Below are 112,030 nucleotides of genomic sequence, written 5' to 3'. Positions count from 1 at the left end.
CCAGGAATGCCTCGAGCACCGAAGGTGAAAATCCACCATCCCGCTGTGCTCGCTCGATCATCCCTTGGCGATCACAACCGCGACTAAAGTTCAGGCGCAGCCATTCCTTCCAATCCTGAGGAATCAATTCACAGCCTGAAGTGGCCAACTGGATACAATCCTGCTGAGCCTCTTCAAGACTTGAAAACTTGCACCGAAAGCCGGAATAAGGCGAAGGATCCCAGTCAACCGGACGCCAGTGAAAATACATATTTCGGTAGTATTTTCCATTAAAAGGCTGGACACGAGCGTGGGGACAAAGACTTTCGTAGAAAAGCATTTGACCAGGGCGAAAGCAGACTTCGTGAAGCTGTCCTTCGTGGTCAACAAAGTCTAGGGGCCATGAAGCAGGAGCATCATCGTCAACATGGACAATACAACTTACAACATGAGTATCAACGCGATCGCGATGCACATGCAACTTTGACCCCGGGCCATAACTACGAATGCCATAACCCCAACTACGCTCTAAGCGACACCCCGCCCAGGCCTCAATCAACGGGGTAATCTCAACATAAGCAAGCTCCATGAGCTCAGGGCTTATCGGTGCATAAGCAAGCTGCGGGGAAGAAGCCTTTGCAGAAGAAATTCCATGAACAACGGCTTGGCCATAGTCACCGTCAACCTGCGGAACCTCAAGAATAGGCTCAAAAATCATCGATTTATATTCACCAATCAAGGCCGACTGGAGCCTTCCGGGCGTTGGCACCAATTGAAACGGCTTATCCGCAAATCGTGGCAGTGACGGCATAGAAGAGATGCGATGACCAATTATAAGTTATTTTCTTTATCTGCCAACAGCCAGCCTCAGCCCTTCAGCTTCTGATTAAGGATCTGGTTCGCCAGCTTTGGATCGGCTTTGCCACCGGTTTTCTTCATCAGCTGACCCACGAAGAAGCCTTGCAGCTTGGTCTTACCGCCGCGGAAAGCCTCCACCTCCTCAGGGTGAGCGGCCAGCAGCTCCTCCACGATCGCCGTGATCGCCGCAGGGTCGCTGATCATGCCGAGGCCCTTGGCTTCCACGATCGCCGCCGGTGAGCCGCCCTTCTCCAGCAGCTCGGGCAGGATCTCCTTAGCGATCTTGCCGCTGATCTTGCCGCCATCGATCAGCTGCACCATCTCCGCCAGTTGCTCGGGGCGGAAGGGGAGCGTGGCGTAGGAGAGGCGATTGGCATTCACATAGGCAGCGATATCGCCGGTGATCCAATTGGCCAGGCCCTTGGGATCGGCACCGGCGGCGACGGCTGCCTCGAAGTATTCGGCCATCGGGCGCTCATCGGTGAGCACGCGGGCGTCGTACTGGGAGAGCCCCAGGGTTTCGGCATAGCGGTGGCGCTTGGCAGCAGGCAGCTCGGGCAACTCAGCACGCCAGCCTTCGCGCCGCTCGACGCTCACCTCGATCGGGCCCAGGTCGGGATCGGGGAAGTAGCGGTAATCGCTGGCACCTTCCTTGCCGCGCATGCTCTTGGTGAGCTGCTTGCCTTCATCCCAGAGGCGCGTTTCCTGCACCACCGGCTCGCCGCTCTCGTAGGCCTTGATCTGGCGCTGGATCTCGTACTCACAGGCCTTCTGGATGGCGGAGAACGAGTTCATGTTCTTGATCTCCACCTTCGTGCCGAAGGGGGCATCGGGCCCGCGGCGCACGGAGATGTTCACGTCGCAGCGCAGGGAACCCTCCTGCATGTTGCCGTCGCTCACGCCGAGATAGCGCATGATCCGGCGAATCTCGGAGGCATATTCCGCTGCCTCACGCCCGGTGCGCAGATCCGGCTTGCTCACGATCTCCGCAAGGGCCACACCGGCGCGGTTGTAATCCACCAGTGAATGGGTGGAGCCCGCCAGGCGATCGCTGCCGGCGTGCACGAGCTTGCCGGCGTCTTCTTCCATATGCAGGCGTTCGATGCCGATGCGCTTGAGGTAGGTGTCTTTGCCCTTCTCCGCCACCTCCACTTCAATCCAGCCTTCTTCGGCGATGGGCTCGTCGTACTGGGAGATCTGGTAGTTCTTCGGCAGGTCGGGATAGAAATATTGCTTGCGGTCGAACTTGCTGTGCTCGGCGATGTTGAGGTTGAGCGCCATCGCCGCCTTCACCGCATACTCCAGCACCTTCTGATTAAGCACCGGCAACGTGCCCGGCAGGCCACACACCACCGGATCGATGTGGGTGTTGGGGTCGTCGCCAAAGGCCGTGGAGGCACTGGTGAAGATCTTGCTGTTGGTGCCCAGCTGCACGTGGGTCTCCAGGCCGATCACGGCTTCCCAGGCGGCCTCAGCAGCCATGTGTCATCTCCAAGCGTGGGCCGATCCTATGGAAGGGCGCCGGTGGCCATCAACCGCTGCGGGCTGAAACACTGAAGTGCCCTTCGCCGCTGCCCCCCAGCCATGGCCGCCACCCCTGCGACCAACACCGATACGCCGGTGCTGATCCTGGGCGGGGGGTTGATGGGTCTGGCGATTGCCCATGCCCTGGCCAGAGGCGGCCGAGCTGTGGAAGTGCTGAGCCGCCGGCGCAGCGAAGCGGCGGGATTTGTGGCCGCCGGCATGCTCGCGCCCCATGCGGAGGGCCTCAGCGGCGCCCTGCTGCAGCTCGGCCAGCGCAGCCTGGAGCGCATCCCTGGCTGGGTGGCGCAGATTGAGGCCGACAGCGGCCTCAGCTGCGGCCTGCGACCCTGCGGAATCGTGGTGCCCTTTGCCACGGCCGCCGAGCGCGACGTGTACCCCACGGCCCCGTGGGGCGAGGCCCTGGATCGTGACGGCCTGGAGCGCGAACTGCCGGGTATCGGCCCCGGCTGGCAGGCCGGGCTGCTGTTCCGCCAGGACGGCCAGATCGACAACCGCCGCCAGCTGATGCGGGCGCTGGAGCGCGCCTGCGTGGAACTGGGTGTGCGCTTCCAGGAAGGCGTCGAGGTGCTGGAGCTCCTGCACAACAACCACCAGCTCACGGGCGTGCGGGTGCGTGATGCCGCGGCCCATGTGGAGACCCTGCAGACCGAGGCTGCGGTGCTCTGCAGCGGTGCCTGGAGCGCCCAACTGTTGCCCGAGCTGCCGGTGTTCCCGGTGAAGGGGCAGATGCTCTCGCTGCAGGGTCCACGGGAGGCCCTGCAGCGGGTGATCTTTGGACCTGGCACCTACCTCGTGCCCCGCGAAGACGGCCTGCTGGTGGTGGGCGCCACCAGCGAACGGGAAGCGGGCTTCACGGAAGGGCTCACTCCCTTCGGGCAGCGGCAGCTCCAGGCCGGAATCGAGGCCTTGCTGCCCGAGGCGAGCCAGTGGCCACCGATGGAGCGCTGGTGGGGCTTCAGGCCCTGCACCCCCGATGAAGGGCCGCTGCTGGGGGCCAGTCCGCTGAACGGGCTGCAGCTGGCCGCCGGTCACCACCGCAACGGTGTGCTGCTGGCGGCGATCACGGCCGAACTGCTGAGCGCCAACCTCAGCCCGGAAGGCTGCAACCCAGACCAACAGGCCCTGTTGGAGCTCTTCCGCTGGGATCGCTTCGGGGGATAAGCCTGCGCAACGGATCACCTCAAAGGGCAGTCAGAGCCCCGGACCCGCAGCAGCATGGGGATGCAACCGGGGCCAGACCTGCGCGATGGATCCGCTGCCCTTCTTCAACCTGCTGGCCTTGCTCTGCATGGGCCACTTCCTGGGTGATTTCGGTCTTCAGGGCGACCGCATGGCCCAGGAGAAATGTCCAGGCTGCTCTGGCAGCGTGTCGTGGCGCTGGTGGGTAAGCGCCCACGGGGGCATCCATGGGCTGCTGGTGGCGCTGATCACCGGCGTGCCCCTCCTGGGGCTCGCGGAATGGGGATTGCACACCCTGATTGATCTCGGCAAGTGCAGGCAGCGCTACTCGATGGGCGCTGATCAAGGCCTGCACCTGCTCTGCAAGCTGCTATGGGCAGCGCTGGCCACAGCCTGAGCCGCAGCCAGCACCACTCCCGGGCCTCAGCCCTCCACGCGCCAGGTCTGATCAGCGGGGGTCCAGTCACTCAGCTCGGAGGGCTGGAACCACAGACCGATCTCGAACTGGGCGGTTTCGGGAGCGTCGGAGCCGTGGATCACGTTGCGGCCGATGTTCACGGCCAGGTCACCGCGGATGGTGCCGGGCTCAGCTTCCAGGGGCTTGGTGGCGCCGATCAGCTTGCGGGCGCTGGCGATCACGCCATCGCCTTCCCACACCATCGCCACCACGGGGCCGGAGGTGATGAAGTCGACCAGGCCAGCGAAGAAAGGGCGCTCGCGGTGCACGCCGTAGTGGCTCTCGGCCAGCTCACGGCTGGGGGTGAGCTGCTTGAGGCCCACCAGCTTGAAGCCCTTGCGCTCGAAGCGGCCGAGGATCTCGCCCACCAGGCCGCGCTGCACGCCATCGGGCTTGATGGCAACAAAAGTGCGTTCAGCAGCCATGGAAACAAAAGGTTCAGATCCGGCCCATCGTCCGCGGCGGGGCTACCGGTTGGCAAGCACAGGCGCCAACACCCCGTAAGCCAGCAAACCAGGAAGCCAGTAAACTGGGTGCAAGGAGGCGGTGCCATGAAAACCACCATCGACCTTCCCGATGTGCTGGTGCAGCAGGCACGCCAGCGCGCACTCCAGCTGGGCCGCCCGTTTAAAGAGCTCGTGGCCGACTACATCCGCCAGGGATTGAGTGAGCTGCCCGTGGCGCCCACGGGATCCAGCTCAGGGGCCCTTGAGATCGCCCCCGATGGCCTGCCGCTGTTTCGCCGCGATCCCGCCAGCTCAGGCATCACGCCACCGCTGGAGCAACTGCTGGCCCTGGAGCAAAGCACCCTCGCCGAGGAGGACCGCCTGCGTGCCGGCCTGCCTGATTGACACCTGCGTATGGCTCGCCGTGAGCTTCGAGGCGCATCCCTGCCATCAGCAGACGCGCCAAGCCCTGCTGGAGGCCACACCGGATCAACCCTGGCTCTGGTGCCGGGCAAGCCAGCAGAGCTTTCTGCGCCTGGCCTCAACGCCAACACTGCTCAAGGCCTACGGAGTTCCGAAAGCCACCAACCGCGACGCCTTCCACGCCCTGCAAAGCCTCTCGGCTCTGCCGCAGGTGGCTGTTGTGGAGGAGCCACCCAACCTGATGCCGGGCTGGATGAAGCTCGCCTGCCTGGATCAGGCAGCGCCGAAACGTTGGATGGACGCCTATCTGGCTGCCTTCGCTGTGGCAGGCCACTGGAGGCTCATCACACTCGATCGCGACTTTCTGAACTTCGTGGATCACGGCCTGGATCTCCAGCTCCTCTGACCACACCATCCCCCTGGTGACAGCAGACCCCAAAATCAGGGCCTACCCGCACCTCCGCAGCCTGTGGTGACCGCCCCCTCCGCCATCGCAGGCCAGCAGCAGCGCTGGACTCCCGCCGACAGCGCCGAGCTCTATGGCCTCACCCGTTGGGGCGAGCCCTACTTCTCCGTGAACGCGCGCGGCCACATCAGCGTGCAGCCCCAGGGAGAACGGGGCGGCAGTCTCGATCTACTGGAGCTGGTGCAAGGGCTGGAGGGCCGCAACCTCGGCCTGCCGCTGCTGATCCGCTTCGACGACATCCTCGAAGATCGGCTCGAGCGCCTGCACGCCGCCTTTGAGCGCGCCATCGCGCAATACGGCTACGCCGGCCGCTACCAGGGCGTGTTTCCGGTGAAGTGCAACCAGCAGCGCCACGTGGTGGAGGAGCTGGTGGCCTGCGGCAAGCGTTGGCACTTCGGCCTGGAGGCCGGCAGCAAAGCGGAGCTGCTGATTGCCCTCTCGCTGATCGACGACCCGGAAGCGCTGTTGATCTGCAACGGCTACAAAGACCAGCGCTACATCGAAACCGCGATCCTGGCCCGCCGCCTCGGCCGCCAGCCGGTGGTGGTGATCGAGCAGGCCGATGAGGTGGAGCGGATCATCAGCGCCAGCAAAGCCCTGGGTGCGGCTCCGTTTATTGGTGTACGCGCCAAACTCTCCAGCCGCAGCACCGGCCGCTGGGGAAGCTCAGTGGGCGACAAGGCCAAGTTCGGCCTGTCGATCCCCGATCTGCTCGCCACTGTGGAGGCCCTGCGGGCCGCCGATCTACTGGGGGATCTGCGCCTGCTCCACTTCCACGTGGGCAGTCAGATCAACGACATCGCCGTGCTCAAAGACGCCCTGCAGGAAGCCGGGCAGATCTACGTGGAGCTCACCAAACAGGGAGCCCCGATGGGCTTCCTGGATGTGGGCGGCGGCTTGGGCATCGACTACGACGGCAGCCGCACCGCCACCGCCGCCTCCACCAACTACTCACTGCAGAACTACGCCAACGATGTGGTGGCCACGGTGCGCGAGTGCTGCGAGCCCCATGGGGTGAGCGTGCCCACACTGGTGAGCGAGAGCGGCCGCGCCATCGCCAGCCACTTCTCGGTGCTGGTGTTCAACGTGCTGGGCAGCGCCGCCATGCCCGGCGCCGTGCCGGCCAAGCAGGAGAACGAACCACTCACGGTGCGCAACCTGCGGGAGACGTTAAGCGGCATCACAGCAACAGCCGCGAGCGATGAGGGCGTGCTCTCGCGGCTGCAGGAAGCCTGGAACGACGCGATAAAGTTCAAGGAGGATGCACTGGCGGCCTTCCGCCTGGGCTACATCTCGCTGCCACAGCGGGCGATGGCCGAACAGCTCACCTGGGCCTGCGCCGAAGCGATCGTGGCCCGCCTGCCCCGCGGCGGCACCATCCCCGACGACCTGCGCCAGCTGCGGGCTGCCATGGCCGGCACCTACTACGCCAACCTCTCAGTGTTCCGTTCAGCCCCAGACACCTGGGCGATCGAGCAGCTGTTCCCGCTGATGCCGATCCACCGGCTGGATGAGGAACCCACTCAACTAGGACATTTCGCCGACCTCACCTGCGACTCCGACGGCAAGCTCGCCCGCTTCATCGGCGACGGCCAAGCCAAACCGCTGCTGGAGCTGCATGCCCTGCACCCCGGCGAGCCCTATCTGATCGGGATGTTCCTCGGTGGTGCTTACCAGGAAGTGATGGGCAACCTGCACAACCTGTTCGGCAGCACCAATGCCGTGCACATCCGCCTGGCCCCCGGCGGCGGCTACCAACTGGATCATGTGGTGCGCGGCAACACCAACGCCGAGGTGCTCGAGGCGATGGAACACGACCCCGAACTGCTGCTGGAGCGGCTGCGGGTGGCCAGCGAGGCAGCGATCCAACGGGGCCAGCTGAAGATCAGCGAAGCGCGCCGCCTGATGGATCACCTGGAAACCAGCCTGCGCCAGACCACGTATTTGCAGGAGTAGCGGCCGGGGGTGTGAGCTGAATCACAGCGGCCATCGCCGTGGGTCACCGCAACACCCGGCCAAAGCGGAGAGGGTGACACCAGATCACCCCACAACCGCCATGACCTTCTCCCTCCCCGGCTTCGATCAGTGGAGCTTCCAGGCCGTGATGTTAGGCAGTTTGCTGGTGCTGGAAGCCCTGAGCGCCGATCAGAAGCTGAGCACCGTGCTGGAACCGATGGATTCCACGCGGGCCCGCGCCCATGAGCTGATCAACCGCCCTTGCTGTGCGCTGGCAGCAGCCCACGCTTGATCAGGGGCTGGAGATCCGTGATCCGCAGCGCACCATCCAGCTCCTCCACCGTGCCGCGGCTGCGCAGTTTGCTCAGGGTGCGCGACGCCGTTTCCCGCGCCAGACCAGCCAGCAAGCCCAGCTCCCGCTGCGCCAGGGCCGGAATCAGAGCCTGGGGATCATTGGCTGCACTGCTGCGCCTGGCCAAGTAGGCCAGGGCATCGAGCAGCCGGGTGGTGGCATCGCTGCTTTGAATGGCGAAACGCTGGTTGAGATCCCGCAGGCGCGAGGCCTCCAGCCGCGCCAGAGCCAAGGCAAAGCCAGCGTCCTGCTGCAGCAACGCCGCAAAGGGAGCCGCCCGCAGCTTCACCAAGGTCACGGGGGTGAGTGCCACCACATCAGCGGAGCGAGCGGAACCATCGAGGGCCGCCATCTCCCCGAACACATCGCCCTCCCCCAACACCGACATCACCACCTCATCGCCATCGGCGGTGTAGCTGCGCACCTTGGCCATACCGCTGCGGAGCAGGAACAAGGATTCACCCCAGTCCTGCTCCATCACGAACACCTGCTCGGAGCCATGGCTGCTCTGCAAATGGCGATCGAGCAGTTGGGCGCACTGCTCGGCGCTGAGGGAAGCAAACAGCGGCCAGGCCTGCAGCTGCTCAAGGGTGAAATCGGCCATGACCACGCAGGAGAGCGACACCACCGCAGTTGCAGTGGCCAGTCTGGAGCAACCCCACCAGGATGAGCACACGCCGCAGAGCGCCGATGTTCGGGATCGAATCGCAACGCAGCATCGTGCGCGAACGGATGAAGCTCCTGCTCGCCGCCCACGACAGCGAGATCGTGCCCGTAGAGATCCGCGCAGAGCCTGGCGAGCTGTTGCTGCGCCAGGGCGCCCCAGCCGAACGGGTGCTCCTGCTCACCGAAGGCACCGTGGCGATCCAGGTGCGCCAGAGCGATGGGGCACCGCACACCCTCGCGATCGTGGAGGCTGAGGAGTTGCTGGGCGAAATGGGGCTGTTCGGCAACGGCGTGCATTCCGCCGATGTGCAGGTGCTCGAGGCGCCCGCTCAGTTGATCGCTGTGGATAGCAACCAGCTGCTCAAGGCCATGTTGTTTGATGCCGACCTCTCGATCGAACTGCTCAACCTGATCAGCCAACGCTGCCTGCAGGGCAATGAGCTGGTGGGGCTACTGCTCGATGGCATCAAGGCCGCCCACAACGGCGATCGCGCGCTGTTAGGCCAGACCTGCGCCGCACTGCGGCATCGCCGCCACTCGATCGCCGCCGCGGCCGATCAATTGGAAGCCCTGCTGCAATGAAAACCGGCCCGCCGCTCCTGGATCAGCTTCTGCAGCTGCAGGCACCGCTCTTCGCCGGCATCGACCCCACACTGCTGCAGGCATGGCTGGCGGCGGCGGAGCTGCGCTGCCACGCCCGCGGCACCACGGTGCTGAGGGCCGATCAATTGAACAGCCAAACCTTCCTGGTGCTGTCTGGCGAGTTGGTCGTGAGCCTGCAGCAGGGAGGCACGGCGGCCTTGGCGCGCATTGGCCCCGGCGACTGCGTGGGCGAAGGTCAACGCTCACCCAGGGCGACACCACCGCTTGGGTGCGCTGCGAGCAGCCGAGCGAACTCTGGGTGATGGAACGCCAAGAGCTCCTGACCTGGTCGCAGCAATCTCACCAACTTGCGCTCAATTTGCTGCAGCTCCTCGGCGAGCGACTGCGCCACTCCAACCTGCATGCCCGAGGCGCGCAGGCGCTCAATCAACAGCTGCAAACCCGTGCCCTCAGCGATGCCCTCACCGGCGCCCTGAATCGCCACTGGCTCGAGCAACAGCGCAGCGCCCTAGAGCAATGCCCGCAGCTGGCGTTGCTGTTGGTGGATATCGACCACTTCAAGGCCATCAACGACACCCATGGCCACAGCTGCGGCGATGCCGTACTGCAGGCCGTGGCCAAAGCATTGCGCCATGGGATTCGGCCCAGCGATGCCTTGGTGCGGTTGGGGGGCGAGGAATTCCTGGTGATCTGCCAGCACGACACAGAGCCCGAGGCCGCGCACGGGCTGGGGGAGCGGCACCGCCAAACGGTGGAGAAACTCCGCAGCGAAGCATTGCCGCCCGTGACGATCTCGATCGGCGTGGCGCTGCGGACCCCGGATGAAGCCTGGGGCGATCAGCTGGAGCGTGCCGATGCTGCCCTCTACCGCGCCAAAGGCAGCGGTCGCAACCGGGTGGAACTCGGCTAAACGCAGCAGCTGGGGTGGGCCATCAGCTCATGGGCCACGTCGTAGGGCGCATCCTGGGGCTGAAGCCAGGTGGAGCAGTGCAAGGGCTCATCGCCCGGGAGCTCCGCATCGCGGCAGCCCTCCAAGCGCAGACGGCTCCCCAGCAGCACCAGCTGGAAGCTCCAATGCTGACGGGCGTGGATTTCAAAGCTGCTGGCCATGGCGTGCAGCTCCTCGGCGTTCGATACCAACAGGATTCCCCCGCTGGTTCAGGGCGCCAGCCGGCAGGAACGGTTCCTGATCCGGCTGCAGGCGCCGCAGGGATTAGCCCAGCGCCGCCGTGAGCTCCGTGCGGGCCTGCTCCAGCGCTCCATCCAGCGCGGCCCCATCGCGCCCACCCGCTTGAGCCAGGTTGGGCCGGCCGCCGCCGCCACCGCCGCAGGCCTTGGCAATCCCACCGATGAACTTGCCGGCCTGCTGGCCCTTGGCGATCACGGCCTTCCCGAAGGCGGCCACCAGGATCACCTTGCCCAGGTCCGCGGGATCGGGCAGGCCGCCGAGCACCACGGCGGCGGCATCACCCAGCTGATCCACCAGCCCCTGCGCCGCGCTCTGCAGGCCGCCACCCTCCACACCATCGAGGCGGGCCACTAGCAGTTGGTGCTCGCCAAGGGCCACGGCCTGCGCCATCAGTGCCGCTGATTTCGCCAGGGCCAGCTCCTCGCGTGCCGCGGCCAAGGCCTTCTGGCTGGCCTTGAGCTCATCAGCCAGCTGCCCCACCCGCTCCACGATCTCAGCGGGCTGGGCCTTGAAGCGCTCACCCAGCTGCTTCACCACCCCATCGCGCTCGTTGAGATAAGCGAGCACCGCAGGGCCAGCCACGGCCTCGATGCGGCGGATTCCGGCGGCCACGCCGCTCTCGCTCACGATCTTGAACAGGCCGATCTCAGCAGTGTTGGCCACGTGGGTGCCGCCGCAGAGCTCCATCGACACGCCGGGGACATCCACAACGCGCACCACATCGGCGTACTTCTCGCCGAACATCGCCACCGCGCCGGCGGCCTTGGCCTTCTCGATCGCCATCTCCTGCACCTCGAGGCTGTGGGCCTCGCTGATCCAGCCGTTGATCAGGCTCTCGATTTGCTCGAGCTCCGCGGCACTCACGGCGCGGGGGCAGTGGAAGTCGAAGCGGAGGCGATCGAAATCCACCAGGGAGCCGGCCTGGCCGATGCCCGGATCCACCACCTGCTTCAGCGCCGCCTGCAGCAGGTGCGTAGCCGTGTGATTGGCCTGGGCGCGGCGGCGGCAAGCGCGGTCCACCTGGCCGTGCACCACATCGCCAACGCTCAGGCTGCCGCGCTCAATCCGGCCGCTGTGCACGAACACGCTGCGGTTGCGGCTCACGGCATCGATCGCGACGATCAGGCCGTTGCCATCGGGACCGTCGCCGCTGAGCACGCCGCGATCCCCCACCTGGCCGCCGCCCTCGCCATAGAAGGGCGTGGTGTCAAGCACCACCTGCACGTTGTCGCCAGCCACGGCGCACTCGGCCGGTTCGCCGTTCACCACCAGCGCCTGCACGGAACTGCTGTGCTCGAGCAGCTCATAACCGCGGAAGGCGGTGGCCTCCAGATCGCCCGCCACCTGATCGATGGCTTCCTGCAGGGTGAGATCGATGCTCACCGCCGCCGCCTTAGCGCGCTGGCGTTGAGCCTCCATCGCCGCTTCAAAGCCTTCGAGATCCACCGTGAGGCCGTGCTCCTCAGCGATCTCTTCGGTGAGCTCCAGAGGGAAGCCGTAGGTGTCGTAAAGCTCAAAGGCCTGCTCGCCTGAGATCTTCTTCGGCTTGGCCGCCAGCACATCGGCCAGCAGCTTCTCGCCCCGCTCCAGGGTTTCCAGGAAGCGGGCCTCCTCGCGGGCCAGCTCCGCCAGGATCACTTCACGGCGCTCCAGCAGCTGCGGGTAGGCGGCCCGCATCAGCGTGATAGACGCCTCTCCCATCGCCGTCAGGAACGGCTTGTCGATGCCGAGGAGCCGTCCGTGGCGCACCACACGGCGCAGCAGGCGGCGCAGGATGTAGCCACGGCCGAGATTGCTGGCGGTCACGCCATCGCAGATCAGCTGGGTGATGGCGCGGGAGTGATCGCCGATCACCTTGAGGCTGGTTTTGCCCTTCTCATCGAGGGCGCGATAGTCCACGCCCGCCAGTCCCGCCGCTGTTTCAATCAGCGGATAGATCAGGTCGGTTTCGTAGTTGTTGGGTACTGCCTGCAGGATCTGAGCCATGCGCTCAAGGCCCATGCCGGTGTCGATGTTGCGGTTGGCCAGCGGCGTGAGGGTGCCCTCCGCGTCGCGGTTGTACTGCATGAACACCAGGTTGTAGAACTCGATGAAACGCGAGTCGTCTTCGAGGTCGATGCCGTCGTCGCCGAGTTCGGGCTTGAAGTCGTAATAGATCTCCGAGCAGGGGCCGCAGGGGCCAGTGGGGCCGGACGCCCAGAAGTTGTCGGCCTCATCCATGCGGATGATGCGCTTGGGGTTCACCCCCACCACATCACGCCAGATCACCTCGGCTTCGTCGTCCTCACGGAACACGCTCACCACGAGGTTCTTCGGGCTGAGGCCGAACACACTGGTGCTCAGCTCCCAGGCCCACTGAATCGCCTGCTCCTTGAAGTAGTCGCCGAAGGAGAAGTTGCCGAGCATCTCGAAGAACGTGTGATGCCGCGCCGTACGGCCCACGTTTTCGATGTCGTTGGTGCGAATGCACTTCTGGGAGCTGGTGGCCCGAGGGGCCGGCCGTTGCTGCTGCCCCAGAAACACCGGCTTAAACGGGAGCATGCCCGCGATGGTGAGCAGCACCGTGGGGTCTTCCGGCACCAGCGAGGCGCTGGCCATCGGCTTGTGGCCGCGCTGCTCGTAAAAATCGAGGAAGGCTGCGCGGATCTCAGCACCAGTGCGAGGGGCGGCGGCAGCCATGGCGAAGCAAGAAAAGCCTGAACCGGGCATGATCGCGCAGCATGAGCGCCCCCACCGACTCTTCCCGCGCGCAGCTGCGCCTGCGCTCGATCGCCTGGGCCCTAGGGGCTGGGCTGAGTGCCCTGGTGCTCGGGCTGCCCTTTGGGGTGGAGGCGGCGCTGCGGGCCGGCGGCTGCGGCTTCTTCTATGGCCTGCTGGCCTTCCACCTGCAGCGGGTCGACCCCGATGACAGCCACCTGCAGGCGGGCCTGGTGGGGGCTGTGTGCGGCATCCACAGCCTGGCGCTACCGCCCCTTAGCCCCTGGCCCTTGCCCTCTCCCTGGATGCAGAACTTGGCGTTGGTGGCGCCAACTGTGATGATGGAGCTCGTTCGTGCCTGGCTGCCGCTGATCGGCGCCGCACTTGTGCTGCACGGATCGCAGGTTCTGCCACGACTCGTCGCGGCGCGGACCACCACGATCCGGCAACCCTGACTCCCCAGGCCCCGCCTCCATGAGCCTGCTGCATGCCACCTGGCTGCCCGTCGTTCCGCGGGGCAGCTTCGCCAAGGGCAAGGCCCCCAGTGCGGGCCTGTTCATCTGGGCGGACACCTGGCGTGTGGCCGAGCCGGTGAGCCCGAGCAGCGAAGCGCCGCTCCACCCCCTCAGCCTCGATCTCGACGACCTGGCCACCTGGCTCGACGACAACCAGTTTTGGTCGGAAGACCTGCGCCAGGCCACCGTCACCCTCACCCTGCCCAGCCGCCAGCAGCTCAGCCGCGGCCAGAAAAGCGACAGCGCCGGCTCCTGGAGCGGCCTGCCCCTTCAGGCCGGCGAACCACTCCCCAAAGACCTCACCTGGTGGCCCTGGCAGCTGGAGGGCTGGTTCCTCAAGCCCGGCCCCGCCGCCGAATGGCTCAACCAGTTGCCCCTCTCCGGCACCGCCGCCGCGGGGCTGGGCGACGACCTGCTCTGGTGGTGCCATCTGCAGCGCTGGTGCCTCAGCCTGATTGCCCGCGGCCGTTGGCTGCCCGATGCCGCCGAGGGCAAAGCCAGCTGGCTGCCCCTGCTCAACCGCGAAGACGACCGCCGCCGCCTCGAAGACCTGGCCATCCGCATGCCCCAGGTGGTGGCCGCCTCCAGCGCCGAACCGCATCTGGCCTGCGGCAGGCCCCGCTCCAACCGCCTGTTGGTGGCCAGCATTGTGGAAAAGCTGGTGGATGGCCAGCTGCGCCACGCCTTTGCCCCCGGCGGCGAGGGGCTCGATCCCCTGCTGGCGGCCTGGGAAGAGGGCCTCGCCAGCCACGATGGCCGCATCCAGATCGACGAGGAAGACCAGGAACGCCTGGCCATCGCCAGCCACCACTGGCGCGAAACCGTGGCCGGCAAGGTGGAACCCGCGCGTGCCTGCCTTGAGCTGTTCACCCCGCCGGAAGGCGACGAGCTGTGGGAGCTGCGCTTTGGGCTGCAAGCGGAAGCCGACCCCACCCTGCGGGTGCCCGCCGGGATCGTGTGGGGCGCCGGCGACGGCAGCCTGGCCCTCGGCGAGATCCAGCTGGAGCAGCCCGGCGCGCTGCTGCTGGAGGGCCTGGGCCGGGCGTTGCTGGCCTTTGAGCCGATCGAACGGGGCCTCGATGCCGCCACCCCGGAAGCGATGCAGCTCACCCCGGCCGAAGCCTTCGTGCTGGTGCGCACCGCCGCGAGCCGCCTGCGGGATGTGGGCGTGGGCGTGGTGCTGCCCGCCAGCCTCTCGGGCGGCCTGGCTTCACGCCTAGGCCTGGCCATCACCGCCGAGCTCCCGGAGAAGTCGCGCGGCTTCACCCTCGGCGAAACGCTGGAGTGGCGCTGGGAATTCATGATCGGCGGCGTCACCCTCAACCTCAAGGATCTCGAGAAGCTGGCGGCCAAGCGCAGCCCGCTGGTGCAGCACAAGGGCGCCTGGATCGAACTGCGGCCCCTCGATCTCAAGAACGCCGAGAAGTTCTGCGCCGCCGAGCCCCCCTTCAGCCTCGATGACGCCCTGCGTATCACCGGCAACGAAGGCGAAACCTTGCAGCGCCTGCCGGTGCATGCCTTCACCGCGGGCCCGCGCCTGCAAGCGGTGCTGGAGCAATACCACCAGCAGAAGGCCCCCGATCCCCTGCCTGCCCCACCCGGATTCGCCGGCCAGCTGCGGCCGTATCAGGAGCGAGGCCTGGGCTGGCTCGCCTTCCTGCATCGCTTTGATCAGGGCGCCTGCCTGGCCGACGACATGGGCCTGGGCAAAACCATTCAGCTGCTGGCCTTCATCCAGCACCTCAAGGCCGAAGAGGAGCTGAAGCGCCCGGTGTTGCTGGTGGCCCCCACCTCGGTGCTCACCAACTGGAAGCGGGAGGCGGCAGCCTTCACCCCCGATCTGGTGGTGAACGAGCACTACGGTCCGCGCCGCCCCAACAGCCCCGAGGCGATCAAGAAAGCCCTCAAGGGCGTGGATCTGGTGCTCACCACCTACGGCCTGCTCCAACGCGACAGCGAACTGCTGGAGGCGATCGACTGGCAGGGCGTGGTGATCGATGAAGCGCAGGCGATTAAGAACCACAACGCCAAGCAATCGATGGCAGCGCGGGATCTGGGCCGCCCCGGCCGAGGCAGCAAATGCGGCCCCCGCTTCCGCATCGCCCTCACGGGCACACCGGTGGAAAACCGCGTCAGCGAACTGTGGGCGCTGATGGATTTCCTCAACCCCAAGGTGCTCGGCGATGAACCCTTCTTCCGCCAGCGCTACCGGCTGCCAATCGAGCGCTACGGCGATATGTCGTCGCTACGGGACCTCAAGAGCCGGGTGAGCCCCTTCATCCTGCGGCGCTTGAAAACCGACAAATCGATCATTTCCGATCTGCCGGAGAAGGTGGAACTGAGCGAATGGGTGGGGCTCGCTCCCGAGCAGAAGAAGCTCTACAACCAAACCGTGGAGGACAGCCTCGATGCGATCGCGCGGGCGCCGCTGGGGCAGAAGCATGGCCAGGTTCTGGCGCTGCTCACGAAGCTCAAGCAGATCTGCAACCACCCGGCCCTGGCCCTCAAGCAGGACCCCGACCCCAGCGATGCGGCCTTCTTCAAGGAGTTCGCCGCCCGCAGCGCCAAGGTGCAGCGGCTCGAAGAGATCCTCGAAGAGGTGATCGAAGCGGGCGATCGCGCCCTGCTGTTCACCCAGTTCGCCGAATGGGGCCACCTGCTCAAGGCGCACCTGGAGCAGAAGTGGAAACAACCGGTGCCGTTCCTCTACGGCAACACCAGCAAGGCCGAACGCCAGGCGATGGTGGATCGCTTCCAGGACGACCCGCGCGGTCCGCAGCTGTTCCTGCTCTCGCTCAAGGCTGGCGGCGTGGGCCTCAACCTCACCCGCGCCAGCCACGTGTTCCATATCGATCGCTGGTGGAACCCCGCCGTGGAAAACCAGGCCACCGACCGCGCCTACCGGATCGGCCAGCAGAACCGCGTACTGGTGCACAAATTCATCACCAGCGGCTCCGTGGAGGAGCGCATCGACCGGATGATCAAGGAGAAGTCGAAACTCGCCGAAGACATCGTGGGCTCCGGCGAAGACTGGCTCGGCGGCATGGACGTGAGCCAGCTCAAAGACCTGGTGACCCTCAGCGAGGACTGACGCGATGACCATCACCCCCGGAACCCCCAACGGCATCACCACCCAGCTGGGCGATCAGGGCTTGGGCCAGCAGCCCTGGTGGGTGGAGCAGTGGATGGAGCTGATCAACGGCTACCGCTTCAAGAAACGGCTGGAGCGCGCCTGGGAGTACGCCCGCAGCGGCAACGTGCTCTCGATTCGCTTCGAGGGGCGCCGCGTGCACGCCCGCGTGCAGGGCAGCGGCGAAGACCCCTACAAGGTGAAGCTCTGGCTGGATGTGCTCAGCGACGACGACTGGGGCTACGTGCTCGAGGCCCTTGGTCAGAAGGCCCGTTGGTCGGCTCAGCTCCTGGCGGGCGTGATGCCGCAGGACATCGAGCGCGCTTTCGCCGCCAGCGGCCGGCGCCTGTTTCCGTTCAAGTTGCAGGAGGTGCGCAGCGAATGCACCTGCCCCGACAAGATCAACCCCTGTAAACACGTGAGCGCCGTCTACTACCTGATGGGCGAGCGCTTCAGCGAAGACCCCTTCGTGCTCTTCCAGCTGCGGGGCCGCACCCGCGCCCAGCTGCTCAGCGATCTAGCGGTGCAGCGGCGGGCGCTGCTGGCAAAGAAAGCCAAAGAAGCGAAAGAGGCGGCTCCAGCCGATGCGCCCCCACAGCCAGCCGCCGAAGGCTCCCTCAATCCCGCCCCCGCAGCCATCCGCGATCCCAACCGCTGGTGGAACTACGGCGCTGCCCTCGATCCGGGGCTCGTGGTGATCACCCCAGCCATGGAGGGCGATACGGGCCTGGATGAAGCCGGCCCGTTGCCGTTGGCGGAAGACGGCCGCTTCCCCGAGGCCGGGAAGCTGTTTGTGGAGCAGCTCAAAGCCCACGGTGCCGCATGCGGCACCGCGGCGATGGCCACCGCGATGGCGGCCGGCAGCAACAACGGCGAGGGCGACGCAAGCAGCAGCGCCCAAGCCTGAGGTGATCAGCTCGCCCCGCCGCCGACGCCTGCGGCGCCTGGCCGTGGCCCAAGCCGCGGCCCCCTGGCTCACACCTGGCAAGCAACACCTTGCCTGCAGCATCCTGCGCTCGTTCGAGCGCGCGTTCGGCCGGCCGCTGCTGGCTGGCACCGCAACGCACGATGGCCTCCAAGCTGCTCAGCTGCTGTTCCGCGCTGACACCGTGGTGCTCGCCCATGACGGCGGCTCCGATCCCGCCCTGATCTACGCCAACGCCGCCGCTCTGCAGCTGTGGGAGCGCAGCTGGGCCGAAATGATCGGCATGCCCTCGCGGCTCACTGCGGAACCCCAGGAGCGCGACAGCCGCGCTCAGATGCTCGCCAACGCCCTGCAACAACACGCCAGCGAGGGTTACAGCGGCGTGCGCATCAGCCAGAGCGGCCGCCGCTTCCAGATCCACAACGCCCGCCTCTGGACCCTCTGGGGCCCCGGCGATCAACCCTGCGGCCAGGCGGCTGCGTTCAGCAGTTGGTGGTGGCTCTAGCTCAACGTTCGGTTCTCCGGAAAACACTGGTGTTGCAGCCGAACCAGGGGTGTGAGCACCGCACCAAAAGGGTCGGTTCTTGCACTACTGGCGATCAAACAAGCCGAGCACATTGGCGTTGCGGGTGAACACCCCGCACCCGCACATTCAGGAGACACAGCCATGCTGACTCTGCGCCAATCCGCTTTCGATCGCACCGCTTTTGATCGCCTCGAGTCCGACCTGTTCAAGCGACTCGAGCAACAGCTGCACACCGCCGAGCGCGTTCCCGCCGCCGAAGTGCGCGAAACCGAAGCCGGCTACAGCATCTGCCTGGAGCTGCCCGGCGTCGAGCGCGACTCGATCGACGTGAAAGCCACCGACCGCAACCTGGTGATCAGCGCTGAACGCCGCGCCCCGCAAGCCGAAAGCACCGACGGCGACCCCCAACCCACTGGCGCTGCCACCTTGCTGAGCGAAATCCGCTACGGCACCTGGAGCCGCAGCTTCCGCTTCCCCTCCGGCATCGACCGTGAAGCGGTGCAGGCCGTGTATCGCGACGGACTGCTCACGGTGGAGGTGCCCAAGGCCCAGACCCTCACCAGCGTGAGCGTGAAGGTGGAGGGCTGATGCCGGCGGCCAGGCGCCGCGATCGAGTCACACCAAACGAGACGGGATCCGCCCCGGCCTCAGGGCCGGGGCTTTGTCGTTGCAGGCAATCCTGACCCTTCCTCCTGCCGCCTTACCTACAGTTCACCCCAACCGCGAGCGGATCCCATGGCTGAGGCAGCCGTTGCCAGTACACCGCGCCTGAGCCTGCAGTGCGAGGCGATCGCCGCCGACACCACCACGATCCGCTCGCTCGACTGGGACCGCAGCCGTTTCGATATCGAGTTCGGCCTGCGCAACGGCACCACCTACAACAGCTTTCTGGTGCGGGGTGAGCGCACCGCCCTGATCGACACCAGCCATCTCAAGTTCGAGAGCACCTGGCTGCCGCTGCTGCAGGAGCAGATCGATCCCAAGGCGATCGACCACCTGATCGTGAGCCACACCGAACCCGATCACTCCGGCCTGATCGGGCACCTGATCGATCTGAATCCCGAGATCGAGATCGTGGCCTCCAAGGTGGCGATCCAGTTCCTGGAAAACCAGGTGCACCGCCCCTTCAAGAGCCGGGCCGTGAAGAGTGGCGAAGAGCTGGATCTGGGCACCAACCCAGAGAGCGGCATTCACCACCGCTTCGAGTTCCTCAGCGCCCCCAACCTGCACTGGCCAGACACGATCTTCTCGTTCGACCACGGCACCGGCATCCTCTACACCTGCGACGCCTTCGGCCTGCACTACTGCTCCGATGACGTATTCGACGTAGATCCCGGCGCCATCGCACCGGACTTCCGCTTCTATTACGACTGCCTGATGGGTCCCAACGCCCGCAGCGTGCTGCAGGCGATGAAGCGCATAGACGCGCTACCGGCGATCAACACCGTGGCCGTGGGCCATGGCCCCCTACTACGCGAGCACCTCAGCCTCTGGCTCTCCGACTACCGCGAGTGGAGCGAAGGACGCAGCAAAGGCGAGGCCTACGCGGCCGTTTGCTACGTAAGCCAGTACGGCTTCTGCGATCGGCTCAGCCAGGCGATCGCCCGCGGCATCGGCAAAGCGGAAGCCCAGGTGCAGCTGGTGGATCTGCGCGCCACCGATGCCCAGGAACTGAGCGCCCTGATCGGTGAAGCCAGCGCTGTGGTGGTGCCCACCTGGCCCGCCAATCCCGATGCCGACCTTCAGGCTTCCATCGGCACCCTGCTAGCCGCCCTGCAGCCCAAGCAGTGGGTCGCCACCTACGACGCCTACGGCGGCAACGACGAGCCGATCGACACCGTGGCCTCGCAGCTACGCGGCCTGGGCCAGAAGGAGGCCTTTGAACCGCTGCGCATCCGCCAGGTGCCCGATGGGAATGATTACCAGCGCTGCGAAGAGGCCGGCACCGACCTGGGCCAACTGCTCACGCGCGCCAAGACGATCGCCGCGATGAAGGCACTCGATGGCGACCTCGACAAAGCGCTGGGACGGCTCTCCGGCGGCCTGTATGTGGTGACCGCCCGGCAGGAGGAGCGCGCCTCCGCGATGGTGGCCAGCTGGGTGAGCCAGGCCAGCTTCGAGCCGCCCGGCATCACGGTGGCCGTGGCCAAGGACCGTGCCATCGAAGCGCTGATGCAGGTGGGCGATCGCTTCGTGCTCAACATCCTGCGGGACGACAACCACCAGCCTCTGCTGCGCCATTTCCTCAAGCGCTTCCCACCCGGCGCCGATCGCTTCGCTGGCGTGGCCACCCTCGAGGGCGTGGCAGCAGGCGGCCCCGTGCTCGGTGATGCGCTGGCCTTCCTGGGCTGCCGTGTGCAGCAACGCATGGAAGGACCCGACCACTGGGTGATCTACGCCGAAGTGGAGCAGGGCAACGTGGCCGACACCGAAGCCGCCACCGCCGTGCATCACCGCAAAGTGGGGAACCACTACTAGGTTCCACTTCGGATTGACACCCTCCAAGAACCCTTGGTATTATTAGGTTTCTTGGAGGACAGACGAACCTTAAAACGAGTTGAAGAGAGTTGAAAGTCCCCGATGGGGACTGAAACCCCACCTTCCACCGAGTTGAAGGTTTGTTGAAGAGATGACCCCCATCACCCCTCAGGACCCACAGGAAGACGAACCAAGACCCCAGAACCAGGAACAGTCCCTAGAGACCCTGAGACAGGTCGTAGGGAACCTGGACCTCACCCCAGAGGACCTTCTAATGGTCCTCTCCTCTGTGGTGTCCCTGAAACAGAAGAAGAAAGAAGAGGAGACCGAAAAAGGAAACAAGATTTTCCAGGACAAGGTTTACCTATGGGAAAACACGAAAGATAGTTTCATCTACCGAGATGGGAGAACCAAGAACGGGAACTATTACCTGAGGATTTATTGTAGAGAGACTAAGAAGGTATTCTCCAAGAGTTTAAGAACAAACTCACGAGAAGAGGGTATTGTCCTCGGAAGACAAATGTATTCCGAAACTTACGGAAAACTAATAAGAGGAGAGAAAACCAAGTCACTGACGACAAAAGACCTTATTAGGATTTATCTAGAACGGGAGGAACGGAGGATAAGTCCTCTCCCCAAGACTGGAATAACCCTGGAAACCTGGAAGACCAAAAAAGGATACTTGTCAGTCTGGAAAAAATACATTCAAGAAGAACTCAAAATGGGAGACACCAAGATTGAGAACATCCCACCAGATCTCACAAGAGATTTCCAATATTGGGTTCAACGACAAGAAAAGTCTTACTACAAGGGAACCAGATACTCACCAGATTACATCAACTCAATCGTTTCAGAAGTCAATAGAATGTACAGACAGGTTGGTGTAAGAGACAAGTTTATCTCATCCTCTCTTGTCCCCCAAATAGACTTGATGAAGAAACCACCTTCAACTCAGGTTAAACGGGACATCCTCAGAGTTGAAGAATACGAGAGATTAGTGAAATATCTCAGAACCAACGAATACCTAAGACCCGAGGGGTCCTCAACCCTGGAACAAACCAAAAGGTCCATCTTCAGAGAGTTTATCGGTATATCCTATAACACTGGTATGAGACCCAAGGAGATCCTAGGACTGACCTGGGGAGATGTCTCCATCAATGTGTCTGACACCAAAGAGAACCAGAAAATATTTCGTCTTCTCAAGGTAAGGTCTGAAAACTCAAAGACAGGAAAAATGAGAAGTGTGAATGGTCCCGTTGGACGTCGTCTGGAAAGACTTCGGGAAACCTACGAAAAGGTTGGAATGGGGTGTAGTCCGGACAAATATATCTTCAGAAACCCAACCTGGAAAAGACAAGACAAAAACATTCCATACCATCAGAAGGTCTTCACTGACAGACTGGAGAAGGTTCTAAATGAGACTGGTCTTCAGGATGAACTGGACAAGACCAACAGAAGAATAACACTTTATTCATCAAGACACTTCTACACAACACTTCGTCTTCAAAACGGACTAGACATCCACCTACTCTCAAAACAACTTGGAACATCAACGACTTACATAGACCAGACTTACTCCCACATTCAAGTTGAGACCAATACCGAAAGAATAACAAAGGGAATGTCACTCATCAGAACACTTGAAGAGGAATAGGTATATCCGTTATTCCAACAAAAGAAACCCCAAATAAACATACATCTTTATTGACTTCTTAGACGGTGTTCTATTGACTGATGTGTAAATATGGAATATACTATATAAGGTATATCAACCTTATATCACATACTTATCTGAGTGGAAATATCAGTCAGTCTCTGGGTATATTGAATATTCAATGTCTGGACCTGAAGTGTCCTTAGTATCCTACGGGTGTATCCAAATGAGAACCTTAGATAAAAGAACAGAAGGAGAACTGGTGAAACACCTGATACTGGAGAAGGTGGAAAACCTCAGTGAGGGAGAGTGGTTTTACTCAGTCATTCACTATGGTGACAGGGACGATAATGGATACATCAGGGATTGGGATTACAGAAAGGGTCTTTACCACGAACACTATATGAAAGGGGTCCACAGAAGACACAGGAACATCCTCAGGGAACACTTCGGTAGGAACATCTGTCTCGTCTTCACAATGGAAAGACACAAAAGTAAGTCAGAGAGAATAGAGGTTGGGAAAAATCTTCAATATGGAGACGAGAAGAAAGGGAAATACCACACAAACCTCCTGATAGGACCCATCACAGACCATCAAATAGAAGAACCGAAATCCAAACTCAGGAAACTATGGGACACACCTGGAGGAATGGGTGTCCCAATTATCAACCATCATTATGATGACCTTACAAACCTAAAGATAGACCTCATCAACTCTTGTCTAAGACTACATCCAGATGTAAATAAGTTCAGACCATCAGTAAAAACTCAAGTCCTCAAGACACCAGAAGACCTTTGGAATGTAGGTCATTACTCCCTGAAAGACATCACCAGAAAAGGTCTTGACTTTATGGATGTCCTGGACCGAGAAAACTCAGATATAGAACACTAAGGAGAACCAATGAAGAAAAACCAGATTTGTCTAAGTGTATCCAGAAGAAACAACAAATACCTTGAACTACTAGAGAATTACTCAATGGAGTTTAATCTCAACAAGACCCAGACAATCTTCAAGATACTAAAGGACTACAACTCTTGTAGAGTAAAGGATATGGTGAAATGAGGAAGACAATTTCCCTCTCTTCTGTCACCTATCAGATGGTTCTTGAGTTGTCCAATAAGACAAGAAAGAAACCAGAACAATGGATTGAAGAGACCATCAAAAACCAATACGAGAAATCGGTAAAATCAAAATGAAAAAGACATTCCATCAGTTCAGAGAAGAAACCTTAAAAAGGAAACTTGGTCTGAAGACACAGGAACAGGATGAACCCCAGAAAACCAGTAGGAACTCAATGGAAGTCGGGAAGATGTATTACTCACTATGTCCTGATGACCCCAAGAAATATCGGTCAATAAGACTTCAACTCAACCCTTGGACCCAGAAACTCATTCCTCAAATCTCAAATCCAGTTGAAGGTGTCCCACCAGATGAACTAGAAGAGATTTCCCCCTGGGTGGTCCAACGACTGATGAGGGTCTGAATAACAACAATGTCCCTCCAGAAGAAAGAAGAACAATGGATAAAAATTCTAAAAAGACTAAAGTTAATGGAACTCAGTATCCTAAGACTAGAGAAGACCTTATTGACCGAATGGTCAAGTCATATAGAAAAAGAAAAAGAGAACAGAAGATTGACAAACTCCTCAACTCGGACGACCACTGGAAAGGTCTCTCCTGACTGGTGTGAAACAAGACCTAGATAAACTGAGGGGATGTGAAGTCTCCAGACCTTAACCAGGACCTGTTCGTTCCCTTCAGAACAGGTCCTTTTACTATGTGGAGATGAGGTGGTCTGTCGTCCTTCTTCTGGGTCTGGTTGGGTTCTTGACCCCCGAGACCTCCTTTAGGTCCTCTCCACCCGTCAGAGAGGACCTAGAGGTCCCCTGGAACGACCCACGGACCGATAGAACCCGTTACTCCCACTGGTTCTCTTACAGAACTAATAAACCAGATATTCAATCAAAAAGTGGTTTTTTCTTTGTTCGTGACAACAAAGTATTCTGGGTATTCTTTAACACCGATTGTATCCCAGACCACAAACACATCACAATGGTGGGATACATAAACAGGAACTACGAATACAGAACCAAAGGAGAACCAGAAAGGGTTTGTTCAAGTTCCATTCAAGAGGAGAAAGGGAGACTCATCTACAAGGTCCTCTGTGACAATCAAAAGTGGTTAGACTGGACTTTGTATCCATACAGAAGTTAGTCATAGTCATCCGTAAGACCATCCCACCAACCAATCCAGTTTCAGATTCCCCTCTGTAACCCGAAGTACTCTCTAAGGACTTGACCCATCTATACTTGTATTAGTGTCAAGTGGTGTCAACCTTGAAACAAGTTCTATATTCTTTTGTCTTACTCTCGGTGTTTTCTATGAGTTCCGTCGTTCATTCCGATTCACAGGTAGAGGTGACAAGTGAAACCATAATGGAACTTGTTTCGGATATGTCAAAAGAGTTATGTGAGACGTCTAAGTCTGGAGGTATGTACCCAAGGTCAATCAACAAGATTGACAACGAAGAACGAATATGGATAATGAACACCCTAATGAAAAAGTACGACAGAGATGTGTCAATGAAACTCACTGATTTAGTCTTTAAGACATCGTTAGAAATTTGTCCTAGAAGTTTTTAAACTAAAACCATCCGTGAAACCATCCCACCGACACAACCCAGTGTTCAAAACCCTGGAAGACCCTCTGGACATCTTCTACCTCTGTTTCGGACTCCTAAGGAACACCATCAAAGAAGTCAGTCCTGAGACCTGGAGAGGTCTTCTTGGACAGACCACACCCCCAACTAAAAACTGATGGGTCCCAGTGACCTCCAGAGGTGACAAAACGAGTGAGTGATGTCGGGACCCCTTTCCTCAAAAAAAATCCCCAGGTGGTCCAGGACCCTCAAGGTCGTGAAGAGAACCCTTCGGACCAGTCAGGTGTCCCCAAGAACTGGGAAAATGGGGTCACACCAACTGGTCCCTGGACCCCCTCAGGAAGTCAGGAGACAAGTTGAAAACGGATTGAAAGTCATCTGATGACCAAGACGACCCCTCCAAACCCATTCTCCCACAAGGGTTCTCAGGGAGTGGTCGTCAAAGTGGGGAACCACTACTGAGCTCGAAACTTGAAGGCGGCTTAGCCGCGCTGGCCTCGCTTCTTCAGGGCGATTCGCAGCGCTGCATCATCGACACCTGATCCAGCCTCGAGATAATTCAGAATCATGTCGCCACCAGGCGCGACAGTCCCCAAATAGAGGCCATCACCTTCAGCTCCGTAGAGCTGCCACGCGCCCGACTCACCCTGGGGCGACAAGGTGAAATAAGCCCGCTCGGGATCGCTCCATGCACCGGAATCAACATCTCGATACTGCTTCGTAGCCTTAGCAGAAAAGCCGCGGACTTTAGTGATCACAAATTTGTAATCACCATTCAATTTATAACCTTCGCTTCGGTATCCAGACCCCTTGCCAACCCACTTTCCCTTCAGGAAATCGGCCGCGCCTCGAACATCAACAGACGCATCCCCTATCGACGCAGCCACTGCCATGGGGGAATAGCCAGCTCGCACATGCCAATCCAATCGATCGACACTCGAAATATCGAAGCCATAAGCCTCCGGGCCGGACTGAATCATTTGTTAACAGTGTCACTAACCTCTCAAAACTAATGAGCTCTCCAAAACGTCGCAAGGCGCTTCCTAAAGTTGGCCTTAGCAAAGGGAAACCCCATGGCTGCGAAGGGCGCTGAACGGTCGGTGATTCAGCTACCGCTTGAGCCGGGTTTGGTGTGCCTGCGGGGCCTCAGCCCAACGCGCCTGCGCTTCGAAGTGGAGTACGGCCTCGAGCGCGGCACCACAGCCAACAGCTTCCTATTTCTGCCGGATGGCGACGATGCGGCACTGCTGGTGCATCCGCCGGGCGCCTCCTTCGCCGAGCCCTATCTCGAAGCCCTGGCCGAGCTAGTGGCCACCGATGCCCGGCTGCAGGTGGTGGTGGGCCACACCAACCCCAACCGGGTCAAACTTCTGCGCAAGCTCGCGCAGCGCTGGCCGTTGCTGGAACTGATCAGCTCCAACCCTGGCGCCAAGCTGCTGCGCGAACTGTGGGAGCAACGCAAGCCCGCCGCCCCCGGCGCAGAGCCGGCTGCGGAAGCGGAAGCGCTGCCGCCCCTGCCACCACTCCAGGTGGTGCGCGGCGAGCTGCGGCTGGAGCGCGGCGACGGCCGCTGCATCGAGCTGCTGCCCACGCCCACACCCCGCTGGCCAGGTGGCTTGATGGCCTTTGAGGAGAACAGCGGCCTGCTGATGAGCGGCAAGTTCTTTGCTGCTCACCTCTGCAGCGAAGCCTGGGCAGAAGCCAACCGCAGCAGCACCGAGGAAGACCGCCGCTACTTCTACGACTGCCTGATGGCACCGATGGTGCGGCAGGTGGAAACGGTGCTCGATCGCGTCGACGAACTGCCGATCCGCACCATCGCGCCTGGACACGGCCCCGCCATCGCCGAGAGCTGGCGCAGCCTGCTGGTGGATTACCGGCGCTGGGGCGAAACCCAGGAACGCGCCAAGCTCTCCGTGGCTTTGCTTTACGCCAGCGCTTACGGCAACACAGCCGCCATCGCCGATGGCCTGGCCCAGGGGGTGGCACGCACCGGCGTGCGGGTGGAGAGCATCAACTGCGAATTCACGCCAGCCGAAAAACTGCTGGAGGCGATCCGCAGCTGTGATGCCGTGCTGATCGGCTCACCCACGCTGGGGGGCCATGCCCCCACGCCGATCGTGTCGGCCCTGGGCACCCTGCTGGCGGAAGGCGATCGGGCAAAGCCAGTGGGTGTATTCGGCAGCTTCGGCTGGAGCGGCGAAGCCCTCGATCTATTGGAGAGCAAGCTGCGCGATGGCGGCTTCCGCTTCGCCTTCGAGCCGATCAAGGTGAAGTTCAGCCCCGATGCGGCCACCCTCAAAACCATTGAGGAAACAGGCACGGGCCTGGGGCGCCAGTTGCAGAGCGAGCAACGCAAGGCCCAGCGCCGCGCCAGTGGCGGCGGCCTCAGCGAAAGCCGCAGCAATCCGGCCGTCCTCGCCCTGGGCCGCGTGGTGGGCTCGCTGTGCGTGCTCACCACAGTGAAGGGCAGTGGCGACAGCCAGCTCAGCGGCGCCATGGTGGCGAGCTGGGTGAGCCAGGCCAGCTTCACCCCCCCGGGCCTCACCGTGGCTGTGGCCAAGGATCGAGCCGTAGAAGCACTCCTGCACGTGGGCGATGCCTTCGCACTCAACGTGCTGGCCTCAGGCCGTGAAACCGGACCCATGAAGCAGTTCCTTCAACCCTTCGCTCCAGGAGCGGATCGTTTTGCAGGGCTTGAGCTGGAGCACAGCCCCGGCGGCCTGCCGGTGTTGCCGGAGGCGCTGGCCTGGCTGGAGTGCACGGTGCAGCAACGGATGGAGTGCGGCGACCACTGGTTGCTCTACGCCCAGGTGCAGGCCGGTGCCGTGCTCGATGCCGCCGCCACCACCGCCGTGCACCAGCGGCGCAGCGGCGCCAATTACTGAGACCGCAGCACTCACTCTCTCAGCACGAATGAGGCTCCTGGGCTGTAGCCAACACCACAGCCCAGCCGTCTCTTAACCCAAAGCGAGAATTCGGCAAATCCCAGTGGCAGCAAGCCTCCTGAGGCCTCATTTTTTGAGGCTGTAAGACCTGTTCATCACAGCCTGAAGAAAAACCGAACTCCTCGGCAACCGCTATCAGACCGGCTCAAATGATGGGGTCAGTTGGTTAGATCGATGCAGGCGGCCCTCGAACCCAACCCCGCTCGCCAGCGCTGGGTGGTGCGATACCGCGGTTTTGTGTTGATTCCCCAGAACGACCTCACCTGGCTGGTGCGGCCGGAACGCAGCCCGATGAGCCTGCTGCCGTTTCGTACGCCCGCCAGCTCCGTGGATGACGTGAAGGCCTTGATCGACTGGCGCCTGAATCAGGCGGCCTGAGGCGGTGGCGGGGTGTTGCCACCCGCCACAAACGGCAGCACCACGGTGGCCCAACGCTCGGGGCGAGCCGGGCGGCTGCGGCGAGGACGACGCACACCAAAGGGAACGCGCACCACGTTGGTGCCTTCCACGCGCAGGGTTTCTCCGCTCACAACGGCGGGCAGCAACAAATCGGCGTGCCCCTTGATCCCCGTGGTTCCCTGATCATCCGTGTTCATCGTTCCTCCCAGATACCGGTGTCACCCGATCCGCAGTGATCCCTGCAGTTGCAGCAGATCCTGCTGGAAAAGCAAGGGTGACTGCGAAAAGAAATTCCGCATTTTTCGTTCCGGCGAAATCTAAACGCAAACCCGCCGGAATCAAGTGCCGCTGAGGGTTGGCGTCGCCAACTCCTCCACCGAAGGACACGTGCACACCAGATGGCGGTCGCCATACGCGTTATCAATCCGCGCCACCGCCGGCCAGAGCTTGCTGGCCAACTGCTCCTCGCCGGCTGGATAGCCCGCCTGGGCGCGGCTGTAAGGACGATCCCACTGCTCGGCCATCACGGCCAGCAGGGTGTGGGGGGCCCGCTTGAGCGGATTATCCAGCGGATCGTTCTGGCCCGCCTCGATCGCCGCGGCCTCAGCGCGGATGGCGGCCATGGCCTGGCAGAAGCGCTCCAGCTCCGCCAATCCTTCACTTTCCGTGGGCTCCACCATCACCGTGCCCGCCACCGGCCAACTCACGGTGGGCGCGTGGAAGCCGTAATCCATCAGCCGCTTGGCCAGGTCGTCGACCTCTAGGCCAGCGCTGCGTTTAAGGGGCCGCAGATCGAGGATGCACTCATGGGCCACGCGGCCACCCGCACCGCGATAGAGCACCGGGAAATGGGGCTCCAATTGCTCGGCCAGCCAATTGGCGGCCAGCAGGGCCACCGCCGAGGCCTGGCGTAGGCCGGCGCCACCCATCATCCGGATGTACATCCAGCTGATCGGCAGGATGCTGGCGCTGCCCCAGGGGGCGGCGCTCACCGGCCCGATCGCCTGCGCACCGCCGCAACGCTCCGCAAGGGGATGGCCCGGCAGGAACGGCAGGAGATGCTCCGCCACCGCAATCGGACCCACGCCGGGGCCACCGCCGCCGTGGGGGATGCAGAAGGTTTTATGCAGGTTGAGGTGGCACACATCGGCGCCATAGAGCCCCGGTTTGGCCAGGCCCACCTGGGCGTTGAGATTGGCGCCATCCAGGTACACCTGGCCGCCGTGGTCGTGAATGAGCGCGCAGATCTCTTGAATCCCCTGCTCAAACACCCCATGGGTGGAGGGATAGGTGACCATCAGGGCGGCCAGGCGATCGCTGTGCTGCTCGGCCTTGGCCTGCAGGTCGGCGCGATCGATATTGCCCTGCTCATCGCAGGCCACGGGAACCACCTGCAACCCCGCCATCACCGCGCTGGCGGGGTTGGTGCCATGGGCGCTGGTGGGGATCAGGCACACCGTGCGCTGCTGCTGCCCGCGGCTGCGCTGCCAGGCGCGGATCACCAACAAGCCGGCGTACTCCCCCTGGGAACCGGCGTTGGGCTGCAGCGACACACCGGCAAAGCCGGTGATCGCCGCCAGCCATTGCTCCAGGTCGGCCACCAGCCGGCGATAGCCGGCGCTCTGGTCCGCCGGAGCAAATGGATGCAACCCAGCGAAAGCCGGCCAGCTCACCGGCTGCAGCTCGGCCGCCGCATTCAGCTTCATCGTGCAGCTGCCCAGCGGGATCATCCCGTGCACCAGCGAAAAGTCGCGGGCCGCTAGACGCTGGATGTAGCGCAGCAGTTCGGTTTCGCTGCGGTAGCGCTGGAACACGGGCTGCTGCAGCCAGGGCCGATGGCGACAGGGCACCACATCGCCCCAAAGCAAGCGCTCGGGGGCCTCGCTGCAGTGGGCGTCACGCAGCTCCTGCTGCAACGCCCGCCAAAGGGTGGCGGCGCAGGGCTGAGGGGCACCAGCCGCGGAAGCCAGGGCCTCCAGCAAGCGCTGGAGTTCGGCCACGCTGCTGCGTTCATCCAGGGTGATCGCCAGACCACCAGCCTCCGGCCGCAGATTGAACCCCGCCGATTCCGCCGCCGCCAACAAAGCCGGAGCCTGAGGCGACTGCAGCCGCAAGGTGTCGAACCCACAGCCGGGTTCAGCGACCAGCCCGCAGCCAGCCAGGGCGCGCCGCAACAGCTCGCGCAGCAGCAACACCCGCCGGGCGATCGCCGCCAGGCCCTCCGGGCCGTGATGCACGGCATAGAACCCGGCCATCACAGCCAGGAGCACCTGGGCCGTGCAGATGTTGCTGGTGGCCTTGTCGCGGCGGATGTGCTGCTCGCGGGTTTGCAGGGCCAGGCGCAGGGCGGGCCGGCCTTCTGCATCGAGGGATTGGCCCACCAGCCGGCCGGGGATGCGGCGCTGATGGGTGGTGGTGGTGGCAAAAAAGGCCGCATGGGGCCCGCCGAACCCGAGGGGGATCCCGAAGCGCTGGCTGTTGCCGATGGCGATCTCCGCCCCCAGCTCCCCCACCGGGGCCAAGAGCACCTGCGCCAGGGGGTCCACAGCAGCCGTCACGATCAAACCCGCCGCCCTGGCCGCCACGATCAGCTCCGCAGGGTTGGTAAGCCCACCGCCGGCGCCGGGCAACTGCAGCAGCAAGCCAAAAGCGCCCGCAAACGGCTCGGCTCCGCCTTCGGCAGCCTCCAGCAAGGCTGCAGGCTCCACCGACACCAGCTCAATGCCGAGGGGCTCGGCGCGGGTCTGCAGCACCGCCCAGGTTTGCGGAAGCACTTGGGCATCCACCAAAAAGCGCTGGGCACTGGCCTCGCGACACACGCCAAAGCTGAGGCTCATCGCCTCGGCAGCGGCGGTGGCCTCATCCAGGAGCGAGGCATTGGCAATCGGCAAACCCGTGAGCTCACTGATCAGGGTCTGAAAGTTGAGCAGTGCCTCGAGTCGCCCCTGGCTGATTTCAGCCTGATAGGGGGTGTAGGCCGTGTACCAGGCCGGGTTTTCAAACACGTGGCGCTGCAGCAGCGCCGGCGTGACGCAATCGTGATAGCCCAGGCCGATCAAGCTGCGGCGCACCTGATTCGCCGCCGCAATTTGCTGCAGTTCCTCCAGGGCCTCGGCCTCGCTGCAACCGAGCGGCAGGCCCTCCGCAGCGGCGGCGGCATCGAGCCGGATGGCCGGCGGCACCACCTCATCGATCAAGCCTTCCAGCGAGCTGAGCCCCAGCTGAGCAAGCATCTGCGCCTGCTCGGCCACCGTAGGGCCGATGTGGCGGGCAACGAACTCAGTGTCCATCCACCTTGGCGCTGTAGGTGGCGGCATCCATCAGCGCATCGATCTGTGCGGGCTCACTGGGGCGCACTAACAGCAGCCAACCCTCGCCATAGGGGTCGTTCTGCAGCTCTTCGGGGCTAGCCAAGACCGCTTCGTTGCGCGCCTCAATCACGCCGCTGATGGGCGCCAACAACTCCTCCACGGCCTTGACTGATTCCACGGTGCCGAAGCTGCTGCCCTGGCTGAGGCTGGCGCCCACCTTGGGCAGCTCCACAAACACGATGTCGCCCAGCTGATCCACGGCAAAGGCGCTGACACCGATGCGGGCCAGCTCCCCCTCCGCGCGGACGAATTCATGGCTGTCGGCGTAACGGCAGTCGTCGGGGGTACTGAAAGCCATGGGTGCCGCCTGGGCGGTTGCTGCGCTGCAGTCTGTCGGAAATCAGCGGCGCGGGGCTACGACGTGTCACTGCATCGGGCCTGACTCAGCCTGCCGCCGGCCCACACCAACCGCCTTCCGCCAGCGCCAGCAAGGCCCGCTCCAGGGCCAGCTCAGCGTGGGCAGCGGTGGTGCCGCCCTGGGCATAGAGCACGTAGGGCTCGCGCAGGGGGCCGTCGGCGGAGAACTCACTGGTGCTGCCGTCGATGAAAGTGCCGCCGGCCATCACCAGTTCGCTGGCGTAGCCGGGCATCGGCGCGGGCACGGGATCGAGGTAGCTGCCCACCGGTGAACAGCCCTGGAACGCCCGGCACACCGCCTTGAGCGGCTCCGGTGAACCGAAACGTACCGCCTGAATCACATCGCTGCGCACCCCACCCACCAGCGGTTTCACGGCATAGCCCAACCCTTCAAACACGGCGGCGGTGAGCTCGGCGCAGAGCAGGGCTTCCGTGACCATCTGCGGCGCGAGGAACAAGCCCTGGAACAGCAATCGGTGCAGATCAAAGCCCGTACCGCCCTCACTGCCGATGCCCGGTGCCGTGAGCCGGCAGCAGGCCTGCTCCACCAGCTCCGCCCGGCCGGCCACATAGCCCCCGGTGGGAGCGATCGTGCCGCCCAGGTTTTTGATCAAGGAGCCCGCCATCAGATCCGCACCCACGGCCGTGGGCTCCAGCAGCTCCACCAGCTCGCCGTAGCAGTTGTCGACAAACACCAGGCAGCCGGGCTGGATCGCTTTCACCTGCTCCACCAGCCGGCCGATCTGCTCCACCGTGAGTGAAGGCCGCCAGCTGTAGCCACAGCTGCGCTGGATCAGCACCATGCGGGTGGGCGGCGCCAGCGCCTCGGCGATGCCGGCTTCGTTCACCGTGCCGTCTGGCAGCAGGTCGAGCTCGTCGTAGGCGATGCCGAATTCGGCCAGCGATCCCTGGCCCTCGCCGCGGATGCCGATCACCTCCTCGAGGGTGTCGTAAGGGCGACCCGTGAGCGCCAGCAAGCGATCGCCAGGGCGCAGCACGCCATACAGAGCCGCTGCAATGGCATGGGTGCCGCTCACAAACTGCAGCCGCACCGCAGCCGCCTCGGCCTGCAGCACCCGTGCAAACACACGATCGAGCACCTCCCGGCCCAGATCGCCATGGCCGTAGCCGCTCACCGAGGCGAAGTGGTGCACCCCGAGGCGCTCAGCGCGGAACGCCCCCAGCACCCGTTCCAACCGCGGCTTCACGCCGGCGCGGCGCCGCTGGGCCAACGGCGCCGTGCGCTCCAGGGCAGCGGCCAGCTGATCGGCCACCCAGGCCTGATGGGGTGCGCTCATGCCAAACAACAACGCAACCCCATGCTGCAGGCCGCGTGCCGGTCGATCATCCGTCTAGATTTTTTCGGATTGGTGTGTTGGTTACAGCGCCCTGCTGCGACCAGCCACCCCAGGCCAGTGGTGCGTGGGTCCCAACGGGACCCAACCAGCGAACCAGAGCCTGCGCATCCTCTAGGAGTTCACTTTGGTACTTGCCCAAGATGCCGCCTCCGCGGCACGCAACCAGCGCGTCAGCGTTGAGCTGGAGGGTGGTTCAGGCAGCTACAGCGAAGCCCAGGAAGCACGCATGCGGGCCGCCTTGGTGGTGCCCCGCGCACCGCTGCCTCGCAGCCAGAGGAAATACAAGCTGGGCACCACCGGCTTCATGTTGGCGATCCACGTGGGCGCCGTGTTTGCCCTTCTGCCCCAGTACTGGAGCTGGCAAGGCGTTGCGGTGCTGGCGGTTCTGTACTGGACCACGGTGCTGGGGGTGACCCTCGGCCTGCACCGCTTGGTGGCCCACCGCAGCTTTGTGGCTCCGAAGTGGGTGGAGCGGGTGCTGGTGCTGATGGGCACCCTGGCCTGCCAGAGCGGCCCGATCGAGTGGGTGGGCCTGCACCGCCACCACCACAAATTCTCCGACCAGCCCAACGACCACCACGACGCCGCCCGCGGCCTGTGGTGGGCCCACAGCGACTGGATGCTGCACGACATCCCGGCCATCAAGGAGCTGCATCGCTTCACCGGCGACATGCTCCAGGACCCCTTCTACCGCTGGCTCGATCGCTGGTTCCTGCTGCTGCAGATCCCCCTGGGCGCGGCCCTCTACTGGTATGGCAATGCCGCACAGGTGCATGGCGGTGGACTCGGCCTGGTGCTCTGGGCCATCCCCCTGCGGCTGGTGCTCGTGTATCACGTGACCTGGCTGGTGAACTCCGCCACCCACGCCTTCGGCTACCGCAACTTCGACTGCCCCGATCTCTCGCGCAACTGCTGGTGGGTGGCGATCCTGAGCTTCGGCGAGGGCTGGCACAACAACCACCACGCCCACCCCTCCAGCGCCCGCCATGGCCTGCGCTGGTTTGAGTTCGACATCACCTGGCAGCACATCAAGCTGCTGCGCGCCCTGGGCTGGGCCAAGCGCATCCGCGAGGCGCGCTATCCCGCTTGAAGCTGCCGGCGGATCGCTTCCGCCAGATCAGCCTCCCCATTCTCTGAGCCCGGTTGCACCAGCAGCCGGGCTTTTTGGCGCAAGAGCTCCAGAAACTGATCGGCGCTGAGCTCCTCCTCCTGGGTAGCCCCCAGCGCCGCCAGGGTGAGGCGCAAATCATTCAGCTCCGCATCCAGTTCCTCGGCGCTGAAGTCGCGCTGGCCGGCCATCACCTCCGCAAAACGCTCACGCCGCTGCCGCTTCTCCACCGGGTAAGCCGCCAGCACGGGCTCACGGCAGAGCCGCCAGGGGCGCCCGGCCGTGAACAGCTCCGCCAGGGCAGCGCTCAGGCCCGCGGCTTCTGCCGCCTGGATCCGCAGATCGAAGCCGGCCGGCAAGGCTCTGAGCCCCACGAAGATCTCGAACAGCTGGGCTGGGCCCAGGGCCGCGCCATCGTTGGCCAGCAGCGGCAGGGCTGAGGCCTCAAGCGCACTGAGCAGCTCCGGCTGATCCGCCAACTGCTCGGCCAGCGGGGCGGCCAGACCCGAGGCACCGGCCTGATGCGCCAGCAGCTGATTGATCCGCCCCAGCGCCACGAACAACTCCGGACCCGGCGAAGCGAGCTTGCGGTTGCGCAGGTTGGAGAGCTGGGAGTTGTGCACGCGGCCCAGCTCCAGACGCTCCGCCAGGGCCGGCAACACCCGCTGACTCCAACCATTGCGCTCGTGCCACACCTTGATCAGATGCCCGAACGCATCGCGACCCGCTTCGAGTTCACTCCGATAATCCACTTGATACGGATCCGTAGTGCTACCATTTTATCGGAAACACACGGAGGGCCCGTGACGGCCACCATCACCAGCCTCGGAAGCGTGCGGCACCTGCACCGGCCGCGCGGCGCGCAGCACGCGATCCCCTCGCTCAATAGCGACCCCCAGGGGCGTGACTGGGTCGTGATCCTGTTCATGGGCGCCCTCCATGTGCTCGCCCTGGTGGCACTGCTCCCCCAGTTCTGGAGCCTCACCGCCATCGGCACCCTGGCGGTTCTGTATTGGGTCACCGCCTGCCTGGGCGTGACCATCGGCTACCACCGGCTGCTCAGCCACCGCGCTTTCCGGGTGCCCCGCTGGCTGGAGCGCTTCTTCGCCACCTGCGGCGCCCTCAGCTGCCAACACGGCCCGATCGACTGGGTGGGCCTGCATCGCCACCACCATAAGTTTTCTGATACGGAACCGGATCACCACAACAGCCACCGCGGCTTCTGGTGGAGCCACATGGGCTGGATGTTCCGTCCCATCCCGGCCAAGGGAGCGATTCCGCGCCTCACGGGCGATCTGGCCGCCGATCCCTACTACCGCTGGCTGAACACCAACTTCCTGCTCCTGCAACTGCCCCTGGCCGGCCTGCTCTTCTGGCTCGGCACCATCACCGGCGCCGGCGGCTGGGCCCTCGTGCTCTGGGGCATCCCCCTGCGCCTGGTGCTCGTGTATCACGCCACCTGGCTGGTGAACTCCGCCACCCACCGCTGGGGCTACGTGCTCCACGACAGCGGCGACGGCTCCCGTAACAACCCCTGGGTGGCCGCCGTGACCTTCGGCGAGGGCTGGCACAACACCCACCACGCCTACCCCCACTCCGCCCGCCACGGCTGGGGCCGCCGCGAGCCCGACCTCACCTGGCTGCACATCCGCGCCATGCAGCGCCTCGGCCTGGCCAGCCAGGTGCGGCTGCCGGCGCCGCTCACACAAGGTGCTCAGGCACCCGTGGCGTAGGCTCATCAATCGCCCATCCGTTGATCGTTAGTACGTAGATCCCATGGCCAAGCGCGTTTCTGTGGTCCTCAGCGAGGACGTCCTCAGCCTGGGTAAGGACGGCGATCTGGTGGAGGTGGCTCCCGGCTACGCCCGCAACTTCCTGCTGCCCCAGGGCAAGGCTGTGCCCGTCACCCCCGCCGTGATGCGCCAGGTGGAGCACCGCCGCGCCAAGGAAGCCGAGCGTCAAGCCGCCCTCAAGGCTGAGGCCGTGGCCTTCCGCACCGCCCTCGACACCATCGGCCGCTTCACCGTGAAGAAGCAGACCGGCGGCGATGACGTGCTGTTCGGCACCGTGACCAACGGCGATGTGGCCGAGGCCATCGAAGCCGCCACCAAGAAGGAAGTGGATCGCCGCGACATCATCGTTCCCGAAATCCACCGCACCGGCGCCTACAAGGTGCAGGTGAAGCTCCACAGCGAAGTGACCGCAGAAATCAACCTGGAAGTGGTGAGCCACTGATCCAGGCGATCTCCGCATCGACCGCCATCCACGGGTTGCCGCACGCAACCGTGGCGAGACAATGGTGATCCCCTTTGCCGTCAGGCCCTGCAGGGTCTGGCGGTTTTTTGTTCCCTACCACCCCTCTTCGGCGGCACCCCGGCCATGGTGAGCGTTCCCCTCAGCAACCTCGATCCCGAAGAGGGTCAGGGCCGCCGGCCAGGCTCCCGCGGCCGCCCCCGCGACGAAGCCAACTTCGAGGCCATGCCGGATGGCGTGCCACCGCAGAACCTCGAAGCCGAGGAGGCCGTGCTGGGCGGCATCCTGCTCGACCCGGACGCGATCGGCCGCGTGGCCGATGTGCTGCAGCCGGAGGCCTTCTATCTCACGGCCCACCGCGAGATCTACCGCACCGCTCTGATGCTGCACGGCCAGGGCAAACCCACCGACCTCACCGCGATGACCGCCTGGCTGGCGGACACCGGCGCCCTGGAGAAGGTGGGTGGCAGCGGCCGGCTGGTGGAGCTGGTGGAGCGCACCCTCTCCACCGCCTCGATCGACCAGGTGGCGCGCCTGGTGATGGACAAGTTTCTGCGCCGCCAGCTGATCCGCTCCGGCAACGAGGTGATCCAGCTCGGCTTCGATCAGAGCAAGCCGATGGAGCAGGTGCTCGATGAAGCGGAGCAGAAGATCTTCGCCATCAGCCAGGAGAAACCGAGCGTCGGCCTCACCCCCACGGCCGAGATCCTCACCGCCACCTTCAACGAGATCGAAAGCCGCTCGTTGGGCACGGCGGTGGCTGGCATCCCGGTGAACTTCTACGACCTGGATGCGATGACCCAGGGGCTGCAGCGCAGCGACCTGATCATCATTGCCGGCCGCCCCGCCATGGGCAAAACCGCGATCACGCTCAACCTGGCCAAGAACGTGGCCCAGCTGCACAACCTGCCGGTGTGCGTGTTTTCGCTCGAGATGAGCAAGGAGCAGCTCACCTACCGCCTGCTGGCGATGGAGGTGGGCATCGAAAGCGGCCGCCTGCGCACCGGCCGGCTGCAGCCAGAGGAGTGGCCGCTGCTGGGCCAGGGCATCAGCACCCTCGGCCAGATGCCGATTTATATCGACGACAAACCCAACGCCGGCGTGCTCGAGATGCGCTCGCTCTGCCGGCGGCTGATGGCCGAATCCGGCAAGGAGCTCGGCTTGGTGGTGATCGACTACCTGCAGCTGATGGAAGGCGGCGGCTCCGACAACCGCGTGCAGGAGCTCTCCCGCATCACCCGGGGCCTCAAACAGATGGCCCGCGAACTGAACGTGCCGGTGATCGCCCTTTCCCAGCTCAGCCGGGGCGTGGAGGCCCGCACCAACAAACGCCCGATGCTCTCGGACCTGCGGGAATCGGGCTCAATCGAGCAGGACGCCGACCTGGTGCTGATGATCTACCGCGACGAGTACTACAACCCCGATACGCCCGATCGCGGCATCACCGAAATCATCGTGACCAAGCACCGCAACGGCCCGGTGGGCACGGTGAAGCTGCTGTTTGAGCCGCAGTTCACCCGCTTCCGCAACCTGGCCGCGCCCTAGCGTCAGCCGATGGCCTTCAGCAGTACGCCCACTGAACACTTCGACGTGATCGTCGTGGGGGGCGGCCATGCAGGCTGCGAGGCGGCAGTCACGGCGGCGCGGCTGGGCTGCTCCACCGCTCTCTTTTCACTCAACCTCGATCGCATCGCCTGGCAGCCCTGCAACCCGGCGGTGGGTGGTCCGGCCAAGAGCCAGCTGGTGCATGAGGTGGACGCCCTCGGTGGCGTGATCGGCCGCCTGGCCGATGCCACCGCCCTGCAGAAGCGCATCCTCAATGCCAGCCGCGGCCCGGCCGTGTGGGCCCTGCGCGCCCAAACCGACAAGCGCCAATACGCCCGCCAGATGCTGCAGCTGTTGCAGCACACCCCCAACCTGGCGCTGCGCGAGGCGATGGTGACGGGCCTGGAGGTGGAAGGCACACCCGGCGAGGACGCCCGCATCGCCGGGGTGCGCACCTACTTCGGCAGCACCTACAGCGCCGGCGCCGTAATCCTCACCGCCGGCACCTTTCTGGGCGGCCAGATCTGGGTGGGCAACCAATCGATGAGTGCCGGCCGCGCCGGAGAGCAAGCCGCCGAAGGCCTCACCGAAGCGCTGGAGGCCCTGGGCTTCCAGATGGGCCGCCTCAAAACGGGCACCCCGGCACGGGTGGACCGGCGCAGCATCGCCCTCGATCAACTGGAGGAGCAGCCCAGCGACGCCCACGGGCGCTACTTCTCCTTTGATCCGGCCAGCTGGGTGAGCGGTGAGCCGATGAGCTGCCACATCACCCGCACCACGGCGGCGACGCATCAGCTGATCCGCGACAACCTCCACCTCACGCCGATCTACGGCGGCTTCATCGACAGCAAGGGGCCTCGCTATTGCCCCTCGATCGAAGACAAGATTGTGCGCTTCGCCGATAAAGACAGCCACCAGATCTTCCTGGAACCGGAAGGGCGCGACACGCCGGAGATCTACGTGCAGGGCTTCTCCACCGGCCTGCCCGAGCGGCTGCAACTGGAGCTGCTGCGCACCCTGCCTGGCCTGGAGCAGTGCGTGATGCTGCGGCCCGCCTATGCGGTGGACTACGACTACCTGCCCGCCACCCAACTCAAGCCATCGCTGGAAACCAAGCGGGTGCAGGGGGTCTATTCCGCGGGCCAGCTCAACGGCACCACCGGCTATGAGGAGGCCGCCGCCCAGGGTCTGGTGGCGGGCCTCAACGCTGTGCGCCAGCTGCGCCACCAGGAGCCGGTGCACTTCCCGCGGGAAGGCAGCTACATCGGCACGATGATCGACGATCTGATCACCAAGGACCTGCGCGAGCCCTACCGGGTGCTCACCAGCCGCAGCGAATACCGCCTGGTGCTGCGGGGCGACAACGCCGATCGGCGCCTTACGCCCCTGGGCCGCGAGCTCGGCCTGATCGACGATCGGCGCTGGGAGATCTACACCCGCAAGCAGGAGGCGATCGCAGCTGAACAGCAACGGCTCAACACTGTGCGCCTCAAGGTGAGCGATCCAGCCGCCGAAGCCGTGGTGGCGCAAACCGGAGCCGCGATCAAGGGCTCGATCACCCTGGCCGACCTGCTGCGCCGTCCTGGCTTCCACAGCGCCGATCTGGTGCGCCATGGCCTGGCCGATGCCGACCTGCCCCTCGACGTGCGCGAGGGCGCCGAGATCGACATCAAATACAGCGGCTACCTGGCCCGCCAGCAACAGCAGATCGATCAGGTGAAAAAGCAGGAGCACAAAGCCATTCCCGCGGGCATCGACTACGCCTCCATTGGCACCCTGTCGCGCGAAGCCCGCGAGAAGCTGGCGGCCGTGCAGCCCATGAATCTCGGGCAAGCCTCGCGGGTGCCAGGGGTGAGCCCCGCGGATGTCACCGCACTGATGCTCTGGCTGGAACTGGAGGGGCGGCGCCAGAAGCTCGTCAACAGCGCTCAGGATCGATAAGGTGCGGCTCAACACCAGGCGCGCCACCCCGCCCTGGCACGGCGATTCCGTACAGGCCGTACAGATTTCATCGAAGGCCTTGAGCGCGTCCCGTCCCACCAGCACCTCACGGGCCTATTGGGAGCTCAAGGCGGAGCAGGTGATGGATCGGGTGTTCGAGAACGCCGGCCGCCCGAACCCGGCTCAGCTCCACCACGCGCCCATACCAACCAGCCGCCAACCAACGCCACCACCCGATCCAGAACCGATTGAGGTGGAGGTGCGCGAGACGCGCTGGCGCTGGCCATGGCGCCGACCTCAGGCCTGGCAGTTAGCAGCCACCACCTTGGCGGGCCTCGGCCTTCTAGGGGGCCTGGGCCTTTGGCATGGCTGGAGCGAAGCCCGCAACGACCTACGCCAAGAACGCAACCTGCGCCTGTTGGAAGGGATCCGAAGCCTCGAGAACGCGCCGGCGGCCACCGAGGCCGCAGCACCTGGTCCTAGTAGCGATGCCCTGCCGCCCCCGCCACCCAGCGAGCCCTGGATCGAAGAGCTCGCACAACTGGAGAGCAGCGCTCCGGCTGGCGCCCCACCACTCCAGGTGCCCCTCAACGGCACCCTCCAGGCACCAGCACCTCCAGCCAGCGCCAGCGCACCTTCAACAGCAAGCGCTGGCTCGGGAACACCCGAACTGCTGGGCGTGGTGCAGATTCCGGGCAAACCAGGCTCCGCCATCTTCCAGCTGGGCGGCAGTTCCACCAATGCGCTGGTGGGCGAAATGATCGGCAGCAGCGGCTGGAAGCTGGTGTCCACCAGCGGCGACAGCGCCGTGATCGAACGCGGTGGAGCCTCTCGCCGCGTCAGCATCAGCAGTGGTTTCTAGGGGGCCTACCGGCCCTCAGCGCTGCGCCGATGCCCCCCACTGAGCTCTGGCCCTCCCCCCTGCCGCTTTGGCAGGCAGCCCCGGAGGCCGTAGCAGCCGGGCTCGGCGGCGAGCTCAGCGGCCCCTGGCGCCTCCTGCTCCTGGGCGATGGCAGCCCCACCCGCCATCTGCAATCGCTCACGGGCATTGCCGTGGACGTGGAGGTAATCGCCATGGAAGCCGACAACGGCCAGCCGCAGGAGGCGCCAACTGAAGTAGCCGAGCTGGATCAACCCTTGCTGCGCCGCCAGGTGTGGCTGCGCTGCGGCAGCCAGACCCTGGCCTGGGCAGAGAGCTGGTGGAACCAAAGCGAAGCCGAACGGCACCTGCAGGAACGCAACCAGCCGATCTGGCGCAGCCTCACCGCCAAACGCGCCGAGCTGTACCGCGAAGTGGATGGCCTCGCCTTGGTGGCGGCCCCTCGATTGGAGGAGGGATTCGGTCATCCGGGCCCCTACTGGAGCCGCCACTACCGGTTTTTCCGCGGCGGCCGTGAACTCACCGTGATCCGCGAGGTGTTCTCACCGGCATTGGAGCGCTGGCTGGGGCCCGCCCAACACACAGCTTCATAACGTTTTCATACAAACGCTACGAGTAGCTACAGAACAAGCTTGACACCTTGCAGGGGCATGTGCTGAGGCCAGCATGAATGCACTCTCCAAGGGCCAATGCTTCATCTCCTCCGCGGCGGCCAAGCGCCGCCTCCAGCGGCCACAGCCGAACCCGAGTGGCTCTCCCTCACCGACCTGGGGCGCATTTATGGAATCTCCGCTGTGCACTGCGGCCGTCTGCTCAGCGAGGCCGGCCTGCGCGATGCCAGCGGACAGCCCAGCCGCCATGCCCTGCGCAGTGGTTGCGCGATCCGGGGCCATCAGCCCCATGCCCATGGCCCCACCCAGTGGCATCGCAGCCATTGCCAGGCTGTGTTTCAACGGGCCGGCCTCGAACCGATCCAGCGCACCACCCTGGTGCAGCAGTGGGCCCAGCTCCTCAGCGCCCTCACGGAAGGGTCTCCATCGATCAGCACCAGTGCGGCCCAGATGGCGGAAGACCTCCCCGGCGAACTCGTCGACCCGGTGAACGCTGAACTCCGCCAGATCGGCTGCAGCTTTCAAGTGGCCGAGCGCGGCACAGCGCGCCACAACCGTCAGTCGAAGCGGCGACGCGATGAGCGCGGCACAGCGCGTCCGCTCTGAACCGGCGGGGGCGGCTCAGGCGCCGCAGCATCAGCACCTGCGCTGCCGCGTTGCCATCGGCTCACGCTGAAGCTCTCCTCATCCGGCCAGGCATCGCCATCTGGAGCCGATTGGCGCGCAGGGCGGCGACGCGAGATCGCCTGCAGAGGTTCACGCCGTGGCGATCGCCTCGCTGGCGGCGAAGCCTCCGATCCCTCCCAGGATTCGCGCCAGCCCTCCTCGTCTTCCAGGAGCCAATCGAGCTTGTCTTCCACCCAGCGGCCGAGGTGATCGAGCTTCAGGCCAGTGGCGCGGCCGCCTGGCCGTGAGCCGGGACGGGCCCCCGATACCCCATCCACCAACTGCCGGCCGGCCGACACCCACTGATCGAGGCGCTGCTCCAGGCGCGGCTCCCCACGGCGCAGACCACGCCGCTCGCCGCGGTCGTCGGGGCGTTCGTCACGCCAGTTGTCGTAGGCATCCACCATCCGATCAGGCTAGATGCGCTGCGCAGAGCTTCAGCGCTGCAACCGTCTGGCCCGCAACCAGCGTTCCCGGGCCAGACCCACCAAGGCGATGGTCAGCCCGCTCCATTGCAGTGCCCACAACGCCGTGCCCATGGCCGGCAACCTAGGCGGCCGCCGGCGTGAACACCAGCTGACAGCTGGCATGCCAGCGGCCGCCGTGGAGCCGCTCGCAACACAAGCGGCAGGCCACTCCAGGTCGGCGGCGGCGATAGGGGGATTCCAGACCGCAGCTGGGGCAGGAGGCGATCCAGCGCGCCGGTTCACTGGGCACAGGGAAGCGGTGGCGCACGCTCACTTCAAACGCCCGCTGGGCTGCATTGATCGCCGCCATCCGGCTCCGGAAGTGGGGCCCATGCACCTCATCGGCCTGCACCACCCGATGCACCCAGGCGTGGATCATTTCGTGGCAGAGGGTGCTGAGGGTGGCCTCCTGGGGCAGGGGCTCCAGCAGCGGCCGCGAGAGCACGATCTCGCTGATCGAGCGGCCCTGACGGTCGCGGCCAAAGCGGTAGAGGCCAGCGCTGCGGCGCATCCGCCCATCACTCCAGCGCACAGCCACCAGAGCCTGTCCATCGGCATCAGCCAGCTCACCGCTGAAGTGTTCGCGGTTAAGGCGATGAAACAGCGGCAGCAGCGGGACGAGGGGCACGCTCAGGGCTGACTGCAACGGGGGCAGTTTGGCTGAGATCTCCGGCCCGGTGCTGGAACCCGCACTGCGCCGGGGTGAAGCTGCTCCTGCAGAATCACCCCCACTCCTCTCCGCGCGCCCATGGACGGACAACTGGTGCAGTCGATCGGCACCAAGGCCCTGCTGGCCGGCGCCGGCACGCTGCTCCTCTACTGGACGATCAACGCCGTGAAGCTGGTGTTGAACGCGCGCGGGATCAACCCGGTGATCAAGCAGTTCTTCACCCAGGTAGCCTCCGGTCGGGTGGATGCGGCCTATCTGCTCACCACCAAGAACTACCGCTCCCACGTGAACCGGCAGCAGTTCATCCGCTTCCTGGCCGGGCTGCAGCTGAACAAATACCGCAACCTCAAGTCGGGCCGGCCGCGCATCCAGGAAGACCAGATCACCCTCACGGTGAAGCTCAAGGCTGAGAACAACGACGAGCTGCCCCTCGATTTCACCTTTGTGAAGGTGGAGGAGGACTGGAAGGTGGACCGAATCCAGAAAGCCGCCGCCTGAAGCCCGCCCGCCCGTGAGCACCGCCGCCTCCGCCGCCAGCCGCGCCTCGGAACTGCGGCGGCTGCTCAATCACGCCGCCCACGCCTACTACGTGCTGGATGCTCCCGAGATGGAGGATCCGGTCTACGACCGGCTCTATCGGGAGCTGCTCGATCTGGAGCAGGCCCATCCCGAGCTGATCACGCCCGACAGTCCCACCCAGCGCGTAGGTGGTGCGCCGGCTCAGGGCTTCCAGAGTGTGCGCCATCGCATCGGCCTGCTCAGCCTCGACAACGCCTTCAATACAGAAGAACTCGAGGCCTGGTACACGCGGCTGCTCAAGGTGCTCGACCGCGAAGCCGCTACGGCACTGCCGATGGTGGGCGAGCTGAAAATCGATGGCAACGCCCTCGCCCTCAGCTACAAGCACGGGGTGCTGGTGCGGGCCGCCACCCGCGGCGATGGCGAACAGGGCGAAGAGATCACGGCCAATGTGCGCACGATCGGCTCGGTGCCGCTGCGCCTGCAACTGGAGCACCCACCCGCCTGGCTGGAGGTGCGCGGTGAGGCCTTCATTCCCGATGGGGTGTTCGCCGCCATCAACGCCGACCGCGAGGCCCGCGGTGAGGCCCTGTTCGCCAATCCCCGCAACGCCTGCGCCGGCACCCTGCGCCAGCTCGACCCGAAGGTGGTGGCGGCCCGCCGGCTCGATTTCTTCGCCTACACGCTGCATCTGCCGGACGACTGGCAGGCCGCCGCCGGCGATCCAGCTCGCCCCACCAGCCAGTGGGACAGCCTGCAATGGCTGGCACACGCCGGCTTCAAGGTGAACCCCAACGCCGCACTGCTGCCGGATCTGGCCGGCGTGGAAGCCTTCTTCGCGCAGTGGGACACGGAGCGCCGCGCTCTCGACTACGCCACCGACGGCGTGGTGGTGAAGCTCAACGACCTGCGCCTGCAGGATGCCGCCGGCTTCACCCAGAAAGCCCCGCGCTGGGCGATCGCGCTCAAATACCCCGCCGAAGAAGCCCCCAGCAAGCTGCTGCGGCTGGCCTGCCAGGTGGGCCGCACGGGCGTGATCACGCCCGTAGCCGAATTCGAACCCGTACCGCTCGCAGGAACCAGCGTCAGCCGCGCCACCCTGCACAACGCCGACCGGCTCGTGGAGCTCGACTTGCACGCCGGCGACACGATCGTGGTGCGCAAAGCCGGCGAGATCATCCCGGAAGTGGTGCGGGTGCTGGCGGAGCTGCGGCCCGCCGGCGCCCAGCGCCTGGAGCTGCCCCACACCTGCCCGGAGTGCGGCTCGGAGCTGGTGCGCGAGGAGGGGGAAGCGGCCACCCGCTGCGTGAACAGCAGCTGCCCGGCAATCCTGCGGGGCGCCCTGCGCCACTGGGTGAGCAAGGGCGCTCTGGATGTGGATGGGCTCGGCAGCAAGTTGATCGAGCAGCTGGTGGACCGGGGCCTGGTGGGCTCGATCGCCGATCTCTACCGGCTGGATGGGGCGCTGCTGGCGAGCCTGGAGCGGATGGGAAGCAAAAGCGCCGACAACCTCGTGGCGGCGCTGGAAGCCTCCAAAGCCCAGCCCTGGCACCGGCAGCTGTATGGCCTGGGGATCCACCATGTGGGCGAAGTGAACGCCAAGGCCCTGGCATCCGCCTTCCCCAGCGCTGCCGAGTTAGCCACTGCCGCCATCGACACGCCCGAGCTGATCACTGCCGTGTATGGCATCGGCGGCGAGATCGCCCAGAGCCTGCAGCAGTGGTTCGCCACAGCGGCCAATCAGGAGCTGCTGGGGCAGCTGGCGCGCCTGGGCTTCAGCCTCGCGGCGAGCGCCGCAGAACTGGAAGCCGCCACGCGCGCCTCGGAGGCCACCGCAACCCTGGCCGGGCAAACGTTTGTGCTCACGGGCACGCTGCCCAATCTGAGCCGTAGCCAGGCCAAGGCTGTGATCGAGGCCGCCGGCGGCAAGGTCAGCGGCTCGGTGAGCAAGAAAACCAGCTACGTGGTGGCCGGCGAGGAAGCCGGCAGCAAACTCAGCAAGGCCGAAAGCCTGGGGGTGCCGGTGCTGGATGAGGCGGGGCTACAGGCGCTGCTGGCTGAGGCCTGAACCCAGCCAGCCCAGTCTCAGCGATAGCCCGGTCGATTCACGGGCCCGCCAGCATTCGGTCCCACACCCGGACCCGCCGCAGGCCGCACTCCTGCACCCGGCGCCCCGTAGCCCACACCAGGGCTGGGATTCACCACAGGGCCGCCAGGCGTGGCCACCGGACGGGCGTAGACGCGCACCGGAGCTGCCTCCACCTCCACGCAACCGGGCGGATAGCCGGGTCCGGTGCAGACCACGGCGGCGTGCAGTGGGCCTGCTGCCAACACGCTGAAGCCGGCCACAGCACCGGCTAACAACCCATGCCTGTTCATCGCGGCCTCAAACGGCGTTGCCACCATCCTGGCCGCTGCAGCGCCAACGCACCATCCATAACCTGGTCGGCATGCAGCAACCCGCCATCCACCGCTGGATCAAAACCGAATGCGGCCGGGCGAAATATGCCGAGCTGGCCGCCCGCCCCGGTGTGGCGGCCAGGCTGCGCCTGGGCTGGTTCGTGCTGATCGCCGCGCTGCGCGACTGGCGACTGCCGGATCAGCCCGGCGGCTCTGCCTCCTGAAGCGCCTTGCGGGCCGCCCGGCCCACCAGCCACACCACCGCCACCGTGGCCAGGATCCCGATGATGCGCAGGGCCCAGGTGGCCGGGTCGGCCTCACCGCTGAGCACTTCCCCGAAGCGGGCCACATCACCGGCCAGCGCTCCCAGCCCGCAGAACAGGATCGTGCCCGGCAGGATGCCGATCAGGCCAATCGTGTAATCGCGCAGGCTCACCTCGCTCAGGCCATAGGCCAGGTTGAGCAGCGAGAAGGGAAGGGCCGGCGAGAGGCGGGTGAGCAACACCAGCTTCAGGCCCTCCCGGCTCACGGCCCGCTCCACCGCCTGCAGCTTGGGCAGTGCCGCCAAACGGTTCTGGGCCCAGCCGCGCAGCCAGGTGCGCCCCAGCAGAAACGCCGCTTCCGCACCGAGGCAAGCCCCCACGAACACGATCAGGCTGCCCCACCAGGTGCCATAGAGAGCACCGGCCAGCATCGAGGCCCACACCCCCGGCAACAGCAACGTCACCCAGAGGGCATAGAGGGGAACAAAGGCGATGGCGCCGGCCGGCGACTGGAGCGCCGGCAGCAGCGTGGACACGCCCTGGGCCAGTGCATCTGCCTGGATGGTCATGGCGTGCCGGCGAACAAGGCTCCTACCGTGCCAGCCGTTCCGACCCCGCACGCTGCGATGCCAAACGGGGAAAGCCGCTGCGCACGGTGACCACCGCCCAGGACAGCCCGAAAGCGAGGGAGAGCGGGTGGCGCACCACGGTGATGGCCAGTCTCAGCAGCAGCTTTGTGAACAACACGCTCTGGCCGGATTCCTGGAACTCCAGGACACTCTGACGAGCTACTTCGCCCCCTCACCGACCGGGTGATCGAGCAGGCCCTGGAGGTGAAGGCCGGCGAAGCGGAGGAGCACGGCGACGAGGCCAACACACCAACACCAGCCCCCCGACTGGAGCCTGTTGTGCACCAGAACGCACTGCTGTGACGGCTGGGCACCGGCGCTGACAACAGCGAAAACTCTGCCCACCATGCAGACAGACGCCCGCGTTTCAGCTATGGCCGAAACCGCTGATCTGCCGCTAAGTGCAACGGGAGCGGATCAGACCGCCACCGCCAGCCCCCTGAGCAGCTGGAGCGAGCCGTGGACGGTGGAGCTGAAACAACTGGAGCAGCGTCAGGCCAGCTTTCCCACCCTGCAGTCGTTCAGTGCCGGCCAGACCAGCTCCGGCGAATGGGTACTGATCGGCGGACGCACCAATGGTCTGCACAACTTCACGCCCGACGGAAAGGCCAACTTCCCGCCCTCCCATCAGAACGAACGCATCTGGGTGTACGACCCAGTGAAGGAGCGCAGCTGGTCGCGGCCGCTGGCGAAATCCGGCCTGGGCTCCGGCAAGCAGCTGTCGCTGGCCACCACCAACGCCCAGCAGTTCCAACGCGAGGACGTGCTGTTCCGGGTGGGCGGCTACGTGTACGACGGGGCGACCCAGAGCTTTTCCACCCGCAACCGTCTCTCCGCCATTCAGCTGGATGATCTGGCCGCCTGGGCGAAGAAGCAAACCCTGCGCCTACCGAAACACAGCGTTCTCTCAGTGGCGGGCGAGGCGCTACAGGTGAACGGGCAGAACACCCACCTCTTCGCCGTGACCGGCGGCGAGATGCTGCAAGGCGAGAACGAGAATCAGGCTCAGCTGATCTTCGGGCAGGACTTCTCCGGCGGGTACACCCCAGGCAGCAATGGGCTGTACACCGCCCAGGTCCGCAATTTCGACATTCGCTACAAGCCGAATCAGGGCAAACTCAGCTACCGGCTCAACAGTGTGTCCCGCCCGGACGACTCCCGCTACCGGCGGCGGGATCTCAACATCGTGAACCAGCTGAAGCAACAAGCCGATGGCGAGCTGAGCCGCCATGGCGAAGCCCTTGGCGGCGTGTTCTATGGCGGCGCCGGCGTGTGGACCGTTCCGGTGCAGATCGATCTACTCACCGGCCAACCCACCATGGCCAATGCCGATGATCCCGCCACCTTCCGGCAAGGCATCAATCAATACACCGCCGCCAATCTGGGGCTGTATTCCCGCGGCGACGACAGCCAAACAAGCCTGATCTTCGGTGGCATCTCCGCGATCACGCTCGATCCCGAAGGCCAGCCCTACTACGTGAACCGGGAGAACAACCCCGATCTGGCGCCGTCGTACCCGTTCACCTCCCAGATCGCTGCGATCAAACGCAACGCCGACAACAGCTGGACGCAATCCCTGGCCGGCAGCTTCCCCAGCCTCGAGAACGCCGCAGGAGAGCCCCTCACCTATGGCGCCTCCTCCGCCTTCATCCCCCTGGCCCCGGGCCAGGACCGGCGCGTTCGCTACCTCGCCGACGGCGTGGTGGATCTGGATCGCCTACAGCGCCGCACCAGGGCTGGCGAATCGGTGTTGGTGGGCTACGTGGTGGGTGGCATCGAATCGCAGGTGGCTAACGACTTCAACGACCTCACCACCTACGGCAGCTCCAACTACACCGTGGCCTCGGGCGAGATCTTCAAGGTGATGATCACGCCCAACTGAACCGGCTAAGCAGCGGCTCAGCCTAGATCCGCGAGCCGCTTGCGGGCCAGCTCGGCCTGGGCTTCCGCTTCTGCCAGGTTGGCTTTGCACTCCGCCACCACCTCCGGCGGCGCTTTGTCCGCGAAGTTGGGATTGGCGAGACGGCCGGCCAGGCCCTTGATCTCCTTCTCGGCCTTGGCGATGTCTTTCTCGAGGCGGGCGCGCAAGGCCTCGAGATCCACCAAGCCCTCGATCGGCAACACCACCTGCAGCTCACCGCTCACACCGGCCAGGGCCTTGGTGGCGGGGTTGGCGTCCGCCGCGGCCGGATCCAACACCTCCACCCGCTCGGCGCGGGTGAGGGCGGTGATGTCAGCGGTGGCAGCCGTGAGCACCGCTGCCAGCTCGGGGCGACCCGAAACAAAGCGCACCGGCACGCTCTGGCTCGGCTTGAGCCCGGCCACCGCCCGCAGGTTGCGCACCACGCGGATCGCCTCGATCAACTCGGCAAAGGAGGCTTCCAGGTTGTCGTCCAGAGCCGCAGCATCCAGCTCCGGCCAGGGCTGAAGGGCGAGGAACGTGGTGTCCGGCTCGCCGGTGAGGCCATGCCAGAGCTCTTCGCTCAAGTGCGGCATCAGCGGATGAAGCATCACGAGCAGGGCATTGAGCACCTTGGCGAGCACCTGCCGCGCGGTGCGCTGATCGGCGAGCGCCACCTCAAGGGCAGGCCCCTCCAGCTCAGCCGGCACCTGCAGGCGCCGCTTGATCAGCTCCACATACCAGTCGCACACCTCGTTCCAGGCGAACTCGTAGAGACCCTTGGACGCTTCACCCAGGCCGTAGCTGCCGTAGCGCTCGGCCGTTTCGCGGTTCACCCGCGCCAGGCGCGAGAGGATCCAGCGATCCGCCAGCTGCAGCGCCGCGGGATCCGGGTCACCCAGCGAGGCGGGCGTCTCGCCGTCCAGGTTCATCAGCGCGAACCGGGTGGCGTTCCAGAGCTTGTTGGCGAAGTTGCGCGAGGCCTCCACCGTGGCGGAGGTGTCGGATTTGCGGTCGTAGTCGAGGCGAATGTCTTGACCCGCACCAGCCACCTCACGCACCAGAGCGAAACGCAGGGCATCGGCGCCGTAGCGATCGATCAGCAGCAGCGGGTCGATGCCATTGCCCGCCGATTTGCTCATCTTGCGGTTGTTTTCATCCCGCACCAGGCCGTGGATGTACACGTCCTGGAAGGGCATTTGGCCGGTGAAGGCGCCGGCCATCATCGTCATCCGGGCCACCCAGAAAAAGATGATGTCGAAGCCCGTCACCAGCACGCTGGTGGGATACCAACGGGCCAGATCGGCGGCATCCGCATCGGGCCAGCCCAGGGTGGAGAAGGGCCAGAGGCCACTGGAGAACCAGGTGTCGAGGGCGTCAGGATCTTGCTCGAGCACCAGGGGATGGGCGTGGGTGCCGCCACCGAACTGGGCTTCGGCCTTGGCGCGGGCTTCCGCTTCATCGCGGGCCACCACATAAGGAGTGGTGTCGGTGATCTCGTCACCGGTTTCGCTCACCACAAACCAGGCGGGGATGCGATGGCCCCACCAGAGCTGGCGGGAGATGCACCAGTCGCGGATGTCGGTGAGCCAGTCGCGATACACCTTGCTCCAGCGCTCCGGCACGAAGCGGGGATCAGCGTTCTCGAGGGCCTCGCGGCAACGAGCAGCCAGGGGTTCCGTTTTCACAAACCACTGGGTGGAGAGCAGCGGCTCCACCGGCACTTTGCCGCGATCGGAGAAGGGCACGCTGTGGCGATAGTCCTCCACCTTCACTAGGAAGCAGCCTTCCTCCATGGCGGCCACCACGGCCTTGCGCGCCTCGAAGCGATCCAGGCCCTGGAAGCGACCGGCGGCTTCATTCATCGAGCCGTCTTTCGCCATCACCGTGATCAGCGGCAGGTTGTGGCGCTGGCCGATGGCGAAATCATTGGGGTCGTGGGCGGGGGTCACCTTCACGCAGCCGGTGCCGAACTCCGCATCCACGTGGTCGTCGGCCACGATCGGGATCTCGCGGCCCACCAGCGGCAGGGTGAGGGTTTGTCCCACCAGATCGGCATAGCGCGGATCCTTGGGGTTCACCGCCACGGCCGTGTCGCCCAGCAGCGTTTCCGGGCGTGTGGTGGCCACCTCCAGGTGGGTGCGACCATCGGCCGCCGCACCAGCCGTGAGCGGATAGCGGAAGTGCCAGAGGTGGCCATCCACCTCCTTCATCTCCACCTCCAGATCGCTCACCGCCGAGCCCGAGGCGGGGCACCAATTCACCAGGTATTCACCCCGGTAGATCAGCCCCTGCTCATGCAGGCGGTTGAACGCTTCAATCACCGCCGTGCTGCAGCCGGCATCGAGGGTGAAGCGCTCGCGCTGCCAGTCCACCGAATAGCCAAGCCGGCGCAGCTGGCCCACGATCGTGCCGCCGCTCTGGGCCTTCCACTCCCAGGCCTTCTCCAAAAAGGCCTCACGGCCGAGATCCTCCTTGCGCTTGCCCTCAGCCTTGAGCTGCTTCTCGAGGATCGTTTGCACCGCGATCGAAGCGTGGTCGGTGCCGGGCAGACACAACACGTTCTTGCCCTGCAGGCGCTGGAAGCGCACGATCGTGTCGATCAGGGCTGTGTTGAAGGCATGGCCCATGTGCAGGCTGCCGGTCACATTCGGCGGCGGGATCACCACAGAAAACGGCTCGCCGGGAGCACTGGGATCGGGGTGGAAGGCGCCGCTGGTTTCCCAGGCCTGCTGCCAGCGCGCTTCGGTGCCCACCGGGTCGTAGGTCTTGGGCAAAGCGTCGGTCACGGGCGCAGGAACAGCCAATCGCGCCATGCTCGCAAAACGGCCCTAAGCCAGGGATGATGGGCACGCTGAGCACAGCGATGGCGCTGCCCTCCCGATTCATTCCCACTACCAGCCGGGGCTGGCTTCGCACCCTGGCCCTGAGCTGCAGCCTGCTCCTGAGCGGCTGCACAGGAGGTGGACTCCCTGCTGTGGTGTACCTCGCCGGCGGCACCAACAGCGACCAAACGATCGACGCGGAGCTGCTGGCGGAGTACAGCGGACGGTTGCGGTTGCTGGAGAAGGGCTTTCGGCAGATCAACCGCAACACCCAGTTCCAGTTCAGCCTTTATCCAGAAGATCGGATCGAGGCCACCATTCGGGTTCGTTCCAAAAGCGGACTTGGGCCGGATCTGCTGTTTGTGAATGGCGACACCGCTTTGCGCCTGATGCGCAAGAGCCTTGTGAAGCCCTTCCCAGCGACGGCCGCTCAACTCAATCTCTTCAACCCCGAAGAGCTGAAACGGCTCCGTGCCCCAAACGGCCAACTCGCGGGTTTACCGGTGTTGATGCAGGCCCAGCTGGCCTGCTTCAACCGCAAGGTTTTGCCGAAGGCCCCCAGCACCCTGAACGAGCTGTTGGCCAACAGCGCCCAAGGCAAACCGAGCGCGCTCTCGGTTGACCTGTACAACCTGTTCTGGACCGCCGGCAGCCTGGGGGCGATTCCAGCCATCAACAAAGCGCTATTACGCCAACCGATCAGCCCACAGGATCGCAGCGACATCCAGCGCTGGCTGGCCTGGCTGCAGAACGCGAGCAACCAGCAGGGCATCACCTTCTATGGCACGCAGCAAGCCATTGAGGCCGAATTCGTTTCAGGCCGGGTGGCCTGGATCCCCTGCCGAAGCACAAGCCTCCCCCGACTGCGACGGCGCCTTGGGCAGGCCCTGGGGGTGAGCGCCTTGCCGGATGGGCGTTATGGCCAGGCCAGCCCCGTGAACCGGCTGCGGGTGCTGGCGCTGGGCACCAGCTCAAGTGCGATGGGCCACCAGCGAGCCCTGGCCTTCAGCAAATACGCCGTGAATCCTTTGGTGCAACGAGAGCTCTCGATGGGATCCCAAACAGTGCTCCCCGCCAACCGATTCGTGAAGGTGCCCACGAGCAGCTCCACGGTGCTGGCCGCCATGGTTCAAGCCGGCCAGCAGGGCAGCCAGATCAATGAAATGGTGGCGATGTTGCACAGCAACGACCCCCGCATCCACACCAACGAGCACCTGATCACCCAGCTGGTCTTCGGGGAAATCACCCCCAGCGAAGCCACCAACCGGATGATCGACGTGCTGCAGTCGACACCTGCGCCGCCACGATGAAAGAACTGCTGCTGGAAGTGTTGGGGTGGCTCGGCTACCTGGAGCGGCCAGCGGTGGTGGTGCAGCTGCTGGTGAGCGTGGGGTTGATGCTCCTCTGCCGCGTTGCACGCCGCCGCCGCTGGCTCGGCCGCTGGCCCACGCTGGCCTACGCGCCCCTCGGCCTCATCGCTCTGGGACTGACCTGCGGACTCCTGGGTCAGCTCAACCATCCCTACGGCCTGGCGGGCCTCTTGGCCCTGCTCTGGCTGGGGTGGTTTGGTCTCGCACTGCTGCATCGCTTGCTCGGCCGCTGGTTGCGCCCCGAACGTCTCCATCAGCTCGAATCGCGCCTGCTGCGGCCGGCCTATCTGCTGATGGCCACGCTGCTGCTGATCAGCCAGGTCGACAGCCTGCGGGATCTGGCCGTGGCTCCACTGGGGTCGCTCTTTGGTGTATCGCTCAGCGCCGGGAAACTGTTTCAGGCGGGGTTGATCGTGTACGTGGTGCTCGTGGGTTGCGGACCTCCGGCGGCGGGTCTGGCCTGGCTGGTGCAGCGGGCGGTGGGGATGAGCGAAGGCAGCCGCAAAGCGATGGAGCTGATGCTGCGCTACACGGTGGTGGCCCTTGGCCTGGTGGCCGTGGGGGTGCATCTGGGCCTCAACACCACAGCATTGATCGCCGTGGCCGGTGGCTTGTCGGTTGGCCTGGGCTTCGGCATCAAGGAGGTGTTCTCCAATTTCGTGAGCGGCCTCTGGTTGCTGTTTGAAGGCTCCGTGCGCCCCGGTGAAGTGCTGATGCTCGATGGCGATCCCTGCGAGGTGCGCAAGCTGGGGCTGCGGGCCACCCTGCTGTGGCGCGACCGCGACAACGCTGAGCTGCTGATCCCCAACCAGACCTTCTTCACCGAGGCCGCCACCACCTACACCGCCAGCGATCGGATGCGCCGCAGCCAGGTGAGTGTGGGCGCCGCCTATCACCACGATCCAACCGACGTGATCGCCCTACTGGAGGCCACAGCGCGCCAGGTGCCCCGGGTGCTGCCCGAACCAGCGCCCAAGGCGCTCCTGCTCAGCTATGGCGACTACGAGATCAACTACGCCCTGCGCTTCTGGATCGCCAATCCGATGGACAACGTCGGCATCTGCAGTGAGGTGAACCAGGCGATCTGGCATGCCTTCAAGGCCAACAACATCGAGATCCCCTTCCCCCAGCAAGTGGAATACCCGATGGTGTGGCCGCCGGAGCAGCACACACCCAGCACCTATCACCGCTAGCCGCGGGCCAGGCGCGTGAGGTAGGCATCGCGGCTGCCGGCATTGATCCAACCGGTGGCGATGGTTTTGCTGTGGGTGTGGTTCACCCGGCCACGGTGGATATGGGATGGACCGGCCGGAAAGATCACGAGCTTGCCCCGCTCTGCCGCCTCGTGGTGCTGCTGCCAGTGGAACTCGGTGCCCGCCTCTTCAACGGAGTTGCAATAGAGGATCCAGGCGAGCACCCGGTGCACCGGCTCGGTGGCTTCGTCGCTGATGGTCCAGTCACAGTGCCAGCGCTTGAAGCCCTCACCGGGGGCATAGCGCTGCAGGTTGAAGATCGGATTCACAAACAACTGCTGAGCCGGGCAGCACTCGCGAAACAGCGGCCGCTCCTGCAGGTAGCGCTCCAGGCCCGCCGTGACGCCGCGCAGGATCACGTCTGCCAGGGCAAACGCTTCGGGATCAGAGCGATCGAGCGCCACCAGGCTGATATCGGTCGACACCTTGGCCGGTTCCCCGTCGCCATTGGGGCCGAAGGCCACACCGGGGCACTGCAGATCGGCGCGGCGTTCAAAGAAGGCCATCACACCATCGGCCAGCGCCTCAAAGCCGGCGTTGCGATAGCGGGCGATCAGCTCCATCAGCGGAAGGCATAGCGCAGGCTGAGCATGACGCCGTGCGTCTGCAGGGCGGCTTGCGTACCGGCGATCTCGAGGGTTCTGTTACCGGTTGGCCGCGCGATTGAGGCGCTGCCTGAATCGGTTTGTACGCGGCCCAGGTCGGAGTAGCGGTAGGCCAAATCCAGACTCAACTGCTCGTTGATAGGGATGGCCACACCGGCCGTAAGCAACCAGGCCAGGCCGGTTGTTGTGCCACCGGCAATCGTGGTGGAGGCATCGGGCGCGATGGCCGGGAAGTTGTAGCTCACAGCACTGATGCGGTTGCGCGCCACCCCCACGCCAGCCCCGATGTAGGGCTGCACCCGACGCAGTCGAGGAAGGTCGATGTAGCCCACGCCGAAGCCAGCCACCGAGCTGAGGTTGGCGCTCACCGGCTGGGGTGGGGCCGACTGCAGGAAATTGGCCTGGCCTCGGTATTCATAGGCCGGCCGATAGCTGAACAAGGCCTCCGCCCGAAGCCAAGTATTGAGGCGATAGCCAAGCCCGGCGTCCAACACGGCACCGGTTCCAAAAGCTCCTGTGGCCTGAAGTGGTTGCCCATTGCGCCCCGCACCGCAGCCAAACAAAGCCGGTGGATTGGTGGCCTGACAGTTGCGATCCCGGAAGGTGGAGGTGGTTGAACCATCAGCTCCCACGCCCAGCCGCAAATACGGCTCCGCCAGCGCGGGTATCGCGGCGGAGCTCCCGACCAAGCTCGCCAGGGATCCCACCAGCCAGGAACGCAGAGTCGTCATCGCAGCCGCCATCACGGCCGTCATTCGATCACGCCTCAGGCGCGGCCCAGGGAACCACAAGCACCGAATCGAGCCGCTGCCAGCGGGAGCGATCCATCACCAGCCGCTGGCTCAGGTTCACGCAATCCAGGGCGCGCGCCACTCGCTCCGGCTCCAGCACCTCTTCCGCCGGCCCCTGGGGCAGCACCAGCACCTGCTGCTCCGCTGGATCGGCCATCAGCTGCAGCTCAAGATCCGCCAGCTCCCGTTCAAAAAACACCCGCCGCAAGCGACCCATCTGCAAGGGTCCAATCGCCTCAGCAAAAGCTTTAAGGCCCGCCTCGTCGCCACTGCAGCCGCAGTTGAGCGCCAGCCAGATCAGCAGCTTTGCCCAGCTCTCAGGGCTCCACAGCGGCGTGAAGCTCTCACGGTGCTGACGCACCAGTTCCGCCAGGGCGAAGTCCACCAAGGTGGCCTGCAGGGCCAATGGGTCAGGGGATGCGGTTGTCATGCAGCCCATCCTCCCCACCGGCCGGCAGACTGCAATCAGCTGCGCCCGCCTCTGCGATGGCCCTGGACTTCAACGATCCCGATCTGGAGTTCTCCGATCTCGTGTACGCCTATCAGAGCTGGGTGATGGCCGTGATCAACGATGAGAAGCTCGGTGGTGAAGCGCTTCTCACCGATGAAATCGCGGAGGATGCCCTCAACGCGATGCGCTTCCTGCCCGGCGAGGTGACCGCTGCCATCGAAACCAGCCTGGCCCGCGTCTACGACGTGGATGCCGATGAGCTGGCCGCTCTGCTGTTCCCCGAAGACTGAGCGCCACCACAACGATGGGCGACTCCAGCTATGTGCTCGGTACCCACTCCGAGGAGCTGGAGCGCCTGCGGTTCCAGCATGAGCTCTGGTTGCCCGCCGCCCGGGGTGCCTGGGAGCGGGCCGGGCTGAGCGCCGGAATGCGGGTGCTGGATGTGGGGGCTGGCCCAGGTTTTGCAGCCATGGATTTGGCGCAAATCGTGGGGCCCACAGGCCGGGTGTTGGGGCTGGAACGCAGCGAGGCCTACGTGGCTGCAGGGCAAGCGATGGCCCACAGCGCCCAGCTGCCCTGGCTTGAGCTGCGCCAGCACGATGTACTGCGCAATCCCTACCCAGGCGAAGGCTTCGATCTGGCTTGGTGCCGTTGGCTGGCGATGTTCCTGCCCGATCTGGATCCCCTGCTCACGGGGCTGGAGCAGAGCCTGCGCCTCGGCGGCCAGCTGGTGCTGCATGAATACGTGCACTGGGACACGTTCGGACTGCACCCTGGAGGCCGCGCCATCGCCCGCTTCGGCCAGGCCTGCCAACGCAGTTTCCGCGAGGCCGGCGGTGATCCCGATCCAAACCGGCGCCTGCCCTCGCTGCTGGCGACCCGTGGTTGGCGCATCGACGCGCTGAAACCCTTGCCCGTGGCCGGCGACAGCCGCTCGATGGCTGGCCAGTGGCTGGAGCGCTTTGTGCAGGTGTACGGCGAGCGCCTACAGGAGCTAGGGCTGTGGAGCAGCGGCGACGCCGCCGAGGCCCGGGCGGAGATCGCTGCAGCCGCCGCCGACCCCGGCAGCTTCTGGGTGGGCCCCACAGTGCTCGAGGTGAGAGCGACACGATTGGCGGGCTGACATTCCGCCGCCATGCCCTGGACCTGCGCCGACATCCCCGATCAGAGCGGCCGCACTGCCCTGATCACAGGCGCCAACAGCGGGCTGGGACTGGAAACAGCCAGGGCGCTGGCGCAACGCGGAGCGCGCGTGGTGCTGGCCTGCCGCAGCCTGGCCAAAGCGGAGGCCGCCTGCCAGGAGCTGACAGGCAATGGCGGAGCCGAGCTGATCCCTCTGGAGCTGGATCTGGCCGATCTCGCCAGTGTTCGCCAAGGCGCCGGCGCAGTCGCCGAGCGCTGGGGTGCCATTGATCTGCTGATCAACAACGCCGGGGTGATGGCCCCGCCCCGGCAGCTGAGCGCCCAGGGGTTCGAGCTGCAGTTCGCTGTGAATCACCTGGGGCACTTCGCCCTCACCCAACAGCTCCTGCCCGTGCTGCGCCCAGGAGCGCGCGTGGTGCACGTGAGCTCAGGGGCGAGCTACTTCGGCCGCATCGCCTTTGATGATCTGCAGGGCGAGCAGCGCTACGACGCCTGGGCCGCCTACGCCCAGAGCAAGCTGGCCAACGTGATGACGGCCCTCGAGCTGCAACGCCGGCTGGATGCCCAGGGGGCGAAGGTGCTCTCGATCGCGGCCCATCCCGGCCTGGCCCGCACCAATCTGCAGCCCACCTCCGTGGCGGCCCGCGGCTCCCGGGTGGAGGAGCTGGCCTACCGCCTGATGGACCCTCTGTTCCAGAGCGCGGCCATGGGTGCTTTGCCCCAACTGTTCGCCGCCACGGCCGCTGCCGCCGAACCCGGTGGCTTCTATGGCCCCGGCGGCCTGGGCAACTTCAAGGGTTATCCCAAGGCCTGCCGGATTGCACCGGCCGCGCTGGATGCCGCGGCCTGCCAACGGCTCTGGAGCGTGAGCGAGGAGCTCTGCAGCGGCTGAGGCGCGGCAGCGCGGGGAATGCTCCGAGCAGTGCGCAACAGCGATCGATGCTCCGCCCCCCGAGCCCAACGCAGCCCTCGGTGCTGGAACTGCTACGCCGCCCGGACCCCAAAGACTGGCTCGGCCCGCTGCGCCCCTGGGTGAACCTCTGCCGCCGCGGCGTGGATCCGCAGGAGGCCTGGCGGCAGCTGCAGCGCTGAGGGAGCTCTAAGGCCATCGTGGAGGAATGACCACTCATCTGGCCACCGGCCCCCGCTGGTTTGTTGCCGGCGATCTCGACGGCTTTCTAGGCCTGGCGCTCGACAACCTGATCCAGATCCTGCTGATCCTGGGGCTGTGCGGGGGCGTTCTCGGCTACCCCAGCGCGCTGTTGCTGGGCACGATCCTCCCCGCCACGGGCATCAGCCTGTTGCTGGGGAACCTGGCGTACGCCTGGCAGGCCTACCAGCTGGCGAAGGCGGAGGGGCGCAGCGATCGCACAGCACTCCCCTACGGCATCAACACGGTGAGCCTCTTCGCCTACGTGTTTCTGGTGATGCTGCCGGTGAAGCTGGGGGCCCTGAGTGCCGGCCTGGCGCCCGAGGCCGCCGTGCGCCTGTCGTGGCAGGCAGGCATGGTGGCCTGCCTTGGATCGGGCCTGATCGAAGCGGCTGGCGCCTTCAGTGCCGAGCTGCTGCGACGTTGGCTGCCTCGGGCGGCGCTGCTCTCCACCCTGGCAGGCATTGCCCTGGGCTACATCGCCCTGGGCTTCCTGCTGCGCACCTACGCCCAACCCGTGGTGGGGCTCACGGTGCTGGCAATGATCCTGGTCACCTACTACGGCAAGTTGCGCCTGCCGATTCCCGGCGGCCTGCTCGCCGTACTGGTGGGCATGGCCCTGGCCTGGGGCCTGGGCCTGATCCGCCTCGACCCCGGGCTCTGGCAAGAGCAGTTGAGCCAAGTGGGCCTGCGGCCGCCCCATCTGGAACTGGCGGCGCTGTGGGAAGCGCGCGGTCAGCTGCTGCCGTGGCTGGGGGTGATCGTGCCGATGGGTCTGTTCAACCTGCTGGGCTCCCTGCAGAACATCGAAAGCGCCGAAGCAGCTGGCGATCGCTACCCGGTGCGCAGTTCGCTGCTGATCAATGGGCTGGGCACCATCGCCGCGGCTGGCCTGGGCGGCTGTTTTCCCACCACCCTCTACATCGGTCATCCCGCCTGGAAAGCGATGGGAGCCCGCATCGGCTACTCGTGGCTCAACGGCCTGGTGATGGGCGGCGCCTGCCTGCTTGGCTTGTTCGGGCTGATCGCTCAACTGGTGCCGATCGAAGCCGGCATGGCGATCGTGCTTTACATCGGCTTGGTGATTGCCGCTCAGGCCTTTCAGGCCACCCCCAGCGCCCATGCCCCAGCCGTGGCCTTGGGATTGCTGCCGGGCCTGGCGGGCTGGGGCGCCATGCTGCTGAAAGCCGGCCTGCGGGCCGGGGGTGCCGGCAGCACCGCACAGCCGTTTTCCGCCGCCCTGCTCCAGCCGCTGCAACAGGCCGATGTGTGGGCCGCCGGCGCCTTTGCCCTGGAGCAGGGCCAGATCATCACCGCGATGCTGCTGGCGGGCATGGTGGTGTACGTGATTGAGCGCCGTTTCCTGGCCGCCAGCCTGTGCGCGGCGGTGGCTTCCGGATGCGCCTGGCTCGGGGTGATCCACGCCTGGCGTTTCACCAGCTCAGACACGGTGCTGCAACTGGGCTGGGGTGTGGGCGGCAGCTGGGCCCTGGGCTATCTGCTGATGGCCTTGGTGTTTGGCCTGGCGAGCCGGGTGAAGCGATGAGCCGCCCAGGCAGGCTCAAAACCCGCTGAGGGTGGGGTGCAACAGCGCATAGCCCAAGCTGCGTAGCCGGCGGTTGCTGATCCGGCGATCCGCCATGGGCTTGACCTCGGGTGAGGCACCACTCCACTGCACCGGTGGCAGCTCGGCGGCCGTGCAAATCCGATCGAGCAGATCAGCCACACGCCAGGGCTGGTCGTCGACCACATTGACCGTCTCATCCCAGGCCCCAGCCAATGCGGCCGCCATGGCCCCGGCCACATCGTCGCGATGGATCCAATTGCTGTGGGTCTGGCCATCACCGGGCCTGGTGGTGCCAGCCAGCGACTGGAAACGACGGTTTAGATCACGGCCGGGGCCATAGATCGCGCCAAGGCGCAACACACACACCCGCCGTTGATCGCTGCGGGCCTGCACCAACAGCTGCTCGCTCTCCACGAGCACCGCAGCGTGGGCATCACGCGGCAGCACGGGCGAGCACTCATCCATCCAGCCCCCTGCCGCATCGCCATACACACCACAACTGCTCGTGTAGATGATCTGCCGCAACTGCGGAAGTTCGGGCAACAGCGCAAGCAAGGTGGTGATGCTGTCGCGATAGGTGGCGGCATACACGCCCGCATTCACCTGGCGATCTCCCCCAGGCGCCATACAAAACACGGCTGCATCCGCAGACTCCAAGGCCTGCTTCAAGGCGGGAGCATCACTGGCCTTGAGTACCAGCACGCGATCACCCAATGGTTCGAGCGCCGCGCGGCGCTGCTCCCGCGTTGTTGTGAGGGTGAGATGGCACGGCGCTTGAGCACCCAGGAGCCGCGCCAGGGCCTCACCCACATAGCCGCAGCCCACGATGGTGACCCGCATCGACAAGACCCCGCTGAGGATGGAGGCTAGGAAGAGCCTCGGGGGCTCGTGTTGGATCAGCAGCAACGCCAATGGGAGCTGAACCGCCGCAACTTCGAGGGCCGCTGGCAGGGTCGGAGCCACTGGTATCTCCGCAGCGGAGCACTCGATTGGCGGAGCCCCAGTCGCGTGATCGACGACACCTGCTACGACATCCAGTTCAGCGATCCGGATCACGGAAGCTGGGATGGCCGGGGCTTGCTGTTTGCACCGGAGGGACGGCGCCGCTTGCCCTTGAGCCGCACGGCGTACAACAGCGGCGGCAACTGCTGGCAGTTCCGCGGTGCCGGGGGGCAATCCAGTCGTTGCGTCGACCCCACAGCCGAGCGCTTCGGCCATGAAGTGAACCTCTTTGCCGGCCGCGCCCGCTCGATGCTGGTGCTGCTCTGGGGGCAGCACCTCAACGCTGAGCGCTGTGGCTGGAGCCTCGATGCGATCGGAGCCGTTGGTTTTCGTTGCGCCCATGCCACGCAACAAGATCCGACGCGGCCGCAACAGACCCCCGAGGAACTGCTGCGGGATCTGGAAGGTTGGCCCGGCGAACAGGAGCACTTGCTCCAGGAGCAGCTCACCCCCTGCGAACCCTTCAGCGCGGAGCAGTTCGCGATCCACCCGCTCACAGCCACCTTCGTGGATGGCTTGATCTGCTCGGTGCCCGAATGGCTACCCGAGGGAGCCTTCCGCCTGCACATCGGCTGCCGTACCAGCGCCGATGCCTTCCAGCAAATCAAGTTGGTGTTCGATGCATACCAACAGCTGGAGCTGTGTGAACGACGGCTCTACCGGCGAAGCCAGATCCAACCCTGATCGCTAGCTTCCGGGCAGTGAAGCCCAAGCCATGAGCTACACGGTTCTCAAGTTCAGCTCGGAAGACTGCGGCACCTGCCACCGCATGAGTCATTACGACGCCGCAGTGTGCACAGAGCTGGGTTGCAGCTTCGTGAGCGTGATGCTGCAGGACACCGAGGCCTATCGCCGCTACCGCCGCGTTCTGTTGGCCCAATACCCCGATAAGCAAGGCATGGGCTGGCCCACCTATCTGGTGGTGAGCGATCCGGAAGGCGAGTTCACCATCCACGGCGAACTCAAAGGCGGCATGCCCAAGGGCGACTTCCGCACCCGCCTCAGCGGCCTGATTCCCTGATGCCCGGTGCCGGGTTCGAACCAGCGACATCCTGCTTGTAAGGCAGGCGCTCTACCGCTGAGCTAACCGGGCGGCTCAGGCATTCTGCATCGCAACAGCAGCCACTCGCCATGGCCAGCGGCCAGCAGCACGACCGCGCCACCTGGCTCCTGGCCCTGCCCTTCGGGCTGCTGTGGGGGCCCTGGTTGGGGCTTGCAGGCATCGCAACCGCCGGGACTGCCTTTCTGATCGGAGGACTGTGGCTGTCTCCCGACCTCGACACCCGCTCCAATCCCAGCCGCCGCTGGGGACCACTGCGCCTGCTCTGGTGGCCCTACCGGCAGCTGCTGCGCCATCGCTCGCTGCTCTCGCATTCACCGTTTCTGGGGAGCGCAGGCCGGCTGCTTTATCTAGCGGTGCTCGTGGGCCTAGCGGGCTGGCTGTTGCAGCCCTGGGGTGCACCGAGCCCGCTGGAGCTGGGGCAGGGCCTCCAGCTGCTCTGGCAGGAGCAGCGCGGGTTGAGCCTGGCTGTGCTGATTGGCGTGGAGGCCAGCGCCTGGCTGCATCTGCTCCAGGACGGCGATCCGATGCCGAGTCTACCGAAGCTGCTGCGCCGCCAACGCCGCAAACCGCGTCGCCGCCGCAGACTCCGCTGAGCCACGCACCGCAGCCCATGGCCCTGCTCGACTTCGACGGTGACTACGGCCGCACCTACAACGCGCGCATCCGCCGGCTGATCCCCGCCTACGACGCGATCTTCGAGCTGGCGGCGGCCACGGCGGCGGCGCTGGAGCCGCAGGCGCGCCGGGTGCTGGTGGTGGGAGCCGGCAGCGGCACGGAATTGCCTGCACTACTGCAGGCCATGCCCCAGGCCCGGTTCACGCTGATCGAACCCAGCCAACAGATGCGCGGGCTCTGCAACGCACTGATCGCCGAGATCGGAGCCACAGCGCGGGCGGAGTGGGGCCCCGACCACCTGCAGGCCGGCGGGGCAGGCGATTTCGAGGTGGTGATCAGCCACAACGTGCTGCATGTTCTGCCCCCACCCGAGCAGGAGCAGCTGCTTCAGCGCATGGCAGCTCACCTGGCACCCGGCGGATGCCTGCTGCTGAGCAGCTACAGCGAATCGAATCCACCGGGATTTGAGCTGGGCCTGGCCATCGGCCGCGCCCGCTTTGAAGCACTGGGGATGGATGCGGCCACCATCGAAGCAGTGATGGCCTCGCGCAACACCAAGGTGTTCTCGATGGATGAAGAGCGCCTGCAGCGCGAGCTCACCCAGGCCGGCTTGGAAGCGCCCATCCCGCTGCTGCAGGCCCTGTTCCAACGCCTCTGGCTGAGCCGGCGTGCAGCGCAGGAGTGCGAGGGTGGCGCCACCGCCTGAACGCCACGCCCATGGCCGCCACGCCCGATCCCACCGCAGCTGTGAGCGAACTGATCGCGGTGGTGGCCCAGCTGCGCAATCCCGAAAGCGGCTGTCCCTGGGATCTGGAGCAGACCCACGCCTCCCTGGTGCCCTACGTGCTGGAAGAGGCCCATGAGGTGGCCGATGCCATCCGCCACGGCGACGACGCCCATCTCAAGGAAGAACTGGGAGACCTGCTGCTGCAGGTGGTGCTGCATGCCCAGATCGCCCAGGAGGAGGGACGCTTCGATCTGGCACAGATCGCCGCGGGCATCAGCGAGAAGCTGGTGCGCCGCCACCCCCATGTATTTGCCGGCGCCGAAGCAGCAGACAGCGCCGCCGTGAAGGCCAACTGGGAGGCGATCAAGGCTGCGGAGAAAGCCGCGGATCCAGCAGGCCAGCCCTCAGCCAGCCCCCTCAGCGATCGTCTCGCCGGCAAGGTGCGCGGCCAGCCCGCACTCGCTGGCGCGATGACCATCTCCAAAAAGGCCGCCGCGGCCGGCTTCGAATGGGACGACATGGCCGGTGTGTGGGAGAAGGTGCATGAGGAGCTCGATGAGCTCAAGGAAGCGGTGGCCAGCGGCGACAAGGCCCACGCCCAGGAGGAACTCGGCGACGTGCTGTTCACCTTGGTGAATGTGGCCCGCTGGTGCGGTATCGATCCCGAAGCCGGCCTGGCCGGCACCAACCGCCGCTTCCTCGATCGCTTCTCCCGCGTGGAAGCTGCCCTCGGCGGCAACCTCCAGGGCCGCAGCATCCGTGAACTGGAAGGGCTCTGGCAACAGGCCAAGGCGGAGATCCGGGCCGCTCAGTCGTCTGAAAGCTGAGGCCGGCCCTGCCGCTGTTGCTTCACCGCGCTGCGCTGCTTTTTCGCCGCCAAACGCCTTTGCACTGAGCCCCGCGTGGGCTTCGTGGGGCGCCGCGGGGGTGGTGGTGGCTTGATCGCTTCCTGCAACAGCTCCACCAAGCGCCGTTGCGCCGCGACGCGGTTCTGCCATTGCGAGCGGTGCTCACTGGCAGCGATCACCACGCAACCCTCCACAAGCCGCTGCTCCAGGCGCCCCAACGCCCTGGCCCGCAGGTGCGGCGGCAGCGACGGCGTTGACGCCAGGTCGAACACCAACTCCACCCGTGAATCGGTGGTATTCACGTTCTGACCACCCGGCCCACCGGAGCGGGAAAAGCGCCAGCGCAGCTCCGCCGCAGGAATCACCCAGCGCTCACTCAACCGCAGATCGCCTGGAGTGCCGCCCGCCATCACCGAAGCCTGTCACGGGCAGCACAGAAGGATTGGCCACCCATGATGCGCAAATGTGGAGGAACGATCCTCCACGCCATGGCCGAGAGCAGCACCGCCCCCACCCCCGGCTGGGTGGACGAGATCTTTGACGGCGTGCGCTACGGCCTGGCCGGGCGGGTGATCGCGGAGAAGCAATCCCCGTTCCAGAAGGTCACCATCATCGAAAGTGAGCGCTACGGCAAGGGCCTGCTGCTCGATGGCTGCTGGATGACGGCCGAGCGCCAGGAGCGGCATTACCACGAATCGATCGTGCACCCGGCGCTCTGCAGCGCCGCGAGCATCGAGCGGGTGCTGGTGATCGGCGGCGGCGATGGCGGCACCGCCCGCGAGTGCCTGCGCCACGCCGGTGTGCAGCACCTCGACATGGTGGAGATCGATGGCCTGGTGGTGGAGTGGAGCCAGCAGCACCTGCCCTCGATCGGCGGAGGCTGCTGGAGCGATCCCCGCTTCCACCTCACCGTGGGGGATGGCATCGCCTGGGCGGCCAACGCTGCCGATGCCAGCTACGACGTGGTGATCGTGGATGGATCCGATCCGGCGGGCCCAGCCGAAGGCCTGTTCAACCGAGCCTTCTTTGAGCAGTGCCGGCGCATCCTCAAGCCCGGCGGCGTGTTCGCCACCCAGAGCGAATCGCCCGAGGCCTTCCGTCAGGTGCACATCGACACCGTGAAGGTGATCCGCGAGGTGTTCGGCCACGCCGATCCGCTGTATGGCTGGGTGCCGATGTATCCCAGCGGCTGGTGGAGCTGGACCTTCGCCGCCACCGACGGCCGCCGCTACCTCGAGCCCGATCCGGCCCGCGCCGCGGCCGTAGCCGAGGGCTGCGAGATCTGGAGCCCCCGCTGGCAGCGCGGCGCCTTCGAGGCCATCCCCGCCGCCATTGAGCGGGCCCTGGCGAGCTGAGAAGCTGAAGCGATGCCCGATCTCTCCTGCTTCGACACCGACGGCGCCATCTACATGGGCAGCCGGCGCGATCCGGCCGGCTGCCGCGTGGGCCTGTTCGGCGTGCCCTACGACGGCACCACCTCCTTCCGCCCCGGCACCCGCTTCGGGCCAGCGGCGATCCGCGAGGTGAGTCCGGGCCTGGAGAGCTACTGCCCCCAGCTCGATCGCGACCTGGAAGAGCTGGCCATCGCCGACCTCGGCGCCGTGGACATCCCCTTCGGCGCACCGGAGCCGGTGGTGGCCGCGGTGAAGCAAGCCACCGAAACCGTGCTGGCCCTGGGGCTCAAGCCGCTGATGCTCGGAGGCGAGCATTCGATTAGCTCCGGTGCCGTGGCCGCCGTGGCCGAGCAGCACCCCGAGCTGGTGCTGGTGCAGCTCGATGCCCACGCTGATCTGCGCCATGAATGGCTCGGCGCCCACCACAGCCACGCCTGCGCCATGCGCCGTTGCCTGGAGGTGCTGCCCAGCCAACAGCTGCTGCAGATCGCGATCCGCAGCGGCACCCGCGAGGAGTTCTCCGAACTGCGCCAGACGGGCCGGCTGGTGGCGATCGAGCGCATGGCCGAAGCGCTCAAGCCCCTGCGCGGCAAGCCGCTTTATCTCACCGTGGATCTCGACTGGTTCGATCCCGCCGTGATGGCCGGCACCGGCACCCCTGAACCGGGCGGCTTCCTCTGGAGCGATTTCGCCGCCCTGGTGGATGAGCTGCGCCACCACAACCTGGTGGCGGCCGATGTGGTGGAACTGGCGCCGATGCTGGATCCCACTGGCGTGAGCAGCGTGCTCGCATCCAAAGTGGTGCGCAGCCTGCTGTTCCTGCTGGATCGCTGAGCTGCGATCGCGCCTCAGTAAGCGCAGGTGCCGCTGGAGCGCTGCTCCCGCAGGCGCTCATGCTGCTGACCGATCAGCAGGATCGCCATCGTGGGGTGGTTGTGGAGCAGGTTGAGGAAGCGCAACCGATCCAGCCGCACCAGCTCGACAGGCGTGCGGGCCACCGCATCGTTGTGGCGCACGTCTTCGTTCCAGACGATGTCTTCGTAGCTGAACAGCTCGCCGGGGCGGTAGCAAAGCTTGTCGCCCTGAGGGTTGATCACCTCCACGATGCCGCGGCGCACCGCATAGATGGCATCCGCCGCCTGGCCTCGGCTGAAGATCACCGCGCCCGTCGCGAACGACACCGTCTCACTGTCCACCTGGGTGGCCATCAGTTCGAGCGGACTGGCAACGGCGGCAACAGCCATCAACGATGTCTCCATGAAGCTGTGTGAAAACCAGCTTGGCACCGCCGAACAGGCGGCATGGCGTGCTGGAACACATTCGAGGCCGATCGGGCGCGAATCTTCGCCTTCTCTTCAGGTTTCGAGCACATCGGTGAGGGCCAGCTGGCGCTCACCGGGATGGGGCAACAACTCCGCCGGGGTGTCCCCCATCACCGGCAAGCGCGGCGGGCGCGCCGTCCAGTGATGGCACCAAAGCTCCGCCGCAAGCTCCCCCTGGATCGGCAGCTTGCGCAGTTGGCACCAGCCCATCTCCACACCACTGGGCTGGGTGCAATGGCGGCAGCTGCGGCAGCAGGGGCGGTTGCCCATGGAGGGCGGCAAGGGGGCTCAACGTAATCAGCCCAACCCGCCATGGCCAGTGCGGAGGGCCAACCTCCGGGTTCTCTTCGGACTGTTGAAGACCGGCTGCACATCCCGCACCCTCCATAGGATCCAGACCGACGCCAGATCGCCATGGGCGGCACCGAAGCGCTGCGGCGCACCCCCCTGTTCGAAGCGGCCCGCAGCGCCGGCGGCCGGATGGTGCCCTTCGCCGGCTGGGAGATGGCGGTGCAATTCGCCGGCCTGTTGCAGGAGCACAAGGCTGTGCGGGAACACTGCGGTCTGTTCGACATCTCCCACATGGGGGTGCTGCGCCTCAGCGGCCCCGGCGCCAAAGACGTGCTGCAAGGCCTGGTGCCCACCGATCTGTTCCGCATCGGCCCTGGTGAGGCCTGCTACACGGTGCTACTGAACGAGCAGGGCGGCATCCGCGACGACCTGATCGTGTACGACCGTGGCTGGGATGAGGCTGCCCAGGCCCATGACCTGTTGCTGGTGATCAACGCGGCCTGCGCCGCGGCCGACACCGCCTGGATCCGCAGCCAGCTGGAGCCCGCGGGAATCCGCGTGGCCGACCACAAGGGGGATGGGGTGCTCGTGGCCCTCCAGGGGCCGGAAGCCGCCAGGCAACTGGAGGCCATGAGCGGTAGCTCCCTGGCGGGCCTGCCCCGCTTCGGCCATCGCCCGCTGACCCTCCCCGGCATCGGTGAAGCCTTCGTGGCCCGCACCGGCTACACCGGGGAAGACGGCTTCGAGCTGCTGCTGGAGCGCGAGCCCGGGCTGACCTTCTGGAGCCATTGCCTGGAGCGGGGCATTCAGCCCTGCGGCCTTGGCGCCCGCGACACACTGCGCCTGGAAGCTGCCATGCATCTCTATGGCAGCGATATGGATGCCTCCACCTCACCCCTGGAAGCGGGCCTGGGCTGGCTGGTGCACCTGGAGATGCCCAAACCCTTCGTGGGGCGTGAGGTGTTGGAGCAGCAGACGCGCGACGGGGTGCAGCGCCGCCTGGTGGGGCTACAGCTGCAGGGCCGCGCCATCCCCCGCCACGGCTATCCGGTGCTGGCGAGTGGGGCAGAAGCAGGGAGCGCCCCAATCGGCACTATCACCAGCGGTGGCTGGTCTCCCAGCCTTGAGGCGGGCATTGCCCTGGCTCTGGTGCCAGCCTCTGCCGCCCGCGTGGGCAACCCGCTGACCGTGGAGATTCGCGGCAAAGCCGAGCCTGCCCTAGTGGTGAAGCGACCGTTCTATCGGCGCTGAAGACGACCACTCAGCCAGCCGCCCTAATGGGACAATCGCCGATTGCGTTTCCCTCCTCAGCATGCGCAGCCACGGATGCGGCGACCTGCGCCCCGATGCCACCGGCCAGGCCGTGCAGCTGTGCGGCTGGGTGGACCGCAGCCGCGATCACGGCGGGGTGATCTTCATCGACCTGCGCGACCGCAGCGGCACGGTGCAGATCACGGTGGACCCCGACAACGGCGCCGCGATGTTCGCCGTGGCGGAACACCTGCGCAACGAAACGGTGATCCAGGTGGAGGGCAAGGTGCGTGAGCGCCCGGCCGACGCCATCAACGAAAAGCTGGCCACCGGCCACGTGGAAGTGCTGGCCAGCGCCATCACGGTGCTCAACAGCGTGAAGGGCAACCTGCCCTTTGCCGTGTCGGTGCACGACGAGGAGAACACCCGCGAGGAGCTGCGGCTGCGCCATCGCTACCTCGATCTGCGCCGCGAGCGCATGAACAGCAATCTGCGCCTGCGGGCTCAGACGATTCAGGCGGCTCGCCGTTTCCTCGAAGACCAGGGCTTCATCGAGGTGGAAACCCCGGTGCTCACCCGCTCCACCCCCGAAGGCGCCCGCGACTACCTGGTGCCGTCGCGCGTGTGCGGCGGTGAATGGTTCGCCCTGCCCCAGTCGCCCCAGCTGTTCAAGCAGCTGCTGATGGTGGGCGGCATCGAGCGCTACTACCAAGTGGCCCGCTGCTTCCGCGACGAAGACCTGCGCGCCGATCGCCAGCCGGAATTCACCCAGCTGGACATGGAGATGAGCTTCATGGATCAGGAGCAGATCCTGGAGCTCAACGAAGCCCTGATCGCCTCCATCTGGAAGACGGTGAAAGGGGTGGACCTGCCTCGCCCCTTCCCGCGCCTCACCTGGCATGACGCCATGGAGCGCTACGGCACCGATCGCCCCGACACCCGCTACGGCATGGAGCTCACCAACGTGAGCGACCTGGTGGCCGACATGGGCTTCAAGGTGTTTTCAGGCGCCGTAGCCGCCGGCGGCTCGGTGAAGTGCATCGCCGTGCCCGGCGGCAACGACGCCGTGAGCAATGTGCGCATCAAGCCCGGCGGTGATGTGTTCAGCGAGGCCCAGAAAGCCGGCGCCGGCGGCCTCGCCTTCATCCGCGTGCGCGAAGGCGGCGAGATCGACACCATCGGCGCCATCAAAGACAACCTCTCGGAGGAGAAGAAGGCCGAGCTGCTCCAGCGCACCGGCGCTGAGCCCGGCACCTTGATCCTGTTCGGCGCCGGCGACACCGCCACGGTGAACAAAGCCCTGGATCGCGTGCGCCAGTACCTGGCCCGCGAGCTGGGCATGGTGAAGCCCGACAGCGAAAACGACAGCTGGAACTTCCTCTGGGTGGTGGATTTCCCGATGTTCGAATTCAACGCCGACGAGAACCGGCTTGAGGCGCTGCACCACCCCTTCTGCGCCCCCAACACAGGCGACCTCGGCAGCGACGCAGCCGCCTGGGCCAACACCCTGCCCACGGCCCGCGCCCAGGCCTACGACCTGGTGCTCAACGGCCTCGAGCTGGGCGGCGGCTCGCTGCGCATCCACGATTCGGCCCTGCAGCGCCAGGTGCTGCAGACCATCGGCCTGCCGCTGGAGGAAGCCAACCAACAGTTCGGCTTCCTGATGGAAGCGCTCGACATGGGTGCGCCACCCCACGGCGGACTGGCCTTCGGCATCGACCGGATGGTGATGCTGCTGGCCGGTGAGGAGTCAATCCGCGACACCATCGCCTTCCCCAAGACCCAGCAGGCCCGCTGCCTGATGACCGGCGCCCCCGGCGGCGTGGCCACCAAGCAACTCGAGGAACTGCATGTGGCGAGCACCTGGGTGGAGGAGGAGACCGAGGCCTGAGCGCCTCGCCCACGCGAGCAATCCCGAACAGAAACGCGTGATTTGAGGGCGGGTCTTAATTGAGACTCGATTGTGAGAGGGCTGTTGCGGGCGAAGCCTGTGTCGAAGGGCCCTCCCAGCCCCAAACCCTCATCCGGCAGCCGGCGCGGCAGCACCGATCTGGTGCGGCTCTACCTGCAGGACATCGGTCGGGTGGATCTGCTCAGCCATGAGGAGGAGCTCACCCTGGCCCGCCAGGTGCAACGCCGGGAACGCCTGCTGCGCGAGCGCAAGCGCCTGGCGGCCACGGCGGGCGAGCTAGCGGATCTGATCGCCCTGGAAGACGATCGGCAGCGGCTGGCCTCGCAACTGGGGCACTGGCCAGCCGTGCAGCAGTGGGCCGAGCACCTGGGCTGCACGGTGCCGCAGCTGCGGGAGCGGCTGCGTCAACACCATGAGGCCTGGGCCGTGCGCAGCGGTCTGAGCGTGGCCGAGCTGAAGCAAGCGCTGCATCACGGTCGCCGCGCCCGCGACCGGATGATCCAGGCCAACCTGCGCCTGGTGGTGGCCGTGGCCAAGAAGTATCAGCAGCGGGGCATGGAGCTGCTCGATCTGGTGCAGGAAGGCACCCTTGGGCTCGAGCGCGCCGTGGAGAAATACGACCCCACCCGCGGCTTCCGTTTCAGCACCTACGCCTACTGGTGGATCCGCCAGGGCATCACCCGCGCCATCGCCACCCAGAGCCGCACGATCCGGCTGCCGGTGCACGTCACCGAGAAGCTCAACCGGATCAAAAAGGCCCAACGCCAAATCGCCACCGAACACGGACGGCTTGCCTCCGTGAGCGACCTGGCCCGCGAGCTGGGCCTCAGTGAGGAGGTGGTACGGCTCACGCTGATGCGGGTGCCGCGCTCGGTGTCACTCGACACGCGGGTGGGCCGCGAGCAGGACACCCAACTCGGCGATCTGCTCGAAGACAGCCACGCCACCCCAGAGCAGGAACTCACCCGCGAGGCCCTGCACGATGACCTGGAGGCGCTGCTGGAGGAGCTCACCAGCAGGGAGGCCGCCGTGATCCGGCTGCGCTACGGCCTGGAAGACGACACTCCCCAGACCCTCTCCCAGATCGGCGAAGACCTGCACCTCTCCCGCGAGCGGGTGCGCCAGATCGAATCCCGCGCCCTGCTCAAACTGCGCCAGCCCCAGCGCCGCTGCCGGGTGCAGGACTACATGCGCAGCATCGACCGCGACCAGCCCGGGGACTGATCACCTGGAGGCTCCAGGAGCCGGCCGGTACATTGAAGGGTCGCTACGGATGCCATGGCCAAGTTCGTCTTCGTGACCGGTGGCGTGGTATCCAGCATCGGCAAGGGGATCGTGGCCGCCAGCCTTGGGCGCCTGCTCAAGAGCCGGGGCTACAGCGTTTCGATCCTCAAGCTCGATCCCTATCTGAACGTGGACCCGGGCACGATGAGCCCGTTCCAGCACGGGGAGGTGTTCGTCACCGAAGACGGCGCCGAAACCGACCTCGACCTGGGCCACTACGAACGCTTCACCGACACGGCGATGTCGCGCCTCAACAGCGTGACCACCGGCTCGATCTACCAATCGGTGATCAACAAGGAACGCCGCGGCGACTACAACGGCGGCACGGTGCAGGTGATTCCCCACATCACCGGTGAGATCCGCGAGCGCATCCACCGCGTGGCCGCCAACTCCGGCGCGGATGTGGTGATCACCGAGATCGGCGGGACCGTGGGCGACATCGAATCGCTGCCCTTCCTCGAAGCGATCCGCGAATTCCGCGGCGACGTGGGCCGCAACGACCTGGCCTACGTGCACGTGACCCTGCTGCCCTACATCGGCACCTCAGGCGAGCTGAAAACCAAGCCCACTCAGCACTCCGTGAAGGAGCTGCGCTCCATCGGCATCCAGCCCGATGTACTGGTGTGCCGCAGCGACCGGCCCATCAGCGAAGACCTCAAAGGCAAGATCGGCGGCTTCTGCGGCGTGCCCCGGCGCGCCGTGATCCCAGCCCTCGATGCCGACAGCATCTACGCCGTGCCGATCACCCTCGAGCAGGAAGGCCTCTGCCGCGAGGTGCTCGATCTGCTGGGCCTGGCCGACCACGACAGCGACATGGCTCGCTGGGCCGAAATGGTGGCCAAGCTGCGCAACCCCGGCCCCTCGGTGAAGGTGGCACTGGTGGGCAAATACGTGCAGCTCAACGACGCATATCTCTCGGTGGTGGAAGCGCTGCGCCACGCCTGCATCGACCTGGGGGCCGGCCTGGACCTGCACTGGATCTGCGCCGAACAGATCGAAGAGCAGGGTGCCGATGCGCTGCTGCGGGGCATGGATGCGGTGGTGGTACCCGGCGGCTTCGGCAACCGCGGCGTGGACGGCAAGGTGGCCGCGATCCGCTGGGCACGGGAGCAGCGGGTGCCGTTCCTGGGCCTGTGCCTGGGCATGCAATGCGCCGTAATCGAGTGGGCCCGCAACCAGGCTGGCCTCACTGGCGCCACCAGCGCCGAACTCGATGCCGACACCGCCCACCCGGTGATTCACCTGCTGCCGGAGCAGCAGGACGTGGTGGATCTGGGCGGCACGATGCGCCTGGGCGTGTATCCCTGCCGCCTAACCCCCGGCACCATCGCCCACCAGCTCTATGGCGATGAGGTGGTCTACGAGCGCCACCGCCACCGCTACGAGTTCAACAACGCCTACCGCAACCTGTTCCTCGAATCGGGCTACGAGATCAGTGGCACCTCCCCTGACGGCCGCCTGGTGGAACTGATCGAACTGAAGAACCACCCCTTCTTCACCGCCTGCCAGTACCACCCCGAATTCCTGTCGCGCCCCGGCCGGCCCCATCCCCTGTTCCGCGGGCTGATCGCAGCGGCGCAGCAGCGGTTGCCCGGCAGCCCCAGCGAAGCCCTCAGCCGCAACCTGCCCACCGCTACTCCAGCGGCATGAGCGCAGCGGCGTCCGGCGCCTCCGGCGCCCTGCCGGTGGTGGAGACCTTCCATTCCCTGCAGGGCGAGGGGCTCCACAGCGGCCGCAGCGCCTTCTTCATCCGCCTGGGCGGCTGCAGTGTGGGCTGCAGCTGGTGCGACACCAAGCACTCCTGGCCGCAGCACGTGCATCCCCTGCTGTCGCTCGAGGCTCTGCAGCAGGACGCCCAAAGCGCCGTGGACAACGGCGCGGCCTTCGTGGTGATCACCGGCGGTGAACCCCTTGAGCACCAGCTTGCGCCCCTGTGTGACGCCATCCAGCCGAGCGGTGCCCCCCTGCATCTGGAAACCAGTGGCGTTGGCCTGCTCACGGGCTCCTTTGCCTGGATCACCCTCTCCCCCAAGCCGCACCGGCCACCAACGCCAGAGGTGTTGGCGGCCTGCCATGAGCTGAAGGTGGTGGTGCACGAGGCCGCCGATCTGGCTTTCGCCGAAGCGATGGCCGCAGCCGCCCTCAGCGGGCGCAACACCGATCAGCCAGCGCCCGCATTGCTGCTGCAACCTGGCTGGCAGAGCGCAACAGGCCAGCAGCTGGCCGTCGACTACGTGCGCAGCGACCCCAACTGGCGCCTGAGCCTGCAGAGCCACAAGTGGCTGGGGGTGCGCTGAGGGGGCACGCCGCTCGGCATCATGGTTTCGGCGCCTGATCCACCGCTTTGTCCACCGCCATTGCCCTGCTCTCCGGCGGTCTCGATTCCGCCACCGCCGCAGCCCTCGCCATGGAAGACGGGCAGCGCGTGATCGGCCTCTCCTTTGATTACGGCCAGCGCCATCGGCGCGAACTGGAAGCAGCAGCACGCATTGCCGCGCAGCTCGGCCTAGCAGAGCACCACACCATCAGCGTGAACCTGGCCGCCTGGGGCGGCTCGGCCCTCACCGACAGCCGCATGGCCGTACCCAGCGATGGGGTGCAGACCGATGTGATCCCCAGCACCTATGTGCCAGGCCGCAACACGGTGTTCATCGCCATCGGCCTGAGCCTGGCGGAGGCGCGCGGCGCCGAGCGGCTGGTGCTGGGGGTGAATGCAGTGGATTACTCCGGTTATCCCGACTGCCGGCCCGATTACCTGGAGGCCTTTCAGCGGCTGGCGGATCTCGCCAGCAAGGCTGGCCGGGAGAGGCACGGCAGCCGCCTCTGGGCTCCGCTGGTGACCTGGAGCAAAACGAAGATCGTGCAGGAGGCCCTGCGGCTGGGGGTGCCCATCGCCGACACCTGGAGTTGCTACAGCGGCGGCGAGCAACCCTGCGGCGTGTGCGACAGCTGCCGCATCCGCGATGCCGCCTTGATCGAAGCCGGCCGGCCCGACCTGACCAGCCGCTGATGCCGGGTTGCACGCGCGTGCCGGTGGCCTGGCGTTCACCGGCCAACCTGGCGCCCTTGCTGGCCGAACACTGGGGCCACGCCGGCTTGATCTGGCTCGACGGCGACGGCACCGACCTGGGGCGCTGGGCCACCTTGGCCGTTGATCCGCTGGAGCAACGCTGCTGCCGCGGACTGCCCGGCGATGCCGGCGCGAGCGATCCCTTTGCAGCCTTGGCGGATCTGGGCCCGGGCCATTGGTGCGGCTGGCTCAGCTACGAAGCCGCCGCCTGGGTGGAACCCGGCAACCCCTGGAAAACCGATTCCATGGCCAGCCTCTGGATCGCCCGCCACGATCCCGTGCTGCGCTTTGACCTGGTGGAGCAGCAGCTCTGGCTGGAGGGGCAGGATCCCAGTCGGCTGCAGGCGATGGCCCACTGGCTGGAGAGCCTCCCGGCTCATGAGACGGCAGGTGAGCTGGCAGCTCCAGCCGTGGCTCCAGAGCGCTGGCACTGGCACACCGATCTGCAGGCGTTCAGCCGCGGCGTGGAACAGATCCGCGCGCTGATCGCCAGTGGTGATCTGTTTCAGGCCAACCTCACGGCCTGCTGCAGCACCCACCTGCCCGCCATGGCGCCCCACACGGGGCTGGCCTTGTTTCAGCGGCTGCGCCAGCGCTGCCCCGCCCCCTTTGCGGGCTTGGTAGTGGCCGCCGGCGCCGCCGCGGGAGAAGCGGTGATCTCCGCCTCTCCTGAGCGCTTCCTGCAGGTGAGCGCCGAAGGGCACGTGGAAACCCGGCCGATCAAGGGCACCCGGCCCAGACACAACGATCCGCAACGGGATGCCGATGCGGCGGCGGAGCTGGTTTGCAGCGGCAAAGACCGCGCCGAGAACGTGATGATCGTGGATTTGCTGCGCAACGATCTGGGCCGCTCCTGCCTGCCGGGCTCGATCCATGTGCCGCAATTGGTGGGACTCGAGAGCTACGCCCAGGTGCACCACCTCACCTCGGTGGTGTGCGGCCAATTGCGGCCCGATCGGACCTGGGTGGATCTGCTGCGGGCGGGATGGCCGGGGGGCTCGATCAGTGGCGCGCCGAAACTGCGGGCCTGCCAGCGCCTGGCGGAACTGGAACCCGTGGCCCGCGGCCCCTACTGCGGCTCGCTGATCCGCCGCGATTTCGATGGCAGCTTCGATAGCAGCATCCTGATTCGCACCTTGTTGCTGCAGCAGAACCATCTGCGCGGCCACGCCGGCTGCGGCATCGTGGCCGATTCCGACCCCAGCGCCGAAGCCAGCGAGCTGGGCTGGAAGCTCAATCCCCTGCTGGAGGCTTTGGCATGACCCCCCGCAGCATCGCCTGGTTCAACGGGCAGTGGGACGAGCCATCGCAGCTGAGCCTCCCCCTGAGCGATCGCGGCCTGCAGCTGGCCGATGGGCTGTTTGAAACGGTGCTGCTGCTCGATGGCCGCCCGCGCTTGCTCGAGGCCCACCTGCAGCGCTGGCACCAGAGCGCCGCTCTGCTGGCGATGGCGCCCCCGCCGGAGGCCGGCACCCTCGAGCCCTTGATCCACGAAGCCGTGGTGCGCGCAGGGCTCGAGCACGGCAGCGGCGCACTCCGGCTCAACTGGAGCCGCGGCGACGGCGCTGGACGCGGCATCGCCTTGCCAGACAGCCAGCATCCACATCGCTTCTGGCTGCAGCTCAGCCCGCACACGCCAAGCTTCAGCCCGCAGACGGCGATCGTGAGTCGCCAAGAGCGCCGCAACAGCGCCAGCCTGCTGAGCCGTTGCAAAACCTTCGCCTACGGCCAAGCGGTTCAGGCGCGCCTTGAAGCCCAGCGCGCTGGTGCCGATGAGGCCCTGCTCTTGGCCAGCGGCGGCGAGCTCTGCTGTGCCAGTACCGCCAACCTGTTGATTCAGCGCCAGGGCCGTTGGCTCACACCAGCCCTGAGCAGTGGCTGCCTGCCGGGCGTGATGCGCGCTCGCCTCCTGGAGCAGGGCCTGGCCCAGGAGGCGAATCTCGCTCCCCAACCGCAGGGCGGCGACAGCTGGCTGCTGATCAACAGCCTGGGCTGCCGCCCCCTGAGCAGCGTGGATGGCATTCCCTTAACGCCCCACCCCAACGCCGAGGCGTTGTGGCGGAGCTTGCTTTAGCGGCTGAGGGCCAGGCTCAGTTGCAGCCCTGCACAGAGATTCGGTAGGTAAACCCGGTGGCGGCCTGATCGGCAGTGGCACCGATCTTGAAGTTCACCTGGCTCACGGTTTTACCGGGAACCGCCTGCACATCCCACTGACGGCCAGTGCCAACCCCAGGGGTGAGTGAGTCATTGACCACCTGCAGGTTCGAGCCATCGGTGAACTTGAGGTAGCCCTGGATCGGATACGTCGCGCTCACCGACGAATTGGCGGTGAAGAACAGCTTGTAGGAGCTGTAGGGCTGGGTCACGAAGAAATCGGTGTTCCAGTTGGGGCGGCTGAAGGGCAGTGGATTTCCGGGGCTAATCGTCTTGGTCACAATGTCGGTGACACCGTTACCACCCACGGGAGCCAGGAACTGGCAGCTCTGGGCAGAGGCGGGAGCTGCAGCCGTGAGCAGGCAACCACTGGCGCAGACCACAGCAGCGCGGGCAAGGGAGCGCATGGAGACCGGCATCAGAAGAGTTGATCAACATCAACCCCGATTGTGCACTGGATCTCACACAGTGGGTACAGCGACCCATCGGTGATTGACATCAACCCCGTCCGATTCCCGGCAACCTGAAGCGCTACGTCGGAGCCTCGGATTGCGCAGCCTCACCCTGGCGGTGGTCACCAGCACCATCGGCTCCGGATGGTTGTTCGCTCCGCTCTATGCGGCGCGCTTCGCCGGGCCGGCGAGCTTGCTGGCGTGGCTGGCCGGAGGCGTGATGGCCTTTGGCCTGGCTCTGGTGTTTGCCGAGCTGGGATCCCTGGTGCCGAGCTCGGGGGCCTTGGCCCAGATCCCCCTGCTCAGCCATGGGCGCTGGGCAGGCTTCATTGGAGGCTGGTGCGCCTGGATCGCCTACCTCACCCTCCCCACGATTGAGGTGCTGGCGATGGTGCAATACCTGGCCAGCAGCCTGCCCTGGCTCACCGCCGATGGGGGCCAGGGGCAGGTGCTCAGCAGCGCCGGGCTGGGAGTGGCGATGGTGTTGCTGGTGCTGATGGCCTGGATCAACCTGGCCGGGGTGAGCTGGCTGGCCCGCTGGATCGATGGGCTCACCAGTTGGAAGCTGGTGGTCCCGCTACTGGTGTCGTTGAGCCTGATGCTCACAGCGGGGCATTGGAGCAATCTCGGGCTGCACAACACAGGCCAGGGAGCCGAGCTGGCCGGAGTGGTGAGTGCCATCGGTGGCGGCGGCATCCTGTTCAGCCTGCTGGGGTTTCGCACCGCCATGGATCTGGCGGGAGAAGCGCGCAACCCCCAGCGCAACGTGCCCCTGGCCATGGCCTTGGGGCTGGGCGTGTCGCTGACGATTTATCTGCTGCTGCAACTGAGCTTTCTCGTGGCGGTGCCACCTCAGGCCCTGAGCCAGGGTTGGGCTTCCCTGCAGCTCAGCAACCATGGCGGCCTGCTGGTGGCCATCGCCATGGGGCTGGGCATGGGTTGGGTGGCAACACTGCTGCTGAGCGATGCCGTGATCTCGCCAGGCGCCACAGCCATGACCTACATGGGAGTGTCCGCCCGCGTGGCCTGGATGATGGGGCGCTTGGGGCTGCTGCCCGAGGCCATGGGCCGGCTCAACCGCCAGGCGGTGCCGGCGATCGCGCTGTTCTGGAGCCTGGCCATCGGCGTGGTGATGCTGCTGGGGGGTCCGAGCTGGCAGCGAGTGGTGAGCTTCCTCACGGCCACGCTGGTGATCGCCCTGGCGGTGGGTCCCGTGAGTTTGCTGGCACTGCGCCAACAGCTGCCCGCCGCCCCACGCGCATTCCGCCTGCCCATGGCGAAGCTGTTGTGTCCGCTCACCTTTGTGGCCGCCAGTTGGGCGGTGCTGTGGTGCGGCCGCAGCGCCCTGGAGGGAGCCGTGGGCCTGGTGGTGGTGCCAGCGCTGCTGTTTGGCCTGCTGCAACACAAGCATGGCCGCAGCCTGAATGCCGGCTGCGGCAGCTGGTGGTTTGTGTATCTGGGGGGCCTGGTGTTGATTGCAGAGATCAGCGGCCCGCAACGGCTCCTGCCGGGAGGCGACGCCAGTCAGCTGTTGATCACCGCCTTGTTTGCTCTAGTGGTGTTCCCCGTGGCCGTCGGCACACGGCTGCCCCGGGCCTCAAGCGAGGCCCAGGTTGCCGCCGAGCTCACACCGTGAGGAAGCGATCCACCACGTCTTTGCTGAGCTCGCTGGTGGGACCGCTGGCCACGATGCCCCCACGCTGCATGGCGTAATAGCGATCCGCCTGGCGCACGAAGTGCAAGTGCTGCTCCACCAGCAGCACGCTGATCCCGGTGGCATCAATGATCCGGCGTACCGCCCGCTCGATATCGAGCACCACCGACGGCTGAATGCCTTCAGTGGGTTCATCGAGAAGCAGCAGCTTGGGTTTGCCGAGCAGGGCCCGCGCAATCGCCAGCTGCTGCTGTTGCCCGCCGGAGAGATCACCGCCGCGACGGGCGAGGAACTTCTCCAGGATCGGGAACAGCTCAAACACCAGCGGATCAATGTGGCGGTTTTTAGCCAGACCGCCGGGCAAGGCCTCGAGGCCAAGCAGCAAGTTTTCCCGCACCGTGAGCTGGGGAATGATCTCGCGACCCTGGGGCACATAGCCCACACCGACCCGTGCCCGGCCATGGGGGGGCAAGCCGCTCAGGCTGCGGCCCTCCAGCTGCAATGCACCGCTGCGTTGCTGCAGCAGACCGATCACCGTTTTCAGCAGGGTGGTTTTGCCCACCCCGTTGCGGCCGATCAGGCAGACCATCTCGCCAGGCGCAACGTTGAGGTCAACGTCGCGAAGAATGTGGCTCTCCCCGTAATACACGTTGAGGCCGCGGATATCGAGCAGGGTCACGCCGCATCCTCCTGAGTGTCACTACCGAGATACACCTCAATCACCCGTGGATCGTTTTGGACCTGATCCATCGATCCCTCACAGAGCACATGCCCCTCATGCAGCACCGTCACCGGTGCTTGCAGATCGCGGATGAACTCCATGTCATGCTCGATCACCAGCACGGTGTGGTCACCGGCCAACTGCTTCAGTAGATCCGCAGTGCGGGCCGTTTCCTCATCGGTGAGACCCGCCACCGGTTCATCCACCAGCAGCAGCTCGGGATCCTGCGCCACGAGCATCGCAATTTCCAGCCACTGCTTCTGGCCATGGGAGAGACCACCAGCCGGTTGCTGGGCCTGGCGTTCGAGGCCCACCACAGACAGCAGATGCTGCACACGATCGCGTTGTTCACTGCTCAGCGCACCAAACAACAACGCCGCCGGACCATGGGGTCCGCGCACGGCCAGCTCAAGATTGCGGCGTGGGCTGAGGTTCTGATACACACGCGGTGTCTGGAACTTGCGACCAATTCCCAGACGGGAAATGTGGTGCTCGCTGCGGCCCACGATCGAGCGACCGCGGAACACCACGTCGCCGCGAGTGGGTTTCACCTTGCCGGTGATCACATCGAGGAAGGTGGTTTTACCAGCGCCATTGGGGCCAATCACGGCACGCAGCTCACCTGGTGCGAGCTGAAGTTTGAGATCGTTGAGCGCGAGAAACCCGTCGAAGCTGACGGTCACGCCCTGCAGTTCAAGCAGATTCATCGGCGATGGACGGGAGGTTGGCGTGCTGGTCATCAACCCTGGCCTCCACCGCGACCGTCGAGCTGTTCTTGCTCAGCCGCCACCTGGGGATCGAGATCCAGAGCGGGGTAGGTGGCCGTGCGCGGCGGCCAACCCACCATGGCGATCAGGCGACCAGGGCCACCCTGGCGCCACCAACCCACCAAGCCATCGGGCAGGGCAAGCACCACCAGCAGGAACAAACCGCCCTGAATGAACAGCCAGGTTTCCGGCAGGGCTTCACTCACCAAACTCTTGGCGTAGTTGATCAGCACAGCGCCGAGCACAGCGCCAATCAAGGTGCCGCGGCCACCCACCGCCACCCAGATCACCATCTCGATGGAGAAGGGAACCGCCATGTACTGCGGCGACACAATGCCCGATTGCACGGTGTAGAGCGCGCCGCTGATGCCAGCCAACGCACCCGCCACGGCGAACACCACTGTTTTGTAGGCCGTGGGGTTGTAGCCGGTGAAACGCAGGCGCGGTTCATCGTCGCGAATGGCGATCAGGGCATCGCCGAAGCGGCCGTGGGTGAGCCAGCGGCACAGCAGAAAGGCCAGCACCGTGATCACCACCGTGAGCCAGAACAGGTTGCGCTGCATCACATCGCTACCAATCAGCTCACCGAACACACGCGCTGTCGATGTTTTCAGACCATTGGTGCCATTGATCAACTTCTGCTGGCCGTTGAAGAAGTTGAAAAACACCAGCAAAGCAGCCTGGGTGAGGATCGAGAAATAAACCCCCTTGATCCGGTTGCGAAACACCAGATAACCCAGCAGCCCAGCCACCAGCGCAGGGATCACCCAGATCGCCAGCAACGTGAAGAGCGGCGAACCGAAAGGCTGCCAGAACGCCGGCAAGCTCTTCACGCCATACAGGGAGAAGAATTCGGGTAATTCTCCAGGCTTCAGCTCATTGAGCTGCAGATACATCGCCAAGGCATAGCCGCCCAGGGCAAAGAAGATGCCCTGGCCGAGACTCAGCATGCCGGTGTAGCCCCAGATCAGATCCACGCCCAGGGCCACAATGCCCAGAGACAGAAAGCGGCCTAACAGATTCAACCGGAACGGTGGCAAAACCACCGGCAATACCAGCGCAGCCACCACAATCAGCACCCAGGGGAGCCAACGCCGCAGGTGGCGCGAAGAGAGCAGATCTGCCATCGCTCAGGCCTCCACCATGCGGCCTTTCTGCGGGAACAGACCCGCCGGCCTGATCTGCAGGAACACCACAATCAAGGCAAACACCAGCACCTTCGCCATCGAGGTGGTGGCGAAGAAGGTGATCACCGCATTCAGCCCCTCAGGCATGCCAGGCCAGACCAGCAGCAGCGAACCGGAGCCCACCACATAACTGAGAACACCGATGCCCAAGGCGGCAAGCACCGTGCCAGCCAGCTTGCCCACGCCGCCGAGCACCACCACCATGAAGCAATCCACGATGTAGTTGCCGCCGAGGTTGGGGCCCACCGAACCCAGCAGGGTGACGGCCACGCCAGCCACACCGGCAAGGCCGGAGCCGATCAAAAAGGTCAGTGCATCCACCTTTTCGGTGGGAATGCCGAGGCAATCGCTCATCGTGCGGTTCTGGGTCACGGCGCGGATGCGCATGCCCCACACGCTCTTCTGCAGGAACCAGTTCACCAACACCAGCGCCACCACCGTGAGCACAATGATGAACAGACGCGCGGCCGGCATATTCACCGCGCCCACATCAATGGAGCCGCGCAGCCATACCGGCGCGGTGACATCAATATTGCGGGCGCTGAACCAGGGCTGATCGAACACCCGCTGCTCCCCCAGCACCGAAGCAATCAGCACGCCAACGAGGGCGGTCACCACCCAGCTGCCTGTTCCCAGCAACGGCGTCCAACGTTGCTGCCACCAGGCCTTCGGCGTAAAGCGGGGCACCAGCAGGCCAGCCACCACAGCCACCACAAGACCGATCGCAAAGGCGCTCGACACTGAACGCACAAACTGCTGGAGGATCAGGCTCACACCCCAGGTGGCCAGCAGCGTTTCCAACGGGCGGCCGTACAGGCGCCGAATCACCGTTTTCTCCAGCAGCAAGCCCGCCAGGCCACTCACCACAAAGGCCAGCGGCAGCGCCACCAGGATGTAAATCGGGAACAAGGCATCGGGCAGCACCGCCTTGAAGATGTTCTGCACCACGAATGTGGTGTAGGCACCAAGCATCATCAACTCGCCATGGGCCATGTTGATAACGCCCATCAGGCCAAACACCACGGCCAGGCCCAGTGCGGCAAGCACCAGAACCGAGCCGATGGCCAGGCCGTTGAAGAGTGTGTCGTAGAGAAGATCCATCGCGACCAGCAGGGGTCTTAGGCAAAGGGAAAGCAAACGGGGAAGAAGAAAAAAGGGGGAGATTGCTCTCCCCCACCTCTCCATAGATGTAGGAAGGCGGTGCCAGCAATCACCGCCGATCGATCACATCTTGTACTTGCCGGCGTCAGGGCGATCCTGGGTCCAATCGCAGGTGTAGCCCTTGGTTTCGGGCACGTACTGGTTCCAGGCCACGGGCTTCACAAAACCCTTGTCCTCAAGGATCTTGAACATGCCATCGCTCTGCACCTCACCGATCAACACGCGCTTCTCCACGTGGTGGTTGGGCATCACCGTCACCTTGCCTTCGGGAGCATCGAAGCTCACGCCGATCAGGGCCTCGCGCACCTTGTTGTCGTCAACGCTGTTGGCCTTTTCGGCCGCAGCAGCCCACAGGTAAACCATCATGTAGGCGGCTTCAGCGGGGTCGTTGGTGACGCGCTTGTCGCCATACTTGGCCTTGAAGTTCTTGGTGAACTCCTTGGAAGCAGGGGTATCGAGGCTCTGGAAGAAGTTCCAAGCGGCGTAGGTGCCTTCGAGATACTCAGGACCGATCGCAGCAATCTCTTCTTCAGCGATCGAGAAGCTCATGATCGAATAGCCGTTGGCCGGGGTGATGCCGGCAGCCTTCATCTGCTTGAAGAAGGCAACGTTGCTATCGCCGTTGAGGGTGTTCACGATCACACCACCCTTGGGCATCGCCTGCTTGATCTTGGCGATGATCGGAGCCACTTCGGTGTTACCCAGGGGCAGGTAGTCCTCACCTACCACCTTGGCACCATTGGCCTTGAGCTGCTCCTTCATGATGGTGTTGGCGGTACGTGGGTACACGTAATCCGAGCCAACCAAGAAGAATTCCTTGCCCTTGTTCTGCAGCAGCCAATCCACAGCAGGCTCAGCCTGTTGGTTGGGAGCGGCACCGCTATAGAAAATATTCTTGGAGCACTCCTGACCTTCGTACTGAATCGGGTAGAAGAGGAAGTGGTCCTTCGCCTCGAACACCGGTAGCATCGCCTTGCGGCTGGCGGAGGTCCAACCGCCGAACACGACAGCAACCTTGTCTTGATCGATCAGCTTGGTGGCCTTCTCCGCGAAGGTGGGCCAATCAGAAGCACCATCCTCCTCAACGGGAACGATCTTCAGCTTCTTGCCGTCAATGGTGATGCCGCCTTTGGCGTTGATCTCATCGATCGCCATCAGCTCGGCTTCGGCCACCGTGTTTTCGGAGATGGCCATGGTGCCGGAGCGGCTGTGAAGGATGCCCACCTTCACTTCGCCATCGAACTCACCACCGGCCTGATCACCGCCACCACACGCAACCAGGGTGAGCGAGGTGGCCAGAGCCGTGGCACCGCCCAGCAGACGCAGCGAATTCTTTCGCATCGAAGGGGAGGTCATGTAAGGAAAGTCACAAAAGAGCTGCCGCCTGTCAGCGGTCGTCGGAACGTATCGGCGTGAGCAGTTCGCCTTTGGTATCCGATGGCACGGTTTGCCAAACCCATGAGACTCAAGGCCACACCAGGGTTGTGGGGTAAATCAAGGAAAGATTGCGTCTGTGTCGGTTGCTACGAAAGCGACCTCAACTGGGCAGCTGCCGCAGCACAAACGCCTCCACCTGCTCGAGCCCCTCTCCGGAATGCAGGTTGGTGAAACACCAGGGGCGCCCAGGTCGCATCCGTTCGGTGTCGCGCTCCATCACCTCCAAGCTGGCACCCACCATCGGCGCCAAATCGATCTTGTTGATCACCAGCAGATCGGAGCGGGTGATGCCAGGCCCTCCCTTGCGGGGGATCTTGTCGCCTGCAGCCACGTCAATCACATAGATGCAGAGATCCACCAGCTCCGGGCTGAAGCTGGCGGCGAGGTTGTCGCCACCGCTCTCCACCAGCACCAGATCCAAGCCCGGATAGGCCGCCTCCAGGTCGGCCACCGCCGCACGGTTGATCGAACAGTCTTCGCGGATGGCGGTATGGGGACAGCCGCCGGTTTCCACGCCGCGAATCCTCCCGGGCTCCAGGGCACCGGCACGGGTGAGGAACTGAGCGTCCTCCTGCGTATAGATGTCGTTGGTGACGACCGCCAGCTGCAGCCGATCCCGAAGCCGCCGGCACAACGCCTCCACCAGAGCTGTCTTACCGGACCCCACCGGACCGGCCACCCCAACCCGCAAACGACTGGCTGTCATCAGCGCACCACCCGATCAGCTCGTTGCAGCAGATCCTCCGGCACGGTGACACCGATCGCCTGGGCGGTGGCCAGGCTCACCAACAGATCCGTGCTGGTGAGCGGTTGGAAGGCCATCTGCGCCGGCGATTCGCCGTTGAGCACCCGAACGGCGAGCTTGCCGGCAGCCATGCCGTCATCGCGGTAGTTCCAGCCGATCACCGCCAGGCAGCCCGGCAACTGAATATCAGGCGGATCCACCGAATACACCGGAATGCGGTGCTCCAGGCCCACCTTGCAGATGGCCGCGAAGGCCTCAATCGTGGCGTAATCGCCGATCTTCACGAAAGCCTCCACCTGCTGCTCCACCAGCGCCTTGGCAGCCTGCGGCACCTGGCTCGCACTGGCCACCGGCTGCTCCAGCACGCGGATCGAGCGCCGCAACGCCTCCTGGCGCAGCAGCTTGGCTTCGTAGCTGGAATTGGATTCAGCGGGATTGAAAACCAATCCCACCTGTTTGAGCTGCGGGTTGATCTCCCGTGCCAGATCCAGCTCCTTGCCCACTGGGTTGGTGCCCACCGTGCCCACCACGTTGGGGCGGTGCTGACCCACATCACCGGGCGGCGTACCGGCACCGGCGCCCCAGGGGTTGGAGCAATAACAGAACACCACCGGCGTGGTAGCTGGCATCACCTGCATCGCGGCCTGCAGCGGCGGGGTGCCCACCGCCAGCACCAGATCCACCCGGTCGTGCAGAAACTGCTGCATCACCACCGTGGTGTTGGCCGGCTGGCCCGCCGCATCGCGCCGCACCACGCTCATCGTTTCACCCTCGCGGTATCCCGCCGCGGCCAGGGCCTGCTCAAACCCCAGGCGGGTGAGGTTGGGGGGCTGGGCATCCACCATCTGCAGCACGCCGATCAGCGGCCTGGGGCCTGCGCTGCGCTCGGCCAAACCACAGGCCTTGAGCAACACCGATCCGGCCAGACCCGCCCCGCCGAGAACCAGAACACGGCGGCGCGGCAACGTCATGCAGCAATCGCATCTCCCTCCGCACTGTGGCGCTGGCCTTGAGGAGGGGCAACCGGGCCCGGTCGATTCCGATCAGCCGCTCCGATCAGCTGCGAAACAAGCGGGAATAGAGCTCAGCGTGCTGCAGCTGGGCGAGGCCAGCGCCGATGCCGCCGTTCCACAGCTGCCGCGGATCCGAGCCACGCAAGGCCTCGGCTCGCTCGGCGATGCATCCCACCAGGGCCAACTGCAGGCGCTGACCCTGGGTGGGCCCGAGCGGCACCAGGCGCACCGCCGCGCTGATCTGATTGGCAACCCAGCCATAGAGGTAGGCCTCCTCCAACTCAGGTGAGGCAATCTCCAGGCAAAGGGCCGCCCAGGCGAAGGCCGCCGGCCAGGCCAGCGCCGCCGCTTCGGCCGGCAGCGGCCAACCCAGATCCGCCAGCAACTGCAGCAGCGACTGCCCCATCTGGCGCTGCTGAGCCCGCAGCTCAGGGGCTTCGCGCTGCGCCAGCAGCCAACCATCCAGGGCCGCCACCTCAGACCAACCGCCATCACCGTGCCGCCAGGTGCTCAGCAACCCCTGCAGCTCCCCCAGGGCCGCCGCTTCCACCGCCACGGCCCCGCGCTGCAGCTCAGCCCGCAGCCACGCCTCGAGCGCCTCCACCCCAGCCAACTGGCCCCGCTGCACCAGCACCTCCAACCCCTCCGAATAACTGAAAGCACCCACCGGCAGGGCCGGGCTCACCAGCTGGAACAACCTCAGCCGGGCGGCAGCGCTGCTCACGGATGCCCGTGGCCGTGGTGGTGATGGCCGAAGCCCTCATAGGCACCGGCCTCCGGCTGAAACGGCAACTGGGCCAACTCCACCACCAAGCCCCGCTGGCGCAAGAGCTCAGCCAACACGCTGTCTTGCAGCAGCACCAAGCGATCGGCATGCAGCTCCATCGCCACGTGGCGATTACCCAGGTGATAGGCCGCCTGGAGCAGGGCGAGGGGATCGGTGCTGCGCACCTGCATCACCGGCTCCGCTGCCGCGGCCACCTGCACCTGAATCCGCCCATCGGCACTGGCCAAGCGCTCGCCGGGGCGCAGGGCCGCACCGCGAGGCAGTTGCAACAGCAAATCGGATCCACACGCTGAGCGGCGATGGCCCCGCAGGCTCGTGCGCTCATCCGCGGCCAAAGGCAGCTGCAACACAGACGCCGCAGCCGGCCAGGGCGCCTGATCCGGCAAGCGCTCCACAAGCAGGATGGCGGCTTCGTGCGGCATCGCGGGCGTGGACAACGCGGAACGGGCAGCACCCTGGCGGTGGGCGGAGTGCCACTCTGTGATCATCGCTACCCAAGCGGCGCGGCAACGGCCGGGAGCATGCGGCCATGAACGGCACCCTCTCCGCCCCAACCATCGGCTGGAAGGCCACTGCTTCCTTGCAGTTCCAGCAGCGCCATGGGCGCACCCAGTTTCAGGGGGGAGCCACCGCTCCGCTCAAGCTGATGCGCAGCACAGCCCAGAGCAGCGGCCACTGCGAAGTACCCCTGCTGCACACCGCCGGGGGTCTGGTGGGCGGCGATCAATTGGAGCTGCAGCTGGATCTCGAAGCGGGCAGCCGGGCACTGCTCACCAGCGTGGCGGCCCAGAAGGTGTACGGCAGCGTGCGCCGCTCCCGGCTCCACCCCCAGGGCGCCTGGGCTGAGCAACACCTAACGGTGCGGCAGGCGGCGAAGAGCGATCTGGAGTGGCTGCCCCAGGAGCTGGTGCTGTATGCCGATGCCCTCTACCAACAGCACCTGCAGGTCGACCTGGCTCCCGGCGCCAGCTTTCTGGCGATGGAGGTGGTGCGCCTCGGACGCACCGCCGCCGGCGAAACGCTGGGGGAAGGCTGCTGGCGCTCCAGCGCCAGCATTCGCCGCCAAGCCACCGCCACCGCGGAGGAGCGCTTTGAGCTGGTGGATCGGTTGCAGCTTGATGGCGACGCGCTGCACGGGGAACACGGGATGGACGGCCAAGCGGTGTTCGGCTCCCTGGTGTGGGCCGCACCAGCCCCCCTCAACGCCGCTCCCCTGCTGGAACAGGTGCGCGCAGCCCGTACGGGGCTGGAGGGAACGATGGCTTGCGGCGCCCTGGAGCAGGGGCTGGTGGCCCGCTACCGCGGACCCTCCAGCCAGGCGGCACGCTTCTGGTTCTGCCGGATCTGGGCGCTGATCCGCCAGGAGCGGGGCCTGCCGCTGCCGCAGCTGCCGCGGGTGTGGCCCTTTCAGGAAGATCCGTTTGCCGGCTGCCGCGCCGACTGTTCAACCTGAACACAACGCGGCACTAGCGACCGACAGAGTGCGATCTACAACTGGGTGACACGCTCAGGCTTCCCCCTGCCATGCATCTGACTCCTCAGGAGAAGGACAAACTCCTGATCGTGACCGCGGCCCTGCTGGCGGAACGGCGCCTCAACCGCGGCCTGAAACTGAATCATCCAGAGGCGGTGGCCTGGCTGAGCTTTCAGGTGCTGGAAGGAGCCCGCGACGGCAAGAGCGTGGCAGCACTCATGCAGGAGGGCAGCACCTGGCTGAGCCGCGAGCAGGTGATGGAGGGAGTGCCAGAACTGGTGCATGAAGTGCAGATCGAGGCGGTGTTTCCCGATGGCACCAAGCTCGTGACCCTGCACGACCCCATCCGCTGAGCTGCCATGGCCCCACTGATTCCCGGCGAACTGATCCCCGAACCCGGCGAGCTGGAGCTCAACGCCGGCCGGCCGGTCACCACCCTGCTGGTCGCCAACACCGGTGATCGCCCGGTGCAGGTGGGCTCTCACTTCCACTTCTTTGAAGCCAACGCAGCGTTGGAGTTCGACCGTGAGGCCGCCCGCGGCCTGCGGCTCGACATCCCCGCCGGAACCGCGGTGCGCTTCGAGCCCGGCGACAGCCGCGCGGTGCAGCTGGTGCCCTTCGCCGGCGAACGGCGCATCTTCGGCTTCAACGGCCTGGTGAACGGCCCCCTCGATTAACGCGCGTCCCACGCACTCGCTCCCCATGCCCTATCGCATTTCCCGCCGCGCCTACGCCGAGACCTACGGCCCCACCACCGGCGACCGTCTGCGCCTAGCCGACACCGAGCTGATCCTGGAGGTGGAACGCGACTTCACCGTTTACGGCGATGAGGTGAAGTTTGGCGGCGGCAAGGTGATCCGCGACGGGATGGGTCAGGCCCAGACCACGCGCGCCGATGGCGCCGTGGACACGGTGATCACCAACGCCCTGATCCTGGATTGGTGGGGGATTGTGAAGGCCGACATCGGCCTGCGCGATGGCCGCATCGTGGCGATCGGCAAGGCGGGCAACCCCGACACCCAGGCCGGTGTGGACATCGTGGTGGGACCCGGCACCGAGGCGATCGCCGGCGAGGGGCACATCCTCACGGCGGGCTCGATCGACACCCACGTGCACTTCATCTGCCCCCAGCAGATCGAAACGGCCCTGGCCAGCGGCGTGACCACCCTGATGGGCGGCGGCACCGGCCCGGCCACCGGCACCAACGCCACCACCTGCACCCCCGGCGCCTTCCACATCAGCCGCATGCTCCAGGCGGCCGAGGGCCTGCCGGTGAACCTGGGCTTCTACGGCAAGGGCAACGCCTCCACCCCCGAGGCGATCGAAGAGCAGATCCGCGCCGGTGCCTGCGGCCTCAAGCTCCATGAAGACTGGGGCACCACCCCCGCCGCGATCGACTGCTGCCTCACGGTGGCCGACCGCTTCGATGTGCAGGTGTGCATCCACTCCGACACGCTCAACGAAGCGGGCTTCGTGGAGGACACGATCCGCGCCATCGGCGGCCGCACCATCCACACCTTCCACACCGAGGGGGCCGGCGGCGGCCACGCCCCCGACATCATCAAGATCTGCGGTGAGGCCAACGTGCTGCCCAGCAGCACCAACCCCACCCGGCCCTACACGGTGAACACGCTCGAGGAACACCTCGACATGCTCATGGTGTGCCACCACCTCGATCCAAAGATCCCGGAGGACGTGGCCTTTGCCGAATCGCGCATCCGCCGCGAAACGATCGCCGCCGAGGACATCCTTCATGACATCGGGGCCTTCTCAATCATCGCCAGCGATTCCCAGGCCATGGGCCGGGTGGGCGAGGTGATCACCCGCACCTTCCAGACGGCCCACAAGATGAAGGTGCAGCGGGGTGCCCTGGCCGAAGACAGCGCCCGCAACGACAACACCCGCCTGAAGCGCTACATCGCCAAGACCACGATCAACCCAGCCATCGCCCATGGGATCGATCACCAGGTGGGCTCGGTGGAGGTGGGCAAACTGGCGGATCTGGTGCTGTGGAAGCCGGGCTTCTTCGGCGTGAAGCCGGAGCTGGTGCTCAAGGGCGGTTCGATCGTGTGGGCGCAGATGGGCGATGCCAACGCCTCGATTCCCACCCCCGGCCCGGTGCACGGCCGCCCGATGTTTGCCAGCTACGGCAAGGCGCTGGCCCCCAGCTGCCTCACCTTCGTGAGCCAGGCCGCCCTCGACGCCGATGTGCAGCGGCTGCTGGGGCTGGAGCGGCGCTGCGTCCCGGTGCAGAACACCCGCGGCGGCATCAACAAGGCGGCGATGAAAAACAACACCGCCCTGCCCAAGGTGGAGGTGGACCCGCAGACCTACGAGGTGTTCGCCAACGGCGAGCTGCTCAGCTGCGAGCCCGCCGAGGTGCTGCCGATGGCGCAGCGCTACTTCCTGCTCTGAACCAGGGGTGGCACCCGGGGCAGCGGCTGGTCCAGCTGCACGCCGATCAGCTGCACCAGCCCAAGCTCACCGGCAGGGCGGCTCCACCGCAGCACCGCCGGGAGCCGCACCGCCCCAAACCCCGGATGCTGGCTCACATCCAGCAATAGCGGTTCACCAACCAGGGGCTCCGCCAAGCAGGGCACCAGCAGCGCCATGCCGCCATGGCTGATGTCGAGGATGTCGGCGGTGATCCAGGGCTGTGGGGGCTGCCCGGCGGGCAGGAAGCGCAGCTGCACCGGCAACACGCTGCCCACCGCCAGGCGGGGTTCATGGCGGCGATTGAAGGGCTGGCCCGCCTGATCCCAGAGGGATTCATCGAGGGGCTGCTCAGGGTGCGCCATGAGCCAAACGCTAGGCAGGCACACGGGTCGGCGCCAACCCAACGCTTCCGTAGCAACAGCCACCTGAGGGGGCCGGGAAGCTCTGCATGATCACGCCACCGCAGGCTCGGCGATGTTCACCGACTACCGGCCCAGCAAGGGCTACGACGAATATTTCAGCGCCAGCGAAGAACCCCGCAGCGCGCTGCAACCGCTGCTCTCCTCCCTGGGAGCCCTGGGGTTGGAACAACTCAACCGCAACCACGCCGCGGCCGGCATGCTGCTCAAGCGGCTGGGGGCCACCTTCCGCCTCAACGATTCCGGCACCCGCGGCGGTGAGCGCATCCTTCCCTTTGATCCCCTGCCCCGCCTGATCGGCTCCAGCGACTGGGACCTGCTGCAGCGCGGCCTGATCCAGCGCCTCGAGGCGATCGATCTGTTTCTGGCAGACGTGTATGGCGATCAGGCCATCCTTCGCGATGGCGTGATCCCCCGGGAAGACGTGGAGAGCTCCCAGGGCTGGCGGCCGCAGCTGCGCGGCTTCCGCCCGCCCCTGGGCAAGTGGTGCCAGATCTCCGGGCTTGATCTGGTGCGCGATGGCGCCGGCACCTGGCGCGTGTTGGAAGACAACCTGCGCTGCCCCTCGGGGGTGGCCTACTTCCTCGAGAACCGGCGCGTGATGAAGCGCATGTTCCCGAGTCTGTTCAGCGGCCGCACCGTGCAGCCGATCGACAGCTATCCCTCACAGCTGCTGCAGACCCTGCGGGATCTGGCGCCCTGGACGGAAACCCCGCGGGTGGTGCTGCTCACACCGGGGGTGTTCAACAGCGCCTATTTCGAGCACAGCTACCTAGCCCAGCAGATGGGCATCTCCCTGGTGGAGGGGCGTGACCTCGCCTGCCAGGACGGGCGGGTGTGGATGCGCACCACCCAGGGGCTCGAGCCGGTGGACGTGATCTACCGCCGCATCGACGACGACTTCCTCGATCCGGATGTGTTCCGCAGCGATTCGATGCTGGGCGTTCGCGGGTTGATGGAGGTGTATGCCCAGGGTCGCGTGGCCATTGCCAACGCACCAGGCACCGGCGTGGCCGACGACAAGCTGATCTACGCCTACGTGCCGGAGATGGTGCGGTACTACCTGGGCGAGGAACCGATCATCGAGAACGTGCCCACTTATCTGTGTTCACGGCCCGATGACCAGGCCTACGTGCTGGCGCACCTGAACGAGCTGGTGGTGAAGGCGGTGTCGGAAGCGGGTGGCTACGGGATGCTGATCGGCCCCCACGCCAGCCAGGCGGAGATCCTCGAGTTCGCCGAGAAGATCAAGGCCAATCCGCGCAACTTCATCGCCCAGCCCACCCTCGAGCTCTCCACGGTGCCCTCCCTGAGTGAAGGGGAGCTCTATCCCTGCCACGTGGACCTGCGGCCCTATGTGCTGCGGGGCAAGGAAGCCTGGGTCACACCTGGCGGCCTCACCAGGGTCGCCCTCAAGCGAGGATCGCTGGTGGTGAATTCGTCGCAGGGCGGCGGCTGCAAAGACACCTGGATCGTGGAGGAAAGCGCATGCTGAGCCGCGTTGCGGATTCGCTCTACTGGATCAATCGCTACGTGGAGCGCGCCGAGAACCTCTCGCGCTTCGTAGAGGTGAGCGAGGCCATGGCGCTCGACTGCCCCCCGGGCAGCGCCGAGCCCTGGCAGCCGCTGATCGATGCCAGCGGTGATCGCGAACTGTTCGATCAGCTCTATCCCAGCGGGGGCCCTGAGCAGGTGGTGGAGTTTCTGGTGAAGGCTGAGGACAACCCCAGCTGCATCGTGAACTGCATCGCCCTGGCCCGGGAGAACGCCCGCCAGATCCGCGATGTGATCACCACCGAGATGTGGGAGCAGATCAACGATCTGTATTGGACCCTGCTGGAGAGCGACAGCTTCTGGCACCAGCCACCCCAGGAGCAGCTGCGCGAAATCCGCCGCGGCTGTCAGCTCTTCTATGGCATCACCGACGCCACCTTGAGCCGGGATCTCTCGTGGCAATTCAGCCGCCTGGGCCGGCTGATCGAGCGCGCCGACAAAACCACGCGCATCCTCGATGTGAAGTACTTCCTGCTGCTACCCAGCCCGGAGGAGGTGGGCGGCGTGCTGGATGAACTGCAGTGGATTTCGCTGTTGCGCTCAGCTGGTGCCTATCAAATGTTCCGCCAGTCGCAACAAGGAGTGATCACGCCGAGGGCTGTGGCTGCCTTCCTGCTGCTCGACCGCAACTTCCCGCGCTCCGTGCGCTACTGCCTCGAGCGGATCGATGAAACCCTCCAGCTGGTGGCGGCCGGAACCGCGGCGCGCAAGCCAGATCCCCTCGAGTGCCTGAGCGGACTCACCCGCGCCCGCTGGAGTTACACCGGCATCGATGAACTGGTGACCGGCGGCCTGCATGAATCGATCGACGCCCTCCAGCAGGATCTCAATAACCTGCATGAGCTGATCCACGCTCGCTACTTCGTGTTGCCGAGCCTGGCCACCGCCGAGGAAGCCGCCGCCATTCCACCGGCCCAGGCCACCGCTGCGGCCACTGCTTCCGTTTCTGTCTCCGCCACCAGTCACGACCTGGCATGCGCGCCCGCCTGATCCACCGGTTCGATTACCGCTACACCAAACCGGTGTTGCTAGGGCCGCATCGCTTCTGCCTGCGCCCGCGGCCCCATGGGTTTCAACGGCTGATCGACTACCGCCTCGAGATCTCCCCCGATCCGAGCCAGCTCTATGAGCTGATGGCCGCCGGTGGCGACACCATCACCCGCGCCCGCTTTCTCGGTGAAACCGAGCAACTGCTCGTGGTGGCCACCAGCGAGGTGGAAACCTTCAGCCCGCCCCTGCTGGAAGCCTGCCTGGATGAACAGATGGCCCAGCTACCGGTGCAGATCGGCCGGCTCAATCCCGACCTACTCAGCAACTTGCAGGGCTGGCTGCCCAACGGCCAGCACGATGGCGCCGCCGTGGATCTGGCCCAGGAAGCGCTGATGGGCAGCGATGGCCGCAGCCTTAACTTCCTGCAGCAGCTGATCGAAGTGATCCAAGACCGGGTGAAATACACCCAGCGCCATGTGGGCCCCGCCTGGCCCGCCGGCCGCACCCTGAAGGAACGGGTGGGGTCCTGCCGCGACCTGGCGATGCTGATGATCGAGTGCTGCCGCAGCGTGGGGCTGCCGGCCCGCTTCGTGAGCGGCTACCACCTGGTGGAGCCCAAGCCGGAGCGCTACGACCTACACGCCTGGGCGGAGGTGTATCTGCAGGGCGCCGGTTGGCGCGGCTTCGACCCCAGCGGCAACGGTGCATGCGACGACCGCTACATCCCGGTAGCCACCTCCTCCCGCTCTGATCTCACCGCCGCGGTGAGCGGCACCTTCTCCGGCCCGCCGGGGGTGGAAAGCGAGCTGGAGTGGGACATCAGCGCCGAGATCCTCAGTTCCGCACTGCGGTAGCGGTTGGTGCTGCCGGATCAGGGCAGCCGCGCGATGACAGGGCCAGCCACCACTGGCCGTGACCACCGTTCATCCCGTTCCCCACTCGAACGCCGCCACCGCACAGGCCCTTGAAACGCGGCTGCAACACGCGGGTATTCAGCTCACCATGGGCGGGGAGCCCACGCTGGTGCCGATTGATCCCAAGGGGGCCGAGTGGAGCGTGGCCGCCGATGGGCCCACCAAGCTCCGCTACGCCCGCCAACTCGCCGCCGAACTGCAACGCCGCGCCTGGCCCGGCAGCACCCTGCTCTATTGCCCCGGCAAGCAGTACGACGGCGAGGTGAATCCGCGCTGGGCGCTGCGGCTGATCACCGGCCGCGATGGCAAACCGCTGGTGCCGATCACGCCCGCGGGCGACCACATCCCCACTCCCGCCGAACTGCTGCTGCTGCTGGAGGCCGTGGGCCGCGATCTCGGCTGCCGCCTGCAGGCCCTGCCCCTGCGGGATCCGCTCCAACGCGACCGCCAGGTGTGGGCCATCCCCCTCAGCTGCCAAGACGGGCAGTGGCGTTCGCTGGACTGGCCGCTGCAGGAGGAGCTCAGGGAGCTGAGCGGCGCACCGGGTCCGGCGGGCCTGCGGCTGCCGCTGCAGCACTTCCCCGCCGATGAACTGCGGCAGGTGCTCACCCTCGAGCGCGATCCCAGCGGCTGGGCCCTGTTTCTGCCACCGCTGGAGCGGGAACCGTTGGAGCTGCTGCTGCAACGGTTAGCGGCCCATCACCAGGGGTGGCAAGAGCCGGAGCTGAGCGGGGTGCTGCCCTGGGATGCCTACGCCCACTGGCAGGTGCTTGGCCTCACCGCCGATCCCGGCGTGCTCGAGGTGAACCTGCCGGTGTGCCACAGCTGGCACGACTACGCCGGCTGGATCCAGCTGCTGGAGGAGGCCGGCGCCGCGGTGGGACTGCGCAGCTGGAAGCAAGCGGGCCACCGCAGCGAAGGCACCGGCGGTGGCAATCACCTGCTGCTGGGCGGCCCCAGCCTGGAGGAGCATCCCTTCTTCCAGCGCCCGGCCTGGCTGGTGGGCTTGCTGCGCTACTGGCAGCACCACCCCTGCCTGGCCTACCTGTTCAGCGGCCGCAGCGTGGGGCCCGCCTCCCAAGCACCGCGGCCCGATGAAGGCAGCGCCAGCCAGCTGGATCTGGAGCTGGCCCACCGCGCCCTCGAGCAGCTGCCGCCCGGCGACCAGCGCGTGGCCATCGGCGAAACCCTGCGCCATCTGCATGCCGACCGCAGCGGCAACACCCACCGCAGCGAGATCAGCCTCGACAAGTTCTGGAACCCCGCCTGGACCGCCGGCTGCCAGGGGCTGCTGGAATTCCGCGCCCTGGAATCCCTGCCGGATCACCGCTGGACCAGCGCCGTCGCTCTGTTGTTTCGGGCGCTGGCGGTGCGGCAGCTCAACCCAAAGCACCGTCCCGAGGGGCTGCGGCTCTGGGGCGCTGACCTGCACGACAGGGCGATGCTGCCCAGCGCCCTATGGGCAGATCTGGAGCGGGTGCTGGCGGATCTGGCCGCCGATGGGCTGCCGCTGGATCCCGAACCACTGCGGGCCATCTGGGAGTGGCGCTTTCCGCCGCTGCTGCAGTGGCAAGCGGGGGACGCAGAGCTCTGCCTCCGCCAGGCCCTCGAACCCTGGCCGCTGCTGTGCGACACGCCCGTGGAAGGCGGCAGCACCAGCCGCTTTGTGGACAGCTCGTTGCGGCGCTTTGAGCTGATCGCCAACCCAGCGTTCCGCCGCCGCTACACGCTGCAGCTCCAGGGCCGCCCCTTGGCCTGGCCCCAGGATCCTGACCACCCCCTGGCGGTGCGCTTCCGCCAGGAAGCCCTGTTCCCCTGCCTGCACCCGTGCCTGCCGGTGGATGTGCCCCTGCAGCTCGAGGCGCGCGCCGCTGACAGCGGCAAACCGGTGGCGCGTTGGGAATTACGGGATGAGTCCGGCGGTTTTGAGCTCCTCACCGAAGGCAGCGATCCGGCATCAACACCGGCGCCACAAGCGCAGGGGCGCCCAACACCGCTACGCGGCGCTGGGGAGCACTGCAGCACAGTGGATCTACGCCTCTGAAGCGGCTGAAATCGAAAGGGAATCCGGTGCTGTTTTCAGCTTTTTTTTCCAAGCCTCAAGATTGATTGCGTGGGCAAAAACACACATGCCAGCTCCCCTGCTGCAGACGTAGAAACAGATCAGTACCGATCCGTAAGGAGCGCAGATCCATGGGCGGGCCACTGCACCTTGTTGGTCTCACGGGCGACGGCTGCCGCATTGCCCGCGATGGGGGGGGCGGCTATGTGGTGAACCATGCCGAGGTGGATGGCGCCTGGCAGCGGGTCGCCAACCTGCCCGCTGCCTACGCCGTGTGTGAGCGCTTCAACCAGCGCGATGTGGTGCCCCTGCCCCGCCGCCGCGAACAGGCCTGAAACGGAGCCTTACCAGCTCACACCGTGCAGCTTGGGCAGGGGCGCCGTCTTGAAGGTGGTGGCAAACAGCCGCGGAATCAAGCGGCTGTTGTACACGCGAAACTCGCGCACCACACTGGCGCCCGCCTCGCGCACGGCCTGGTTGAGCACCACCGATCCATCGGGGTCCGACACCGAACGGTGGAAGGTGCCGGGCGGGATCCGGAGGATGTCGCCGCCGGTGTCCAGGCGAACAATGTGATACGGGTAGTTCCAGCCGAAGTTCACCAGATAGAAGGTGCGGCCTCCATGCAGAGCGAGGAGGTTGTCTTCCTGGTGGGGGTGCAGATAAAACTGCCAGGCTCCGGTTTTCTCCTCATCGGGGGGGCTCACGGCGGGCCCGGAATGGATCACCAGGTCGCGGGCGTTGGATTCGGCAACGGTGATGTCAAAGAACCGCACCGCGGGAGTGTCGCGGAACTTCTCATAGGGAATGAGCTCAAACATCGGCGCCCGCTCCGATGCAATCGGCCCATGACATCGGCTTTCGCGCTCGAGTGAGTCTTGTTGGAGGGGGAACGAAACCATGGCGAAGGGAAGGGCGGCGGCCTGGGGATTGGCCAATGAACCGCAATCACCGGCACGTCATGGTTCGCAGCACTACTTAATCAACCTTTCCACAGACCAGTGATTCAGGTGGTTTTGCAATCAGTAGCGTTGGTTACACCCAGCGCCACAACCTGATGACGGCACCCCCCAGCAGCTGCACCCATCAAGGCTGGCGATCCGGCGTGACCAGCGCAGCCTTCACGGCCCGCAAGCAACAGGCCCTCGCCCTCCTGCTCACGCGTCAGTTGATGGATGCGCAGTTTGTGCGCGCCGACGCGGCCGGCAGCGACCGCCTCTGGCAGGAGGTGGCTGATCTTGAGATCGATGCCGATCGCATCCTGCACCTGCTCTACTGCGGACTCGACGGCAGCGACCGCCAAGCCATGGCCGAGGAGGACGACGCCTGGATCCAGGCGCAGCCTGCGCCCGAGCCGGCGCGGGGCTGGAGCTTGCGCCATCTCCACCTCGGGCGCAACCTGCGGCGGCCCCAGGCTTCCCTCAACCCTGTTTGAGCGGGATCGGCATCTCCACGGCAGCGGGCTCAGGAGCACAACTCTCCACCCGCTGATTCACCACCTCGCCGATCACCACGATCGAAGGGGAAGCCAGCTCGGCCTCAGACACAGCAGCCGCCAACCCGGCCAGATCGGCAATCACCGAACGCTGGCCGCGCACCGTGCCCTGCTGCACCGCCGCCGCCGGGGTGGTGGGGGAAAGGCCTCCCGCAATCAACTCCTCACAGATGTGGGGCAGGTTGTGCAGCCCCATGTAGATCACCAGGCCATCGCTGCTGCGGGCTAACGCACGCCAATCCACGCTCGGACGCGCTTTATCGATTTCCTCGTGGCCGGTCACAAAGGTGACGGAACTGCCAGCGCGGCGGTGGGTCACGGGAATGCCCACATAGGCGGGGGCGGCGATACCGGCGGTCACCCCGGGCACCACCTCAACCGCCACGCCATGGCGCTCGAGGTGGGCGGCTTCTTCTCCACCCCGACCAAACAGGAAGGGATCGCCGCCCTTGAGCCGCACCACACAGCGATGCCGGCCCGCCAGCTCCACCAACACCGCGTTGGTGCTGGGCTGCGGCACGGAATGGTGGCCGCGCCGCTTGCCCACAAAGTGCTGCTCAGCCGTGTCGGGCACCAACGCCAACACCTCCCGCGGCACGAGCGAGTCGTACACCAACGCATCACAGCTGCTGAGCAGCCGATGGGCCTTGATCGTGAGCAGGTCGGGATCGCCCGGCCCCGCACCCACCAGGTACACCTTGCCGTTGCTGAACTCGGTCATGGCAGGTTGCGCAGCAAGGTGAACACCAGATCGCGGGTGGCGGGACGCTCTAACAAGGCCGGGGCGTCGAAGCCTGCATCCTCTAGCTGAGCGGTGATCCGGTTGGGGGCCAATGCCAGGGGCAACGGGCCGCCAGGCGCTCCGTCCACCGGCCAATCACTGATCAACGGGCGCTCCAGGCGCTGCGCCACAGCCTGCAGGTAGCGATCGGCCACACCTGAGCGCAAGGGGTGGTGGAGCACCGAACCGCAGCCCACGGCGGCCACGAGCGTGCGGAGATGCTCCAGCCATACAGGCCAGGCCCCCAGGAAGGGCAACAGCACCACCTCATGTCCCGCCGCGCGCAGCCGATTCCGCAGGGCCGGCAGATCAAAGCGGGCATGACTGCCGGGTGTGAGCAGCAATGGCACCACCAACAACCGCTCGCCCGGCGGCAAGTCGACAGGTTCAGCGGTGAGCGCCTGCACCCACACCGGCGCCGGCCGCTGCTTGGCCAAAGCATCCAGCGCCTGCACCAGCACGGCAGGAATCACACCACCACTGTGGCCGTGCACCACCACCAACAACGACCAGGGGCCACGGCGACGCAGGTTCCGTAGCAACGGCCACCACTGGCTGGAGCCCTGGACTGGTGAAGTCGCCCAATCGCCTCTCATGCCTTCACCATGCCATCGCAGCGCCCCATCCCCAGCTCGAGACGCACCCGCACCGCTCGGCCGGAAAGCCGGGGGGCACGCCGCTCCCCCGAGCGGTTCAGCGCAGACACCGCCGACACCCGCTGGCGCCGCGAGCTGGATGCCGATCTGATGGCCATGGGCCGGGTTTGGCAGATGCTGCGCTACGGCGCCGTGCGCATGCTCGGCGAAATCGGCCGTCAATACTGAAGATCGGCTCACAACGAGCACCTGAGAACCGCATCATCAACTCGGATGACGCGCCCTTCTCAAGTAGCGGTTGACACCATTGCCCAAGGCCAGGGGCATTCGTAGCAACAGCAACAAACGCCCTGCCGCCAGGAATGGCTTAATCACTCCAACCAAGCCGTGCTGTTCGTTTTGAAGCGGCCTGGAGACAGTGCATTGTCCTGCAGCGCGCCGAACTGTGCCTCGGTTCGAGCTGTCCAGCGCTGACTCCAGTTCCACCCAGAACATCACTTTCAGCACCCATGGTGGTTACCCCATCCATCAGCAACGATTCCCCGCAGCCCAGCGCTTTAGCGCCATGGCTCGAAGGGAAAAAGCTCAACAAGATCGAGCAGAACAAAGCCGCCAAAGACGGTCTCCTTGTAGGGAGTGAAATCGAGCGGTTTGCGCAGCTGGGCTGGGAAAACGTTGATGAAACCGACCTGCAGCTTCGCCTCAAGTGGTACGGGATGTTCTGGCGGCCGAAAACGCCAGGGCTGTTCATGCTGCGGCTACGCGTGCCCAACGGGGTGATCAGCGCTGAGCAACTGCGCGTGGTGGGCAGCATCGTGGCCCGCTATGGCACCAACGGCAGTGCCGACATCACCACCCGCCAGAACATCCAGCTGCGCGGTGTACTGCTGGAAGACCTGCCGGAGATCCTGAGCCGCCTGCAGGAGGTGGGGCTCACCACGATCCAATCCGCCTTCGACAACCCCCGCAATGTGACCGGCAATCCGATTGCCGGCATCGACCCCCACGAAATCGTGGACACCCGGCCCTACACGGTTGAACTGGAGAACTACCTCACCAACAACCGCGCCGGGAATCCCGAGTTTTCCAACCTGCCGCGCAAGTGGAACACCGCTGTTGCCGGTGCGCGCGACAACTTCCTACTCCACAACGACATCGTGTTCCACCCCGTGGAGCGCAACGGTGAACTGGGCTTCGGGGTGTGGATCGGCGGCATTCTCTCCTCGCAGATGAATGCCTACGCCATTCCTCTCAACGCCTGGGTGCGACCCGATCAGATCTGCGCCATCACAGGAGCGGTGATCAAGATCTGGCGCGACAACGGCGAGCGCGACAAGCGCCCCAAAGGCCGCTTCCGCCTCTATCTCGACCAGGTTGGGCTCGATGCCTTCCGCGCGATGGTGGAAGAGCGCTTCGGCCCGCTCACCCCCGACCCGGGCTCGGTGTTTGATCACGAGCCCCGCAGCCACTACGGCCTCCATCCTCAGAAGCAGGACGGACTGAACTACGCAGGCCTGCACGTGCCGGTGGGTCGCCTCAAAGCCGACGACTTCCAGGATCTGGCTGGGCTGGCTGAGCGCTATGGCGACGGCGACATTCGCCTCACCGAAGATCAGAACGTGATCCTCAGCGGGATCGCCTCCGAGCAGATCCCTGCCTTCCAGGCAGAGCCGCTGCTGCAGCGCTTCAGCCTGGCCCCCAGCCATCTGGCCGCCGGCACCGTGAGCTGCACGGGCAACACCTACTGCAGCTTCGCCCTCACCAACACCAAGGACCAGGCCCTCGCCGCCGCCGAAGAACTCGACCGCGAGCTGGAGCTGCCCGAGGAGCTAAAGATCCATTGGACCGGCTGCCCCAACACCTGCGGCCAGGCCTACATGGGCGCCATTGGCCTCACGGGCACCAAAGCCCGGAACCCTGAGGGCGGCATGGGCGAGGGCTACGACATCACCATCGGCGGCTCCCAGGGGGCCAACCCCCAGATCGGCGCCCTGCACCGCAAGGCCGTGCCCGCCAGCGACGTGAAACAGGTGCTCAAAGAACTGCTGATCGAGCAGTTCGGCGCCAAACCACGCCAGCACTGATTGCTTCTGGCGAGCAGATCGTTGCCGCGGCGCTGTTCTTTTGAAGCCCGGCTCCCTGCCTGTCGCACCACCATCCTCCACACGCCATGCCCTCCACCACCCAACGCGATCTCTTCTCTCGCTTTGTGAACTGGCTCAGCAGCAGCGGCCAGGACACCCCCCCGATCAGCCGCAACAGCCGGGATTTCCTCTCACGCCTGATGAACCGCATCAGCGGCTGAGTTCAGTCGTTCGCGCCATCCAACCCAAACCACCGCAACGCATCCCATGAGTGCAACCGCCTCACAGATGGACTACGTCCTACCCAATGAACTTGTCGACGGCATGATTGTTGCCGGGGGCAAGAAATCAACCGTGAGCATCAAGAACCTCTTGCTGCGCGGTTTTTATTCCGGCTCCATCCTGGGCCTGGCTGTGGTGCTGGCGCTCACCGTGGCCGCTCAGACCAAGCTGCCCTTCCTCGGATCGGTGCTGTTCCCCTTCGGTTTCGCCAGCATCGTGCTGTTCGGCATGGAGCTGGTCACCGGAAACTTCGCCCTGTTGCCGATGGCGGTCTGGGCAGGCAAGAGCACGTGGAGTGCCACCTTCCGGAACTGGATCTGGGTGTGGATCGGCAATTTCCTCGGCACCCTGGCGGTGGCCGTGATCATGATGCTGAGCCTGAAAAGCGGTGGCGCAGCCCCTGCGGATGCAGCCTGGGCAGGCGACTGGAATGCCGTCGCCGCCACGATCATCAAGCTGAACAAAGCAAATGTGATCGGCAAATATGAGGCACTGGGCAGCACAGGCTTTTTCCTGGCCTTCCTGCGGGGCGTGGTGGCCAACTGGCTGGTGTGCCTGGGCGTGACCATGGCCCTGGTGAGCAAAAGCGTGCCCGGCAAGATTCTTGCTTGCTGGCTGCCGATCACCGCATTCCAAACCCTGGGAATGGAGCACATCGTGGTGAATCAATTCCTGCACACCGCTGGTCCCCTGCTGGGCTCGGGCGTTCCCTTCAGCAAGGTGATCGTGTGGAACTTCATCCCCGTCACCGCCGGCAACATCGTGGGCGGGATGGTGTTCATCGGCATGCTCTTCTACAGCACCCACCGCACCAAGATCAGCAACGTGCTGCCCAAGGAGCACGATGAGAAGCTCGAACGCGAGCTCGCCGCCGAACTGGGCGCCCGCTGATCATGCCCTCCACTGCCGCTGCCCAAGGTGTGCTCTCGGCTGAGCAGCACACCGAGCTCGCCACCCGGCTGGGTCGCTGGCGGCGGCAACCCCTCAGCCCCGAAGAACTGGCTGAACTCCTGCCCCGGATCGCCGACCCTGATCTGGCCCTCGCCGTCGGCGAGCGGCTGGGCATGGCCGGCCCCGGGGCCATCGCTTTGATCCTGGAGCTCTGCAGCGATGGAGGCTGCAGCCTTCCATTGATCCGCGCCCTGGGCATCTGCCATCACCCACAGGCAAGGGATCAACTGCTGCAGTGGCTGCACCAAGCCGGAGAGCTACGCCCTGCCGTGCTCGAAGCGCTGGCCTGCTGGGGCCAGGAGATTGACCTCTCCATCATTGAATCGGCCCTGGCCGCGCCGGCCCAAGCGGAGCGATTGGCTGGCTTGGCACTGCTCACCTTCCGCAGCCGCAGCCTGAGCACTGAAGCGTTGCTCACACTCACCCAACCCCTCCTGAACGACCTGCGCGCCGAGGTGGTGATCGCCACCTTGCGACTGCTGCAACGCCGCCAGGAGCCTGAAATTCTGGCCGTGCTGGATTCCTGCATCGATGCCGATCAGCTGCCTGGCGTGGCGGAAACCGCCATCCAGGCCCTGGGCTGCATTGGCAGCCAAGACAGCTGCCGGCTGCTGCTCGCCCGCATGAGACAGCAGCAGCCTTCACGGCTGGACACCTGCATCCGCCGGCAACTCCAGGCGCAGGTGCGTCATCGCGCCTGGCTGGAGCAACAGCTGCGCGCGCAAAATCTCACGCTCTGATAGAGCAAGCCATCAAAAAAGCCCGCCGAAGCGGGCTCGCCGGGTGAACGCTCAGATCACCATTTTTTGTAGGGCAGGAACTTACCGCACATCGTGACCTTGACACGGTCGCCAGCAGGATCAGCAACCTTGTCGACATCAAGAGTGAAATCGATCGCACTCATAATGCCATCGCCGAACTTCTCCTGAATCACATCCTTGAGCGGCATGCCATACACCTGCATGATCTCGTAGAAGCGGTAGATCAGGGGATCTGTGGGGATCACAGGATCCAGGCCACCCTTGGTGGGATAGGCCTGCAGGGCTTCGGTGATCGCAGGATCCAGGCTGAGGAGTTCAGCCAACTTGGCGGCCTCTTCAACGGATGCCGTGGACTGGCCATAGAAGAGAGAAGCGATCCACACTTCATCGCGACCCAACGCCGCCTCGAGATCCGCAAAGCTCAAACCTTTGGCCTTCTTGGCCGCCATGAGTGTGGCTGTGATCGTGGCCTGGGAGGGAGCCGCAAGGGAGGGCATTGCAGCGGGGGTAACAGTCATACCAAAAGCCGCAGTTGCGGCAAAACAGCAACGGAACGCTCAGAAAAAAGCGCCGTTCCGGTTTCAAGAATCGCCCGACCCAAGGCCTCAACAATGCAGCCGTTGCAACCGAAGGCCGCATCATTCTGGTAGCGATCGCTACCAGAAGCCGCCCCATCGGCGCGCAGAATCGCAGTTGAGACCCAGCTTTAGCGATAACCGGCTTGACGCTCGCTGCCCCCGCCGCCACCCCAGATCAACTGTGCAGCGCTGCGAGCCGGGAGCGCTTCAAAACCTATCTGCGCAAAATCGGCAGCGGCGAACACACCAGCAGTGGCCTGAGCCGCGCCGAGGCCGCCGATGCCATGGAGCTGATCCTCGATGGAGGCGCCAGCCCAGCTCAGATCGGCGCGTTCCTGATTGCCCACCGCATCCGCCGGCCGGAGCCCCAGGAGCTCACCGGGATGCTGGATGTGTACAGGCGCCGCGGGCCTCAGCTGCACACCAGCAGCCCAGCGATCAGTTTTGGGATGCCCTTCGATGGGCGCACGCGCACCGCACCGATCTATCCCCTCACAGCCCTGGTGCTCGCCTCGGCCGGGCTACCGGTGGTGCTGCAGGGTGCGGGGCGCATGCCGGTGAAATACGGCATCACCGCCGTGGAACTGTTTGAGGCCCTGGGCGTAGGCCTCGGAGGCCGCAGCCTCAGCTGGGTGCAACAGCAACTGGATCAGTTGCAACTGGCTCTGGTGCATCAGCCCGACCATTTCCCTGCCGCCGAAAGCCTGATCAGCTACCGGGAAGATCTGGGCAAGCGCCCCCCGGTGGCCAGCCTGGAACTGTTGTGGACAGCCCACCAGGGTGAGCATCTGCTGGTGAGCGGGTTCGTGCATCCACCCACCGAAGCAAGAGCATGGCAAGCCCTGGAGCTGGCGGGTGAAACCAACGTGCTCACGGTGAAGGGCCTGGAAGGCAGCACCGATCTACCCATCAGCCGCGCTTGCGTCACCGGGCGGCCCAGCAACGGCGGTGAAGGGCGCCAAATCCTGCACCCCCGCGACCATGGCTGCTTTGGCCACGATCCCCTCTGGGAAGGCATCGAAACCTGGGGGGCCCAGGCCATGGCGGCCCTCGGCGGCCAAGGAGAGCTGGCCAACCCCCTGATCTGGAATGCCGGCACCTATCTCTGGCAAGCCGGCCTCGACCCTGATCAGGCCAGCGGCCTGGATCATGCGCGGGAGCTGCTGCAGAGCGGTGCCGTGTTGCAACGCCTGCAGCAGCTTCGAGATCACGCAGGCCCTCAGGCCTGAGCTCAGCGGCTGCCGAGGTCTTGCCAGAGGGTGGCTTGATGGGCCACCACGGGTTGCACAGCGCTGGGCTGAGCCGGTGCCACAGCCTGGGCGGTTTGCATGCTGCGAACCAGCTGAACCGCAAGGGAGGCCACCACAAAGGCCCCGATGAATCCGGCAGCCACGGTGATGGGGCTGCGCTCAGTGCGAACTGCCGAGGAACGAAGAGCCATCAAACCGAAGCATCACTTCGATCACTATGGAGACTCCGCCCAACCCATGCCAGCGGCAGGCGCGAGAAACGTTGCAGAGGCAGCACCCAAACCCCAGCTGGAGAGAGCCAGCTGACGCTGATCTGCTGTGATCCAGCCATGGCACACCCCAAGACTCATTCCCAGGGCAATCGCAAAGCGCATCGCTCAACCACTTGAATGAAGGCATGGTCGTGGCAGTGCGCTACCCGCGCGGCAACCGATGACACCAAATCCAACAGCCAACCACTGCTTCGGCTTCGAACAAGACTTTGTGGGCCAATGGCGCTGCATTCCGCTCTGCGTGCGCCGGAAGTTGGATCTCATCGGGCTCAAGCTGAAGCTGAACCACTGGCTGGCGATGAGCCAGGCGCAGCGGCAAGACTTGGTGGATTGGGATGATCAACCAGCAGCCCTCGCGGCCATGGCGGAGCACTGCCGCACCCTCACCCGCTCGATGGCCGACGGGGAAGCGAAACCGCTACCACCGGCACGGGAAGAGCCCTGGCAGCTGAGCACCTTGGTGGCAGCCCATGTGGCGGCCGCCGCCAGCGAACGCGGCATCGCCCTGGGCGTTGAACAGTGGCAACAACTCAACGAACTTGAGCGCTTCGCCCTCTGCAAACTGGCCCGCCCCGGCCACGACCATCACAACCTGGAGGCCGCGTTCTCAGAAGTGCTGGGCTGAAGAAACAGGCGCCGCAGCCGCTGCAAACGGCCCTCGCTCTGCTCCACCGGCTTCACCACCGACACGGCAGGCGCCACCACCACCGCCGTGGCCTTCAGTTCAGGCTGCTTGGAGATCGGGCACGCCTGATCGTGCATCAACACATTGGCTTCACAGGCCTGGTCCTGGCTGAAGCCCCAGTGCATCGGCAGAAACACCGAACCCGGGCGAATGCGATCACTCACCAGCACCTTGGCGGTGACGCTGCCACGCCTTGAGCTCACGGCCGCCAGCTCGCCATGCACCACGCCGAAGCGCTTGGCGTCGTTGGGATGGATCTCGAGGAGTGGCTCGGGATGCATGGTCTGCAAGCGATCCACCTTGGCCGTGCGCGTCATCGTGTGCCACTGCCCCAAATAGCGGCCCACCGTGAGCACCAGGGGATACACCGCACAGGGAGGCTCCGCCAGGCCAAGCACCGGATCCACCACGAACCGGGCCCGGCCCGACGGTGTGGGGAAGCAGCCGTTGGCATAGAGGCGTTTGGAGCCGCTGCTGGCCTCTGAGCCTTGGGGGAACGGCCACTGCTGCGGGCCCTCCTGCTCCAGCAGCGCATGGCTCAAACCCGACACATCACACACACGCCCTGCCGTGAGCGCCGCAAACTCGGCATACACCTCCGCCGAGGAGCTGTAGGTGAACTGCTGCGCGTAGCCGAGGCGCCGACCGAGCTCCGCAAACACCTCCCAATCCGGGCGGCTTTGGCCGTGGCGCGGGCGATAGGCGGGGCAATAGGTCACGCGCCGCTCGGAATTGGTCATCGCTCCGGCTTTCTCACTCCATTGGCTGGCGGGCAGCAGCAGGTGGGCGTAATGGGCCGTTTCGGTGTCGGCGTAGGCATCGCTCACCACCACCAGCGGGCAGCGGGCCATGGCCGCCTTCACCCGCTCGAGGTTGGGCATGCTCACCAGGGGGTTGGTGGCCACCACCCACCAGAGATCCAGCTCGCCGCGCTCCATCGCCTCCACCTGCTGCCAGGCAGCCAGCCCCGGCGATGCCGCGATCGATCCCGGCTCAAACCGCCAGGCCGCCTCCAGCTCGGCGCGGTGCTCGGCGTTGGCCACCAGCCGGTAGCCCGGCAGCAGATGGGCCAGCCCGCCGGCTTCGCGTCCCCCCATGGCATTGGGCTGACCCGTGAGCGAAAAGGGGCCGGCGCCAGCTTTGCCGATCTGACCGGTGAGCAGATGCAGATTGATCAAGCCGCACACCACGGCCGTGCCCTCGCGCCGCTGGTTCACCCCCATCGACCACAGGCTGAGGATGCGGTCGTTCCGGGCCCACAGCGCCGCCACCTCGCGCAGCTGCTGCTCACTGATCCCGCAGAGCTCGGCCGTTCGTTCGGGTGTGGCCGAGGCCACCAGCTGGGCGAAGTCGGCGAGGCCTTCGGTGGCTTCTTCGATGAAATCAGCATCCAGACCACCGGCAGCGATCACCAGATGGGCGATGCCGTGAAGCAGCGCTAAATCGCTACCGGGCTTGATCGCGAGGTGCAGGTCTGCAGCCTTGGTGGTATCGGTGGCGCGGGGATCCACCACCACCACGGTCAGCTCTTTCGGGCTGCGCTTCTTGCGCTTGAGCAACCGCTGAAACAGCACGGGATGACACTCCGCCGTGTTGGTGCCGATCAGAAAGGCCACACTGCAGTGGTCGAGGTCCTCGTAGCAACAGGGCGGGCCATCGGAGCCGAGGCTGCGCGTGTAGCCAGCCACGGCTGAGCTCATGCACAGCCTGGAATTGGCGTCGAAATTGTTTGTGCCCAGGGCTCCCTTGAGCAGCTTCTGGGCGAGGTAGTAGTCCTCCGTGTGGAACTGGCCGGAGCCATACATCGCGATCGCCTGCGGACCTTTGGCGGCGAGGGTGCTGCGGATGCGCCCCTCGAGCAGATCAAAGGCCTGATCCCAGCTGATCGGCTTGAAGTCTTGATCCAGGCTGGAGCGAAACAACGGCTCGCTCAAGCGGCCGCGGGCCAGGGTGTCACCCACCGTGGCCCCCTTGATGCACACCTGCCCCTGACTGGAGGGGTGCTGGCGATCACCGCGGGCCGTCCACACCGGGTTGCCTTCGGCATCACGCTTCACCGCCTGACCCGGCTGGGCGGGCGGCATCAGCTCGAGCCCGCAACCCACACCGCAGTAGGGGCACTGACTGCGCACACTGCCGGTTGAGGAATGGGCCATGGAGCGAGCAAAAGACGGAGAAAGGGGAACCCCGGAGGGCTCCCCTGCTGCCACCCATGCCTCGCTGGGTGGTGATGGTTGGCGAAAACTCAGACCTGCGCCAGAGCCGTTTCGTCGGCGTGTTCTTCGGCGAAGGAACCCTTGGGCTCCTTGAGGAAGAAGTAGCAAAGGAAGCCCACAATCAGGCCGGCAATCCCCAGGATCTGGAAGAAGGCACTATTCGATGCCGCCACAATCTCAGCACTGGGTTCAGCCGCATCACCGCCCATCCAAATGGGAAGCAGGCTGAAGATGGTGAGGTAAGCCACGGCGCCCACGTTGCCGTAGGCACCCACCATGCCGGCGATCTGGCCGGTGACCCGCTTCTTCACCAGGGGCACCATGGCGAAGGTGGCGCCTTCACCCGCCTGCACAAAGAAGGAGCAGGCCATGGTGAGCAGCACAGCGATCGCAATCCCCGCCGTACCGGTAAAGGTTCCAGGCTTGATCAGGCTCATCACCAGATAGCCGATGCCCAGACCAATGGTCAGGAAGCCCATCGTGCCCTTGCGGCTGCCCATGCGATCAGAGATGAGTCCACCGCCGGGGCGTGCCACCAGGTTCACGAAGGCGTAGCAGGAAGCCAGGATGCCGGCTGTGGCCTTGGGCAGATCAAAGGTGCTCTCGAAGAAGGCCGGCAGCATCGACACCACGGCCAGCTCAGAGCCAAAGTTCACGATGTAGGTGAGCTCAAGAATGGCCACCTGTTTGAACTCATAGCGATCCTCCTTGGGGTAGGTCTTGTTGCCAAGGATCAGATCACGGTTGGTGCGGATGATGCCCCAGGTTTGGAAGGCAAACCAGATCAGCACCAACGCCATACCGATGGTGTAGCCGGTGGCATCGAGGAACTTGACCTTCTGCAGGCGCCACACCAGCACAGCCAGGATGGCAGCGAAGGGCACATTCATACCCAGCAGACCCCAGAAGTCCTTCATGGAGGTCACTTCCAGGCCAGCTGATTTGGCAGGCTTCTGGTAGGTCTTGCCCGGGGGAGTATCGGAAACGTTGGCGTAATAGATGAAACCATACACCGCCGAGATGATGCCGGTGAGGGCGATGGCACCGCGCCAATTGAGGATTTCACCGGTGGGCAGCTCAAAGCCACCGGAGAAGGAGAGCCAACCGGCCACGATCACGAGGGTGAGGGCGGAGAAGGCTGAACCGAAGTTGCCCCAGCCGCCGTAAACACCCTCAGCCAAACCGATTTCCTTCGGCGGGAACCACTCGGCCACCATGCGGATGCCGATCACAAAGCCAGCACCCACGATCGAGAGCAGCAGACGAGCCACCACCAACTGGCTGAAATCCTGGGCTGCAGCAAACATCAAGCAGGGAATGGCCGCAAACACCAACAACGTGGAGTAGGTGATGCGCGGGCCGAACTTATCCAGCAGCATCCCGATCAGGATGCGAGCCGGCACGGTGAGGGCCACATTGCAGATGGCCAGGGTGCGGATCTGGGGCACGGTGAGGCCGAAATCAGCCTTCACCGTGGTGGCCAGAGGTGCCAGGTTGAACCAAACAACAAAGGTGAGGAAAAAGGCGAACCAGGTGAGATGGAGCGTTCGATATCTCCCCTGGAACGACCAGAGGTCGCCAAGCATGAACGAGCTTCGATGGAACGAGACGAACCCTGGCCCTCAGAACAGCAGCGACCGGGATAGGCAATGCAACGGCGCCAATGCAAACCGTTGCAGGGATTGCACCACCCAGCAGAGGCCTCGAGATGTGGCGGCTGCTACAAAACAAGCGAGCATCGCGAGACCAACAACCAACGCGGCCCTCAAAGCCGGAAGCATCCGTAGCAACGGCTACATCTCGAGGCTCAACATGCGCGAAAGGCTCGCAACTTGCCCCAGCTCTACCCTTCAACTCGGCTTGAGAGACAACCAGCGGTTGTGATGGTGCGCTCTTGCCTACTGAGTGGTGGCGCCAGCCAGCGCATGGGTCGCGACAAGGCGCTCCTGCCCCACCAAGCTGGAGGCAGCTGGCTGGAGCACACCCTGCAGCAGCTAGCTGAGCTCGGAGCCCCGATCACATTGCTCACGCGCTGGCCGGAACATCTCCAGCTGGCCCGCGACCTCGAGCTACCGCAGCTCGAGGCGATTGCCGAGCCGCCTCCCTGGCAAGGCCCCTTGCTGGCACTGCATCGCCTGATGGAGCTCCATCCCGATCAACAGCTCCTGCTGTGCCCAGTGGATATGCCCGGGCTGGACAGCGCTGTGCTGCACCAGCTGCTGCAGGCAGCGGGCAGTGATGCAACCGCAATCCATCTGGCCCACGACGGCCACCGCAGCCAACCCCTCCTGGGGATCTACCCCGCCACGAAACCAAGGCGCGATCGCCTCGAGCGCACCATTGCCACGGGGGAGCGCAGGCTGCAACGGTGGTTGGCCGATGAACGGTGCTGCAGCGTGCAGCTGAAGGCAGAGTCGATACAGAACGTGAACCGTTTTGATGAGCTGGAGCCGCTCAGCCCTCTGTGATGCCAGCCGTTGATGCCCTGGGCAGGCCCTTGGGCGTGCTGCGGCTCTCGCTCACAGCCCGCTGCAACCTGGCCTGCCCCTATTGCCTACCGGATGGGCAGGAGCCCCCGGGGCTGCTGAGCCTGGAGCAGCGGCTGCAGCTGATTACAGCGGCGGTCGCCCTGGGGGCGCGCAGCCTGCGCCTAACGGGCGGCGAACCGCTGCTGTATCCACAGCTCGAGGCCCTAATCCGCGCCTGCCAAGCCCTACGCGAGCAGGGCTTACACGAGATCGCCCTCACGAGCAATGGCCTGCTGCTGAGCGCCGAACGCGCCCAGCGCCTGCGCAGCGCTGGCCTGGATCGCCTCACCCTGAGCCTGGATGGCAGCAACCCCGCCAGCGTGGCAACCATGGCGGGCCTGGCGGATGAGGCAGCTGGCGCGCGAGCCCTCCAGCAGGTGTTGGAGGCGATCGAGCATGCACGCTGCGCCGGCTTTGATCCAGCCACTGGCGCTCTGAAGCTCAACGCGGTGATCCAGCGAGGCCGCAACGAGGATCAACTGCTGCCCCTGGCGGCCTTGGGCCGCCAGCGCGGCCTAGAACTTCGCCTGATCGAATACATGGATGTGGGCAACCGCAACGGCTGGAGTGGGGCCGATGTTGTGCCCGCCGCCGCGATGGTGCAAACGATTCATGAGCGCTGGCCGCTGGAGGCCATGGGCCGAGCCCAGCACGGCACTGCCAACCGATGGCGTTACAGCGATGGGCATGGCGCCGTGGCCG

At 65.3% G+C, this 112,030-nt stretch carries 115 protein-coding genes and 1 tRNA gene (2 of these 116 running past the window's edge); 73 read left to right on the top strand and 43 right to left on the bottom strand.

The annotated features are described in order from the left end of the window. A protein-coding gene (locus KUL97_RS13905) for a prolyl hydroxylase family protein (protein WP_368656154.1) crosses the window boundary here: on the bottom strand, positions 1-748 show its 5' portion. It extends 737 nt beyond the left edge of the window; the window shows 748 of its 1,485 coding nt (coding positions 1-748); the start codon lies at positions 746-748; its stop codon lies off the left edge, out of view. 98 nt (positions 749-846) lie between these two features. Further along, on the bottom strand, positions 847-2,319 hold the full coding sequence (gatB, locus tag KUL97_RS11930; RefSeq protein ID WP_217797171.1) for an Asp-tRNA(Asn)/Glu-tRNA(Gln) amidotransferase subunit GatB: 1,473 nt from the start codon (positions 2,317-2,319) through the stop codon (positions 847-849). Between the two features lie 102 nt (positions 2,320-2,421). On the opposite strand from gatB, the gene KUL97_RS11925 reads away from it, so the two are divergent. Together KUL97_RS11925 and KUL97_RS11920 are read left to right on the top strand one after the other, a co-directional pair. Beyond that, on the top strand, positions 2,422-3,543 hold the full coding sequence (locus KUL97_RS11925) for an FAD-dependent oxidoreductase (RefSeq protein WP_217797170.1): 1,122 nt from the start codon (positions 2,422-2,424) through the stop codon (positions 3,541-3,543). An 85-nt stretch (positions 3,544-3,628) separates the two neighbouring features. Beyond that, positions 3,629-3,958 carry a DUF3307 domain-containing protein gene (locus tag KUL97_RS11920; protein ID WP_217797169.1) on the top strand — a complete coding sequence of 110 codons (330 nt, stop codon included), beginning with the start codon at positions 3,629-3,631 and terminating at the stop codon, positions 3,956-3,958. A 26-nt stretch (positions 3,959-3,984) separates the two neighbouring features. Here the strand turns inward: KUL97_RS11920 and ndk are convergent, their stop codons facing one another. Continuing rightward, the gene (gene ndk, locus KUL97_RS11915) at positions 3,985-4,443 is read right to left on the bottom strand and encodes a nucleoside-diphosphate kinase (protein WP_217797168.1); all 459 of its coding nucleotides are present in this window, start codon (positions 4,441-4,443) and stop codon (positions 3,985-3,987) included. Positions 4,444-4,569: 126 nt separating this feature from the next. Between ndk and KUL97_RS11910 the strand changes: the two genes are divergently transcribed. The 4 genes from KUL97_RS11910 (at position 4,570) to KUL97_RS11895 (ending at position 7,601) form a co-directional block, all read left to right on the top strand. Beyond that, positions 4,570-4,869: a hypothetical protein gene (locus KUL97_RS11910; RefSeq protein WP_217797354.1), complete on the top strand. Its 300-nt coding sequence runs from the start codon at positions 4,570-4,572 to the stop codon at positions 4,867-4,869. Positions 4,870-4,888: 19 nt separating this feature from the next. Then, on the top strand, positions 4,889-5,293 hold the full coding sequence (locus tag KUL97_RS11905; protein ID WP_368656153.1) for a TA system VapC family ribonuclease toxin: 405 nt from the start codon (positions 4,889-4,891) through the stop codon (positions 5,291-5,293). Between the two features lie 84 nt (positions 5,294-5,377). Next, positions 5,378-7,309, top strand: a complete 1,932-nt coding sequence (gene speA / locus KUL97_RS11900) for a biosynthetic arginine decarboxylase (RefSeq protein WP_217797333.1) — start codon at positions 5,378-5,380, stop codon at positions 7,307-7,309. Between the two features lie 100 nt (positions 7,310-7,409). Beyond that, positions 7,410-7,601 (top strand): hypothetical protein, encoded by a 192-nt coding sequence (locus KUL97_RS11895; protein ID WP_217797166.1) that lies wholly within the window; start codon positions 7,410-7,412, stop codon positions 7,599-7,601. Here KUL97_RS11895 and KUL97_RS11890 read toward each other — a convergent pair. Then, positions 7,561-8,265: a Crp/Fnr family transcriptional regulator gene (locus tag KUL97_RS11890; protein WP_217797332.1), complete on the bottom strand. Its 705-nt coding sequence runs from the start codon at positions 8,263-8,265 to the stop codon at positions 7,561-7,563. The genes KUL97_RS11895 and KUL97_RS11890 overlap by 41 nt on opposite strands. Before the next feature lie 86 nt (positions 8,266-8,351). On the opposite strand from KUL97_RS11890, the gene KUL97_RS11885 reads away from it, so the two are divergent. Genes KUL97_RS11885 through KUL97_RS11875 form a run of 3 tightly spaced genes read left to right on the top strand, consistent with a single transcriptional unit; the run spans position 8,352 to position 9,840 of the window. After that, entirely contained in the window at positions 8,352-8,909 is a 558-nt protein-coding gene (locus tag KUL97_RS11885; RefSeq protein WP_217797165.1) for a cyclic nucleotide-binding domain-containing protein, read from the top strand. Then, entirely contained in the window at positions 8,906-9,232 is a 327-nt protein-coding gene (locus tag KUL97_RS11880) for a cyclic nucleotide-binding domain-containing protein (protein WP_217797164.1), read from the top strand. Before KUL97_RS11885 ends, KUL97_RS11880 begins: the two co-directional genes overlap by 4 nt. A 56-nt stretch (positions 9,233-9,288) precedes the next feature. Then, positions 9,289-9,840 (top strand): GGDEF domain-containing protein, encoded by a 552-nt coding sequence (locus KUL97_RS11875; RefSeq protein ID WP_217797163.1) that lies wholly within the window; start codon positions 9,289-9,291, stop codon positions 9,838-9,840. Here KUL97_RS11875 and KUL97_RS11870 read toward each other — a convergent pair. Next, positions 9,837-10,070 (bottom strand): hypothetical protein, encoded by a 234-nt coding sequence (locus KUL97_RS11870; RefSeq protein ID WP_254896435.1) that lies wholly within the window; start codon positions 10,068-10,070, stop codon positions 9,837-9,839. The genes KUL97_RS11875 and KUL97_RS11870 overlap by 4 nt on opposite strands. 73 nt (positions 10,071-10,143) lie before the next feature. Next, the gene (gene alaS, locus KUL97_RS11865; protein WP_254896434.1) at positions 10,144-12,798 is read right to left on the bottom strand and encodes an alanine--tRNA ligase; all 2,655 of its coding nucleotides are present in this window, start codon (positions 12,796-12,798) and stop codon (positions 10,144-10,146) included. Positions 12,799-12,839: 41 nt separating this feature from the next. On the opposite strand from alaS, the gene KUL97_RS11860 reads away from it, so the two are divergent. The 8 genes from KUL97_RS11860 to KUL97_RS11825 all read left to right on the top strand — a co-directional run bounded on the left by KUL97_RS11860 (position 12,840) and on the right by KUL97_RS11825 (position 22,936). Beyond that, positions 12,840-13,271, top strand: coding sequence for a hypothetical protein (locus KUL97_RS11860; RefSeq protein WP_217797161.1), 432 nt, complete (start codon positions 12,840-12,842; stop codon positions 13,269-13,271). A 19-nt stretch (positions 13,272-13,290) separates the two neighbouring features. Further along, entirely contained in the window at positions 13,291-16,422 is a 3,132-nt protein-coding gene (locus KUL97_RS11855) for a DEAD/DEAH box helicase (RefSeq protein WP_217797160.1), read from the top strand. Positions 16,423-16,426: 4 nt separating this feature from the next. Continuing rightward, the gene (locus KUL97_RS11850; RefSeq protein ID WP_217797159.1) at positions 16,427-17,368 is read left to right on the top strand and encodes an SWIM zinc finger family protein; all 942 of its coding nucleotides are present in this window, start codon (positions 16,427-16,429) and stop codon (positions 17,366-17,368) included. A gap of 4 nt (positions 17,369-17,372) precedes the next feature. Next, on the top strand, positions 17,373-17,891 hold the full coding sequence (locus KUL97_RS11845; RefSeq protein ID WP_217797330.1) for an MEKHLA domain-containing protein: 519 nt from the start codon (positions 17,373-17,375) through the stop codon (positions 17,889-17,891). 162 nt (positions 17,892-18,053) lie between these two features. Further along, positions 18,054-18,500, top strand: coding sequence for an Hsp20/alpha crystallin family protein (locus KUL97_RS11840; protein ID WP_217797158.1), 447 nt, complete (start codon positions 18,054-18,056; stop codon positions 18,498-18,500). Between the two features lie 147 nt (positions 18,501-18,647). Continuing rightward, the gene (locus KUL97_RS11835) at positions 18,648-20,390 is read left to right on the top strand and encodes a diflavin flavoprotein (RefSeq protein WP_217797157.1); all 1,743 of its coding nucleotides are present in this window, start codon (positions 18,648-18,650) and stop codon (positions 20,388-20,390) included. Positions 20,391-20,541: 151 nt separating this feature from the next. Further along, positions 20,542-22,044, top strand: a complete 1,503-nt coding sequence (locus tag KUL97_RS11830; protein ID WP_217797156.1) for a tyrosine-type recombinase/integrase — start codon at positions 20,542-20,544, stop codon at positions 22,042-22,044. A gap of 181 nt (positions 22,045-22,225) precedes the next feature. Beyond that, positions 22,226-22,936, top strand: coding sequence for a hypothetical protein (locus KUL97_RS11825; protein WP_217797155.1), 711 nt, complete (start codon positions 22,226-22,228; stop codon positions 22,934-22,936). Positions 22,937-25,185: 2,249 nt separating this feature from the next. On the opposite strand, the gene KUL97_RS11820 is transcribed toward KUL97_RS11825, so the two are convergent. Further along, positions 25,186-25,683, bottom strand: coding sequence for a hypothetical protein (locus KUL97_RS11820; RefSeq protein ID WP_217797154.1), 498 nt, complete (start codon positions 25,681-25,683; stop codon positions 25,186-25,188). Between the two features lie 93 nt (positions 25,684-25,776). On the opposite strand from KUL97_RS11820, the gene KUL97_RS11815 reads away from it, so the two are divergent. Beyond that, a complete protein-coding gene (locus KUL97_RS11815) occupies positions 25,777-27,591 on the top strand; it encodes a diflavin flavoprotein (protein ID WP_217797153.1) in 1,815 nt (604 codons plus the stop codon). A 234-nt stretch (positions 27,592-27,825) separates the two neighbouring features. Further along, entirely contained in the window at positions 27,826-28,029 is a 204-nt protein-coding gene (locus tag KUL97_RS11810) for a hypothetical protein (protein WP_217797152.1), read from the top strand. On the opposite strand, the gene KUL97_RS11805 is transcribed toward KUL97_RS11810, so the two are convergent. The 4 genes from KUL97_RS11805 to KUL97_RS11790 all read right to left on the bottom strand — a co-directional run bounded on the left by KUL97_RS11805 (position 28,017) and on the right by KUL97_RS11790 (position 33,076). Next, the gene (locus tag KUL97_RS11805) at positions 28,017-28,247 is read right to left on the bottom strand and encodes a hypothetical protein (RefSeq protein WP_217797151.1); all 231 of its coding nucleotides are present in this window, start codon (positions 28,245-28,247) and stop codon (positions 28,017-28,019) included. The two genes, KUL97_RS11810 and KUL97_RS11805, sit on opposite strands and share 13 nt — an antisense overlap. A gap of 141 nt (positions 28,248-28,388) precedes the next feature. After that, on the bottom strand, positions 28,389-31,340 hold the full coding sequence (gene gcvP / locus KUL97_RS11800) for an aminomethyl-transferring glycine dehydrogenase (RefSeq protein ID WP_217797150.1): 2,952 nt from the start codon (positions 31,338-31,340) through the stop codon (positions 28,389-28,391). Continuing rightward, complete coding sequence (gcvH, locus tag KUL97_RS11795; RefSeq protein WP_217797149.1) at positions 31,330-31,719, bottom strand: glycine cleavage system protein GcvH; 390 nt, start codon at positions 31,717-31,719, stop codon at positions 31,330-31,332. The genes gcvP and gcvH overlap by 11 nt, the downstream gene beginning before the upstream one ends. 85 nt (positions 31,720-31,804) lie before the next feature. Beyond that, a complete protein-coding gene (locus tag KUL97_RS11790; protein ID WP_217797148.1) occupies positions 31,805-33,076 on the bottom strand; it encodes a methionine gamma-lyase family protein in 1,272 nt (423 codons plus the stop codon). 286 nt (positions 33,077-33,362) lie between these two features. Here KUL97_RS11790 and KUL97_RS11785 point away from each other — a divergent pair, with 286 nt between their 5' ends. Beyond that, positions 33,363-34,226: a fatty acid desaturase gene (locus KUL97_RS11785; RefSeq protein WP_217797329.1), complete on the top strand. Its 864-nt coding sequence runs from the start codon at positions 33,363-33,365 to the stop codon at positions 34,224-34,226. On the opposite strand, the gene KUL97_RS11780 is transcribed toward KUL97_RS11785, so the two are convergent. Continuing rightward, positions 34,214-34,996: a hypothetical protein gene (locus KUL97_RS11780; protein ID WP_217797147.1), complete on the bottom strand. Its 783-nt coding sequence runs from the start codon at positions 34,994-34,996 to the stop codon at positions 34,214-34,216. The two genes, KUL97_RS11785 and KUL97_RS11780, sit on opposite strands and share 13 nt — an antisense overlap. A 120-nt stretch (positions 34,997-35,116) precedes the next feature. Here KUL97_RS11780 and KUL97_RS11775 point away from each other — a divergent pair, with 120 nt between their 5' ends. The 7 genes from KUL97_RS11775 (at position 35,117) to KUL97_RS11745 (ending at position 42,080) form a co-directional block, all read left to right on the top strand. After that, positions 35,117-35,977, top strand: a complete 861-nt coding sequence (locus KUL97_RS11775; RefSeq protein WP_368656164.1) for an acyl-CoA desaturase — start codon at positions 35,117-35,119, stop codon at positions 35,975-35,977. Between the two features lie 43 nt (positions 35,978-36,020). Beyond that, the gene (gene rplI, locus KUL97_RS11770) at positions 36,021-36,479 is read left to right on the top strand and encodes a 50S ribosomal protein L9 (protein ID WP_217797146.1); all 459 of its coding nucleotides are present in this window, start codon (positions 36,021-36,023) and stop codon (positions 36,477-36,479) included. A 144-nt stretch (positions 36,480-36,623) separates the two neighbouring features. Then, positions 36,624-38,042, top strand: a complete 1,419-nt coding sequence (gene dnaB, locus KUL97_RS11765; protein ID WP_217797145.1) for a replicative DNA helicase — start codon at positions 36,624-36,626, stop codon at positions 38,040-38,042. Between the two features lie 9 nt (positions 38,043-38,051). Beyond that, on the top strand, positions 38,052-39,983 hold the full coding sequence (gene mnmG / locus KUL97_RS11760) for a tRNA uridine-5-carboxymethylaminomethyl(34) synthesis enzyme MnmG (protein WP_217797144.1): 1,932 nt from the start codon (positions 38,052-38,054) through the stop codon (positions 39,981-39,983). Between the two features lie 79 nt (positions 39,984-40,062). Next, positions 40,063-40,845, top strand: coding sequence for a hypothetical protein (locus KUL97_RS11755; protein WP_217797143.1), 783 nt, complete (start codon positions 40,063-40,065; stop codon positions 40,843-40,845). Positions 40,846-40,874: 29 nt separating this feature from the next. Next, a complete protein-coding gene (locus tag KUL97_RS11750) occupies positions 40,875-41,456 on the top strand; it encodes a chorismate lyase (protein WP_217797142.1) in 582 nt (193 codons plus the stop codon). A 96-nt stretch (positions 41,457-41,552) separates the two neighbouring features. Continuing rightward, positions 41,553-42,080: a hypothetical protein gene (locus tag KUL97_RS11745; RefSeq protein WP_217797141.1), complete on the top strand. Its 528-nt coding sequence runs from the start codon at positions 41,553-41,555 to the stop codon at positions 42,078-42,080. On the opposite strand, the gene KUL97_RS11740 is transcribed toward KUL97_RS11745, so the two are convergent. After that, a complete protein-coding gene (locus KUL97_RS11740) occupies positions 42,032-42,547 on the bottom strand; it encodes a hypothetical protein (RefSeq protein WP_217797140.1) in 516 nt (171 codons plus the stop codon). The two genes, KUL97_RS11745 and KUL97_RS11740, sit on opposite strands and share 49 nt — an antisense overlap. 142 nt (positions 42,548-42,689) lie before the next feature. Beyond that, positions 42,690-43,235: a SprT family zinc-dependent metalloprotease gene (locus KUL97_RS11735; RefSeq protein ID WP_217797139.1), complete on the bottom strand. Its 546-nt coding sequence runs from the start codon at positions 43,233-43,235 to the stop codon at positions 42,690-42,692. A gap of 120 nt (positions 43,236-43,355) precedes the next feature. Here KUL97_RS11735 and KUL97_RS11730 point away from each other — a divergent pair, with 120 nt between their 5' ends. Both KUL97_RS11730 and ligA read left to right on the top strand, forming a co-directional pair. Continuing rightward, entirely contained in the window at positions 43,356-43,775 is a 420-nt protein-coding gene (locus tag KUL97_RS11730) for a membrane protein (protein ID WP_010305659.1), read from the top strand. 13 nt (positions 43,776-43,788) lie between these two features. Beyond that, the gene (gene ligA / locus KUL97_RS11725; protein WP_217797138.1) at positions 43,789-45,864 is read left to right on the top strand and encodes an NAD-dependent DNA ligase LigA; all 2,076 of its coding nucleotides are present in this window, start codon (positions 43,789-43,791) and stop codon (positions 45,862-45,864) included. A 17-nt stretch (positions 45,865-45,881) separates the two neighbouring features. Here ligA and KUL97_RS11720 read toward each other — a convergent pair whose 3' ends face one another. Further along, a complete protein-coding gene (locus tag KUL97_RS11720; RefSeq protein WP_217797137.1) occupies positions 45,882-46,202 on the bottom strand; it encodes a hypothetical protein in 321 nt (106 codons plus the stop codon). A 44-nt stretch (positions 46,203-46,246) separates the two neighbouring features. Between KUL97_RS11720 and KUL97_RS11715 the strand changes: the two genes are divergently transcribed. Further along, the gene (locus tag KUL97_RS11715) at positions 46,247-46,420 is read left to right on the top strand and encodes a hypothetical protein (RefSeq protein WP_217797136.1); all 174 of its coding nucleotides are present in this window, start codon (positions 46,247-46,249) and stop codon (positions 46,418-46,420) included. Here the strand turns inward: KUL97_RS11715 and KUL97_RS11710 are convergent. Further along, positions 46,396-47,028 (bottom strand): TVP38/TMEM64 family protein, encoded by a 633-nt coding sequence (locus KUL97_RS11710; RefSeq protein WP_217797135.1) that lies wholly within the window; start codon positions 47,026-47,028, stop codon positions 46,396-46,398. The two genes, KUL97_RS11715 and KUL97_RS11710, sit on opposite strands and share 25 nt — an antisense overlap. Positions 47,029-47,461: 433 nt before the next feature. On the opposite strand from KUL97_RS11710, the gene KUL97_RS11705 reads away from it, so the two are divergent. Further along, a complete protein-coding gene (locus KUL97_RS11705; RefSeq protein WP_217797134.1) occupies positions 47,462-48,970 on the top strand; it encodes a hypothetical protein in 1,509 nt (502 codons plus the stop codon). Between the two features lie 17 nt (positions 48,971-48,987). Here KUL97_RS11705 and KUL97_RS11700 read toward each other — a convergent pair whose 3' ends face one another. Further along, complete coding sequence (locus KUL97_RS11700) at positions 48,988-51,804, bottom strand: valine--tRNA ligase (protein WP_217797133.1); 2,817 nt, start codon at positions 51,802-51,804, stop codon at positions 48,988-48,990. Between the two features lie 50 nt (positions 51,805-51,854). Between KUL97_RS11700 and KUL97_RS11695 the strand changes: the two genes are divergently transcribed. Continuing rightward, positions 51,855-53,123, top strand: a complete 1,269-nt coding sequence (locus tag KUL97_RS11695; RefSeq protein ID WP_217797132.1) for an extracellular solute-binding protein — start codon at positions 51,855-51,857, stop codon at positions 53,121-53,123. Continuing rightward, positions 53,120-54,376: a mechanosensitive ion channel family protein gene (locus KUL97_RS11690; RefSeq protein ID WP_217797131.1), complete on the top strand. Its 1,257-nt coding sequence runs from the start codon at positions 53,120-53,122 to the stop codon at positions 54,374-54,376. The genes KUL97_RS11695 and KUL97_RS11690 overlap by 4 nt, the downstream gene beginning before the upstream one ends. Here KUL97_RS11690 and KUL97_RS11685 read toward each other — a convergent pair. The 3 genes from KUL97_RS11685 to KUL97_RS11675 are packed head-to-tail and all read right to left on the bottom strand — an operon-like array spanning position 54,373 to position 56,262. Continuing rightward, positions 54,373-54,999, bottom strand: a complete 627-nt coding sequence (locus tag KUL97_RS11685) for a 2OG-Fe(II) oxygenase (protein WP_217797130.1) — start codon at positions 54,997-54,999, stop codon at positions 54,373-54,375. The two genes, KUL97_RS11690 and KUL97_RS11685, sit on opposite strands and share 4 nt — an antisense overlap. Then, positions 54,999-55,772, bottom strand: a complete 774-nt coding sequence (locus KUL97_RS11680) for an outer membrane protein (RefSeq protein ID WP_254896433.1) — start codon at positions 55,770-55,772, stop codon at positions 54,999-55,001. Before KUL97_RS11680 ends, KUL97_RS11685 begins: the two co-directional genes overlap by 1 nt. 28 nt (positions 55,773-55,800) lie before the next feature. After that, positions 55,801-56,262, bottom strand: coding sequence for a protein phosphatase (locus KUL97_RS11675; RefSeq protein ID WP_217797129.1), 462 nt, complete (start codon positions 56,260-56,262; stop codon positions 55,801-55,803). 56 nt (positions 56,263-56,318) lie between these two features. Here KUL97_RS11675 and KUL97_RS11670 point away from each other — a divergent pair, with 56 nt between their 5' ends. Genes KUL97_RS11670 through KUL97_RS11650 form a run of 5 tightly spaced genes read left to right on the top strand, consistent with a single transcriptional unit; the run spans position 56,319 to position 60,122 of the window. Further along, positions 56,319-56,573, top strand: coding sequence for a hypothetical protein (locus KUL97_RS11670; protein WP_217797128.1), 255 nt, complete (start codon positions 56,319-56,321; stop codon positions 56,571-56,573). A 14-nt stretch (positions 56,574-56,587) separates the two neighbouring features. Beyond that, positions 56,588-57,406, top strand: a complete 819-nt coding sequence (locus tag KUL97_RS11665) for a methyltransferase domain-containing protein (protein WP_217797127.1) — start codon at positions 56,588-56,590, stop codon at positions 57,404-57,406. 12 nt (positions 57,407-57,418) lie between these two features. After that, entirely contained in the window at positions 57,419-58,318 is a 900-nt protein-coding gene (locus tag KUL97_RS11660; protein WP_217797126.1) for an oxidoreductase, read from the top strand. A gap of 47 nt (positions 58,319-58,365) precedes the next feature. Then, entirely contained in the window at positions 58,366-58,518 is a 153-nt protein-coding gene (locus KUL97_RS11655; RefSeq protein WP_217797125.1) for a hypothetical protein, read from the top strand. A 26-nt stretch (positions 58,519-58,544) separates the two neighbouring features. Beyond that, positions 58,545-60,122, top strand: coding sequence for an NCS2 family permease (locus tag KUL97_RS11650; protein WP_217797124.1), 1,578 nt, complete (start codon positions 58,545-58,547; stop codon positions 60,120-60,122). Positions 60,123-60,137: 15 nt separating this feature from the next. Here KUL97_RS11650 and KUL97_RS11645 read toward each other — a convergent pair whose 3' ends face one another. After that, positions 60,138-60,983 (bottom strand): NAD-dependent epimerase/dehydratase family protein, encoded by an 846-nt coding sequence (locus KUL97_RS11645; RefSeq protein ID WP_217797123.1) that lies wholly within the window; start codon positions 60,981-60,983, stop codon positions 60,138-60,140. Between the two features lie 48 nt (positions 60,984-61,031). Between KUL97_RS11645 and KUL97_RS11640 the strand changes: the two genes are divergently transcribed. Both KUL97_RS11640 and KUL97_RS11635 read left to right on the top strand, forming a co-directional pair. Next, positions 61,032-61,829 carry a hypothetical protein gene (locus KUL97_RS11640; RefSeq protein ID WP_368656152.1) on the top strand — a complete coding sequence of 266 codons (798 nt, stop codon included), beginning with the start codon at positions 61,032-61,034 and terminating at the stop codon, positions 61,827-61,829. 31 nt (positions 61,830-61,860) lie between these two features. Further along, positions 61,861-62,166, top strand: a complete 306-nt coding sequence (locus tag KUL97_RS11635; protein ID WP_217797122.1) for a thioredoxin family protein — start codon at positions 61,861-61,863, stop codon at positions 62,164-62,166. Here KUL97_RS11635 and KUL97_RS11630 read toward each other — a convergent pair. Continuing rightward, positions 62,167-62,238: transfer RNA gene (locus KUL97_RS11630), tRNA-Val, on the bottom strand. A gap of 38 nt (positions 62,239-62,276) precedes the next feature. Here KUL97_RS11630 and KUL97_RS11625 point away from each other — a divergent pair. From KUL97_RS11625 to mazG, 3 genes are read left to right on the top strand one after another with little or no spacing between them, the layout of a single operon-like run. Continuing rightward, complete coding sequence (locus KUL97_RS11625; RefSeq protein ID WP_217797121.1) at positions 62,277-62,801, top strand: metal-binding protein; 525 nt, start codon at positions 62,277-62,279, stop codon at positions 62,799-62,801. Positions 62,802-62,818: 17 nt separating this feature from the next. After that, complete coding sequence (locus KUL97_RS11620) at positions 62,819-63,529, top strand: trans-aconitate 2-methyltransferase (RefSeq protein ID WP_217797120.1); 711 nt, start codon at positions 62,819-62,821, stop codon at positions 63,527-63,529. Positions 63,530-63,540: 11 nt separating this feature from the next. Further along, positions 63,541-64,377 (top strand): nucleoside triphosphate pyrophosphohydrolase, encoded by an 837-nt coding sequence (gene mazG, locus KUL97_RS11615; RefSeq protein WP_217797119.1) that lies wholly within the window; start codon positions 63,541-63,543, stop codon positions 64,375-64,377. Here the strand turns inward: mazG and arfB are convergent. Next, positions 64,359-64,808, bottom strand: a complete 450-nt coding sequence (gene arfB, locus KUL97_RS11610; protein WP_217797118.1) for an alternative ribosome rescue aminoacyl-tRNA hydrolase ArfB — start codon at positions 64,806-64,808, stop codon at positions 64,359-64,361. The genes mazG and arfB overlap by 19 nt on opposite strands. Positions 64,809-64,886: 78 nt before the next feature. Here arfB and speE point away from each other — a divergent pair, with 78 nt between their 5' ends. Beyond that, entirely contained in the window at positions 64,887-65,753 is an 867-nt protein-coding gene (gene speE, locus KUL97_RS11605; protein ID WP_217797117.1) for a polyamine aminopropyltransferase, read from the top strand. Between the two features lie 12 nt (positions 65,754-65,765). After that, the gene (gene speB / locus KUL97_RS11600; protein ID WP_217797116.1) at positions 65,766-66,626 is read left to right on the top strand and encodes an agmatinase; all 861 of its coding nucleotides are present in this window, start codon (positions 65,766-65,768) and stop codon (positions 66,624-66,626) included. A gap of 14 nt (positions 66,627-66,640) precedes the next feature. Here the strand turns inward: speB and KUL97_RS11595 are convergent, their stop codons facing one another. Further along, complete coding sequence (locus tag KUL97_RS11595; protein ID WP_217797115.1) at positions 66,641-67,036, bottom strand: cyclic nucleotide-binding domain-containing protein; 396 nt, start codon at positions 67,034-67,036, stop codon at positions 66,641-66,643. A gap of 111 nt (positions 67,037-67,147) precedes the next feature. Continuing rightward, positions 67,148-67,384, bottom strand: a complete 237-nt coding sequence (locus KUL97_RS11590) for a hypothetical protein (RefSeq protein ID WP_217797114.1) — start codon at positions 67,382-67,384, stop codon at positions 67,148-67,150. A 144-nt stretch (positions 67,385-67,528) separates the two neighbouring features. On the opposite strand from KUL97_RS11590, the gene gcvT reads away from it, so the two are divergent. The 8 genes from gcvT (at position 67,529) to KUL97_RS11550 (ending at position 76,996) form a co-directional block, all read left to right on the top strand. After that, the gene (gcvT, locus tag KUL97_RS11585) at positions 67,529-68,656 is read left to right on the top strand and encodes a glycine cleavage system aminomethyltransferase GcvT (RefSeq protein WP_217797113.1); all 1,128 of its coding nucleotides are present in this window, start codon (positions 67,529-67,531) and stop codon (positions 68,654-68,656) included. Positions 68,657-68,717: 61 nt separating this feature from the next. Beyond that, positions 68,718-70,547: an aspartate--tRNA ligase gene (gene aspS, locus KUL97_RS11580; protein ID WP_217797112.1), complete on the top strand. Its 1,830-nt coding sequence runs from the start codon at positions 68,718-68,720 to the stop codon at positions 70,545-70,547. A gap of 99 nt (positions 70,548-70,646) precedes the next feature. Next, a complete protein-coding gene (locus KUL97_RS11575) occupies positions 70,647-71,792 on the top strand; it encodes an RNA polymerase sigma factor, RpoD/SigA family (protein WP_217797111.1) in 1,146 nt (381 codons plus the stop codon). Positions 71,793-71,846: 54 nt separating this feature from the next. Continuing rightward, positions 71,847-73,502, top strand: coding sequence for a CTP synthase (locus tag KUL97_RS11570; protein WP_217797110.1), 1,656 nt, complete (start codon positions 71,847-71,849; stop codon positions 73,500-73,502). After that, positions 73,499-74,149 carry a 7-carboxy-7-deazaguanine synthase QueE gene (locus KUL97_RS11565; protein ID WP_217797109.1) on the top strand — a complete coding sequence of 217 codons (651 nt, stop codon included), beginning with the start codon at positions 73,499-73,501 and terminating at the stop codon, positions 74,147-74,149. Before KUL97_RS11570 ends, KUL97_RS11565 begins: the two co-directional genes overlap by 4 nt. 47 nt (positions 74,150-74,196) lie before the next feature. After that, positions 74,197-74,862 (top strand): 7-cyano-7-deazaguanine synthase QueC, encoded by a 666-nt coding sequence (queC, locus tag KUL97_RS11560; RefSeq protein ID WP_217797108.1) that lies wholly within the window; start codon positions 74,197-74,199, stop codon positions 74,860-74,862. Next, the gene (locus KUL97_RS11555; RefSeq protein ID WP_217797107.1) at positions 74,862-76,184 is read left to right on the top strand and encodes an anthranilate synthase component I family protein; all 1,323 of its coding nucleotides are present in this window, start codon (positions 74,862-74,864) and stop codon (positions 76,182-76,184) included. Before queC ends, KUL97_RS11555 begins: the two co-directional genes overlap by 1 nt. Continuing rightward, a complete protein-coding gene (locus KUL97_RS11550; RefSeq protein WP_217797106.1) occupies positions 76,181-76,996 on the top strand; it encodes an aminotransferase class IV in 816 nt (271 codons plus the stop codon). The genes KUL97_RS11555 and KUL97_RS11550 overlap by 4 nt, the downstream gene beginning before the upstream one ends. 16 nt (positions 76,997-77,012) lie before the next feature. Here the strand turns inward: KUL97_RS11550 and KUL97_RS11545 are convergent, their stop codons facing one another. Further along, positions 77,013-77,483 carry a hypothetical protein gene (locus tag KUL97_RS11545; RefSeq protein ID WP_254896432.1) on the bottom strand — a complete coding sequence of 157 codons (471 nt, stop codon included), beginning with the start codon at positions 77,481-77,483 and terminating at the stop codon, positions 77,013-77,015. A 142-nt stretch (positions 77,484-77,625) separates the two neighbouring features. Between KUL97_RS11545 and KUL97_RS11540 the strand changes: the two genes are divergently transcribed. After that, on the top strand, positions 77,626-79,164 hold the full coding sequence (locus KUL97_RS11540) for an APC family permease (RefSeq protein WP_217797104.1): 1,539 nt from the start codon (positions 77,626-77,628) through the stop codon (positions 79,162-79,164). Here KUL97_RS11540 and urtE read toward each other — a convergent pair. From urtE to ureE, 9 genes are all read right to left on the bottom strand, one after another. Continuing rightward, the gene (gene urtE, locus KUL97_RS11535; RefSeq protein WP_217797103.1) at positions 79,154-79,861 is read right to left on the bottom strand and encodes an urea ABC transporter ATP-binding subunit UrtE; all 708 of its coding nucleotides are present in this window, start codon (positions 79,859-79,861) and stop codon (positions 79,154-79,156) included. The genes KUL97_RS11540 and urtE overlap by 11 nt on opposite strands. Further along, positions 79,858-80,643: an urea ABC transporter ATP-binding protein UrtD gene (gene urtD / locus KUL97_RS11530; protein ID WP_254896431.1), complete on the bottom strand. Its 786-nt coding sequence runs from the start codon at positions 80,641-80,643 to the stop codon at positions 79,858-79,860. The genes urtE and urtD overlap by 4 nt, the downstream gene beginning before the upstream one ends. Further along, positions 80,643-81,797, bottom strand: coding sequence for an urea ABC transporter permease subunit UrtC (gene urtC, locus KUL97_RS11525; RefSeq protein ID WP_217797102.1), 1,155 nt, complete (start codon positions 81,795-81,797; stop codon positions 80,643-80,645). The genes urtD and urtC overlap by 1 nt, the downstream gene beginning before the upstream one ends. 3 nt (positions 81,798-81,800) lie before the next feature. Then, the gene (gene urtB / locus KUL97_RS11520) at positions 81,801-82,958 is read right to left on the bottom strand and encodes an urea ABC transporter permease subunit UrtB (protein ID WP_217797101.1); all 1,158 of its coding nucleotides are present in this window, start codon (positions 82,956-82,958) and stop codon (positions 81,801-81,803) included. A gap of 123 nt (positions 82,959-83,081) precedes the next feature. After that, complete coding sequence (gene urtA / locus KUL97_RS11515; RefSeq protein WP_217797324.1) at positions 83,082-84,359, bottom strand: urea ABC transporter substrate-binding protein; 1,278 nt, start codon at positions 84,357-84,359, stop codon at positions 83,082-83,084. Between the two features lie 196 nt (positions 84,360-84,555). Further along, positions 84,556-85,161 (bottom strand): urease accessory protein UreG, encoded by a 606-nt coding sequence (ureG, locus tag KUL97_RS11510; protein ID WP_217797100.1) that lies wholly within the window; start codon positions 85,159-85,161, stop codon positions 84,556-84,558. After that, complete coding sequence (locus KUL97_RS11505; RefSeq protein WP_217797099.1) at positions 85,161-86,171, bottom strand: ABC transporter substrate-binding protein; 1,011 nt, start codon at positions 86,169-86,171, stop codon at positions 85,161-85,163. The genes ureG and KUL97_RS11505 overlap by 1 nt, the downstream gene beginning before the upstream one ends. An 85-nt stretch (positions 86,172-86,256) precedes the next feature. Further along, entirely contained in the window at positions 86,257-86,937 is a 681-nt protein-coding gene (locus KUL97_RS11500) for an urease accessory protein UreF (RefSeq protein ID WP_368656151.1), read from the bottom strand. Beyond that, positions 86,934-87,488, bottom strand: a complete 555-nt coding sequence (ureE, locus tag KUL97_RS11495) for an urease accessory protein UreE (RefSeq protein ID WP_368656150.1) — start codon at positions 87,486-87,488, stop codon at positions 86,934-86,936. The genes KUL97_RS11500 and ureE overlap by 4 nt, the downstream gene beginning before the upstream one ends. 41 nt (positions 87,489-87,529) lie before the next feature. Here ureE and KUL97_RS11490 point away from each other — a divergent pair, with 41 nt between their 5' ends. The 4 genes from KUL97_RS11490 (at position 87,530) to ureC (ending at position 90,889) form a co-directional block, all read left to right on the top strand. Then, positions 87,530-88,453 (top strand): urease accessory protein UreD, encoded by a 924-nt coding sequence (locus KUL97_RS11490; protein ID WP_217797098.1) that lies wholly within the window; start codon positions 87,530-87,532, stop codon positions 88,451-88,453. Between the two features lie 71 nt (positions 88,454-88,524). Continuing rightward, positions 88,525-88,827 (top strand): urease subunit gamma, encoded by a 303-nt coding sequence (locus KUL97_RS11485; RefSeq protein ID WP_217797097.1) that lies wholly within the window; start codon positions 88,525-88,527, stop codon positions 88,825-88,827. Positions 88,828-88,833: 6 nt separating this feature from the next. Beyond that, entirely contained in the window at positions 88,834-89,151 is a 318-nt protein-coding gene (locus KUL97_RS11480) for an urease subunit beta (protein WP_217797096.1), read from the top strand. A gap of 25 nt (positions 89,152-89,176) precedes the next feature. Next, a complete protein-coding gene (gene ureC, locus KUL97_RS11475; RefSeq protein ID WP_217797095.1) occupies positions 89,177-90,889 on the top strand; it encodes an urease subunit alpha in 1,713 nt (570 codons plus the stop codon). Here ureC and KUL97_RS11470 read toward each other — a convergent pair. Further along, positions 90,874-91,272, bottom strand: coding sequence for a PilZ domain-containing protein (locus KUL97_RS11470; protein ID WP_217797094.1), 399 nt, complete (start codon positions 91,270-91,272; stop codon positions 90,874-90,876). The genes ureC and KUL97_RS11470 overlap by 16 nt on opposite strands. 112 nt (positions 91,273-91,384) lie before the next feature. Here KUL97_RS11470 and KUL97_RS11465 point away from each other — a divergent pair, with 112 nt between their 5' ends. The 5 genes from KUL97_RS11465 to KUL97_RS11445 all read left to right on the top strand — a co-directional run bounded on the left by KUL97_RS11465 (position 91,385) and on the right by KUL97_RS11445 (position 97,184). Beyond that, positions 91,385-92,824 carry a circularly permuted type 2 ATP-grasp protein gene (locus KUL97_RS11465; protein ID WP_217797093.1) on the top strand — a complete coding sequence of 480 codons (1,440 nt, stop codon included), beginning with the start codon at positions 91,385-91,387 and terminating at the stop codon, positions 92,822-92,824. Continuing rightward, positions 92,818-93,873, top strand: coding sequence for an alpha-E domain-containing protein (locus KUL97_RS11460; protein ID WP_217797092.1), 1,056 nt, complete (start codon positions 92,818-92,820; stop codon positions 93,871-93,873). Before KUL97_RS11465 ends, KUL97_RS11460 begins: the two co-directional genes overlap by 7 nt. Next, complete coding sequence (locus KUL97_RS11455; RefSeq protein WP_217797091.1) at positions 93,858-94,727, top strand: transglutaminase family protein; 870 nt, start codon at positions 93,858-93,860, stop codon at positions 94,725-94,727. Before KUL97_RS11460 ends, KUL97_RS11455 begins: the two co-directional genes overlap by 16 nt. A gap of 58 nt (positions 94,728-94,785) precedes the next feature. Continuing rightward, positions 94,786-96,831 (top strand): transglutaminase family protein, encoded by a 2,046-nt coding sequence (locus tag KUL97_RS11450; RefSeq protein ID WP_217797090.1) that lies wholly within the window; start codon positions 94,786-94,788, stop codon positions 96,829-96,831. Positions 96,832-96,980: 149 nt separating this feature from the next. Continuing rightward, complete coding sequence (locus tag KUL97_RS11445; protein ID WP_217797089.1) at positions 96,981-97,184, top strand: hypothetical protein; 204 nt, start codon at positions 96,981-96,983, stop codon at positions 97,182-97,184. Between the two features lie 9 nt (positions 97,185-97,193). Here the strand turns inward: KUL97_RS11445 and KUL97_RS11440 are convergent, their stop codons facing one another. Beyond that, a complete protein-coding gene (locus KUL97_RS11440) occupies positions 97,194-97,670 on the bottom strand; it encodes a redox protein (RefSeq protein WP_217797088.1) in 477 nt (158 codons plus the stop codon). Between the two features lie 236 nt (positions 97,671-97,906). Here KUL97_RS11440 and KUL97_RS11435 point away from each other — a divergent pair, with 236 nt between their 5' ends. Next, positions 97,907-98,284, top strand: a complete 378-nt coding sequence (locus KUL97_RS11435; protein WP_217797087.1) for a hypothetical protein — start codon at positions 97,907-97,909, stop codon at positions 98,282-98,284. Here KUL97_RS11435 and cobA read toward each other — a convergent pair. Both cobA and KUL97_RS11425 read right to left on the bottom strand, forming a co-directional pair. Further along, a complete protein-coding gene (gene cobA / locus KUL97_RS11430; protein WP_217797086.1) occupies positions 98,271-99,065 on the bottom strand; it encodes a uroporphyrinogen-III C-methyltransferase in 795 nt (264 codons plus the stop codon). The two genes, KUL97_RS11435 and cobA, sit on opposite strands and share 14 nt — an antisense overlap. Then, positions 99,062-99,721: a CbiX/SirB N-terminal domain-containing protein gene (locus KUL97_RS11425; RefSeq protein ID WP_254896430.1), complete on the bottom strand. Its 660-nt coding sequence runs from the start codon at positions 99,719-99,721 to the stop codon at positions 99,062-99,064. Before KUL97_RS11425 ends, cobA begins: the two co-directional genes overlap by 4 nt. 9 nt (positions 99,722-99,730) lie before the next feature. On the opposite strand from KUL97_RS11425, the gene KUL97_RS11420 reads away from it, so the two are divergent. The 5 genes from KUL97_RS11420 (at position 99,731) to KUL97_RS11400 (ending at position 103,778) form a co-directional block, all read left to right on the top strand. Continuing rightward, positions 99,731-99,949, top strand: a complete 219-nt coding sequence (locus tag KUL97_RS11420; protein ID WP_217797085.1) for a hypothetical protein — start codon at positions 99,731-99,733, stop codon at positions 99,947-99,949. 281 nt (positions 99,950-100,230) lie between these two features. After that, positions 100,231-101,805 (top strand): ferredoxin--nitrite reductase, encoded by a 1,575-nt coding sequence (locus tag KUL97_RS11415; protein WP_217797084.1) that lies wholly within the window; start codon positions 100,231-100,233, stop codon positions 101,803-101,805. 86 nt (positions 101,806-101,891) lie between these two features. Then, positions 101,892-102,026, top strand: a complete 135-nt coding sequence (locus KUL97_RS11410) for a ferredoxin--nitrite reductase (RefSeq protein ID WP_217797083.1) — start codon at positions 101,892-101,894, stop codon at positions 102,024-102,026. Positions 102,027-102,093: 67 nt separating this feature from the next. Next, entirely contained in the window at positions 102,094-102,978 is an 885-nt protein-coding gene (locus tag KUL97_RS11405; protein WP_217797320.1) for a formate/nitrite transporter family protein, read from the top strand. Between the two features lie 2 nt (positions 102,979-102,980). Continuing rightward, complete coding sequence (locus KUL97_RS11400; RefSeq protein WP_217797082.1) at positions 102,981-103,778, top strand: HEAT repeat domain-containing protein; 798 nt, start codon at positions 102,981-102,983, stop codon at positions 103,776-103,778. A gap of 56 nt (positions 103,779-103,834) precedes the next feature. On the opposite strand, the gene cynS is transcribed toward KUL97_RS11400, so the two are convergent. Further along, the gene (cynS, locus tag KUL97_RS11395; protein WP_217797319.1) at positions 103,835-104,296 is read right to left on the bottom strand and encodes a cyanase; all 462 of its coding nucleotides are present in this window, start codon (positions 104,294-104,296) and stop codon (positions 103,835-103,837) included. Positions 104,297-104,520: 224 nt separating this feature from the next. Here cynS and KUL97_RS11390 point away from each other — a divergent pair, with 224 nt between their 5' ends. Continuing rightward, the gene (locus tag KUL97_RS11390) at positions 104,521-105,606 is read left to right on the top strand and encodes an anthranilate phosphoribosyltransferase family protein (RefSeq protein ID WP_254896429.1); all 1,086 of its coding nucleotides are present in this window, start codon (positions 104,521-104,523) and stop codon (positions 105,604-105,606) included. A 2-nt stretch (positions 105,607-105,608) separates the two neighbouring features. On the opposite strand, the gene KUL97_RS11385 is transcribed toward KUL97_RS11390, so the two are convergent. Continuing rightward, positions 105,609-105,770, bottom strand: a complete 162-nt coding sequence (locus KUL97_RS11385) for a hypothetical protein (protein ID WP_368656149.1) — start codon at positions 105,768-105,770, stop codon at positions 105,609-105,611. 289 nt (positions 105,771-106,059) lie between these two features. On the opposite strand from KUL97_RS11385, the gene KUL97_RS11380 reads away from it, so the two are divergent. Then, the gene (locus tag KUL97_RS11380; protein ID WP_217797080.1) at positions 106,060-106,524 is read left to right on the top strand and encodes a nitrate reductase associated protein; all 465 of its coding nucleotides are present in this window, start codon (positions 106,060-106,062) and stop codon (positions 106,522-106,524) included. Here the strand turns inward: KUL97_RS11380 and KUL97_RS11375 are convergent. Beyond that, the gene (locus tag KUL97_RS11375) at positions 106,485-108,740 is read right to left on the bottom strand and encodes a molybdopterin oxidoreductase family protein (RefSeq protein WP_217797079.1); all 2,256 of its coding nucleotides are present in this window, start codon (positions 108,738-108,740) and stop codon (positions 106,485-106,487) included. The genes KUL97_RS11380 and KUL97_RS11375 overlap by 40 nt on opposite strands. 89 nt (positions 108,741-108,829) lie before the next feature. After that, on the bottom strand, positions 108,830-110,386 hold the full coding sequence (locus tag KUL97_RS11370) for an MFS transporter (RefSeq protein ID WP_217797078.1): 1,557 nt from the start codon (positions 110,384-110,386) through the stop codon (positions 108,830-108,832). Between the two features lie 297 nt (positions 110,387-110,683). On the opposite strand from KUL97_RS11370, the gene KUL97_RS11365 reads away from it, so the two are divergent. After that, positions 110,684-111,268 (top strand): molybdenum cofactor guanylyltransferase, encoded by a 585-nt coding sequence (locus tag KUL97_RS11365; protein WP_217797077.1) that lies wholly within the window; start codon positions 110,684-110,686, stop codon positions 111,266-111,268. Next, positions 111,268-112,030 carry the 5' portion of a GTP 3',8-cyclase MoaA gene (locus KUL97_RS11360; RefSeq protein ID WP_217797076.1) on the top strand. The gene runs 266 nt beyond the window's last position, so the window shows 763 of its 1,029 coding nt (coding positions 1-763); the start codon lies at positions 111,268-111,270; its stop codon lies beyond the right edge, outside the window. The genes KUL97_RS11365 and KUL97_RS11360 overlap by 1 nt, the downstream gene beginning before the upstream one ends.

The organism is Synechococcus sp. HK05, from assembly GCF_019104765.1.
Lineage (GTDB): Bacteria > Cyanobacteriota > Cyanobacteriia > PCC-6307 > Cyanobiaceae > Vulcanococcus.
Note: the sequence above shows the minus strand (reverse complement) of the source record. Positions and strands in the feature narration are given on the sequence as shown.

Coding starts and splice junctions, on each gene's coding strand:
- KUL97_RS11550 (WP_217797106.1), top strand. CDS start 76,181: ATGACCCCCCGCAGCATCGCCTGGTTCAACGGGCAGTGGGACGAGCCA.
- KUL97_RS11445 (WP_217797089.1), top strand. CDS start 96,981: ATGGGCGGGCCACTGCACCTTGTTGGTCTCACGGGCGACGGCTGCCGC.
- KUL97_RS11415 (WP_217797084.1), top strand. CDS start 100,231: ATGGTGGTTACCCCATCCATCAGCAACGATTCCCCGCAGCCCAGCGCT.
- KUL97_RS11660 (WP_217797126.1), top strand. CDS start 57,419: ATGCCCTGGACCTGCGCCGACATCCCCGATCAGAGCGGCCGCACTGCC.
- KUL97_RS11860 (WP_217797161.1), top strand. CDS start 12,840: ATGAGCGCCCCCACCGACTCTTCCCGCGCGCAGCTGCGCCTGCGCTCG.
- mnmG (WP_217797144.1), top strand. CDS start 38,052: ATGGCCTTCAGCAGTACGCCCACTGAACACTTCGACGTGATCGTCGTG.
- KUL97_RS11685 (WP_217797130.1), bottom strand. CDS start 54,999: ATGGAGCTGATCGCCCGCTATCGCAACGCCGGCTTTGAGGCGCTGGCC.
- KUL97_RS11790 (WP_217797148.1), bottom strand. CDS start 33,076: ATGAGCGCACCCCATCAGGCCTGGGTGGCCGATCAGCTGGCCGCTGCC.
- KUL97_RS11650 (WP_217797124.1), top strand. CDS start 58,545: ATGACCACTCATCTGGCCACCGGCCCCCGCTGGTTTGTTGCCGGCGAT.
- KUL97_RS11720 (WP_217797137.1), bottom strand. CDS start 46,202: ATGGTGGCAACGCCGTTTGAGGCCGCGATGAACAGGCATGGGTTGTTA.
- KUL97_RS11680 (WP_254896433.1), bottom strand. CDS start 55,772: ATGACGACTCTGCGTTCCTGGCTGGTGGGATCCCTGGCGAGCTTGGTC.
- speB (WP_217797116.1), top strand. CDS start 65,766: ATGCCCGATCTCTCCTGCTTCGACACCGACGGCGCCATCTACATGGGC.
- KUL97_RS11460 (WP_217797092.1), top strand. CDS start 92,818: ATGCTGAGCCGCGTTGCGGATTCGCTCTACTGGATCAATCGCTACGTG.
- KUL97_RS11420 (WP_217797085.1), top strand. CDS start 99,731: ATGCCATCGCAGCGCCCCATCCCCAGCTCGAGACGCACCCGCACCGCT.
- gcvP (WP_217797150.1), bottom strand. CDS start 31,340: ATGGACACTGAGTTCGTTGCCCGCCACATCGGCCCTACGGTGGCCGAG.
- KUL97_RS11670 (WP_217797128.1), top strand. CDS start 56,319: ATGGCCCTGGACTTCAACGATCCCGATCTGGAGTTCTCCGATCTCGTG.
- KUL97_RS11895 (WP_217797166.1), top strand. CDS start 7,410: ATGACCTTCTCCCTCCCCGGCTTCGATCAGTGGAGCTTCCAGGCCGTG.
- KUL97_RS11850 (WP_217797159.1), top strand. CDS start 16,427: ATGACCATCACCCCCGGAACCCCCAACGGCATCACCACCCAGCTGGGC.
- KUL97_RS11485 (WP_217797097.1), top strand. CDS start 88,525: ATGCATCTGACTCCTCAGGAGAAGGACAAACTCCTGATCGTGACCGCG.
- cobA (WP_217797086.1), bottom strand. CDS start 99,065: ATGACCGAGTTCAGCAACGGCAAGGTGTACCTGGTGGGTGCGGGGCCG.
- KUL97_RS11655 (WP_217797125.1), top strand. CDS start 58,366: ATGCTCCGCCCCCCGAGCCCAACGCAGCCCTCGGTGCTGGAACTGCTA.
- cynS (WP_217797319.1), bottom strand. CDS start 104,296: ATGCCCTCCCTTGCGGCTCCCTCCCAGGCCACGATCACAGCCACACTC.
- KUL97_RS11455 (WP_217797091.1), top strand. CDS start 93,858: ATGCGCGCCCGCCTGATCCACCGGTTCGATTACCGCTACACCAAACCG.
- urtA (WP_217797324.1), bottom strand. CDS start 84,359: ATGCGAAAGAATTCGCTGCGTCTGCTGGGCGGTGCCACGGCTCTGGCC.
- KUL97_RS11880 (WP_217797164.1), top strand. CDS start 8,906: ATGAAAACCGGCCCGCCGCTCCTGGATCAGCTTCTGCAGCTGCAGGCA.
- KUL97_RS11705 (WP_217797134.1), top strand. CDS start 47,462: ATGGCCGAAACCGCTGATCTGCCGCTAAGTGCAACGGGAGCGGATCAG.
- KUL97_RS11590 (WP_217797114.1), bottom strand. CDS start 67,384: ATGGGCAACCGCCCCTGCTGCCGCAGCTGCCGCCATTGCACCCAGCCC.
- KUL97_RS11745 (WP_217797141.1), top strand. CDS start 41,553: ATGCTTCATCTCCTCCGCGGCGGCCAAGCGCCGCCTCCAGCGGCCACA.
- KUL97_RS11920 (WP_217797169.1), top strand. CDS start 3,629: ATGGATCCGCTGCCCTTCTTCAACCTGCTGGCCTTGCTCTGCATGGGC.
- KUL97_RS11625 (WP_217797121.1), top strand. CDS start 62,277: ATGGCCAGCGGCCAGCAGCACGACCGCGCCACCTGGCTCCTGGCCCTG.
- KUL97_RS11925 (WP_217797170.1), top strand. CDS start 2,422: ATGGCCGCCACCCCTGCGACCAACACCGATACGCCGGTGCTGATCCTG.
- gcvT (WP_217797113.1), top strand. CDS start 67,529: ATGGGCGGCACCGAAGCGCTGCGGCGCACCCCCCTGTTCGAAGCGGCC.
- KUL97_RS11700 (WP_217797133.1), bottom strand. CDS start 51,804: ATGGCGCGATTGGCTGTTCCTGCGCCCGTGACCGACGCTTTGCCCAAG.
- KUL97_RS11490 (WP_217797098.1), top strand. CDS start 87,530: ATGAACGGCACCCTCTCCGCCCCAACCATCGGCTGGAAGGCCACTGCT.
- urtC (WP_217797102.1), bottom strand. CDS start 81,797: ATGGCAGATCTGCTCTCTTCGCGCCACCTGCGGCGTTGGCTCCCCTGG.
- alaS (WP_254896434.1), bottom strand. CDS start 12,798: ATGGCTGCCGCCGCCCCTCGCACTGGTGCTGAGATCCGCGCAGCCTTC.
- KUL97_RS11480 (WP_217797096.1), top strand. CDS start 88,834: ATGGCCCCACTGATTCCCGGCGAACTGATCCCCGAACCCGGCGAGCTG.
- KUL97_RS11750 (WP_217797142.1), top strand. CDS start 40,875: ATGCCCCCCACTGAGCTCTGGCCCTCCCCCCTGCCGCTTTGGCAGGCA.
- KUL97_RS11835 (WP_217797157.1), top strand. CDS start 18,648: ATGGCTGAGGCAGCCGTTGCCAGTACACCGCGCCTGAGCCTGCAGTGC.
- urtB (WP_217797101.1), bottom strand. CDS start 82,958: ATGGATCTTCTCTACGACACACTCTTCAACGGCCTGGCCATCGGCTCG.
- KUL97_RS11910 (WP_217797354.1), top strand. CDS start 4,570: ATGAAAACCACCATCGACCTTCCCGATGTGCTGGTGCAGCAGGCACGC.
- KUL97_RS11710 (WP_217797135.1), bottom strand. CDS start 47,028: ATGACCATCCAGGCAGATGCACTGGCCCAGGGCGTGTCCACGCTGCTG.
- KUL97_RS11635 (WP_217797122.1), top strand. CDS start 61,861: ATGAGCTACACGGTTCTCAAGTTCAGCTCGGAAGACTGCGGCACCTGC.
- ureC (WP_217797095.1), top strand. CDS start 89,177: ATGCCCTATCGCATTTCCCGCCGCGCCTACGCCGAGACCTACGGCCCC.
- KUL97_RS11565 (WP_217797109.1), top strand. CDS start 73,499: ATGAGCGCAGCGGCGTCCGGCGCCTCCGGCGCCCTGCCGGTGGTGGAG.
- KUL97_RS11570 (WP_217797110.1), top strand. CDS start 71,847: ATGGCCAAGTTCGTCTTCGTGACCGGTGGCGTGGTATCCAGCATCGGC.
- urtD (WP_254896431.1), bottom strand. CDS start 80,643: ATGACCAGCACGCCAACCTCCCGTCCATCGCCGATGAATCTGCTTGAA.
- KUL97_RS11815 (WP_217797153.1), top strand. CDS start 25,777: ATGGCTGCGAAGGGCGCTGAACGGTCGGTGATTCAGCTACCGCTTGAG.
- KUL97_RS11410 (WP_217797083.1), top strand. CDS start 101,892: ATGCCCTCCACCACCCAACGCGATCTCTTCTCTCGCTTTGTGAACTGG.
- KUL97_RS11805 (WP_217797151.1), bottom strand. CDS start 28,247: ATGAACACGGATGATCAGGGAACCACGGGGATCAAGGGGCACGCCGAT.
- KUL97_RS11555 (WP_217797107.1), top strand. CDS start 74,862: ATGCCGGGTTGCACGCGCGTGCCGGTGGCCTGGCGTTCACCGGCCAAC.
- KUL97_RS11365 (WP_217797077.1), top strand. CDS start 110,684: ATGGTGCGCTCTTGCCTACTGAGTGGTGGCGCCAGCCAGCGCATGGGT.
- KUL97_RS11370 (WP_217797078.1), bottom strand. CDS start 110,386: ATGCTTGGCGACCTCTGGTCGTTCCAGGGGAGATATCGAACGCTCCAT.
- KUL97_RS11405 (WP_217797320.1), top strand. CDS start 102,094: ATGGACTACGTCCTACCCAATGAACTTGTCGACGGCATGATTGTTGCC.
- KUL97_RS11890 (WP_217797332.1), bottom strand. CDS start 8,265: ATGGCCGATTTCACCCTTGAGCAGCTGCAGGCCTGGCCGCTGTTTGCT.
- mazG (WP_217797119.1), top strand. CDS start 63,541: ATGGCCGCCACGCCCGATCCCACCGCAGCTGTGAGCGAACTGATCGCG.
- KUL97_RS11645 (WP_217797123.1), bottom strand. CDS start 60,983: ATGCGGGTCACCATCGTGGGCTGCGGCTATGTGGGTGAGGCCCTGGCG.
- KUL97_RS11785 (WP_217797329.1), top strand. CDS start 33,363: ATGCGGGCCGCCTTGGTGGTGCCCCGCGCACCGCTGCCTCGCAGCCAG.
- ureG (WP_217797100.1), bottom strand. CDS start 85,161: ATGACAGCCAGTCGTTTGCGGGTTGGGGTGGCCGGTCCGGTGGGGTCC.
- KUL97_RS11400 (WP_217797082.1), top strand. CDS start 102,981: ATGCCCTCCACTGCCGCTGCCCAAGGTGTGCTCTCGGCTGAGCAGCAC.
- KUL97_RS11375 (WP_217797079.1), bottom strand. CDS start 108,740: ATGGCCCATTCCTCAACCGGCAGTGTGCGCAGTCAGTGCCCCTACTGC.
- gcvH (WP_217797149.1), bottom strand. CDS start 31,719: ATGGCTTTCAGTACCCCCGACGACTGCCGTTACGCCGACAGCCATGAA.
- KUL97_RS11840 (WP_217797158.1), top strand. CDS start 18,054: ATGCTGACTCTGCGCCAATCCGCTTTCGATCGCACCGCTTTTGATCGC.
- KUL97_RS11505 (WP_217797099.1), bottom strand. CDS start 86,171: ATGACGTTGCCGCGCCGCCGTGTTCTGGTTCTCGGCGGGGCGGGTCTG.
- KUL97_RS11545 (WP_254896432.1), bottom strand. CDS start 77,483: ATGCGCTCCCTTGCCCGCGCTGCTGTGGTCTGCGCCAGTGGTTGCCTG.
- KUL97_RS11435 (WP_217797087.1), top strand. CDS start 97,907: ATGACGGCACCCCCCAGCAGCTGCACCCATCAAGGCTGGCGATCCGGC.
- rplI (WP_217797146.1), top strand. CDS start 36,021: ATGGCCAAGCGCGTTTCTGTGGTCCTCAGCGAGGACGTCCTCAGCCTG.
- KUL97_RS11595 (WP_217797115.1), bottom strand. CDS start 67,036: ATGGCTGTTGCCGCCGTTGCCAGTCCGCTCGAACTGATGGCCACCCAG.
- KUL97_RS11825 (WP_217797155.1), top strand. CDS start 22,226: ATGTCTGGACCTGAAGTGTCCTTAGTATCCTACGGGTGTATCCAAATG.
- KUL97_RS11730 (WP_010305659.1), top strand. CDS start 43,356: ATGGACGGACAACTGGTGCAGTCGATCGGCACCAAGGCCCTGCTGGCC.
- KUL97_RS11675 (WP_217797129.1), bottom strand. CDS start 56,262: ATGACAACCGCATCCCCTGACCCATTGGCCCTGCAGGCCACCTTGGTG.
- KUL97_RS11810 (WP_217797152.1), top strand. CDS start 27,826: ATGCAGGCGGCCCTCGAACCCAACCCCGCTCGCCAGCGCTGGGTGGTG.
- KUL97_RS11690 (WP_217797131.1), top strand. CDS start 53,120: ATGAAAGAACTGCTGCTGGAAGTGTTGGGGTGGCTCGGCTACCTGGAG.
- arfB (WP_217797118.1), bottom strand. CDS start 64,808: ATGGCGGGCGGCACTCCAGGCGATCTGCGGTTGAGTGAGCGCTGGGTG.
- KUL97_RS11440 (WP_217797088.1), bottom strand. CDS start 97,670: ATGTTTGAGCTCATTCCCTATGAGAAGTTCCGCGACACTCCCGCGGTG.
- KUL97_RS11620 (WP_217797120.1), top strand. CDS start 62,819: ATGGCCCTGCTCGACTTCGACGGTGACTACGGCCGCACCTACAACGCG.
- KUL97_RS11715 (WP_217797136.1), top strand. CDS start 46,247: ATGCAGCAACCCGCCATCCACCGCTGGATCAAAACCGAATGCGGCCGG.
- speE (WP_217797117.1), top strand. CDS start 64,887: ATGGCCGAGAGCAGCACCGCCCCCACCCCCGGCTGGGTGGACGAGATC.
- ureE (WP_368656150.1), bottom strand. CDS start 87,488: ATGATCACAGAGTGGCACTCCGCCCACCGCCAGGGTGCTGCCCGTTCC.
- ndk (WP_217797168.1), bottom strand. CDS start 4,443: ATGGCTGCTGAACGCACTTTTGTTGCCATCAAGCCCGATGGCGTGCAG.
- aspS (WP_217797112.1), top strand. CDS start 68,718: ATGCGCAGCCACGGATGCGGCGACCTGCGCCCCGATGCCACCGGCCAG.
- KUL97_RS11740 (WP_217797140.1), bottom strand. CDS start 42,547: ATGGTGGATGCCTACGACAACTGGCGTGACGAACGCCCCGACGACCGC.
- KUL97_RS11380 (WP_217797080.1), top strand. CDS start 106,060: ATGACACCAAATCCAACAGCCAACCACTGCTTCGGCTTCGAACAAGAC.
- KUL97_RS11885 (WP_217797165.1), top strand. CDS start 8,352: ATGTTCGGGATCGAATCGCAACGCAGCATCGTGCGCGAACGGATGAAG.
- KUL97_RS11820 (WP_217797154.1), bottom strand. CDS start 25,683: ATGATTCAGTCCGGCCCGGAGGCTTATGGCTTCGATATTTCGAGTGTC.
- dnaB (WP_217797145.1), top strand. CDS start 36,624: ATGGTGAGCGTTCCCCTCAGCAACCTCGATCCCGAAGAGGGTCAGGGC.
- gatB (WP_217797171.1), bottom strand. CDS start 2,319: ATGGCTGCTGAGGCCGCCTGGGAAGCCGTGATCGGCCTGGAGACCCAC.
- KUL97_RS11425 (WP_254896430.1), bottom strand. CDS start 99,721: ATGAGAGGCGATTGGGCGACTTCACCAGTCCAGGGCTCCAGCCAGTGG.
- KUL97_RS11665 (WP_217797127.1), top strand. CDS start 56,588: ATGGGCGACTCCAGCTATGTGCTCGGTACCCACTCCGAGGAGCTGGAG.
- KUL97_RS11830 (WP_217797156.1), top strand. CDS start 20,542: ATGACCCCCATCACCCCTCAGGACCCACAGGAAGACGAACCAAGACCC.
- KUL97_RS11855 (WP_217797160.1), top strand. CDS start 13,291: ATGAGCCTGCTGCATGCCACCTGGCTGCCCGTCGTTCCGCGGGGCAGC.
- KUL97_RS11470 (WP_217797094.1), bottom strand. CDS start 91,272: ATGGCGCACCCTGAGCAGCCCCTCGATGAATCCCTCTGGGATCAGGCG.
- KUL97_RS11695 (WP_217797132.1), top strand. CDS start 51,855: ATGGCGCTGCCCTCCCGATTCATTCCCACTACCAGCCGGGGCTGGCTT.
- KUL97_RS11465 (WP_217797093.1), top strand. CDS start 91,385: ATGTTCACCGACTACCGGCCCAGCAAGGGCTACGACGAATATTTCAGC.